Source organism: Novipirellula rosea, assembly GCF_039541335.1.
Classification (GTDB): Bacteria; Planctomycetota; Planctomycetia; order Pirellulales; family Pirellulaceae; genus Novipirellula; species Novipirellula rosea.
Genome location: NZ_BAABGA010000120.1, coordinates 115,343 through 230,685 on the forward strand (window position 1 = coordinate 115,343; position 115,343 = coordinate 230,685).

Here is a 115,343-nt window from a genome sequence, read left to right on the forward strand (position 1 = left end):
CCCAAACCGAAAGCCTCCGCAAGCGGGGACGCAGCACATGGGGACGGGGACGGGGATGATCCGTTTGTCCTTCGCCCGGCGCTATCAAAGCCACCCGTCGGAACGCCTCGCTCCGCACCCGTGATCCCCACGCCGGTGATCCCAACATCGGGGACCCCCGGTGGCGACGACGACGTGATCGAACTTGGTGACGAGAACATCGTTGATGACGAGATGGACCTCGCAGCCGAGTTGGGAACAAAAAAGACGCCAGTCGAGTACGCCACCGAATATCGCGTGCAGTGTATGACGTGCGGTTCACAGCGGATCGTTCAAGCCAGCCAAGCGGGAAAGACGATCAAGTGCAACGATTGCCATTCCCCCATTCGGGTCCGCCAGCCTCCACGCGTGCCCAAAAAAGTCGTGATCGACATGGATAACGCCGCCACGTTTGCCTTCGAGGCATCGCAAGTCTCGTCGTCCGATCGCCGCTCGGATCCCTACCGTAAATCAGCCCAGCAATTACTCGACGAGGCATCGCGAGTCGAAGAAACCGTACAAAGACACGATGACGACATCCCCAGCATCAGCGGATGGTTGGCCGGCATCTTTGGCATTTTTCGCGACCTTGGAGTGCTCGCACACTGGGTCGCATTGTCGCTAATTGCATCGGTGCCCGCGATCGTGGTCTTGGCATCGGAAGTTCGCGTTTTACAGATTGCCTTGGTCCCCGCCGGAATCGTGTTCGGGCTCGTCGTGGTCAGTTGTGGCTTCGCGATTCTGCAGTCGATTGCCAACGGAGAAGAGAAGGTCAGCGAATGGCCTGTGTTTGACCCGATGGGGTGGCTCGAGAATTTGATCGAGGTGTTTTCTGCTGCCGGCTTTGCCATCATTCCCGTCTACGGGATCGCTCAATTTGTGTTTGGGCAATCGCTGCTCACCGCGGCGCTAACCATGCTGTCGCTGTACATTTTCTTTCCCTTTGTTTTGCTGTCGATGCTGGATAGTAATAGTCCTTTGACGCCGTTTTCAGCCGAAGTGGCTCGCAGTGTGACTCGCGCCCAAGAGGCCTGGGGAGGACTTTATTTCACTGCCGCGATTATGTTTTTTGCCTTATTCTTGACTTATGCCGTTTCCTCGACGATGCCCTCTCCGGTTGCAGCAGTGGGAGGCATCTTTTTGACCGTAGGAATGGCGTTTGTTTATTTTGCCATGATCGGTCGCTTGGCTTATGCCATTGGGCAAGAAGTCAGTGAACCGCCCACGACCAAAACTGGCGACTAGGCGAAGTGATTCGTATCGCGAACCCAATGGGGAATTGAAACGAAGTGATTGGGTCCGAAAACGTCATAGGTAAGCCAAAGGCAACTCGTTGTCTAAAACCAGCTCGTTCGTTTAAATCGACGTAAATCATGAGTGCAATTATTTACTGATGCCTAAGATGGCCCCCTACCCGAACGGCGATACGGAACCGGTGGCGACCGAGTTGCCCCCTGCGTCGGTGCCCATTGGAAAGGTGTTGGGGCGTCGCTTGGCTTTGTCGTATTGGGTGCTGTTTGCCACCGCCGCCGTCGCCGGCGTGATCTCGATTGTCGGAAGCGGCCCGGGAAACCGAGACCTCGCGATCGCGTCGCTGCTGGGTATCGTCGTTTGGATCATGGGATGGTCACTGCAAGCAGTGATCTACGCGGGATTCGCGATTCGCCGTGACGTCGTGCTCTCCTTTAGTTTGGTCGGCATCGGATGGCATCAAGGAGCAATGAGTGCCAAGCGAACACTGGTGGCGGCAATCACTACCCTTGTAACGCTGGTGGTCGTCGGCGCAGGACTGATTGCGATCGCAAAGTCGGGCGAATCGGCCACCGCCGCGGCGGAGAGAGGGCTGTTCGCGATCCCTGGATTTGGGATGACGCCCGCCGATTCGATGCTGCACTTTTCGGGGTGGCTTTTCTGGCTGCAAGCAGTGGGGCAACTCTACCCACTTCGGATGACCTTGGGACGGCATTTGATTGCATCAATCATTGTGACGGTCGGTCCCAAGTTGACTCAATCGGTCGCAGCCATCTTGTTGCATCGTATGTTGTTAGGGATCAGTCTTCTGATGGTCGGTATCGCGATCGCAACAATGCGTTTCGATAACCCACTCGTTGTGCCCCGTTGGCCTTTCTTTTTGTTGCTAGCATTTGCATTGTTGCGAACCGCTAGCGTGGCAAGGGCGAGACAGCTGATTGATTCGCTGTGGGAGCGGCACCAGCAGCAGGATTCGGACGAGGAACTGGTACCGCCCGATGGACTGAGCGAGCGATTGCGGGGATGGTTTGCCCGTCGGCGAGCACGGCGAGCGTTACAGCGTGAGCACGATGAAGCGGTCGACGCTACCAAGCTGGATCAGATTCTCGAGCGGCTGCACGAGCAGGGGCCCGATTCGCTGAGTCACGAGGACCGGGTGATTTTGAAGCGAGTCAGCGAATCGCTCAAGAGACACCGCAATTCCTAGAACCATCGCTCCCCAGCGGTGAACGGGGTTTTGCTGGAGCACGTTTTCTTTGTAAGCTGTAAAAAACGAAAAGACCAAGCGTTAAAAACGCACTTGATAGAACAACGGGATAGGATGCTCTTATGATTGTTGCTGCTTCGACAGAATGTTGGCCCGAAATGGAATTGCGTGAAGCAATCGAAGTGCTTCAAGATTTGGAGTTCACTGCGGTCGAAATCGCGCTGCACGAATCGGGGAAAATCAAACCCAGCGACTTGGTGACCGACGTTGATCGGGCGGCTCAGATTTTGCGTAGCTCGCATCGCATGGATATTTCGGGGTACAGTGTCCAGCTCGCATCGACCGGTGATCAGCACTACGCTGACTTCAAAGAGATTTGCCGCATCGCCAAAGCGACCAAGGTCGTCAATATCACCGTTCCGTCAGCCGAACTCGGAACCCCGTTCAACGAAGAAGTCGAACATCTTCAGAAGTTGGTCAAGGTTGCCGAAACCGAAGGTGCCCGGGTGGCGGTCCGCTGCCAATTGGGGTGTCTGAGCGAAGACCCCGATACGCTGATGGTGTTGTGTAACAACGTCGACGGACTTGGCGTAACCTTTGACCCCAGCGTTTACATCGCGGGCAAAGCGAACACCAAGAACTTAGACAAAATTCTGAAGTTCGTCTGCAATGTGCATCTTCGCGACACACGTCCTGATGCATTCCAAGTCAGTGTCGGCCAAGGCGAAGTCGATTATGGCAAGCTCGTCACACAGCTCGAGCGCGAGAAGTACGACCGAGCCCTAACCGTGCATATGTCACCGATCGAAGGGCTCGATCATCGCGTGGAACTAAGGAAGCTCCGCCGTTTGCTGGAAACTTTGGTTTAGTTGCAAACAGGGCGTAGCGAAAGTCGCGAAGACTTTCGGAGCCCCAATCCTTGCTGATCCGATCGTCCACGTTTCGTGGACAAATCATCTATCTCGACGCCTACTTGAAAGCGTACCAGGATCGGATCCGGTACGCGGCGTCATCCGTGGGCATTATTCGTGGGCATTTGCTTTACCGCGTTTTGTTCAGAGGAAACTTGCGGTCGGACAAAACCCAGTCTGTCGGGCACCCACGTGCGAGGATCTTCTTGATCCGCCGCTGGTAATGAGATCCATCTTCTTGGTCTCGGCCCCCCTTCGCCTAGGAAAATAGGCTGCTGAGCCGCAGTTCGAGCGGCCACGATTACCCATAGCGGAAGTCGTCAAGACTTTCGAAAGCATCGGCGGCCAGGGAACGTGCCGGGCGAAGCTGATATGTTATGTACGGTGTGGGGAGCCGCAGATGACGCTCTTTGGCTCGACTCGCCATTGAAGCTTTGACAGCAGGCGAACGCTCCATTTTCTGTCCTCTCCAGCAAACGCTGACCTCCTGACCAACAATTTCCCTCCCTTTTCTGAATGCATCCATGTGCGTGACAAAATCAGTGCCGCTCTCATGCGGGCATCACAATTCTTACTTTGACCAAGACAATGTTGAGGTCGAAAGTAGAGCTGCCGCTAGGCACTCGGGCACTGCCGAATGTCGTCGTGGCACAGCACGGCACCCGAGCCGGCCATGGTGGTTTCTGTGTGTAATGATTGTCGGTTGCACCGCGTGCAGTGTTGCCTCCGCAGTAGAGCGTCCGAATGTGGTGATGATTCTTGCGGACGACCAGTCGTATCGCGATTTCGGCTTCATAGGCAATGCGATCGTGCACACGCCTCGCCTGGATCAACTCGCTGCAAACTCAGCATGTTATGTCAACGGTTATGTCCCTATGAGCGTTTGCAGGCCATCGTTGGCGACGCTGTTGACCGGCCTGTATCCCCATCAGCATGGCATTCACTTTAATCACCCGCCGCCGGGCTTGGCGGCGATGCGTGCGATGTCGGCAGCGGAGTACCATGCGACGCGGGCCACGAGTGACTATCTGATCCAGCGAGTGCCGACGCTGCCTCGAATCCTTGCTCGGCACGGTTACGCCTGTTTGCAAACGGGCAAGCACTGGGAGGGCGATTACCGTACCGCCGGATTTACGGATGGCATGACGCTCGGTCGTCCTGCGGATCGACTCGGCAAAATCACGGGGACTCGCGAACAATCCGGGGGCGAGTGGGTCGCACATGGCAACGGTGACGCTGGCTTGATGATTGGTCGCGAGACGATGCAACCGATCTATGACTTCGTTGATCAGCATGCCGGAAAGCAACCCTTTTTCGTATGGTATGCACCGTTCCTTCCTCACACTCCCTACGATGCACCCGACCGGTTTCGGCGTTTGTACGATGGCAAGGACGTACCGGAGTATCTGTTACCCTACTACGCCGAGATTGCGAGATTCGATGAGACCGTCGGATCGCTGCTTGACCATTTGCAGCGAAAGGATTTGCTGAGCAATACGCTTGTGGTATTTGCTTCAGATAACGGTCTGCGTCCGCACCGGCAGCGGCATGAACAGCAAGATGCTCGGTCCAAGCTTTCGCAGTACGAGGACGGTCTGCGGACACCAATTCTGATTCGCTGGGACGGCCACGTTTCGCCGGCCCAGTATCAATCACTTGTTCGCACTGTCGATCTCGTTCCAACCGTGCTGTCGGCCGTTGGCCTGTCCTCCGAGGTGACACCTCGGATGCATGGCCTGGATTTGATGCCGACCGCACTCGCCGGAGAGTCGCCGCCGGATCGTCCTGCTTTTGGCGCCATTTACCCCAATGATGCGGTAGTGCTGGGACGGCCCTCGCGACACGTCCGTGGACGCTGGGTGCGAGAGGGCGATTTTAAGTTGGTCGTTCCTGGTCCGGCGACTCCCGCTTTATCACGAGCTTTGTTCGACCTCGCTAGTGACCCCGAAGAACGATCCAATCTGGCGGACGATCCCGCTCAAACGGCACGCATCGCCGCGATGCACGCGTTGTTGGACCAATGGTGGTCTGCCACGGAGGACGCCGATGTCACGCAACCTTGATCGCTCTTGATGTCATCCAGTCTTCATTCGTCACTGCGAGCCCCCCTCGCCGTGATGGCTGTTAGAATGGGGGGGCCGTTCGTGACGCTTGTGCCCCGCGGTTGATCCAACGTCACTGGTGGTTGATCCAACGTCACTGTTCGTCTGGACCATTTGCTTCACATCGTTTTGTTGGATTTCCATTTGTTTGCTACGAGCTCACGACCGCTTCGGATCATTCGCATCACGCTGTCGCTCGCAGCGATCGTCGGCTTGGCGGGATCGATTGGATACAGCCGACAACTGGCTCAGCTCCGCCATACGCACGCGGAGTTGCGAGAACAGGTGGGATTGTTGGAGGTCGAAGATCCGACGAAGGTGGCCATCGCGTGTGTTTCTTACTCGGAAGAGGATATCCCACCGGGAGTGGACCAAGCGTATGTGTGGCAGTACCGCATTCACATTCCGGCAAACTATGGTCCGTGTTATAAAACTCAGCGTGGATTGGTGACGGCAGATTCACCGCACGGCCGCGGCAGTTCCGGTGGAAGTTGGAGTGGTTCAAATTCCGAAGCCAAGGAAGTGCTTGCGACGATCGCACTGATTCACGCCGACGGCAAATGGATGTTCTGTCGCACTACCGGAGGCAGTTCCAGTACGGCGACCATGCCCGACGAATTTGGACTCGATGCACTCGAGGATCTCGTCATTGACGTGCCGGTAAAGCCCGAGCACGCCACCCGTACTTTTGAAACCGACGAGGCAATCTGTTTGTTTCGAATCCGTGAAAAGAGTCTTGCGAAGAAGCGAAATGGCGATCCCGAGATCGACTTGTATCAAGGTCTAGTGGTTTACCTCTTCAGCGATAAACATCGCGATGCCTTTGAGGCTTGGGCTCGTGGAAAGGCTGAATCGATGCAGGAAGCCACGCCATGAATCGATCGGATCTTCACACCCCGGTGCAGCCTCGCACTGCGTCCTGCAACGAATCGGCGGCACCCGCGGGAACCGGCCCAACCAAGGGCCGCTGGATGCGATTTGGGCTGCTCGAATTGCTGTTGTTGACCACGGTGGTCGCGACGTGGTTGCCCGTCATCTTTGCTCGGCGTCAAATTCCGATGCTCGAGTCAGAGATCGAGACGATGCGGTTTGCGACAACTCAGTTGATCATTCTTGACGACCAGAAACTAAATGTTCGCTCGTTGCCAAGCATTTGGAACAATATTAACAGTTGGCGATACCACGTGCCGGCGGACTCCGATTTGGAATTAAGGTTAGCGACCGAATCAATCAATAAGGTGGAATTCCCCGCAGACTACCAAGCGGTTGCCTTGCCCGATGGGGAGCACGTGATTCATTTGAAGTGTACGAAGGACGCCACGGGGCACCACAGTGAAGTGTTCATTGATGACGAGCTTGTGTTACAGCAGCATCATCCTGTGACGTGGCTTACGTCCTATGGCAGTTCGAGTACCGGCAGCGTTTCGCGACAATCGACAGCATATCCATTGGACGAGCCGCTCAAGCTAAAAGTACAAAGTTACTCGCTCAAGCATCCGCTGAAAAAGTACGGGGCGATGGACGTGCCCGACGTTTACGACAGCAAGGGAAATTGTCTCTGGATTTCGCCTGCGACCACCGTTCCCGCACCATCGCCCCGATTCTATATTCCGCAGGAGCGACACGGACACGAAGGCATTGGGCACCGCGAAGGGATCAAGGTGATGCGAGCCCATCGATCGAACTTGGTTGGATTGATTGGCATCGTGCCGTCGCTGCGTTCGGTTATGGGGGACGAACTTGGAGGGTATCCGTATTGTCCGCTGGGCATTTCGGTCCGCCCCATCCTTGCCAGCGAAGTGTCTGCTGTCGAAATCCCCGAAGCCCAAGTAAATCTTTCGGATGGGATTCCTGTTTCACTGCGGGAATCGATCGTCTCGCCCACGCAATACGACGAGAGCTATGCACGTGAATTGATTACCGAGAATGCGATTCAGCAAGATGGTACGACGATGCGGATCTTTGCGCACTTCAAGCCATTCCCCTCGGGAGCCAAGCCGATTGTGGAAATCATCTTTGATGCCGCACACCCCGATCGTGTCGGCTTTCTTCCGCATGCAGCCCCAGGTAGTACACCGATCGTGGCATGCCAATTCGTGACACGGTTTGATGCAAGATTCCTGTGGCGTGAAGTCGAGGTGATTCCCGATTCCCAGAACGATTCTGACGCGTCGAGCAATTCGTTGCGTGAACCGCTCTCCGCGTTCTATCCCGATATTGATTTTGCAACGCTTGCGGGCGTCAGCGGGGAGGTCAACGAACCATTTGGCTGGCGAGTGTTACCGGTGAATCGGTTGCCACAAGTCGCCGTGCCCGAAAGTCAACGCGAAATGACGCGATTAAATCTGACGACGGATGTTGCCGACGCAACAAAGTTAACGTACCCAGCAGGACTGAGTCGACATTGGCAATACGAAGGCATTCCGAATCGGCATGTGTGGTGGCTGCCAACCGCCGATGTCCAAAAACAAGACGGAATCACGGTCGAGATTCAGGGCGGAGCAGAATATCCGCAAACCCAGCTACCGATTCCTGGCGGCCCCGTGATTCAGAATGTTCGCATCACGGTGCCAATGTCAGCGAAGAGCCCCGTATGGCTAGAGATTGCTGCAGAGCCAGAACCGAAAGCCGAATAGGCAACGACTCTCAACATAGGGACATAGACTCTCAACACAGGGACATCGACTCTCAACATAGGGACATCGACTCTCAACATAGGGACATCGACTCTCAACATAGGGACATCGACTCTCAACATAGGGACATCGACTCTCAACATAGGGACATCGACTCTCAACACAGGGACATAGCACTTTGCTGAGACTCTCAATGTAGGGACATAGGACTCTCAACGTAGGGACATAGCACTTTGCAGACGTAGATGCTTGTGCCCTGGTAGACTGGTCCTTGGCAAATCGCCGAATGTTTGGCGAAGGTCGACTTCAATCCGATGGGATTCGCGTCCTTACTAACGCCGCGAAGCAAGAAAGTTGGTGACCGGGCGCAACATCATTTATCGGAGAGGATTATCCACTCACTGCACCCCAAAAAAGAGGCAGGTACCTGCTAAGCCAACGTGGTCAGCAGTTCGCGTGCCCGTCGCCGCAAATGATAGCGGCGGTGCGTGCGATGACTTCGCATCGAATCCACACACTCCGGTCGCCCCGCGACCGTACAAAACAACTTGCCAAAGTCGGTGACCAATTCGCACCACGAGGCCGCGTCCAATCCCAATCGCTTCAGTACCGGAGGCACGCTGGCAGGAGTCCGCCCACGTTTGCCCGGCGCCACCTGTCGAGCCGTCCAGTCGAGCATTTGAAGATAGTCTTCAAGCGTCATCGCCAGAAAACCTTTGTCACTGCAACGCTCGCCAGATTCGCTCACGCAGGGGCCGATCGGATCGGATTGTTCATCGATCTGCAGCGGAGCAAGGAAGCTGTTCATTGCGTTCCCCTGAATCGTTGAGCTCGGCTCATCTCCGCCGGTCACATCCTGCGGAGCAGCGGTGATCGCTTGGATTCGCCGCTGCACCGAGGTGTGATCGCTTTGTTCGAGCGTTTCGGCCATCGCGGCTCGAATCGGATTGAGATCCACGTAGGCGGCACAAGCAAGCAGCGATGCTTCGTCAGCAATCCGAGTCGCACGGAAGCGATCTTGGAAAAAATGCCCCGATTCTTCGTCCTCCTGGTTGGCCCGCATAGCGACACGTTGGCAGAGCAGTCGCATCCACCAACTGATGCTGCTGAGTCGCCTGCGAATCTCGGTGCATTTGACCGGACATCCCGCGATCGACTGGATTTCGGGTTCTGTCGGCGGCATCGGCGAACCGTCAGCACTGCGGCGATGCGGACAAATCATCATCCATCGCCGGGCCACTTCCTTGTCATTCCAAGTAGCGACCACATCCGGGCGAGAGCGAAGAATCAAGTGGAAATGGCTCGAGAGAATCGCGAAACCCAGTAAATCTACCCCAAAGGCGGCAGCAAATTGAATGAGTCTCTGTTCGATCCACACTTTGCGATGATCGAAGTTTTTTCCCGAGATTGGATCGTCGCCCATCAAGAAGCATCGCCGGACGGTGCGATTATATGTGTGGGCGATCGCGATTTCATCGGGATCAAAGACTTCCGAGCGTGCCAAGCGGACCATTACACACCTCACCAAGGTTGAAGGGACCAGCAACGTCACCAAAAGGAATCCTTCCCCTCGTCCAACTCAAAGTCAACCCCCAAAATTAAGCTATGTCCCCACGCGGATGAGGCTCGACGGAACTTTTGGCGAGTTTCGCTGGCTGCTGAAACCTTAGGTTACACCGCGGAGGCCTTCTTCGACTTGCGGCAGGTCGTCAAGCGATTCGAGTTCAAACAGCGTCAAAAATCGCTCGGTCGGATAATAATGTGGGACCGCTCGGCCACCCTCCTCGGGGATTTTTCGCTCGATGCTCAGCAGTTGGCGACGAACGAGTTGGTTCAGCAACGGGCCGCATTCGCGACCACGCTGGTCTTGAACTTTTTGGGCCGAAATGCCGGGCTGGTACACCACAAGCGCAAGAACCTCGATCGCGGCCTGCGCGAGTTTGGCTTCGCGGATTTTGCCCGAAAAGGATCGCCGCACATTCTCGACTTCCGGTGAAATCGTCATCCGGTACCCTTGGTCATCCCGAATGATTCGCAACGCTTGGTCCGCGTCCCGATACGACTGGTTCAGCTTTGCGATCAACTCGACCACTTCTTCGGGCGTGACCTCACGCATCAGCGCCGCAAGTCGCTGTTCGGTGATCAGTTTGTTTTCAGGGTGACCGATAAACAACGCGCCTTCGATGATCGCTTCGGGCGTTACCAGTTCGTCTTCTTCGGCGTCCGCTTCGTCTTCGAACGCGGCTTCTAACTCATCGGCAGATGATTCATTCGCAGCCTCCTCCTCCTCGCTGGGGGCAAAGGCTTCGGGATCATGTTTGGCTGCGGCTCGCGCATAGGCCGCGCCGAGATCATCGAGCGACAATTCTTCGGCATCGTCGATCCACGGTTCGTCACTCGAATGCGACGCGTTGTCGGTGGGCTGTGCTGTGTCGTCGCTGGCCTTCGTCACGTCGTTGTCAGCATCGCCGCTTTCTTGGTTGTTGTTCTGAGCCGCGGATTGCATCGGAGCGTCGTCGTCCGCTGGCTCGTCGACATCCTTATTGAGATCAGCCATTTCGTTTCCTGGTGGGAGCCTTTCGAAGGGAGGCGTTTTAAGTGAGTGAGAACCTTTCTCGGGGACATCAAACCGCTATGGTTTCGGTCATTCCGGTTCGATCACTCGTGTCTTTATCCGGGACGCTTTCCGAAGCGACCCTGGATTCGCCCGTGCGTTGCACGAAGATCCACAATACGACGGTCACGAGCAAGATCGATGCGATTGCTGCGGCTCCTTCGGTCAACAGCACCGAACGCATTTGCCCCACCGGCGCCATAACGGTCGAAAGCCGGTATTGGACCAGCACCAACAAATCGGTGGTTTCTTTTGAAAGTTCACCTTCTTGGTCCAGTCCAAGACCATTCGGATTCGGCAATTCCACCGCCTGCATCGCGACGATCCAATCACCCGCGTAAGGTTTGCCGTCGACACAGTTGGAAACGGGATCTCGATAATCGACATCGCCTCCTTCCAGAATGCGATCGATCAATTTTGCATCGACTTGGAATTTCTCGCCGGCCAACGTTGTGCCTGCTTCACGCCGATGGTCCATCAAGGGGTGTTGCAGCACCGTGCCTCGCATCGGTCCTTCGCGTGCTTCGATCAGCACCGCGATTTGATTGGCTCCTTGTTCACTTTGCAGCAACTGAAAATCACCGAGATTGATGGTAGCCACAAAAACCGCATCAGGTCGGGTGTGATCGTCGGTGAAATAAATCGGAGTGCTCACCGCGATTTTCCAAAGCCCCGTCGCCGTACTTTGAAACGCCGCGGACAAATGAGTGCGTTCGAGTGGGGCAATCGTTTCGGGTGGGGTTTCAGGGGCGAGATCGTTCCGTCCGCCGTGGAAATAGCCACGGAATGCAAAGTTGCGTCCGGCACTGTTTTGCGATCGTGGAATGGCTTCGTCGTACACGATTCCGATGATCGTTCCCATCGCATCGGTGATAAACATCGTGGCAAAACGCGGTCGGCGTGATGAGGGGGACGGATCATCGTACCGCTGCAATCGTTCACGGAGCCAATGGTCGATCCGAAGTCGCGGTTCCGCGTCGAGTATCGCCTCGCGGGCGGCGATCTTCTCGGCCGCGCTGCTGCGCGAAGATCCAATGATCTCGCGTGAAGATTTCATCTCAGGGTGATTGAACGATTCTTGCAACAGTTGGCGAAGTTCCTGACCGCGTGTTTCGGTTCGCGCGGCTTGAAAGTAGCGTTCGATCTCGCTTTCGAGCATGCGTGCAGCAAATTTGGCAGCCAATTGATTGCTGCCAAATGCTTCTTGGCGAAGTGCCTTGACCGTACTTTGGCTGGCGTGCTCGACACTTCGTGCAGCAAAAATTCCGGTCGCCAGCAACACCAGCAGCGGGCCGACAATGCCAAGTAACATCAGTGGTCGTCGAGCGTGTGCGCGGTCACGACGGTTTAGGTCCTGCAGAATCTGCTGCACATTCTCGTAGCGATCGGCCGGATTCGGAGCGAGACATCGGTTGACGATCCGGGCTAACATGCGGTCCACGCCACGCACCAGGAAATGGCCGTTGGGAGGATCGCTTTTGTGAATCGCTTCGCGATACCGCTCGAGCCGTTTGGGAAGCGAGCCTGCGGTATCGATCTCGCCGACGATCGATTCGTCACGATACGGAGGCGTTCCCGTCAGCAGCCGATACAATATCGCTCCCGCTGCGTAGACATCCCACTGCGCATCCGGGCTGGAATTCAAATCGGCTTGCTCGGGAGCCATGTAAAACAGCGTTCCGAGCGCAGGCGTTTGGTCATGCGACATCCGGCTTTGCCCAAAATCAGCCAAACGAGGCTCGTTATCGTCACTGAGCAAAACGTTGGCAGGTTTCAGGTCACAGTGCAGCACCCCTTTGCCATGACAATGATTCAGCCCCACCACGATCTTGCGGAACATGTCGACCGCTTCGGTTACCGGCATTTGGTGGTTATGTTCAAGGAAGTCTTCGAGCGATCCGCCGGTGACCAATTCCATCACATAATAAGGTGGAACGGCGTCCCAGCCGACCTCGAGCACTTGCACGACGTGGCGATCCGCGGAAAGTTGGACAAGGTTTTTGACTTCACGACTGAGCAGCGACCAGTTGACACCCCCGCGGTGCAGATAGAATTTCACGGCCACGCTGCGTCCGGTGTTCAAATCGAGCCCGACCCAAACTTGACCAAATGCACCGGCGCCAAGAAATTGTTGCAGCCGATAGCCGGGAACTTCCGCGGGGGGCGTGGTTGCCTCTAGCGAGAGTTTTTGGCTTGCCGACTGGCCGCCTGCCGTCTGGTACTCCGTTCGATCCATGTTCACCCGCGTTTACCAACCAATGACATTCAATGACCCAAGACGATGATGGCTAACTTAAACGACGTTATTGTACCGGAGAATGTTCGGATGACTGCCGCCCAAACGAGGTGCAGCCGCAAGAACGTGTCAATCACTCGCGTGCCACCAAGATCCTTCACCAACCTATGCATTTTCCCGATCGCCAGGGCGATCGCTTTGCCACCGATGGTTCCTGCGATTCTGGGGGTGTTCGTCGTCCTGTTGTCAATGTCCATCGCCGACGGACAGTCGCCTGAGAGGCCGGAATCGACCGAGACGCCAAAATCGACCGAGACGCCTGAATCGGTCGAAACCGACATGCCCCTCTCCCCCCCGGTTGCTCCGCTGGACGGACGTGACGGCCGAGAACTTTTGCTGAGAAATTTTCGCCCCCAAAGCCAACTTCGCGTCCCGGCCCACCCTCGCACCCACGCGGCGTTTCCCGTCGTCGATGTGCACACTCACTTCTATTACAAATTGCGGGGAAACTCGCAAGCGATCGACGACTTTGTCAAATTAATGGATCGCAACCAGATCGCCCTGTGCGTCTCGTTGGACGGCAAGCTTGGGAACCAGCTTGATGCCCATATGAAAGAGCTGTGGACCGATTATCGCGATCGCTTTGTCATCTTCGCCAATATCGATTGGCAAGGCGACGGAGCCGCCGATGATCCGGCTAGCTGGGATTGTCACCGTCGTGGTTTCGCCGAGCGGACCAGCGAAAAGCTGCGTGACGCCGTGAGCCGAGGCGTCAGTGGCTTGAAAATATTTAAACGATTTGGCCTCGGCTACAAAAATCCCGACGGATCGCTGATCAAGATTGACGATCCTCGCTGGGATCCGATTTGGCAGACCTGTGGCGAGTTAGAGATTCCCGTGATCATTCACACCGCCGACCCGGCCGCCTTCTTTGACCCCATTGATGAAACCAATGAACGCTGGGAAGAACTGAGTCGTCATCCCGATTGGAGTTTTTATGGCGACAAGTTCCCGTCGCGTGACTCGCTGCTGGCGGATCGCAACCGCGTGATCGCTCGTCATCCTAAGACGCAGTTCATCGGCGCCCACATGGCTAACAATTCCGAAGACCTAGCCACCGTCGGACAATGGTTGGATCAATATCCCAATCTGTGGGTCGAGCCGGCGTCGCGAATCAATGAACTTGGACGCCAACCGTATACCGCACGCGACTTCATCATTCGGTATGCCGATCGGATTCTGTTTGGGACCGACGGCCCATGGCCCGAAGCAAGGCTTCGTTACTACTGGCGATTCTTTGAAACGCGAGACGAAAACTTTCCATACAGCGAAAAAGTGCCTCCTCCGCAAGGCATCTGGACGATCGATGGCATCGATTTGCCGGACGACGTGCTCAAGAAAATTTACCATGAAAACGCGGCGAAATTGATTCCCGGAGTCGCTGAGCGACTCGCAGCATTTCGCCGTGATCCCCCCGCAACGAATAACCGCAAAGTCTCGCAGTGAATAAGAAAGACAATACAACGGCTCCGTCATCAGGTCCCTCGTTCGCAATGATGTGTTGCGCCTATGGGGCCGAAAATGCGGTCAAAGCATCGATCACGTCCGAGGGCTGGCGACTTGCCTTTTCGCGGCCTGGGTTTGTTACCGCCAAACATGACGAAGCTCGCAATCCGCCCAAAGGAATCTTTATTCGGACCTCCTCGTCTTCGTTGGGGCAAGCACGCGGAACCGATGGGGCATCGCTGATTGACACGCTGTGCGGCTTGCTCGAAGAGCGTTATCCCCGCGAGTTTCGGTTTGACCAATTGCATCTTTGGCCCAAAGACCGTGCCCCGATCGGCCGATTCGATTTTGAACCGGGGATTGATGAAGTTTCGCGTGCGATCGCTGAGGAAATCTATACAAAAATTGGAGCCGATTGGATCCGCTCGGACGCTCCGAACCGCGTCGCCCAACCAGGCGAAAAGATCCTCGATGTCGTGTTGCTTGAACCGTCGCATTGGTTCATTGGCACGCATGAGGCCGAGACGTGGCCAACGCGTTGGCCCGGAGGAATCCAGCCAATCGATTTGGCCGAAGAACCGGTCTCGCGAGCCTACTACAAAGCCGCCGAAGCGATCCAGTGGAGTGGTTTTGAAATGCAGCGAGGCGATCTTGCCGTCGAGATCGGGTCAGCGCCCGGTGGTGCTTGTGGCCGTCTGCTCGAACTGGGGATGGATGTGATCGGGATTGATCCAGCTGAGATGGATCCGCGAATCGCCCAGCATCCTCATTTCCGGCACATCGTCGCCCGCGCCGATGATCTGCCACGCCGCGAATTCCGCGGCGCCAAATGGATGCTGGTCGATTCCAGTGTCACACCCAACCAAACCCTGGCCACCGTCGCCAATGTGGTTTGCAATCGCAACAGCAATTTTCGCGGTCTGCTGATCACGCTGAAGCTGGGGGATTATGACGCTGCGGAGCGAATCGAATCGTGGCGGAGAAAGGTCGAGTCGTGGGGGGCGACCGATGTTCAAATTCGGCAACTTGCTCGCAATCGCTGCGAAGTCTGTTTCGCCGTGCGGTTACCGGGACGAAGTTCGTAACCCACAAAAAACCTCGCACCACGATTGGAATCGCGACGCGAGGTTTTTGAGGAGATTCGATTTCGCCGAGCGTTTACGAGCCTAGTTCGACATCGATTTTCGCTTCGTTCGCGGCTTCACGCAATTTCATCAGTGCTCGGACTTCGAGTTGGCGGATGCGTTCTTTGGTCACGCCCATCTCGTCGCCGACCTCTTTTAGCGTGAGTGGTTCGTTGCCGCGTCCGAGGCCGAAGCGAGCCGTGATGATTTTTTGTTCGCGTTCATCCAAGCGGTCCAAGATTTTTGACAGCTCGCGTTGTCGTGAACGCTGCACCGTTTCTTCGGCGTACGGATCAAGTCGATCGTCCTGACGCGACAAGAACAGTTCTTCGGTCGTCGTGCGGAATCGATCGCGATGTTTGAACTCGCTGGGAATCGTGCGAGCAAAGTTTTTCATGATTGCCCATGAAGCATACGTGCTGAACTTATTGCCACGCGAGTAATCAAACTTTTCCACGGCGCGAATCAACGACATGTTGCCGTCGCTGATCAAGGCGAAGAAGTCATCGCTGCTGGCGACGTGACGCTTGGCGATCGAAACGACCAAACGCAAATTGCTTTGCACGATCTTGTTCTTCACTTTGACCGCTTCTTCGTACAGCGAATCAATTTGGTCCATCACTGCGGTACGGGATGCCCCAGCGGTCTCGAGACTATCTCGCAACCGACTCGCCTTGTGCTTCAAGTAATTCATTTTGCGGAACAAGTGGTATTCTTGTTCACGATTCAATAGCGGCACGTCATACAGAGCGGCCAAGTAGCTTGGCAATCCGCTCGGCACGCGGACTTTGCGTGGCGGCGTGGTGGCTTCGGGCAGCGGCGCCAAGATTTCCGCTTCGCGGGCTTCGAGAATCCGTGCCGGAGCGTCAAAGTCTTCGTTGTACATATAGTCCAACGGCAACTCCATCACGTGTTGCATTCGCATATCCAACAAGATGCGTTGGATACTTGAACGTGTCCGCTTGAATCGTTTGCACAACTGCGACACCGACGCTCCTTGCGTCGCCAGTTTGAAAATGGCTCGTTTGTCGTCGTCGGTCAACGTCGCACGATGGTTGGGGAAGATCGCCAGTTGTTGGTGATCGGCATCAAAATTCTTCAGCGTATAACGGATCGTTTCCGGACTGCGATTCATTTGCTCAGACAATTGCCGAGTGACGTCCGACAAACTGGCTCCGCCTTCGACCAATTGCCGGGCGCGTTCGACCATCTCGCTCTTCTCATCATCGCTGAGTTGGCTGAAACGTTCGCCGCGACGAATTTTTTCGCGGTTTTTGGAAATGAAGGCTTCCACACTGCTGTGCAGGAATCCGACGCGTTTGCGTCCGCCGAACAACAACCGGCGGCTAACCAAACCAGCATCTCGCCAACGGCTGATCGTCTTGGTGGAAACACTGAACAAACGGCTCAGGTCATCGACGGTGTGAACCGGTTCGCTGAACTCATTGACTGCCACATCGGCCGAATCGCTGAGGTCTTCGATCAACAGATGAAGATCGTGCTTCAGATCGGCCGCTTCGACGTTATGTCGACTTGGCTTTTCGGGACGATAGTTCGTGATGCGGAAACAGAGGTAATCAAACGAGTACGGCCGATTCGGCTCGATCTCGCTGCAGAGTTTTTCTGCAAGAGCAGCTTGCTCGACCTTCTTTGCCTTGGGGGCAAATCGAGTTAGCTGATCACGGAGTTCCTGAATTTTTGCGTCGCGATATTCTTCGTGCATCGCCATTCCCTTCCCAGTGCTATGGTACGTGATGTCGATTGACTTCCCTGCGACCCCGGCGGATCGCTCGACTTCGTACCGGTGTTGCCCGGGTATCACCCTATCCGTAGGGCAAGATACTGTTTGTTTCGCTTCCGAAAAATGCAGTTGGAAAAAAACTTTCCATCTCTCACTTCACTTTGCGAAACCACCAACGACTCCTTGCCATTGGCATTCACTCATAGTACGCGAAAAACGCACACTACGTTTCCACTTTTGACCAATTAAATCCGGCGGATGTTCACTTTTTTCTAAGGATTAGGCAATTTCTCGCGAAATCCGCTTGGCTTGTGCCTTCGCACCGAAAACTAACTACCGGCTAACTGACCAACGCAGAGGTACAGGAAATTTGGGGCCAAAACGAACCAATTCGGTCAGAAATTTTCGGAGAAATACCGAAACGTGTTGCCCTGCAACGCTTTAGCGTCTCTCCAGCTGAATACCCGTTCTTGGTCAATGTCCGCCAATAGTCCAGCTCAATTGTAAAATTTTCGAAATGTTTGCAAATTCCGTCCCGTCTGGGAGCACCTCGTCTCATTACGCGACACGGTTCTTCGCTCTGCCGCGTCGACTAATCCTATAGAGGGGGTTGGCTGTTGTCGACCCGTTTCCAGAGATTGTGGTTATTGCCGCTGGAGGTTCGGTGTCAGTTTGATTGGATGAAGGTAGCCGAACGCCGCGCACGAGAGTTTATTGCGAGGGGTAATTCGGGGCCTTGGGTAGCTCGGGGCATCCAGTAAAACGCGACGAACGACATCTCTGTCGACAGACTTGACCTCATTTGCTGCGACCAAGGGGGACGGCTCGCGGTTAGCAGCGTGGCGCCGTTTCTGAGGATTGTGCCGGTTTTTTCTTAGCTGTACCCCTGGGGATGGTCGATCAAACAGAGGCAAGGTGGGCGCTACGCAGCGCGGGTTCCGGAACCGTTGTTCGACATGGCATCGATGGTTTGCCGGAGATCTTATTAACTCTGGATACTGAAGTAGGTTGGATATGTCACGCCAAATTCTTTCGAACACCCTGACCCGCGAAAACACCGCAAGTCGGCGAAAGTTCTTAGGAATGGCCTCGGTCCTGGTCGCAGGCACCGCGGTATCAGCCAGTGCGCTCTCGGTCGCGCTTGCCCATGCAGAGGAACCCTCGTCGACAAAAGTAGGGCAGGAAATCAGCGAGCCTGTGACGCTTGCGGTCAATTCAAATTCGCAATTGTTCCGTGTCCGTATGGAGCTTGATGTTGAAGGGAATGTCAATGTTCCCGCCAACTCGTTGGTGTCTCGCAAAAAAGCGATGGTGGTGCCACTGAAAAGCGAAGCGGTATTTGACTACGAAGAACGCTATCGGTTGCCCGACGATGCGCAGACCGGTTCGTTTGTCACCGCGACCGAGCGTTTGTATCACGAAGCCGAGAGCATCAATGAGCTCAACGGTCTAAAACGCCACTCGAAACTGCGTTCGGCTGTTGCCCACACGATGTTGCGTCGGGACACGCTGCCGGAGGTTCTGTACTCGACGACTGAATCGTTGACGAACGACGAACTCGGTTTGTTGCGAGTGCCGGTTTCAAGCGTTGCTGTCGACGGCATGCTGCCGGAAGATGCGGTTGTTGTCGGAGACCAATACATCATCGATTCCGAACCGATGCGTTATCTGTTGAACTTGACGTCGGTCGAGCAGAGCGAAGTGAAGGCCGAAGTGGTCTCGGTGACCTCGACCGATGCCCGCATTCAAGTTCGCGGCAACGTGGACGGCAGTGTCGAAGGCGTCCCCACCAAAATTCGTGTGGTGGGCAAATTGACGTTCGATCGCAAGGCGGGCGTGACGACTTGGTTTGCGATGGCGGTTCACGAGACACGCGAAATCGGGATTGCGGTTCCCGGATTTGATGTCGCGGCGACGATCAAGATGGTACGGCAACCGCTCGCCAAAACGATCAAAATGCCAGCGAAGCCGTTGCCCGTGGACATTACCGCGGCGGTGGATCCCACGCATTTGTTGGTGGATTTGCAGAGCGACCAAGTGGGGATTGCCACCCGGATGGATCGTCGTTGGCGGATGATGACGGATGCCCGCGGCGTCGCGATGATGCGAATGATCGAGAACGATCGCAGCATCGCGCAGTGCGATTTCCGCCGCCTTTCGAAACTCGAAGAAGGCAAGCAGTGGACGATGGAAGCGCTGCAGCAGGACATCAAAAAGACACTTGGCGAGCAGTTGGTGCAGTTGGAACTCGCCAATGAAACGGTCAGCGACGAGGGGCTCCGCGTGTTGACGGTGATCGCCCGTGGCGCGGTTCAAGAGGTTCCAATCCGCTGGATTATCCAGCATTTTTCCGACGATACGGGCCGCCGTGTATTGGCGACGTTTACGATGGAAGGCGATTCCGTCGACGCTTTTGCCAGCTCGCATGTACAATTGAGCGAGACGTTGCGGTTCCGTGATCCAAGCGGTGCTGCCGAAGAGCATGTTGAAATCGCAACCCAGTCGAAGATCCAAACCCGTCGCGATGGCGACAAACCGGTTCCCTCGGCAAGCGATGTGCGTTGATCGCCGTCCGCTGTGCCGGACTGATCGTGCCGGGGCTGATTGTGCCGGGGCTGATTGTGCCGGGGCTGATTGTGCCGGGGCTGACAGTGCCCGCTCTCCCAGGGGCCGGGTCTGAAATTTTATTGCCGTAAAAATTCCTCACCACACCGATGGTATGAATATGTTTTCTCGCCGAGCCATTTTATCCTCAGGGCTTTGCCTCGCCTTTTTCAGCAATTCGTTCGCTCAAGAGGCGGCGAAGGAAGCCGACGATGCTGTGAAAGATCCTTCGTCGACCGAGCAAACCAAGTTCGCTCCGGGCGTGGTCACCGTGATCCCGCCCGCTCCGGATCCGGTGGAAACGTTCGACGGACCGTTGACGCTGCAGACCTTGCTCGACGGGCACCCCGAAATTTTGTGGGGCGGCGATTCGCATCCCGATGGGACACCTCACTTTGACCCACGAAGCCGGATGTTGGCCGAAATGGCTCAGCAGGTGTTTTTGCGGCGTGAGATTTATTGCTTCGAATTTGCCTTCAAACCGCTTCGCCAAATCTTGACCGATGTACCGCGAGCGGATGGACGTTTACAGCGCAAATTGGTGTGGTACATGGTCTTTCGCGTTCGTTATCTCGGTGGCGATTTGCGTCCGGCGGCAGATGAAATTGGTGGCAAGGATGTTTACGAGCGGATTGAATCGGTCAGCTACGAATCACGCCGCGTCTTTCCCATGTTGGTGCTGAACAACCGGATCACGGGCAAACGGTACATGGATCGAATTTTGCCGACGGCGAAAGAGAAGATTGCGATCCGCGAACAAATCACAGCTCCGCTGTACAACACCGTCGAAATTTCACGCGTCAATGTTCCGCGAACCAGCGATCCGGCGGCACCTGGCGTTTGGGGTGTGGCGACGTGGGAGGATGTCGATCCGAAGCTGGACTTCTTTTCCGTCGACGTTTTCGGTTTGACCAACGCGTTTCAGCAAGATGGCGAGGGGGCTGACGCGCCGTACCGTAAAAAGGCACTGCAGCTGAACTTCTATCGCCCCGGCGACGCGATCGCTCAGAATCTCGACACGATTCGGTTTGGCGTTCCTGCTTACGAGAAAGCGAAGGAACAGAAGTACGTGTTAGAGCACTACGGGCTGGACGAGCGACTCGACTATCGCTGGATTTTCAGATAGGATGCTTTTTAGCTGCATTATCGACTAAAAGCGAGTTTCACCCGCTGCGGAAGTCCGTCGACGCTGACCGCAGAATCCCGAAGCACGCTTGGCATCCTAACGCGGCTAGTTTCCACCATCCAACCGCGGCTGGCCTTCATTATGACTGGGGTCAGCCGTTTTCTGTTCTGTAAGAATCCCACAACATGTTCGTTGATCGCGTTCGAATCGAGCTTCACGCCGGCAAAGGTGGTGATGGCTGTATGAGTTTCCGCCGAGAGAAATTCGTTCCACGCGGTGGCCCTGACGGTGGCGACGGGGGGGATGGAGCCAGTTTGATTCTGGAAGCCCGCGACGGAGTCAACTCGCTCGCCGCGTTCGCAAACCGGCGGATGTATCGAGCCACCAAAGGCCAACCGGGGCAAGGTTCGATGCGAAACGGCCGTCGAGGCCAAGATCAAACGCTGTTCGTTCCTCCGGGAACCACCGTGATCGATGCCGAAAACGGATTTGTCATCAAAGACTTGGCCGAGCCAGGTGATCATTTCGTCGTCGCTCGAGGCGGCAAAGGGGGACGTGGCAATGCGTCCTTTAAAACCAGTACCAATCGCGCCCCGTATGAAAAAACGATGGGCGAGTTGGGCGAATCTCGCGATGTGATCCTAGAGCTCAAATCCATCGCGGACGTCGGGTTGGTGGGGATGCCCAATGCCGGCAAAAGCACGCTGCTGAGCCGTATCACGAGCGCCCGCCCCGAGATCGCGGATTACCCGTTCACAACCAAACACCCCAATCTTGGTATTGTCGAGATTGGAATTGAACGGTCATTTGTATTGGCGGATATCCCGGGATTGATCGAAGGAGCGAGTGAGGGCATCGGGCTTGGTCACGAATTTCTACGTCACATCGAGCGAGCGGGTCTGTTGGTCCATCTCGTCGAACCGTCGCCTACCGACGAGACGGATCCTCTTCACAATTACAACGCGATTCGTTCCGAGTTGATTCAGTACGATGCGACGCTAGCCGAACGTGAAGAGATCGTCGTCGTCAGCAAATCGGAAATGGAAGGCGCCGAGGAACTACGCCAAACGCTTGCCGAGGTGACGGGCAAACATGTCCACATGATTAGTGCTCTGAATGGCGAGGGGCTCGAGGAACTCAAGAACGAGATCATGGCGAGGGTGCAAAAACGCCGCGAAGCCGCGTTGGCTGCCAAGGCAAAAAAGAACGCCCCCGTTACCGAATCGCCAGCGGATGAACCTGAAAAACCTCGCCGACGCTTGCCACCTCATTTGGCAGGGCCGACGGCATTAATGTCCGACGATAACCAGGCGACCGACTTTGACCTCGAAGCTTCGCAGGAAAAAGCCAAGTCAAAGTCGGAGGATGCGACGTGAAGCGGCCGGCCGGCGTGATCGCGGTCGATGTGGGCAACACGGCGGTGAAATTATCGCTCCGCAGCAATGATTTGGCTGCGGATAAAAAGGCTGCGGACGCAGCAAACCCCGATTGGATTCATCAATCCTTTGCGTTGGATCGATCGCGATGGTGCGAATCGCTTGTCGATTGGGTGCGCGAACAGGCTCGCAATGACGTTGTCAGTGAAGCCTCGCAGTGGCGAATCGCTAGTGTCAATCAGCGTGCGTCGGATCCGCTGTGTCAACTGATCCAACGATCCTTTCCCCAGTCGACATCGCGGCTAATTTCTTATCGCGATGTGCCGATGCCGGTTGATGTCGATTCGCCCGCTCAATTGGGGATCGATCGATTGCTCAGTGCCTTTGCAGCACGCAATCGTTACGCCGCGCCGTTGGTTGTGATTGATGCTGGCAGCGCCGTGACCGTTGATCTGGTGAATGCCGCAGGTGCGTTTGCGGGCGGAGCGATCCTGCCGGGATTAACCCTTCAGACCAATGCATTGACGATGGGAACCGCAGCGCTGCCGATGATCGATTGGCAGAATTCAGATGTCGTCTCGATCCCGGGACGCAACACCGTGGGGGCTATCCGGCTCGGAGTGCTGACGAGTGTAACCGCGTCAATCGACCGATTGATTTCCCATTATTCCGAGCGACTCAGCGAGACGGATCAACCGCCCGTCGTAATCCTTTGTGGTGGCGATGCCGCGGTGATCTCGCCACACATTCAAAACAAACATGTCACGCACACGCACTTGGTTTGTCAAGGTCTGTTGGATCTTGACTGAAGCAGTGTCACCCCACGTCCTCCGATGGCGGCAAGAAAAGTGGGAAAGTCGTCAAGCCTGTCTCATGGCATCCTCGACACGCTGTAATGCTACGCTGTGTGAAGACAGCAGGCTGGAAGTCTATGCTACGGGGTGACGACAGGTTGGAAGCCAATTCCACATTGTGTGGCATGCCGTTCTAGCGTCGGCGGTGATTGCCGCTGCTGGAACTTCCGTCGTCCCACGTCATTCGATTTCGGCCGCGACGCTGTCCGGCACGTCGCGCGTGGGCTTGCATCGCACCGCCGGCCGCATGCGCCATCGCGTTGATCAACACTTGCGTCATGGGATGCGTCGCAACACTGGTGATTTTCTCTGTCGTGGTAGGTCCCCAACGCTGTGCCGACCGAATTCGTTCCCACAAACCATTCACATCATTGACGTCACGTGCCCGATACAGATCGTCCAGCACATCAAGCGTGCCGACGAATTGCGACCGAGAGGAATCGAATTGCAACGCACGAAATCGCTGAATCACTTGTCCTAACGCGTCCATCATCGCTTGCATATGGACCAAACTGTCTCGCCGCGTCTCTACCGTTTTTTCTAACTCGTCGATCTCCAACTCAACTCCCACTAATCGGGCAACGATTTGGTCGTCGGTCAGCTCGGGGGTCTCTCTGGCGCGCTCTCGCAGTTCACGGCTGTCGGTCTTTTCCAGCATCCCTCGGAAAATGGAAATGGCTTCGCGATAGTACGGCCCTCGTGTGTCATCGAGTTCCGTCAATTCACGCTCGATTGAATTGGTGTTTTCAACCACTTCATTGAGCACCTTTAATTGTGATTCCCGTTTGGCTTCGAGCTGTTGCCGCTCTGAAATTTTAGTTTGTAAACCGAGTTTCCTGGCAACATCGTCGCGATGCCGTTCGAGTTCGTTCATTACCGTGTCAAACGCTTGTCGGTCGGCGGCAATGATCTCACGCATTTTCTCGGGCGTTTGTTTTAGAAACTCGTAGCTCTTTCTCGCCTGTTGATAGTTAATGAACTTGGCTAACCACCGGTCCGCACGGCGAGTGAAGCCTCGCTTGGAATATTGCTCGGTGCCGAAACGCTCATCGTACAGATAGCGGAACAAAGAACTGCTGTCATAAGCGGGTAATTTGCGAGCGGCGTCCTGGTCGATCTCTTGCAAATTAGCTTCCGCACGTTCCAGTGCTGCTTCAGCGACGGCGGCTCGATCCGAAAGGCGAACAAATTCATCCGATTCTCGCAGGCTCCGTTCCACTTGATCGGCGATTTCTTGCTCCGCTTCGGTCGCAGCATCCAATTCGACATTGATCGTCATCAACTCGGCTTCGAGTTGCTCGCGGTTTCGATTGGCATTGGCAAGCGATTCACGCACACGGCGGCGATGATCTTCTTTACGCATCAACACGTCCGCAACACTCGAGCGGACGTCGCTCCATGTTTCGCGGATTGCTTCAAGACTTAGTTCTGGCAAATAGTGCTCGGCCAATTCGACCAAGGCGTCGCCACGATGATCCTCGAGGTTATCGCGTTCCCCTTTGCTGGACGAAATTCGCTGCCGTTCTTGCTCGAGCCGCGTTTGCGCATTGGCGTAGGCGTCAATCAATTGGCGATGAACTGCGGGACCGGAGATGGGCATTTGCACTGAAACCTAAAAATGAAGCAGATCCAACTGACATGCGGAAGAATCGATTCGCGATTCTCAAGCGAAGAAATACCACAGCAAACCGCTCGCGGCAGCAAGCGTGCCGGCGCCGTACATAATGCGATCTCGCCACACCCAACAATGGGCGATAAAGCTTTTAAATCCCGACTCAGGATCTTCATAGGTGTGCAGCGTCGACAAGTATTGATCAATTGCCGCATCGATTTCGGCTTCGGTGACGTTGTCGCCTGAGAGTTGAGCGGCACGTGTTAATTTTTTGCGAAGGTTCGTCCGCACATCATCATGTCGAAACATCACTTCGGCGGTCTCACGCTGGTCCCGCATCTCGCGAGCGACATCCATCACTCGCAATGTTTCTTCGAGCGTCAAGTTCTGGCCAGGCAACTCGATCTGTGACATCGAATGCGGACGCGCACTGCGCGGTGCCTGTTGCTGTGCGTTGGCGTTGGGCATAACACGAGGGGTCTAAGAAACGGGGAAACGGGCAAGAATGTGAAAGGGGATGCGGCATGTTGCTTGGTTATTCTATGCAATCGTTCCTTTTTGCAGAGTGTGTTGAATGCGAGAGTGAGGCAAAATCGTTTAGTTTCCGAATAAATGCGGCGGCACGTTGCGATAGCAGGATTCAAACAGGATTCTATGCAGGCCATAAAAACAGACGAATAGGGCGCTCGGCACCACGACTCTCTGGCCCCCTGGTATGATTGCCATGCGGGCTTGTTGCCCCTAATCTAATGAGTGCAAAGACTCATCACACCGGCATCCTATTGCCAATCAATCGTGGAGAATTACGGCATGTCCGATCAAGCTCAAGCGTCCGCACCCGAACCCCAAAAGAGTGAGATTCGCTCGGCCGCCGAAGTGGCAAGGGAACGCGATTCCAAGTCGATGCGTGAGTATCTCGATCGCGCGTTAGACGTGTTGAAAAAGTTCGGCGGCGCCAGCGCGAATGAGGCACCGCAAGAATTGATTTCGTTGCTTGAAAATGTTCGCCACTTGGACGAAGGCAAAGTGATCGCGATCGCCGAGGTGATCAAGCACATGAGTGCGTTTAACGCGCTTGTACGCGATAATGTCGAAAGCATTCAAATCGGCAATCGCTACATGGAGATCACCCAAATGTTCGACTCGGTTCGCGAGGACAGCAAGCGATTGATCGGACAACTCGACGACGGCAAAATCAGCGGCACCGAAAAGGTGTCCAATTGGTGGATGAAGCTCCGCCGCGGAACTCCGAGTGATCGCTTTGAAAAAATTGTCGAGATCTACGGCGACGTGGCCAAGGACACCAAAGAAGCTCTGAAGACCGAAGAACTGATCATGGACGCCTATATCGATTTCCGTTTCGCACTGAAGGAAGCCGAAATCCTGGCTCGCGAATTGTTGGATATGCAGGTTCCCATTCTCGATGCCGCCAAAGCCAACCTGTCGACCGCACAAGAAGCACTCGACAACTACGCCGGCAGCGACGAAGGGGGCAAGAGCAAGGCGGAACTTGCTCGTGATGAGTCGCGTCATCGTTACGAAAAAGAAGACGAAACGTATCAACTGCTCAAGGACATCGCCGAGAACTTGGAAATCGGTTACGACGTCGGCGAAACGTTGATCACCAAGTTAAAGCAAACGCACGATGTGAAGGAACGCGTATTCCGTCGTTCGGTGACCTTCTTTACCACCAACGAACATGTCTTCACGATCCTCGGCACGGTCTACACCAGCCAGCACGGATTGCACGAAGTCACTCAGGCTACCGAAGCGATGAAGACGGGGGTGAACAAGGGACTCGAGGATGTTGCCACGCTAGGCCGCGAGCTCGAACGAGCCGCTTTGAAGGCAGGTTACGGCAGCACGATTGATCCCGAATCGGTTCAGAAATTGGTGGACGCGATCAGCGGATTCCAAGTCGAGTCGTTAGAGATGATTGCCGAGTTGCGACGCGAAAGCGAAGAGAGCACCAAGGCGATTCGCAAGAGTGTCGAAGAGGGCAAGAAGAAGTACCAAGAAACACTCGCACGCCATGCTCGCGGCGAACTGGGCAAGAGCTAAGCACGCTTGGGACTTTAAAGGTAGCGAAAGTCGCGAAGACTTTCGTTGTTTTTTCCGGACGGTCCGAAACTCTTGGCGAGTTTCGCTACCGTAAAACGGTGCGGTAATACTGCACGTGCGGCCTGGCAATATTGAATCTTCGGGTAGTGGACGAGGCAACGAGTCCCCTTGAGCTGGCATGTGGCAGGACTCGTTGCCTCGTCCACTACGGCCAACCCTAACTTTCATCCCCGACAAACTACGAGCCCGACAAACTACGAGCCTGACAAACGACTGGACCAGCCGAAAGTCTTGACGACTTCCGCTACGCCGAATCAACGGGGATCAGAATTAAAACGTACTCCGGGGTTTAGTCCTGTGTGCTGAACCGATGCACGGTCACTTCGTTTAACGTTTGGCCAGGCCGCAGCAGGGTGCTGGGGAATGATTCGTGATTCGGTGCATCAGGGTAATGCTGGGTCTCTAAGCAAAAGGCGTCGTGACCGCCGGCGCCTGCGGAATTCGCGTTGCCGGGAAGGTGATTGGCGGTGTAGAGCTGCATGCCAGGCTGAGTGGTTTCAATTTCCAGTACCCGTCCCGACTTGGGATCGACCACTTTCGCCGCCTTTCTTAGCGTGCCTGCTTCGCCACGAACCACATAGCAGTGGTCATAGCCTTTGGTAGCGGGAAGTTTTTCGATGCGATCGCCGAGCGCCGTCGGTTTGCGGAAATCGAGCACGCTGCCATCCAAGCTGTTTAGCTTTCCGGTCGGGATCAAGTCTTCATCGACATCCAGCGCCTGATCGGCTTCGATCGTGACCACGTGATCCAGGGCGGTGCCGCTGCCGGTGCCCCTCAGGTTCCAGTAGCTGTGGTTGGTTAAATTGATGTGGGTTGGAGCGTCGGTGGTTGCGGAAAATGCAATTTTCAATTCGTTTTGGTCGTTCCAGCTGTAATCAACGGTGGCGTTGACGGTGCCGGGAAAGCCTTCTTGGCCATCGGGGCTGGTCAAATGAAAGCGAACGCCGACGGAATCATCGTCTTGATAGCTTTCGCCCTGCCAAAATTGGTAGGTAAAGTTCTTGTTGCCACCATGCAGCATGTGTTTTCCATGATTCAGGGTGACTTGGTAATCTTTGCCGTCGATCGTAAACTTTCCATTTCCGATGCGGTTACAGAAACGGCCCACGGTGCTGCCAAAGTAGGGATGGCCGGACAAATAGGGCTCGAGCTCCGAAAATGCCCAGTTGACGTTTGCGACGTTGCCCCTGGAATCGGGGACATTCACGTCCAACAGTGTGGCTCCCCAATTCATCACCGAAACCGAATTGCCTTGCGAATTGGTCAACGTAAAACGCGTGACTTCATCACCCGAGGGCGTTGTTCCGAATCGGCTTGTTTCAATTTTCATGGTCGGCGGAGCTTTGGCTATCGTGAAGGAAGGAACAAGAATGGCCAGCAAAAAGGCACTGAATTTGATGTATGAATTTAACATGACGCCTCTTTTTTGAGTATGTGCCACAATCGAATTGGGCATCAACGGGGCAAAGTCCAGCAATCCTTGACATTATGACTACCACATTTCAAACACAACCGCTCACGATTGGAAACGTCTCGATTGGATTTCCCGTCGTTCAGGCGGCGTTATCGGGCTACAGCGACTTGCCGATGCGGGTGATCGCACGCCGGCATGGGGCGAGCTATACCGTATGTGAGGTGATGCTGGATCAATTTTTGGTCGCGCTGAGCAAACGGCAAAAAACAAAACACTTCCTCGAAATCGATCCCGACGAACCGCCGGTGGGTGGCCAATTGATGGGGGCCGAGCCGGAACAGTTCTCGGCCGGTGCGATGAAGTTGGTCGAAGCTGGGTTTGACATCATCGACGTCAACTTCGGCTGCCCCGTCAAGAAAGTGCTGGGCCGTTGCCGTGGCGGATTCCATTTGTCGCAGCCATCAGTCGCGATCGAAATCCTTCGGCGGACTCGCGATATCGTTCCCGATCATATTCCCGTCACTGTCAAAATGCGACGTGGGATGGACGATACCGCCGAATCACGAGACTCGTTTTTCGAGATTCTCGATGGCGCGATGGACGCCGGGCTCGCAGCGGCTACGGTCCACGGACGCACCGTCAAACAGCGGTACAACGGTCCGAGTCGCTGGGAATTTTTGACCGACGTGAAACAGTACGTTGGCGACCGACTGAAAATCCTCGGCAGCGGCGATTTGTTCTCCGCCGCCGATTGTATGCGAATGCTGCAGCAGACCGGAATCGATGGAGTCACGGTGGCGCGTGGTGCGATCGGCAATCCGTGGATCTTTTCTCAGGCCCAGGCTCTCGCCAATGGTGATGCATTGCCACCGCCGCCGACATTGCACGAACAAGCACGCGTGATTCAAGAACATGTTGAACTTTGCGAGCGAACGTATACGCCCGAGCGAGCGTTAATTTTGATGCGAAAGCATTGTATCAAATACTCGCAAAGTCACCCGAACCACGAAGCGGTGCGGCAAGATTTAGCCCGAGTGCGAGAGCGAGCTGAGTTCGACGCCGCGCTCGAGCGTCATTACGGCAGCGATGGCCCCGGCCGCTACGTTCCCGATGACTATCATCGCAAAGAAGCCGAGTAGGCTTGATCCATCCCTGACGTAGCGAAAGTCGCAAAGACTTTCGGGCATGTAGCGGAAGTCGTCAAGACTTTCGTGCGTCTCAGTAGCGGAAGTCGTCAAGACTTTCGAAGGGGGGCTGGACGTCGAAACTCTTGGCGAGTTTCGCAACGCTGATTCTTGCGACGCTAATTCCGGCTACTCGTCTTGCTCTTCCTCGCCGCCTTCTTCTTCGTTCTTGTATTGGTCGAGGCGGCGATACAAGGTGCGAGCCCCAATCTTCAATATTTTGGCGGCTTCTTCGCGATTCCCACCGGTCAATTTCAGCGTCTCTTCGATCGCCCACCGCTCGACCGTGCTAAGTGGTTGACCGATCAAGTTCGATTCACCGCCACCTACCAGTGCGACAGGCTCGGCGCTCTCGGGGGCCTCGTCGGCCAATTCCGGTGGCAAGTCGTCGATGTCCAAGGAACCATCGGTATCGAGCACCACCATCGTTTCGACAAAGTTGCGAAGCTGGCGAATGTTGCCGGGCCAATCGTAGGCAAAGAACCGTTTGGTCACCGCGGGAGTGAAGTGGGCAGTCGGTTTTTCATGACGCCGCAAAAACATCTTGCGAAAATGATCCATCAAGGGGATCACATCGTCGCGGCGTTCACGCAGCGCGGGCAATTCCACCGTGACGACTTTTAAGCGAAAGTACAAATCGTTGCGGAACACGCCCGTTTCAATCATGTCTTCCAGTGGTCGGTTCGTCGCGGAGATCAAGCGGACGTTGACCTTGATCGATTTGTTGTCACCCACGCGAGTGATCTGGCTTTCCTCGAGCACTCGCAGCAGTTTGATTTGCGTGCTCATCGGCATGTCGCCAACTTCGTCTAAAAACAGCGTCCCGCCGTTGGCGTATTGAAACGCTCCGACGCGATCGGCAACGGCGTCGGTGAACGAGCCTTTGACATGACCAAACAGTTCACTTTCGACCAGATTCTCGGACACCGCGCGAGTATTCAGCGCCACGATGCGTTTGTTGCGGCGGGGACTGTTTTGATGAATCGCTTGGGCAATCATCTCTTTGCCCGTTCCGCTTTCGCCCGTGATCAACACGGTTGCGTCGGTGACGGCGATCCGCCGCAATCGATCGATGACGCCTTTCATCTTGTCGCTGGTGTAGACGATCCCTTCAAAGCCGAATCGTTCATCGAGCCGCTGCATCAGCTCGGTGTTTTGTCGACGCAGTGAGACTGCGTCGGCGGCTTTTTCTACAATTGCACGTAGCCGCGCCGGCGTGATCGGCTTTTCCAGGAAGTTGAACGCCCCTTTTTGCATCGCTTCGACCGCGATCGGAACGGTCGCATGACCGGTCACCATCACGATTTCGCAATCAGGCAACTGTTTGCGTGCGAGTTTCAAAATCTCCATGCCGTCGACGTCGTTCATCACCATGTCGGTGATGATGATGTCGTACGTCTCGCGTTCAACAAGCTTCGCTGCCTCGGGACCGCTGGTTGCGACTTCGCACTTATAGCCGACCTTTTCCAGGCTTTCGGTCATTGCCCGCGCATGGGCGGCTTCGTTGTCGACAACGAGCAATCGAAGCTCGCCCGGATCGTACAAACGGGCCGAATCATTCGATGCGTTAGGATTGGCTGACTCGTCACTCATGGATCACTCATTGTGGAACCGGTCTCGCAGATTGGCGAACCAATTTGCGGAGACCGCATCGCGTGGCTAAAACAGGCCTCGATTTGATTACAGCGACCGGGCGTAACGGGTTTGCAGCGATTCGACTTCCATCGAACCTTCCCGCATCGCTGTCATCGCTCGAATCGCGGCATCGGCCGCAGCCACGGTGGTAATGCATGGCACGCCGGATTGGACCGCCGCAGCCCGAATTTTGCCTTCGTCGGTGCGTGCTCCCTTGCCGCTCGGAGTGTTAATGATCAACTGAACGTCGCCATTTTTCAAGTGATCGATCAAGTTCGGGTGCCCTTCGGCGATCTTCTTGACGCGAGTCACGCTGACTCCCTCGGCCTCTAGCTTGGCAGCGGTGCCGCTGGTGGCTAGCAACTCGAATCCAAGCTCGGACAAGCTCTTACCAAGGGTCACGACCGAATCTTTGTGCCGCGGCGCGAGGCTCAGGAAAATTTTGCCCGACTCGGGTAACACCGAGCCTGCTGCGATTTGGCTCTTCGCAAACGCGAGCGAAAACTTTTCGCTGATCCCCATCACTTCGCCGGTGCTTCGCATTTCGGGACCGAGCACGATATCGACACCGCTAAATTTGCGGAATGGGAACACGCTTTCTTTGATCGACACGTGACGCGGAATCGGCTCCTCAGTCACCCCTTGCTCTTTCAGCGAGATGCCAGCCATCACCTTGGTCGCAATATTGGCTACCGGAACGCCCGTCGCCTTGGCCACAAACGGCACGGTTCGGCTCGCACGTGGGTTGACTTCGAGAATGTAAAGCGTCGGCTTGTTGTCTTCCATCTTGATCGCATATTGAATGTTCATCAAACCGATGACTTTCAATCGCATCGCCAATCGCTTGGTGGTTTCGCGAATTTCCGCCAGGATCGGCTGGGTCAAGCTGAATGGAGGAATCGCACAAGCCGAGTCACCCGAGTGTACACCGGCTTCTTCGATGTGTTCCATGATCCCCATGATCACGCAATCGGTGCCATCGGCGACGGCGTCGACATCCACTTCGGTGGCATCTTCGAGGAAACGGTCGATCAAGACCGGTTGCCCATCGGCCACGATAAACGCTTCGGCAACGTACCGTTCGAACTGCGATTGGTCGTAGCAAATTTCCATCGCACGTCCGCCGAGTACAAAGCTAGGACGTACTAGTGCGGGGAAGCCAATCTTCTTCGCTTCACGACGCGCTTCGTCCATGTTGCGAGCGATGCCGCTCGGAGGCTGACGAAGCCCAAGTTCTTCGATCAGTTTTTGGAACAACTCGCGGTCTTCGGCCGCTTCGATCGTTTCGACGCTTGTCCCGATAATCGGTACGCCGGCTTCTTTCAGTCCGCGAGCGAGATTCAATGGCGTTTGCCCACCGAACTGAGCGATCACGCCGTCCGGTTTGATCTCGTCACAGATGTTCAACACGTCTTCAATCGTCAACGGTTCAAAGAACAGCAGGTCCGAGGTGTCGTAATCGGTACTGACGGTTTCCGGATTGCTGTTGACCATCACACTTTCGATACCAATTTCACGCAACGCAAAACTGGCGTGACAGCAACAGTAATCGAACTCGATCCCTTGCCCGATTCGGTTTGGGCCACCGCCCAAAATGATGACGCGTTTCTTGTCTCCCGAACGTGGCGGAAGCTCGTCCTCGTGCTCGTAAGCACTGTAGTAATAGGGGGTGTAGGCCTCGAACTCAGCCGCACACGTATCCACGCTCTTGAAGACCGGTTTGACGCCGTGGCTCAAACGCTTGGCACGAACTTTTAGTTCCGTGGTGGACGTCATTTTGGCGATTTGCCGATCCGAGAATCCGAACCGCTTGGCCTGCCAAAAATCATCGCGAGTCATCGAGTCGATCGATCCGATTGCACGTATCCGGTCCTCTTCCTCAACGATTTGGAACATGTGATCCAGGAACCAAGGATCGATGTGAGTGAGCGAGTAGATCTCTTCCATCGACATGCCCGCTTTGATCGCGTACCGCATGTAGAAAATTCGCTCGGCACCCGGCGTGCTTAATTTGGCAACGATCTCGTCTTTGTCGGACTGGTTCTCGGTGCCCCAAGTGTCTTTGTTGTCGCATCCCAAACCGAAGGCGCCGACTTCCAAGCCACGCATCGCTTTTTGCAGCGATTCCTTGAAAGTACGTCCGATCGCCATCGTCTCACCGACACTCTTCATCTGAGTCGTCAAGGTTGCGTCGGCTTCGGGGAATTTCTCGAAGGCAAAGCGTGGCATCTTGGTGACGACATAGTCGATCGTCGGTTCGAAACAGGCTTTGGTCTTCTTGGTAATGTCATTGGGAAGTTCCCACAACAAATAACCAACCGCCAATTTGGCGGCGATCTTTGCGATGGGATATCCGGTGGCCTTACTGGCCAAGGCACTCGATCGGCTGACGCGAGGATTCATCTCGATGACGATCATACGTCCCGTCTTCGGCTCGATCGCAAATTGGATATTACTGCCGCCCGTTTCGACGCCGATTTCGCGAATAACCGCCAACGAAGCGTCTCGCATCCGTTGGTATTCTTTGTCGGTCAATGTTTGGGCTGGGGCAACGGTGATCGAGTCGCCGGTGTGAACGCCCATCGCATCAAAGTTTTCGATGCTACAAATGATGATGCAGTTGTCGTCGCGGTCGCGGACGACTTCCATCTCGTATTCTTTCCAACCGATAATCGATTCTTCGATCAACACTTCGGTGACAGGCGATTGGTCGAGCCCGTTTTGGACAAGCGAATCAAACTCGTCGCGGTTGTACGCGATCGCGGATCCCGAGCCGCCCATCGTAAAGCTAGGCCGCACGACCGCGGGCAAACCGACCTCGGCGAGCGCCTCGCGAGCTTCTTGCAAGGTATGAACGGTGCGTCCGGTACAGACGTCCAAACCGATCTTTTCCATCGCCTCTTTGAACTGGTCTCGCTCTTCTGCTTTGGCGATCACCTTGGCGTTGGCGCCAATCATCTCGACGCCGTATTTTTCCAAGACGCCGTTGGCTTCGAGGTCCATCGCGACGTTCAACCCGGTTTGTCCGCCGAGGGTTGGCAGCAGGACGTCGGGGCGTTCTTTGGCGATGATTTTTTCAACCATCTGCCACGTCAACGGTTCGATGTAGGTCGAGTCCGCCGTCGCGGGATCGGTCATGATCGTCGCAGGGTTACTGTTGACCAGGACGACCTCGTAACCTTCTTCGCGTAAAGCCTTACACGCTTGTGTACCGGAATAATCAAATTCACAAGCCTGCCCAATTACGATCGGACCACTACCAATAAGCAGGATTTTCTTGATATCGTCTCGACGAGGCACGGAGTTTTCCCGAATTGTTGGGGGATGGAGGTTGGTTCGAAATCCGACACGCGGGGCAGCGGGCGATCCGGCGGCGGCGAATCCAGAGGGAAATATCGCTGCGTCCAGACGCTGCTAAACCAAGCGCATGCAAATTGCCGCAAAGAATAGCAAAGAATCGTGAGTTGCCGTAGTGGTCGCTCCCCTCAGAAACGCCTTGCGTGCTTCATCGGGGCTTTGATCCCGCATTTAGGGAGGGCGGAAACGGTGCCGCAGGCTGCCCCAACCTGGCTACGGACGGCTCCAAAACGCCCGGAAATCGTGTACTCGATTGAGATGCGGGGAGTTCAAACGATCGGTCTGGTCGGTCAGTTCCGATTGCTGCCGCGTGGGGGGATAGGTACTCATTTGCTTAAACGGCAACGGCCCCGCACTTTGCCCACTTAGCGTGTTCAGATCGGCGTCTTTATCCCAGCCAACACAGTGCAGGACAAAGTCGCGTTTCCAGCCCGGCGGCGGGGCGTCGGCCGGAACGCTGAACTGCAACGCCATCTCGTCGCCGCTGCCCATCACCACCATCGCGTCATCCCAGTCCGCTAGCAATCCGGCACAATCGCCGTACTGCGTAAAATGACCCGTCAAGGGTGGCCATTTGGGCGACACGCTACTTTGATCGTAGTCGTACGTTTCCGGAGCCTGCGGCGATTCCTTGATCCGTTTCGAGAATCCGCGGTAATTGAGTTTCGCGTCGATCAGCGTTAGCGAATGCGTCTGAAAGGCCGCCGGCTCGGACTGGACCGCCACCTCTGCCGCGTCCCAGTAGATCTGGGCCGAAGTGCGAACCCGCATCCGGGGATCCTCGCGGTTGATCGCGTCGGTCACATCCACCACGATCGTCTTTGTTTTGCCGCCGGGGAAGCCAACAAACGGAATCGCTTTCCGCCATCCACTCGTCTCTTCCGAGTCCGGAACCCACAGCGAAGGAAACTCGATCGGTTGCAATTCGGGGTTCTGGTCGATTTGGATATTGAGCGATGTGTCAGTCGGCAAGATCCAGCCGGTCAAAACCAAGTAGATCGATTCGCTCGATCCCGAGTCTTTCGGTAAAAAGTCGGAGCCAAAATCAACGTCGATCCAGTGGGGCTCGCACAATCCTTGTCGCAATCGTCGATCAAACCCTTGCACATAGTCCTGGTCGATCTTGGTGAGTTTTTCGCTGACGTCGCGACCGTGGGTGTCCACCGCGTGTTTCAGTTTCGTCACATTTTGATCGTCGAACGCATAAATCGTCGGTGTCGCAATCTCGGCAGGCCCCACTTTCTCATTGGTCCAAATATCGATCGCTTCCGGATGATCGACCGCCACCAACGAGACATGGTCAAAGTAGGCAACTTCCCAGAGTTCTTCGCTGATCCGTAGTTCGTATTTGCCATCCCGCTCGCGGACATGATCGCCATCGACCTTCAGATATTCCCAGGGGCGATCTTTTGCAACGACGCCATCGGCGACTTGCAGCCCCAGCGGTGCGGCCCACAAACAATCGGTCACAAATGCATACTGTTGCCCGTCCCATGCGTACAGATAGGGGCACGACCCTTTGAGTGTCTGCTCTTCTTCGACCAAAGCGTCAATTTTGGGGTCACGGATCGTCTGCGTTAATCCATTCGGGAAAATCACTCGCAGCGAAGCCGAGCCTGCAAACGAGCCGAGACCAAAATGGGTGACGGGCGAGCGGATTACTTCCGCACGGTAATGCGGGCCAAATCGCAGTTCGACGACCGAACCGATTGCGTAGTGATTCACACGCCCACTGCTAGCGTTGTTATCGTCGATCCCGCGAAAGCGGACGTCCAGATAATGTCCGGCGGATGCGGTTTGATTAAGCGAAACCAGAGCGTTCCCATCATGGACTCCCACGACGTCCAGCAATCCGTCGGCGTTGAAATCGGCAATGCAAAGCGAGGTTTTGCCCAGCGACGTTCCGATTTCTTGCAGGGGCGAATCGGAGGCCGTTCCTAGTCGATACGCGGATGCGGATGATTCGCTCGACCGCAACACGTCGGCCAGAATGTCGTTGTTAAAGTCGCCAACCAGCATCGCATCGCCTGTTTGCTTGGTCGTCTGTACATGGTCCACGGTCCAAATGCCTGCAGCGGCGGTTTGGGAATACGTGATCGTAGTCGCGTCGGCAGCGCCCACGACGACATCCCACGAAACATTGCCATCCACGTCGTCGATCGCGATTGAGTGAGCCGCGGTGATCTTTGGGATCTCCGCTAGTTCACGGTAACGAAACTGCAGATGCAGCAAGTTTTCGACCAAGCCGACTTGGCCAGCGTCGTCGAGAGTCACCACGTCCAAATCAAGATCGCGGTCAATATCCACCATTTCCATGGCAATGATATTGGTCGTTTTCGATAGCGAGGTTGCCGTGTCGGTAGCGGCCGCTTCGAAGAAAGTCCGATTGCCTCGATTGACGAACACACGCAGCCCCTGGTTCTTAGTCGCCAGCATCAGATCCAAATCGCCGTCGCCTTCCAAATCGCCTGCGATTGCGGCCGTGACTTCGCTGATCTCTTCGAGACCCGTTGCTTTGTCAACGATTTTCAAACGATCGTCTTCCGCGGCGTCCGCTCGTCCATCGATGGCAACCAACTTGACACCATCGCTACCAAAGGCGACCAGTGTCACCACTGTGTTGTGCCGAGCTCCCGAAACGACTTGGTTTCCCGCTTCGCTGGAACCGCTTGTCTGGCTCACTTGAATCCGACTCGGATCGCTGCTGTCGACCATGAACAAATCAGCTGCCAGCAATCCGGCGACAGGCATCCCCAACTCGAGCGACGCAAACGGACTCCATTTTCCTGCATCGTTTTTGATCAGCGTCAACGTTCCCATGGACGATGCGGCGGCAATATCGGGAGCAAGATCCAAATCGAAATCGACCGGCATCACCGCCGTGATCTCGGCTGAATCGAGAATCACGTTGCTGTTGAATTGCAGCGGCGCCGGGTCAAGTTTTGCTGGCGACTGGGCGGCGATTTCAGCGGCGACACGTCGCAGCGAATCAAAACTCAATCGATCCAGCGGATGCGGTGCGGCACGACGTCGATCGGTTTTCACCAGCTCGGTACTGTTGAGCACGTTGAACCACAGCAGCATCTGGTTCTCTGCAGTGTTCCAGTCGGATGTCTTAATCGCATCAAGGATCTGGGCCACCAACTCGTCGGGGGTTAAACCAATCGGTTCGGTTTGGCGTCGCAGCGAAGGTTCAATCGAGCGTGCCAGACGAAGCGTTCGCGATACCGCGTCGGCCGCATCGGCAGATTGGATCGCAAGGTTTAACTTGGCTGCCCGCAAGGCAATGAAGAGGTTGTCTTCGTTTTGATTGGACAGAATCGCAAGTGCCCTGGCAGCCTTTTTGCCTACATCGTTGGGCAAACCATCGATCGGGTCCTCCAATTCGTCCAAGACCTGAGTGAGCGGCCCGCCCAAAATGATCGACTCGGGACGTTTCCCCAAATCGCCCTCGATCGCGGCAACAAGCCGGTCAAAGATTTCCTTTCGCAATGTGCGAGTCATCGTCGCAGGCAACAGCGAAGCTTCGTGTAAATCGACGCGGCTTTCCAGCCACACCGCGATCACCGGGTTGTCGCCAACGGCTGCGAAATCCTGGATCGATTTCCGTGCCACATCGATCGCTTGCGGCAATTCGCTGCGAGCGGCCTGTTTTTCTGACGCATCCAATAGCGAGTTGTTGGCCTTTTCCGTCAACACATCCACTCGCAACACACGATTTAACGCCCGATTCAGTGCGATGGATGCATCTTCAGGTGACTCCTCGTACAACGCAGTCCAATCTTCGTCTGCAGCCACCGATTCAAAGTTTTCGGTGGCTGCCAGCGCGTCTCGCGTCTTTTGCAGTCGAGCGTTCGCTTGGCTTGATGCTGCTATCGCTGCAGCTTCACCTCCGGATCGCCTAACAAAATAGACCACTGCAATGACCAAAGCCAAAGCGACGACCAAGCCCAGTACGAGTTTTAAATTTTTCATCGCCGTTTCGCCTTACATCCGTGGCTTGACTTGCTTGCTTTCGAGATCGAACTCGTAGACTTGTAACTGTTTCGGATCGGCAACATAAAGCGATTTTTCACCCAGCGAAATTCCGACGGGACCGACAAGCGGATCGCCAACGTGCCATGTCTCGGTCTTGCCATCCGCTGTGAATTTCCACACGGTCTTGCCGTAGCCGTCGGTCACGAAGCCATGGTCCCCTGCCCAAACGAGGCCATTGGGATATTGGAACGGACGCCCCGTAACGATGGCTTCGCTTTTCTTTTCGTCGACATCAATTCGATGAATCGCTTCGGCATCGGGAGTGACGGCCCAAAGTTTTCCATCGGCATCAAACGCTAGCCCACGTGCGTTAACGCGAACTACCAACTCGGGGTCGCCGCCTTGGATCGGGAACCGTAACACCGACCGTTTTTCGGCATCACCGACGTAGACCGTCTTTTGGTCGGGCGAGACCGCAAGGGCCATCGCGATCCCCACGCGGGCGTTGCACAGCGGCTTGGGTTCCGCATCTTTTTCCGCAATGCGATAGACCTCGCGCGTCGCCGAATCGCCTACCAGGATGCCGGATTCGGGATGCATCGCGATGCAACGTGGACGGTTCATCGGTTGACGCAGCAGATTGGATCCTCGCACGAACAAGCTGCGTTCGCCGTCGCTAATCTTCCAAACCCCCGGCAAATCAAGATCCACCACGTACAGATCGCTCGCGTCCGCCACCACATTCAGTGGGTATTTGGGCTCGGCCGTTTCTGCTTTTGCCGCAGTTTCCTTGGCTTCCTCGATTTCTTGAGCGACCACCAGGTTGGGCAAACAAGAGAGGAGTGCAAAGAGCGTGGAAAAAAGGTGAGGACGAGAAAGGAGTGCGCAGCTCATGAATCAGAATCTCTGTAAAAACGAACGGTATTCATCCACCGATGGAAGAGCGTTAGTATAGCGGGTCCGCTTCGCAAAGCAGTACTACTTCGCCGCGGTCCGGTGGTACATATTGGCAATCGGCGGCGTAAACAGTCCCACACGGTTCAGCGGCGAGATCGTTCGCCGGATTTGAGCAACAAATGCGTCCACATCGCCATCGCTTTCGAAGGCATCCCGCTCGACGAGTGAGCGAAGTTCGCCAGTCAGCTCGTTGACGCAGTTCGTAACCAGCCGCTGGTCCGCCGCCAAAAATCCCATTATGTTTCCGTCGCTCGCGTCCCCCTGGTTATCGTGAAACGCATGCTCAAAAGTGGTTGCCACGGCAAAGTAGATCATGCTCCAGGCGGTGAACAAGCGGAAATCACGCAGTCCGACGTAGCACCCCCAAACCAGTTTGTCGATCAACCGTAACTCGCTTCGCACGGCGTCGCTATAGGCATGCAGTGACTCGGGGCGTGTCGCCCCCGACTCAGCCAGCAAGATTTGTGAAAGCCGCTGGACGCCACTGATCGAATGGGCGATTCCGGTGCTGTGCAGCGGATCAATAAATCCGGCCGTAAACGGTAACGCCGCCCAATCGCTTCCCGCCGCGACCGATGCCAATCGTTGCAACCGATCCGTTTGAAACACGCGTCCGGGGAACGAGGCCAGTCGGGCATCGCCCAGCAATTCACGAAGTACCGGTCGCTCAGCAATCACTGCGTTTAAATCGCGTTGCTTGGCACGCGTGTGCGAGTGCGTGTTCTGCGACTCGTCAAACACGAACCCGACACTGGTTCGGCCGTTTTCAAAACCCAGGTTCCACATCCATCCATCGGCAAACAAATGGTGCACCGCAGAATCCTCGGCGACAAACGGATAGTCGTTCCGCTTTGCACCACGGGAATCAAGCCAATCGCTGAGTGATCGCACATCGTCGAAGTGCGAAAACGTCGCCGACGAATGAGTTAGCAATGATTCTGTTTCGTTTGGCACGCCCAATTCGCGTAGCAGCAGACGATTGCCACCCGTCGCGTCGACAATAAAGGACGTGGTTAGCGTTTCGCTGCCGCGATCCTTTGTCAGGCATAACCGCCAATCTTGGTCCGCCAGATGATCGATCGATTTGACCGAGGTATTCACCCAAGCCGATACGCCGCACTTCCGAGCGACGTCAAAGAAGTACGCATCCACGTCGGCTCGATACCACTGGGTATCCGCCACTTCACGTGACTCGCTCGCGGACACCAATAGTTCGTCACGATGATCGTCACCAGCCACGAAGCCATCGTCGCCTCCGTGCCAGAAATAGCTGAAGCCTCGTTTGCAACCACAAACTAGTTCCGGCATCGAATCACGCCACGAGCCAAAGCGGGTGAGCGGACGCAGTTCGTCGAGCTGATACCGCTGCACTAGGTGCTCGAGCAGAAAATCAGCGGCGGGCGTCGACGATTCGCCGATGGCAAAGCGAGGGTGTTCGCTACGATCGACGATCGCGACGCGCATGCCTTGTTTAGCAAGGATCATCGCCAGCAAACTGCCCGCGAACCCAGCGCCGAGCACGACGACGTCATAGTGGTTTGGATTTCGAGTCGGTGGCACCGCGTTACTCCGAACATGCATCGCAAGAAATGGATGGCGCTGACCGCTGGGTCAAATTCATATCGGCAAGCCGGGCGATACGCGAGTCACGGCACGCTTCGCAGGGAAAAAGTGTCCCGGCATCCCATAGATCCACAAACACTCGCCCTTTTTGCATGGCGATGCCCACCTCGGCGACACGCTCCATCGACGCACCGCTTGGTGGCGAAAAATCACCACGCTCGGCGAGTTGTTCCATTATCCCGTTGCCCGAGCGAGTGGGGATCACGACACAGCAATCGACACCTCGGTCAAAGGCGTAGTCGAGCGAGCGAAGCGACCAATCCATCGCCTCAGATTCGTCTAGAAACGGCGGTTTTTGCAGCAAAAATACACGTGTGCGAATCCCCTCGCGATGGAGCCGAGTCGCTGCATCGTCAAAGTCGTCGAGCGTCATCGACTTGTTCAAGCTCGCTAAGACCTCGGGGTGACACGTCTCCAATCCAATGGCAATCTCTAATTGTGCCGGTGCCACGAGATCACGGAAACGCAGTACGTCGTCGCTACAGAACCGTGGGTGATTTTCGACAATGACCGTATCGAACCCGCGAACAAGTTCTGCGATCTCAGCATGGTCCTCGCGAGGAATCGCTCTCCGGTCAAAGAAATTGCCACTGTTGTAAAGTTTGATTTCGCGTGCCGCAGAAAGCGTCTGTAACGCCGTGCGGATTTGGTAGGGAATGTCGCCGACCTCAACGCTTTTGGTGAGCGTGTTTTTCCAGAGGTCGCACATTAGACAGCGAAATGGGCACTCGCGATTCGTCAAAAAGATCGTTGCCACGTCAACAACTTGGCGATTGACATTGCATTCCGGTTCGACCAACGCCGCATAGGCGCGGCGAGCGTCCACCTCGTTGCGAACGGTTCTCGCCGCAATAATCTGATCGGCGGTAAACCGGGGAATGGGTTCACGCATGAAGCTGCGTGAATTCGCGACGATACTCCGCTTCCGATCCGGGAAACAAATCGGCGTACCGATCTTTTGACGAGACGCCGTGCTGGAATCGCCGCTTCGGAAAGACTGGCATTTCCAATCCCGTCACCGCCTTGATGCCACGGCTTACGATCTCACCTTTGAGTGAATACAGTTTTTCGTGATCCCAATCGGTTAGCTCGATAAACGGAATCCCTTCGGCGACATCGATCACACTGGGCAACGCGTAGGGGCTGAATCCGCGAAAGCCAAGTTTTCTCGCCGGAGCCCAGGATCGAACATGACCACGGCTTTGGCCACCCGAGTAGGTTTGCGAGTGTTTGACCGCATCGACGCCCCAACCTTCTTGGTAAAGCATCAAGTTGTTCAACACGCTGACGATCGTCAGTTCGGGATTCTCTTCGATCGGATAGTCTTTCAGGTTTTCGTCGCCGCCATCGCCATCGACAAGGTATCGCCAATCGGGATAGCGAGCTCGGATACCTTCACAGAGCGCCAGTCCCACGGTGGCCGCTTGGACATCAAGCGGCTTGTAGTCTTCGATCGTTGCGATCGCACTTCGGTAATTGATGGCCGAGACCGGCACGTCGATCGTTTCTAAGAACAATTGTAAATCAAGTTGTTTCAAAAACTCGACTGCCTGCTTTGCATCGTCTCCTTCGCCATCGACCGATAGCGTGAATGCTTTCAACCGGCTCGGCGATTGTCCGCGGCGAAGCAGCAAATCGTACAGCACCAAAAACACCGAACCGCTATCGATGCCACCTGAGAACATCACGCCAATCGGTTCCTCGGGGCCGATGTGATCGAGCCACTGATCACACGACTTGGCCAATTGGCCGATGTAGGCCTTGCCGATTGCGTCCAAATCGGCTGGCAATCGATTTCGCTCGGGGGTCAGGAAACGGTGGTGAGCGGGGCTAGGGTCAGGGCATCCGATCAATCGCAACTCGAGCACATGGTGTGCGGGGACCATGCGGGTGTACGAGGGGTGGAATTGATCCGCCAATCCTTCGCTTTCCAAGAAAGTTTGGATCTCATCAATCCGCTCCGCTACAATCAAGCACGGCCCTTCGGTGCGTTTGGCAAGAAAGAAACGCATCGGCCGCGCTAGTGTTCGAGCCATCCGAATCATCTGGCCGTCTTTATGAAGCAACGCAAATTGCCCCTCGATTTGACGCACCCGGTCGGGGTTCCCGCTGGCAACGGCCTCGATTGCCTCGGCCGTGGTCATGTTTAGAATTTGATTTGCCTCGGGATCGAGTAGATTAACAAGACGCTCGACATATTGGTGGTTCATTAGATTGTCCGACAAAAAGCGGGGAACGGACTTTTCGACCCGGACGCGTGTTGGGCAGATCCGGGGTGGCCAGATCTCCGGGGTGGCCAGATCAATGCACGCTGGGTCGCAGAAGAAGGGGGTTACAGACGGTTTCGATGATATCAGTAACCCCACCTCGTGCAATCCCGGCGTCATTCCAAACGCCCTCTTGAGAATTAAATGAACTTAAAATTAGCTCATCTCACCGATGTTCGAGTTCGCATCCTCCGAGTGGCGTTAGGATTGCTACTGGCCGCGATGTTGTTTCGCGGGTTCGGAGTGAGTTTCCCGTCGATTGCCATGGCGATTCTTCTGGCAGCAGGTTTCGTTATCGCGGTGAGGCTGGGGATCCAGGCGAGCGTCGGCGTTTTGAATCGGACTTGTCGCTATTGCCGTGAATCGCTCGAGGCGTCTACGGTCGCCACCAACAATCAGCAACCGATCGATCCCGAATCTGAACGGTTGCGAGCGGAGCTCGAAGCGATTCGCTCGGAGGAGTCCGTCATCGCGAAACAGAGGGCATCACACCAATGTTCCGCCGAAGACCTCATTCGCGCCGAGTCGCGACGCCTGCTAGCCGAAATCGAATTGTTGCGGCACGAAGCGATGCCGAAGACGTGGGCGGAAACCTGCACCTCAATGCAACGCGACAAGACGTTGCGAGTTCGATCCCGATGAATTCGCAGCTGAATTTGTTACGTAAAAAACTCTGTTGATCGCTTGTTGCAAGCGGTTGTTTCATCGAAATGGGGACATGTCGCAGTTTCGTTTTGATAACGATAAGCCTGATCTTTCTGACTACAGACGTTAAAGGTTGATTTTTAGGGGCGCGTCAATCTGCCGTTTAGTGTTAGATTCGTTAAATTCGGCACAAATTAGCTTGGTTGGAGCGGTTTTAGCGGATTGCAGGGCGCAGATCGTCGATTGAACCTGAGCAGACATATGCTTGTTGGTTCGGTTGTTATAAGGACGTTGTCTTGAATCTAATCCATACACCATCGTTGCTGTTGGTGATCGTGTTGTCCGTGCCTTTCTTTCAAGGGTGTGCCACGATTGCGAGCAACCGCGAGTACCCCGTGGCGTTTGAGAACAGTGGCGGCAAGACGTACTTCGCGATTCATGATCATAAGAATCAACTTGTGCATCAGGGGGTTACGCCAGAGCAAGTCACTCTGTCTGCGAAGTCTGCCCCGTTTCGACGTGCGAAATACAATGTCACATTCGCAGGAGCCGGTGAGTTCTCGCAGCATCGCGAGTTGCAGGCGGGCATCGATCCATGGACTGCTGGAAATATTCTGATTGGCGGTGGCGCGGGGGCTATCGTCGATGGTGCTACCGGTGCGATGTTTACGCTTCCAAAGACAGTGACCGGCGAGGTCCCCGCCCAGTATGCGATTGCGGATCCTGCTCAGGGGTCTAGGATTGCATCGCTTCAATCTAATCCCGCGAAACAGGGCAGCCCATCGCCGTCAGGCGTGCGTCGCGTTGAGTACCAAGCGGCGCCCTGAGTCAGGTCGATCGATTTGAGTGTTTTGTTCCAACGCAACGGTCTGCCGACCGCCCCGAGCCTGCACCAACCGCCGCGTCAGCTAAACCGTTGCTATCGTTGCACGCGTTAGTTTGAGACGATTAGGAAGCGGTTGCCTGGGTCGGATTACCCGATGAAGCGTCACCTTCGGTGTGGACGAAGATGACCGATGGGAGGTCGGATCTCGTTTTCGGATCGACCATGGGGACAAATCAGATACAGGCGGGGCGACCATGCGACGTTGGCAGTTACTGGGGCTTGGGGTTTTTGCGTGTCTGTGGTCCAGCCCAAATGGGGTGGCTCAGGATGCGTTAAATCGCCCGGTGGTCTCGTCACAGCCACTGGTGGACAGCGGCATGATTCCCTCCGATCCGGTGCCGCAAGAATTTGTAACCGTTGAGCAGTTTAATCGGCTGCAGCAGCAATTGGACGATTTGGTCGCCAGCGGCGGCGTGGTCGAGTATGAAATTGCCCCACCGCCGGTCCCGCAGACCGAGAAGAAGACGTACCCCGATTTCAAAGTCACGGGGTTTGTTCATCTTGATACCGCGTACTTTGACCAGTCGGACGAAAACATTGCGACGCTGGGGGATATCGAAGACGGCACGGGGTTCCGTCGTGCCCGAATCGCCGCGACAGGAAACTTGACCGAGCGGGCCTCCTATATCATGGAGTTCGACTTCGCGCAGGCACAGGCTCGCTTCGTCGACGTCTGGACCCAAATCAAAGACACGCCGCTGGGGAACGTGCGGATGGGTCGGTTTCGGCAACCGTTCGGAATGAGCGAGCTGACGTCCGTTCGAGAGCTGCCGTTTCTCGAGCGGCCGACGAGCTTTGCATTGTCGCCGTTTCGCCAAACCGGGATCATGCTGTTCGATACCGCAGCGAATGAGCAAATGACCTGGGCCGTCTCGGGGTTTCGAACATTGTCAGATAACTTTGGCAATGTGTACGGTGACAACGGCGGTTACGGAACAGCCGAACGAATCACCGGGTTGTTGGTTGATCGTGGCGACTGCGGGATTGCGCATGTCGGTTTTGACCACAGTTTCCTGAACCCCGGTCGCGATCAATTGCAATACGCCAGCCAAGATGAAGTCTTCGTTGGCCAGCAACCCAACCTCGGTCCCACCGGGTTAAGCGTGCAGCCGTTGGAGGGTGTGCCGCCGTTCGTCAACACGGGGGTCTTTCCCGTGGACACTGTGAACGTGTTTAATGTCGAAGGTGCATTGTCGTTTGGGCGTGGCTTGGTTCAGTCGGAATACCGCTGGTCCAACCTCGATTTGCCGACTGGCGAGAACGTTACGGTGGAAGGGGGTTACGTCATGGCGCGGTATATGTTGACGGGGGAGGTGATTCCTTATAATCGAGCCGCTGGAGTTTTCGGCCGCGTCAAGCCCGATCATCCGCTTGATGTTTGTCGGGGCGATTGGGGAGCTTGGGAAATCGCGGGCCGTGTCAGTACGCTGGACTTGAATCCGCTGTTCGGGCAGCCTGGCGTGACAGGCAAAGGTCGCGAATTGACCTCCTATACGGTCGCGTTGAATTGGTACTGGTGGGCCAATGGCAAGTGCCAGTTTGAGTACATCAACGGTCAGCTAAACGATCTGGTGCTTGGCGACAGCGACATCAATACGTTTGCCGGTCGCGTGCAGTTCGACTTTTGAGAGAACGCACCGTCCGCTTCGGGTGAGTCGCGAGCTCCGCAAAGCGATCTCGGTAAAGCGGTCTCAGGTTAGTAGGGAATAGAGCAGTCGAGCGGTTCCTTCCCCAAGCGTTTCTGCCGATTGCGGTTCGGGAAGCTGCGGTTGGGGGGGCTGTGCTGTCAATCGCCCGTGACAGCAGTCTGAGTGCGGTGAGCGCATAAAAAAAGCCCGAACTCTTTAAGAGTCGGGCTTTTCAGAAGCGACGCGGACGGGACTCGAACCCGCAACCTCCGGATCGACAGTCCGGGGCTCTAACCAATTGAGCTACCGCGCCTTTGTATGGCGTGTGGTGCCGAAGCACCGGTTTGACATCAGTGCCGAAGCACCGGTGTCGCGTTTGCGATGAAGCAAACAATATGATCAGCAAGTTCATTCTTTGCAACCCGTATTGGGAAGCATTTTTGTGATCGCTGTGAAGCGTCTTTGCTGATCACTTGGACGGGGATTATATCGATCCACCGAACCTCTGCAAGTCACCTTTGCCAAGAACTTTGGCTTGCCAATCTCGCTTGCGGACCGGCTGTGACGATTAAACCAATCATGCTGGAATTCATCGGACAATGCAAGCTGGGTTGGCCACTTTTTTTGCTGGCGACCGCGAAGAAAACCTAGGGTTGGGCAGCGATTTTATTTCTTGAGAATCCTGTTTTCTCAAATCGCTGATACCACTGCTTCTGACGTCCGCCACAGGGCTAGTCCAAATGATGACCGAACTACTGCTTGCATTCTCTTTTGGTGATTGGTTCCGGGATGCCTCCTACGAACTCAGCTATTACTTCAGCCACATGAACAAAACCCAGTGGGGGATCGTCTCCGCCTGTTCAGTGGCCTTTGGTTTTCTTTGTCTCAAGGGAACGGGCATTAATCGCTAGGTGCGGCCGAAATCGATTCATGTGCGTACCGCTGCCGCAAACTTACTCGGCTACGGCGGCCCGTGCGTCATCGAGCGATTTCTGCGTGCGGGACTTGTAGCCTTCGATCGTCGTTTTTTGGACAGCGATTTCATAATGTGGGATGGCCTTGTCGGGCATCTGGAATTCGATGTAGAGGTCGCCCATATGACGATGGAAGAAATGGGCAAGCGAATCGTTGCGTGATTCGGCGGGCAACTTTTCCGCCCGCTTCACCATCTCTAACGCCTCGTCTCGGTTGCCCGCCTTGAGCCATGCGTTGGCAGCTTCTTTCAGATTCCAACTCTTCGTTGCGGTGTCTAGCTCCGCACATTCTTGATACGTCTGTGCCGCCTTTGCGTATTCTTTGCCACGGAGATACTCTCGCGCCAAATTTCCTTTCTGAATTTCCATGCGGGTGGCGGCGGCAATCGCTTGCTGTGAACCTGGCTCGGGCGTTTCCGCCTGCGGACTGATTTCCTGTAACAGCTCCATTAATTCAATCGTTCGTTTGGGATCTCGCCGCAATCGCGAGTAGAGTTCCGAAAGGATGTAGACCGTCGGTTCATCCTTCGGTTCTGCGTCGAGCTTTTTTTCGTAGCGGGTAACGAGCGCATCCAGCTGGCCGCGGTTGTAGGCGAAGGACACAAAACTGGAACGCGTCAACGAGCGTTCGTAAGCTTTCTTTGAGTGCCGAATGATGAATTCGGCGGAATCACGAAACGGCTCAAATTCAGGGATGTCGCGATACACTCGCAACAAGGCCTGATGATATTTGACGCGGAGTTCGTCGTTTTTTGCCAGCGAGAGTGCGGCTTCGAGCGGTCCACGCGCTTCGGATTTTTTATTCGCGTTTAAAAATGCGGCTCCTACCAAGTACGCATCCTCCGCCGACTCGAACGAGGATGGGGCATCCTCAGCTCTCGATGACAGCGGAGAAGCGAAGAGGGTTGTCGCCAACAAGCCCAAGGCCACAAACGGGTTCGGCAAGGAGACATTCATTGGAGGTTTTCCAGAGTTTTAACTCAGAGGAGGTGATCATGGCATCAACCGACTATTCTAGACCCGTCTGAACGTCATTGCCACAAACCGGGGGAGTGACAGCGACGCGGAAGAGAATTCGAGATCAGCGACGCGATGATTTCCTCGGTTCCTGCACACTGGACGCGTGAATGTCAGTGGTCGGTGATCGTCGAAGGTTGATTGCGATACAGCAGCCAATACGACGCGGGAATCACCACCAACGTGAACAGCGTCGACGTCAGCATCCCAAAAATGATGGCCCAGGCGAGTCCCGAGAAGACGGGATCGAGCGTGATCACTCCGTTGGCAAGCAGCGTGGTGCCTGCGGTCAGCAGGATCGGACGGGTGCGAACGGCGACGCTGCGAATGATCGATTCGCGAAGATCATGCCCTTCGGCCTGTGCCAGGTGAATGAAATCGATCAAGACAACGGAGTTTCGCACCACGATTCCCGCTAACGCAATCATCCCGATCATCGCCGTCGCGGTGAAAAAGACAGGATTGGGATGTCCGCCGACTCCGACATCCGTGATCCAGTTCAAAATCCAAAACCCAGGCATGATGCCGATCATGGTCAGCGGGATCGCCGTCATGATTAATACCGGCAGCATCCGCGATCCGGTTTGGAACATCAGGATTATGAAGATCCCCAGCAGCGCGGCGCCAAACGCTAACCCCAGATCACGGAACACATCGAGGGTGATTTTCCACTCGCCTTCGCCCGCCCAATTGACGGTATAGCCAGCGGGAATCGACCACGGCACGTTGCCACCGAGCGAAATCCACGAGCGTTCGGCCAGCGGTTTAGGCGTCGCAGCAGCGAGTTGATTTTGATTTGTACGGACGATGTTTTCGACCGATTGGTTGACGACCGTACTGTCCCACTGGACATCCAGGATCGCGTCAGCCGGAGGACGGCCCGCGACCTCGGCGTAGACAAAGACGACGCGTTTAAGATTTTTGTGATAGATCGTCTTCTCTTCATCGACCATTTTGAATTGTCCGAGCGATCCAAGCTGAACGCTTTGCCCGGCGCTACCTTGAACGTAGATCTCTTCGAGATCGTCAATGGCGGATCGATTCTTGCGGGGCAGTTTCAGCTCGATCCACAGCGGTTCGACTTCACTCGGTACATGCATCACGGTGGCCTTGTAACCGCTCAATACTGCCGCGACGGTATCGGCAATCGCCTTGGTGGAAATTCCTGATAGCGCCGCCTTGGCTTTGTCGGTTTCAAACACGTAACGCAGCGAGTCGTCTTCGGCGCTGACATCCAGATCCACCACGCCGGGTTCCGCCGCCAATCGGGCTTTGACCGTCCGAGCGACTGCGATTTGGTCATCGTAGCTGCCTTCGGGTGGTCCATAGACCTCGGCTGTAATCGATGCCAATACCGGCGGCCCCGGCGGTACCTCGACCAATTTCAGATTCGCCCCCAGCGACGTTCCTAGTTCGGTCACTTCGTCGCGAATCCGCAGCAAGATTTCGTGTGACTGTTGGACGCGAAAGTCTTTGCCAATCAAATTGACGCGAATGTCCGCCACGTTCGCTCCTTGACGCAAGAAGTAGTGACGCACCATGCCATTAAAATCCATCGGCGATGCCACTCCGACAAAAACCTCGTAGTCACGCACTTCGGCAAGTCCGCCTAGGTAGCGGCCAATCCGCCGAGCGACAACGTCGGTGCGTTCAAGCGTCGTTCCCTCGGGCATGTCGATCACGATTTGAAATTCGTTTTTGTTGTCATACGGCAACATCTTGACGGGGACAAAACGAAACACCGGCAGCAGTAACGCTGCGACAAACAATGCGGCAATCGCGACAAGCACTCCCACGGCATAGATGGTTTTGCTCAGGATCGGAGTCAAAACGGCCCGGCTGGTTCGGTACAGCGGACGCTGGGAAAGATCAAATCCATCACTGCGGACATCCCCCTCTTCGAAATGTTTTAGCGATACCAGTGCCAACCACGGCGTGATTACAAATGCAACCAGCGTCGAGATCGTGACTGTCAGCGGAACGTTCAGTGCCATCGGTCCCATGTACGGTCCCATCATGCCGGTGATAAACGCCAATGGCAAAAAACTGGCGATGATCGCAAGCGTCGACAGGATCAACGCTGGCCGCACCTCTTGCACCGCACGCAGCACCGATTGGCGAGGCGGCAAAATCTTCATCGCAAAGTAACGGGCGATGTTTTCGACATCGGTGATCGGGTCGTCCACAAGCAATCCCAACGCCAAGATCAGTGCGAACATCGTGACGCGATTGATTGAATAGCCCACCATCAAATTGACAAACAATGTCAAACTATAGCAGACCGGAATCGCCAGCGCGATCACAATCGCAGGCCGCCATCCCATCACCAATCCGATCAAACCGACCACGGTCAAGACGGCGACCAACAAGCCTTCGATAAGTTCGTTGACCTTTTCGTTCGCGGTTTCGCCATAGTCGCGTGTGATGCGGGCATGCACCCCGCGAGGCAAATGGGATCGCGACAACGATTCAATTTTCTCGTGAACCGCCTCCGCCACACGCACCGCGTTGGTCCCTTTGCGTTTGGCTACCGAGATGTTGACGGCGGGATAAACCGCTTCGACATTACCACGTTCCTGGTCGGCAGGACCAAAGCCGATCCAGCTATAGCTTTCTGCTTCGGCAGGCCCGTCAATGACCGTGGCGACATTCTTCAGATAGACCGGTCGATCGCTGGCTACATTGACAACAAGGTTTTCAAGCTCGTCGAGCGATCGAAAGAAGGTGCCTGTTTCAACCGCAAAGAGTTTGTCCTGTTGTTCGAAACTGCCGTTGCGGATGGTGACGTTGCCGGCTTGTAACGCATTGGCGACTTGAAGTGGTGAAGTGCGATGCGCGGCGAGTCGCTGAGCGTCAATCCGGACATAAACCCGACGCGGTCGTCCGCCCACGACTTCGACCCGATTGGTGTTGGGAATCGCCTGCAGTTCGTGCTGGATTTCTTCGGCGATCCGTCTCAGTTCATGATCTCCGTAACGATCGCTGCGCTCGGACCACAGCGTGGCGATTACGATCGGGACATCGTCGACTTCGATTGGTTTGATCACCCAAGACTGGACCGTTGGTGGGATCAGATCGGTCGACGAATTGATCTTGTTATAAAGTTTGACGAGAGAATCTTCGCGATCTTCGCCCACGTAGAAACGCACCGTCACGATCGCTTGTCCCGTCTTGCTCATCGAATAGACATATTCGACTCCATCAATTTGGTAGAGCAGTTTTTCGATTCGGTCGGTGACTTGCCGTTCCACTTCTTCGGCCGACAATCCCGGTGCTGAAACAAAGACGTCCGCCATCGGAACGACGATTTGAGGCTCTTCTTCGCGGGGCGTTAGCCAAAGCGAGGCCGCACCGAGCAGCAGCGAGATGACGATCAACATGATCGCGACATCGCCGCGAAGAAAGACTTCGACGATTCGAGTTAAGAAAGGCGTTTTCGCGTCATCGTTCATTCGTCACGATTCCTAGAAGCAGATTTCACTCGATGTTCGTTTCGGCCGGGGTGGGAAGTGCAGACTCTCGGTGTAGAATCACGCGTTCACCGGCTTTCAATCCGCTCAGCACTTCGTGACGTCCGGGCATTCCCATCTGACCGCTTTTGATCAAGCGGCGTTCGACGACACCATCGGGAAGCACGACGTCGACGAAGTCCAGTTGGCCCATCTGCACAATCGCATCATCGGCGAGACATAAATGTCGCCGCTGGCCCGTTGGAATTCGTAATCGCCCAAACATTCCTTCATAAAGTTCGTTGGACTTTGGCAAATTCGCCTTGACCAAAAAGGATCGGCTGGGGGCATCGGCTTGCGGCACAATCTCGTCAATCGTGACTGGGAATTCTTGGTCCAAGGCGTCGACATAGACTTTCATCTCGTCGCCCAGATGCATCTTTACTGCGAGACTTTCCTGAACCGGGGTTTCGAGCCGGAGCGAGGTTTCGTCATAGAGCACAAGCAACGGTTCGCCTGGTTTGGCGACGTCGCCGGGTTCGGCAAGTCGGTCGACAATGCGTCCGCTTTTCGAAGCGATGATCTTGGTGTACGACAGCTGGACGGCCGATTCCGAGACCGCTTGTCGCGCTCGACTCTCTTCGGCCTCGGCCACCTGCAGATCCCGCAGTGCCAAGTCTTGATCCGATGGCGAAGCGGCATTTTGTTTTTTGAGCGACTCGACACGCTCGAATTGTTTCTCCGCTTGAGCACGGCGTGCGATCGCCGCTTCAAGACTTTGTTTGGCTTGATCCAATCGCGACTGAAACTCTTTGCTTTCCAGCTGAATCAATTCCTGGCCTTCGACGACTTGCTCGCCCGCTGTCACCCTGATTTCATCGATGGTCGCCAGCAATTTGGACGAGACCACCGTTCGGCTTGATGCCTTCAGTGTTCCGACCGCTTCTTCGATCGTTTGCTTGCGAATCTCGTGAACAACATCGGTGGGCTCGCCGGCATACTGCTGATCCCCGCGTGCGTTCCAGTCCGGAGCGATCTTCGTTTCGAACATGCCCGATAACCAAGCGATCGTCAGCACCAACAACACCAGTCCGGCAACCATCGCGAGCACGCGAGTGGAATTGGAAATGAGTTTGGGGATCCATGCAGTCTTCATGTGTCATCTCGCCTAGCGACCCAATGTTTTGAAACCACAACGTTTATGAACCACAACACGATTGATCGTTCTTCACTTGATTCCAGGGCATTTTGGCAAGCATCATGCCCATCAAACAGCTATCCAGGATCCCTGCCCCCGCCAAGCCGGCACCCATGATGGCTGCGATGACGGCAAAGTAGGGCGACACGGTGATCGCCAAGATGCCGCTGATCAATACGATCGTGCCTGCGACGATGCGGACTTGCCGTTCCAGTGAGACGCCTTTTTTACCGCGAACCACCGGATAACCCGCGGCATCCCAAGCCATCGTGCCTCCGTCTACATTGACAACGTTGGTGTAGCCGGCGTCGATCAGTTTCTGGCATGCCTTTGCACCCCGAGCTCCTGATTTGCAGATGACATAAAGCGTTTTCGCAGGATCACGTTGGCTCATCAAATCCGCAGGATCGAGCGAATCAAGCGGCACGTTACGCGCGATCAACGCACGCACTTCACGAAATTCCAGCGGCGTGCGAACATCGACTAAATCGATCTCGCCTCGCGCATCCAGCATCGCAAGCTCATCAACCGTGACCGTTTTGAAGTCAGACATCTTTATTCCATCCTGCAATCTTGAATGAGGAATTCTGCTTCGCGAGAAAACATCGCAAGCAAACGTTGAGCCATTTGCAATTCGGTTGCCATCGATCAGCAAGTCATGACGCTTGGCCAATCATGGCTCGCCGCAGCGCTTTCGTTGCCGGGATTCGCGGATCGAGCAAACGCCGATTCCACGACGCCCCAATATGTCTGTTCAATATATCGTGACATTGCGATATGTCAATCCATTGAATCTTGGTGGAACGATCGATTAGGCCGTCACGACGCTGATCGAGACATATCGCACACCGCGACTGTAAACGCTCAGGTGGCGGCAGAGCGGCAAGGGGCAGAGCGGCGAGGGCGAGAGGGCGAGGGCGAGGGCGGCGAGGGCGAGGGCGGCGAGGGCGGCGAGGGCGAGGGCGGCGAGGAACCGCTCCGCTAGAAAAGCCACCCGGTTCGTGCGAAAGTAGATGACATGGAGCGCAAGACCCTACGCCGCTACGAAAGAAGATGATGCCGTGGGGGCGTTTTGTTAGCGGTTAACCAAGCGGGCGAGTCGCTCTTTGAGGGCACGCCCGAAACTGTCCATGGCGCCGGGGCTGGGGATCAGTTCTTTGGGCGAGAATTCGTAATCGGCGCCGGTCTCATAACCACAGGGCAGTGGAACGAATTTTAGATCACGCTCGGCGGCCAATCGCATGGCACGTTTCATATGCGATGCACTGGTGACCAAGCCCACTTTTCCGTCGCGTGGAAAACCTGCGGGAGGCGAAGCAAAGAAGGCTTCTAAGTTCTTCATCTCTTGAGATGTATTGTCGCCGGGGGATTCATAGATCTTGTCGCTCGGGACGCCGATCGATTCAAGCATCATGCGACCTGCTTCGGCGGGCTGAATTCTTCCTAGCGAGGAACCACCGGTGCAAATCACAGCCTGGGTATGGCCGGCGTGCCAAAGCTGGGCCGTATACATGATGCGTTGACCGGCAATCCCAAGCTCGGGAACCTCGTCATAGGCAATGGTGATCCCGCCGCCAAGCACCACGACGCAGCGAAGCGGTTCGGACAAGGTGTCCAGTGGGGTGCGTGGTGGTTCGAGCCCATTCATGCTGGCATCAGCGACGTCTCCGTTGCCTGTAATCGAAATCAACGCGAATAGGATGGCAAAGACGATTCCAAAACGCGGGGCACCTCGACGAAAACAGAGCAGACTGGCGACCAACGTGAACGTCCAAAGGATTCCGAGCGGCATCACCAATGCGGTCGCACAACGATCCGCCGACCCTTTGTCATTCTGAATCCACGTCCACATCACCATGAAAATGTCAATTGCGGCGCCCCATGCAATTCCCGTCAGTACAATGCGAGCTGTCCACACGCGGTCTGGTGACGAGGGGCCTTCGGCGGAAACGCCAGCGGGCTCGGGGCTCGGCGCGTGGACGGCTGGATCGTTGGGGGCTGGGTCGTTGGGGGCTGGGTCGTTGGGGGCTGGGTGATTCATGAGTTGCCAAAAATAGCAGGCGATATAAATAAGGGATGCAAGTATTGGAAAAGCAAAGAGGCGGGTTCTTGGGCGAAAATTCGCGTTTATCCGATTGCTGGTGACGCCACGTCACATTCCGTTGATTGCCGAATTGGCCAAGCCGACTTGGCCAAGCTAGATTGGCTCGAAAAATGCTTCTATGACACGCGTCCGGCATCGAAGAATTTTTACGGTGATACAAATCCCGTTGAAACCTGGCGAATTCGCCGCTGCGGGCTTGGGCAGCTGAAACAGTCTAATCGAACGTGTCGGCTTGAAAATGTTGGTTCTTTTGTTGTCGATGTTGGCAATCGACTTTGGGATTCAATCGGCTTTCTAATTCATAGGAGTGAAGGTATGCGATGGCGTGGACGTCGGCAGAGTGACAACGTCGAAGATCGTCGGGGGATGAGCGGACCGGTGGTGGCTGGCGGCGGTGCGGGAGTTTTGATCCTGGCGCTGATCGTCGCACTGTTGGGAGGAGACCCGCGGCAAGTATTGCAGCAACCGCAGCAGGTGCCTGGGGCGCGAATTGGGCAAGCCAATGGGAATCGTGAACTAACGCCAGCGGAAAGGGAGGCGGGTGACTTTGCCAAAACCATTCTTGCCGATAGCGAGGATGTGTGGACGCACTTGTTCCGCACTCAGCTGGGACGCGAGTATGTCCCGCCGACTCTCGTCTTGTTTAGTGGCCAAGTGCGTTCGGCGTGTGGCGGTGCGACCGCGGAATCGGGGCCCTTCTACTGTCCGGCCGACCGCAAGGTTTATCTGGACACCTCTTTCTTTGCTCAGTTGTCGGACCAATTAGGGGCTCCTGGCGATTTTGCCCAGGCCTATGTGATTGCTCATGAGGTCGGTCACCATGTACAAAACCTGCTGGGTTACACCGATCAAGTCCAGCAGGTCCGGCGGACTCGCAGTGAAACCGAGGCGAATCAAGCTTCGGTGCAACTCGAATTGCAGGCCGACTTTCTCGCCGGCTGCATGCTGCATCACTTACAAAAGCAAAAGCAGGTGATTGAGGAAGGGGATATCGAAGAGGGCTTGCGTGCTGCGGCAGCGATTGGGGATGACCGGTTACAGAAGCGAAGCCGAGGATACGTCGACGTCGAATCGTTCACGCATGGATCGAGTGAACAGCGACTGCGATGGTTTCGTCTTGGGCTGCAAACAGGCGATCTCCGTCAAGGCGATACGTTTAACACGAAAGATTTATAGGGTATGGCGAACGAAACTAACTTGGAACAACGTGTGATTGAACTTGAGATCAAGATCACGCATATGCAGCACGCTTACGACCAATTGAATGAAGTCGTCACTGAACAGGCGATGCGGCAAGACCGCTTGCAAGCGGTGCTGAAGGCGATGAAGGAGAAAATGGACGATCTGAAGGCGACTAAGGAACCGGCTCAGGATCCGTTGGATGAAAAACCACCCCATTATTAAGAGCGTCCGGCTCGGGGACGTTGGATTAGCCGATTTGGTTGGCGAGTTTTTGGGCGGCGGCGATCACCGGAGCGATACCGACCCCGTCGAGCGCGTTGCTGATCAGGTGAATTCCGGGGGCGGTCGCGATCGATTCGCGGATTCGCTGCACTCGTTCGACATGGCCAAGCGTGTACTGAGGCATCGCGTTGTTCCAGCGAACGACGCGAGTGACGACGGGAATACCACCGAGCCCAATCAGATCGGCCAACTCACCGCGGGCGATATCCACCAGGGTTTCGTCGTCATGTTCGAGCAGTTCGGGTTGCAGTGTCCCCCCGATAAAGACTCGCACGATGACGTGGTCTTGCGGAGCACGTCCGGCAAATTTCTCGCTGGCGAAGCTGGCTGCCAAGATTCTTCGCTTCTCGATCGGAGGCACGACAAAGCCGAACATGCGACGTTTTTCGGCAATATCCTCGCGGCGAACCGCCATCACGACAATCGCTGTCGACGAGGACTTGATTGACGAAAGCTCCGCCGCAGCGGCGGGAGCGATGTTTAGTAACAACTGTGAACTGATCCGCGACGGGGTTGCCAGGACCACGTTGCGGTACAGCCCCGAGCCTCCTTGGGTATCCCGGACCAACCAGCGGTCATCAAGCCGCTGGATCGACTGAACCCCACATTGCAAATGAACGGTTCCGACCGGCAGCGATTCGCTGAGCAGTTGGGGCAGTTCGATCATTCCGCCTGGGAAGGCCCGGAATTGTTCATAACGAGCTCCGGCGCTGCTGCGTTCGACCGAATCTTGTCCTGATTTGCGACGTGCAAGGGTTGCCCGTGTCAACGAACCGTACTGACTCTCCATGTCGACGAATGCCTTCATTGTCGCGTTCATGCTGAGCGTTTCGACATCGGCCGTGTAGATGCCGGCGACCAAAGGGCCCACGATTCGCTGTAGCACTTCGTTTCCGAGCCGACGACGGACAAAACTAGCCACGCTTTCGTCATCCAGCTTGGTTCGTTTGGGGACGCTTGCTTCAGCGGCCATTCGCAACTTGCCACGCAGCGACAGCAGTCCCGTCGTCAGCATCGGCAGCATCTTGGTCGCCCGCATCAACACGAAGCCATCCGGCAGCGGTTTTAACTTGCCGCGATGGACAATCATCGCGCCACGGCCGGTTTGATTGGGCAGGATCAAGCGTTCTTCCGCCCCCAATTTCCGGCACAAATCGATGGCCGCCGGAGGGTTTAACGCGAACATGTCCGCGCCATGATCGAGCACAAAATCATCGATTCGCTCGGTATGAATCACCCCGCCTACGCGGTTGGACGACTCGAGGAGCACAAGTTTTCGATCGGGATTTTTCAGATGCAGATGGACGGCCGTGGCGAGTCCTGACAAACCGCCACCGATAATCGCAACGGTTGATTCAGTTTCTTCAGACACGCCTGGCAGAATTCCGATCGAGAGAGTTTCGTTTGCAGCGGCGAGGGCCAATTGCTGGGGCGACCCTTATTACGGTGCGTCCGAGTTGTACTGCATTTCCATTTCTTCGCGATACTGGTCGTCCGGATAACCGTCGCTACCGCCGGATCGCGGGGAACTGGATGATTTAGCGGGCTGCCATGGATTGGAGATTCCCGAAGAATTTCCGGCAAGTCCCCCTAACACCGACGCAAAGGTTTGAGCTTGCTGGAAAACGGTTTCCATCGCTTTGTGAAACTCTTCGGCATTGCTTGCCGCGGCGAGTGTGTCGATGGTGGGCTGCAGCATCGATCCCACCGCAGTGATCGCGGGCGAATCTACCAACGACATCAATCCCGAGGTGGCTACCTGTTCTTTTTTCGATGCCACTGATTCTGTCCAGTTTTCGGACAGCGACTTTGGAACCCAGTACCCGTCCACTCGGACCATGTCGACGATCACTGAACGGCCGTTTTGCGTGATTTTGATTTTGGCATCATTGGATTCCGGCTTGACTTGTTCGGCGGGTTCCGGCTTCGCGGGTGATTCGCCGGGGGGCCCCTCTTCGCTCGACATCTCGGCCATTTCAATGCTGGATTCGGATCCAGGGCCATAGTCTGGGTCTGATCCATAACCAGGTTCTTGCCCGTATTCGCCGTACGAATTCTGTTTGCTCGCATCGTACTCTTCAAACGTCGCAGTCGGAGGTGGCAAGATGCTGTTGAGTGCGTATAGATGCGGTGCGACGGCGCGGTCACGCTCGACCAACCAATCTCGCAACTGCATCGAATCGAGCTTTTCAGGCGTGAGGGCTGCCGGATCGAGCGTCGTTCGGATCGCCCCGGCTGCACTCAGGATCAGCGTGCTCAAGGTTTCTCGGGTGTTGGAGTCCAGCATTTTCATTCGTGGATGGCTGAAGATCCAGTTCTGATGCGTGACAACAAGATCGGCTGCTTTGTAAAGGGGGCCGATGGTGGAATCAAGACTCGCCGCGTCCATGTTTTTCGCACCTGCTTTGACGACCCCATCAAGGTCGGCGCGATATTTAGGTGGCAACGAGTCGAAGTAGGCCAACAATAAATGCCCTGACGCGGCTTGATCTCGCAGATGCTGTAGCGTTTCGATCGCAGACGCACCATTATCCAACGGTCGATAGTCCGGCGCGGCCGCAGGTTGCGGAAGCGGGGTCGGCGCGGGGGCAGCCGCCTCGGCCGCTTGCGCCTTGAGCTCGCTGACCAATTCAGCGCGATGCGTTTGGATGGTCTCGTTTACTTTGTTGGCGTGAATCCGGCTGTCGCTAATCAGGTTGATCAAAGGAACCGAGACGCGTCGGCCATCGGTCATTTTCAAGATCGCATTGCCTTCCCAGATCCCCAGTAGTTCGGCGTCCACGCTGTGGTTGCCTCGCAATGCGGTCCACGTTTCGGCTCGAAGCGAACTTGGTGAGAATGGCAGCGCCGACAAGATCGCCGACAGTGGTAGGACCAAGGACGCACCACGGGCGGGGATGCGTAAGCGGGACACTCGGTCCGCAGCGGAACGGGTGGCAGCAAGCAGCAATTGGGGGAATTGCATGGAACGCTCGTCTAATAAAACGTCAAAGAAACGGTCAACAAAAACAACGTCATTGAAAAATATTCAGTTTGCGCTGCGATTTGAAGCCAAGTTATCAAGACTCGGCCCATAAATAACTATTATATTGATCCAAGGACGGCTTAATGTCACGAATTGAGTCGCTAATCCCCATTTAGGGTGATTCCCTTCAATATTCACGGTGGAGAGTTCGCATTGAGTGAGACGATTGACTCGGGGCCCCTGACAGCCGAGCAGATCCGCAGTTTGCAGGAAAAGCATTACAACGCGACGATCATTGAGCGAATCGACTCTCACTCAGACTTGAGCCGATTTCGTATCCGTCCTGATTCCCCGTTCGGCCCTTTTGAACCGGGACAATATGTCACCTTGGGACTGGGCAACTGGGAGCCACGGATCGCCGGGACTCAGCGAGAAGTGCTGCCCTTTAGCAAACAATCCAAAGTGGTTCAGCGAGCCTATTCGATCTCGTGTCCGATGCTGGACCACCTGGGGAATCTGACGTCGGTCAACTCGGTCGATTATCTCGAGTTCTACGTCACGCTGGTGCGCAAAGCCGATTCGGTCGACAAGGGGCCTCCCGCGTTGACGCCGCGATTGTTCCAGCAACAGGTCGGCGACCGATTGATGATCGGAAAAAAGATCGTCGGCCATTACACGCTTGGCCCCGAGATTCGTCCGGACGAGACCATTTTGATGCTCGGCACCGGAACGGGCGAGGCACCGCATAACGCGATGGCGACCGAGTTGTTGGTGAACAACCATCGCGGCCGGATCGTCAACGTGACCTGCGTTCGCCATCGCAAGGATTTGGCTTACGCGAAACAACACGCTCAACTGATGGATACCTTCGGCAACTATTGTTACTTGCCTGTGACCACACGCGATCCTGAAAACCTCGATCCGCATCATCCTCGTTACGTCGGCAAACAATACATTCAAGAACTGTTTGTGTCGGGACGCCTGGCCGAACTTGCGGGCGATCCGCTGGATCCGAAACGGACGCATGTTTTTCTGTGTGGCAATCCTGCGATGATTGGCTACGTACCGCCGGGGGCCGAGCCGCCAGTGGATCCTGGGATGATCCCCTTGTTAAAACATGCCGGTTTTCAAGACGCTCACGATTATCACGGACCTGGATCGATTCGTTTCGAGAAGTATTGGTAAACCCAACGTGAATAACACTTCGCGCCCGCAGTAGAGCAGGTTAAAAAACGAGTCTCCCCCCTTTTCCCACTTCACTCTTCGAAATCACGAAAACAGTGCGACAGCGATTTGCGTTTTGGGGCGACAGGGCACCTGCCACTTAGAAGCTTTTCTTACTTGGATTAACTACGAGAATTGTCATGGACCTAAAAAATACGATTGCTTTGATTCTGGGTGGCGGTCGCGGAACTCGCTTGTTTCCGTTGACGAAAATCCGCGCCAAACCCGCTGTCCCCTTGGCCGCCAAGTACCGCTTGATCGATATTCCGATCAGTAACTGTATCAATAGCGGACTGAATCGCGTTTACGTGCTGACGCAGTTTTTGTCGGAAAGCTTGCACCGTCACCTGCGACAAACCTATCACTTCGATCACTTTAGTGGCGGGTTTGTCGAGCTGCTGGCTGCCCAGCAAACCGTTGACGAGTCGACCGATTGGTACCAAGGGACCGCTGACGCGGTGCGAAAAAACTTGGTCCACCTCGAAGAGGACTGGATCGAACATGTACTGATTCTGTCGGGTGACCAACTGTACCGCATGGATTTTCGCGACATGCTGCGGACGCATATCGAATCCGGCGCGGATGCCACGATCGCCGGGATCCCAGTTTCGCGAGACGATGCGTCGTCGCTGGGAATCATGCAGGTCAACGACACCGGACGTGTGACCGGGTTTGTCGAAAAGCCTCAAACCGAAGAAGAGTTGGCGACGGTACGCATGGATCCCGCCTGGATTGACGCTCGCGGCGTCGAGAGCCACGGTCGTGACTGTTTGGCCAGTATGGGGTTGTACATTTTCAACAAGTCCGTGATGGTCGATCTGTTAAACGAATCTTCGCACGAAGATTTCGGCAAGGGGATCTTCCCACAATCGCTGCAATCGCACAAAGTCCAAGTGCATTTGTTTGATGGGTATTGGGAAGACATCGGAACGATCCGGGCGTTCTACGAAGCCAACTTATCGCTCGCGGGTAAGGCGCCGCCGTTTGAACTTCGCGATCCCAACGCACCGATCTACAGCCGCCCTCGCTTCTTGCCGCCGACCATCATGGGCGATGCACATATCGAGTCGAGTTTGATCGCCGACGGTTGCCGCATCGGTGACAACGTGACAATCAAAAACAGCGTGATCGGGCTGCGGACCGTGATCGGCGACAATGTCACGATCAAAGATTCGGTAGTCATGGGCGCCGACGACATCGAATGCGAAAAGACCGAGCTTCCTGCAGGCGTATTGCCGATGGGGATCGGCAGCGGTAGCGTGATCGAGGGAACCATCCTCGACAAAAATTGCCGCATTGGTGAAAACGTCAAAATCACCAACCAAGCCGGAGTGGAAAACCAAGGCGAAGACGAACCCTTGCAAATTCGCGACGGCATCTCGATTGTGATCAAGGAAGGCCAGATCGAATCGGGACACCAAAGCTAAGGATGTGGAGTTGAGACGCCCGTGGAGGCTCGAGTCCTGCTCGGTCGCATCTCAATTCCTCTCGCCAACCGTTCGATTTTAAAAGGGTTCGCTGTGACATACGGTGAGCCCTTTTTTCATGGACTCGCTAAAACGCCTTTGCTACTTGCCGCGTCAAACGGTGGGGGCATTCCTTGCTGCTCTGCATTGGGCGCTAGCCGCAGGCCTCCTATTAACCGCGATTTACCGAGCGGCGACCCCGGTGCTAACGCGTTCGGTTCACGAACAGGGACAACCGAATTAATGATTGACTCGATGGGTGAGGAATTCAGCAATATCGACCATCATTCGTGATAGCTCTGGATTCGTTTGACGGTACAGGATCGAAAGTGATCGATAGGGCAATGGGTATTCGTTGTTGACGTGAACGGCTTGGCGAAACGCCATCTCGGCACCTAGGAAATCTTGTTGCTTTCCAAGACATAAACCCAAATTGTAAAAGTCGCTTGCCGAGCGGCGTCCTGTGGTCAACCGTTGGTAATACGTTTTCGCGTTTGCAATGTTGCCGGAGTCAAAATTCCAAGCTGCTAATACCTCCCATGCACGCAGCTGGTCACGGCGTGAAATCGACGCATTCGCCAAAGCCTTGGTCGCATACGATCTCGCTAATTCCCATGTCGTTGCGGTCTCGTCTTGTGTCATGTCGACGAACAACAATTTTTGATAGGCGAGTTGTGCCAAGACAACATGAATTGACGAGTCGTCTACATGCTCTGCCGCATAGCGAGACAACGATGCTAATAATGAATCCAGCTCCGCCATCCGCTCGGATTTTCCTTGGCTCGTCAAATCATTCAGCAACCGAAGTGAATTCGCGAGCAGATCCGATCTTGTTGTGCTGTCCCGTTCCTCGCCATCCGATTCCGGAGGTGCAATTCGTCGTACGCTCGGATCGTCGACATGTTCTCGTTGCTCGCCCGTCGCGGTCGAAGCATCTTGCGTCGCGTCTTGACGATGAATTCCGATACGGTGATTGGTCGTTGCCGAGTGGACAACCTCGCTCGTGATCGCGGGCATGTGGCAAGCCACGCAGCGGTCTTGTTCGTCACGAATGCGGACTTCGTGGGGAACCGAACACGCATCGTCGGTGTGACACTGTAAACATTGCTGTTTACGAAGTGCATCTAACTCGGTTGGCTTCGGCGTGTGATGCGGATCGTGGCACGTGATGCAAGTGAGTGCGTCCGATCCGAGATAGCACTTGCTTTGCCAAAGTTGTCCGAAATGCCCAACAAAGACCTCTTCGGAATTCGGTTCTTGTGAAGAGAACTCATAAATCCTGCGGTAATCGGCTAGGTCGTCGCCGGGACGGTAATCCCAAATGGTACGGTCACTCGCATCAACGACTTCGTCGCCCTGCAGATGACACTGGGCACATATCGATTCTTGCGCGTTCCGGCTCAAATTGGTCGGATTTTTGATCGGATCGTCTGCGAGGTGCACGGAGGCATCTGAGGACTTTTGCGTTTGATAGTGAGCGACGTGGGTCGATCCTGGACCATGGCATCGCTCGCACCCGATCGAGAGTTCATTGATAACGGGGCGAAACGGGTCGCTGCTTTTTTTCAAGCTACCGACATGGCAGAAAAGACAGTCGTCATCAATCACCCGGGTCATGCCGAGATGGTGGGGGACATCGTATCCAGGTGACATTTCGTAGGCTTGAGGAGCTGTGTAAAACGCGAGGGGGGATTGCAGCAAAAAGCCTTGATCACGAAGCAAGAACGCTTGAGCGAAGTGGCCGCTGCCCATTACAAATTCAATGGGATAGTCGCCTGCTTCGAGACGTCTTTCTGGCTTCTTTGGATCGCGATCGGTGGGGGCAGGCAGCAGAGTCTGTTTGTGCCAGGTCTGTGAATTCTTTTGGTAAACTTCGAACAACCGATTGCTTAAGTCGTGAGCCACTTTAACGTCCGTGTTCAGGTCGACATCGTCGACGCGTCGCAGCGAACGGCTGTGATCGGTTTCCTGATAGCTCTCAAATCGATCGCGATGACAGGTCCCGCAAGTCTCGGACCCGACAAAACCTTGCGGAAGAAGCTCCGGTGCCGGGGGACGCTCGGTTGATTGGCGACGCTCGGTTGTCAATCGCGAGGGCGTTTCGATCGTGTTTTCCTGAGCGGAAGGCCCGGGTGGTGGCGTCGAGATGACCGCTTGCCGAAGCCAAAACGCTCCCACCATTAGCACGACGGCGACCCCTAACCAGAGAGCGAACTTATTGGGGAGCTGCATGTTTTTGCACACCTCTTGCTGGCAGTACCAAGCAAATGGGAAAAATCACGTTTCTATACCACGCTGAATGTTCTTCCTAGCTGTTTCTTCAATCAAACGGGCGTAGGTCGGCCAGCTTTAAATGTCGGGGACGAGGCTACGAGTCCCAGCTTTGAACGTAGTGGACGAGGCAACGAGTCCCAGCTTTAAACGTAGTGGACGAGGCTACGAGTCCCAGCGACTTAGTGGCACGACGGGACTCGTCGCCTCGTCCACCACAGAGAAAACACTTCCCGCGTGATTTGTAACAAAACTGGAATCACGAAGTTATTTGCGAACAGTACCTAAACCGATGTCTGTGAACGAATCAAAACAGATCGCTAGTGACAATGGCTAGGGAAGTGAGACCATAGTGTCTAGGACGAAAGGTCAGTGTAGCGAATGGCGATTGCTGTCGTCTTGCAAAGCGTGCTTTGCAACTCGAGCGGGTGGGAACAGGCAGCGATTTGTTGGGCAATTCGATGTGCATCTTTGCACAGTCCGTTATCAAAACCGGGTGTCTGCGAAGACAGATCAAGCAGTTTCGTCTTTTAGCTTGGTCTCATTCCCAACGGAATGCGGCATTTTTTAATCACATGCCACTTCGACCCTTCGCTGCTTTGTTTGTCCAGAAATGAGACAGTTTTAAGAACGAGCGAACGTCTTGTCACCGCGATCCTATCCGCTGTTTTGCCTGGCACCTATCCGGCTGACAACATGCTTTAGGCGAGACATAGCTCTCGAGTCATTGAGCTCTAAAAATCCGCGAACTTTGCTGATTGACATTTTAAGATTCCATTCTCACAATGCGCTCGCTGACATCAATTTGTAACTCTTTTGTCTTTATCCGGAAGTTGTCTCAGAATGCAAAAGTTTCTTTTCTGTTTTCTCTTATTTCTCCCTCTTGTTTCAGCCGTAGGTTGCTCCGATGGTCAGCCTACTGTGATCGTCGATGATCGGTCCGAAGAGGCCAAGCAGCAAGAACTCGATGACTACGACAAGCAAATGGCGGAAGACGCCAAAAGTTACGAGAAGCAGCAAAAAGGCAAATAGTTCATAGCTGTCTTTTCCTTTTCAACTTACACTTTTCATCATTTTTTACTTTCTTTGGAGATGAGCAATGCAGGTCCAATCGCGGTACTGTCTGGTTTCAAAAAAACGGCGTGACGGGTTCACGCTAGTTGAGCTATTGGTGGTGATAGCCATTATTGGTGTATTGGTCGGGTTGTTATTGCCAGCGGTTCAGGCTGCTCGCGAAGCTGCTCGCCGCATGAGTTGCAGCAACAATGTGAAGCAAATCGGACTCGGGCTTCACAACTACCACGCCGCCTACAACAAGCTGCCCATGCAGCAGGGCGGGACTTACGTCGGAGTCATTGGGGGGCCAAACGGCAGCGGCGCTAACTCTGGCGGAACCTCGCGAACCGATGGAAACAATCGTTTTCGTCTCTCGTTTTTGATTGGGGTTCTTCCTTTCATCGAACAGCAATCGTTGTGGGAGCAAATCTCTAACCCGATGGCCGATGGCGGCACGCCCTCGTGGCCAGCGATGGGGCCAGCTCCTTGGACGACCGCTTACAAGCCGTGGATGACCGAGGTGCCCGGTTTTCGTTGCCCAAGTGATCCAGGTACTGGATTGCCTGCGATGGCACGAACCAATTACGTCGCTTGTCTCGCAGATGGCACGCACCGATGTGATACCGGAGCTGCTAATTTTGACACCACCAACAACAAGTGGTATTCGCAAGAGAGTGTCTCGCTGGCTAATCGCGGGATCTTTGTTCCCCGCAAAGCAACCGGCTTCCGTGACGTTCTTGATGGACTCGCCAATACAATCATGGGCGGTGAAATTGCAACGGACTTGGGTGATCGTGATGTGAGAACCAGCGCCCGACAAAGTGTCGGTTGGGGTTCGATTCACAACGCCAGTCCGACTCTTCCTCTGGCCGGAGAGATTGACCCCGCGCGTCCTCAATTTTGGGCTCAGTCGACAGGGAATATTCTTGGCGGTAACTCCACTCGTGGAGGACGATGGGCCGACGGTGCTCAGTTGTATACAAGCTTTACAACCATTCGTCCGCCAAATGGTCCCATGTATTTGGGAGGTGGTGACTCGTCGAGTGGACACTCCACTGCGTCAAGTCGGCATCAAGGTGGAGTGCATGTTCTGATGGGTGACGGTGCGGTTAAGTTTATCACCGACTCGATCGAAGCTGGTAACCAGAATTCGCCGACGCCCTACAACACCGACAACGACACCACTGCTCCGATCGCGGGCGCGATGAGTCCGTTTGGGCTCTGGGGTGCGTTGGGGACTCGAGCAAGCAAAGAGACAATCAACGCTGAGTTTTAGTGATTGCTAAATCTGTTATCGCTAGTGTGAATCGTTCCACATGTCGCGGTTCAGCTGCATCACATTTTCTCTGTGGCCACCGCCGCCATGAGGCTGCGGGAGCGAGTTTTCGGGGTGTCAGCTCGCGTTGATAGGCCCCGACGTCATGCGGCGGTTCGAGATTGACGGGAAAATCTTCCGTCTGGCATCGGGCCGCTGCGTGTGATCAGGTGCGTGTGGTCAGGTGCAAGTGTGGTTGAAATGAAGTCGCTGCCGATCGGCGCGAAGGCATTTCGGGAACTCATTACCGAACCAGGCGATTGTGGGACTCGGATTCTGCCATCGATGAAGGAATCGATCGATTAGGATCGAACGTTTTCTCTCGAGCGTCGGTCTGCGACGTTCACACGCCCCAGCGTTCGGCAAACTGTTGAACGACGGGACGCTGCCCCAGTCGTGGATTGATATGAGGACGTGCGGCCAACAGCGTCGTCTGGGCTTCGCTGATCGACAGTCCTCGGTGTTTGATCAACCAGCAAATCGCCACGGTTGCACTTCGTGCGCGACCGGCTTTGCAGTGGATATAGACTTTGCCCTGATCCTCGACATGCCTTTGGACAAACTCGACCGCATTACAAACATCCTCGAACAGCGGATGCGTGAAATCGGTTGTTGGCATATGGAATTGTTCAATTCCAAATGTCTCATAGGCTTTTAAGGGCCCTGGATACTCTTCGCACGTGTTGACGACCGCGCGGACCCCTTCGGCCGACAGTCCTGGAACGTCGCGGGCAAACGGGTAAGCCCCGACGATCACGCTGGGATCGATATAGTCCCACCAGCGTCGCACTCGCAAGATTCGCCCGAGCGTATAGTTCCAGGCCAAGGTCGGGTAAAACACCGAGCGTGCATACAATCGTTGCCGCACCGACGCGGCGATGCGAGCCGCAGGCGTTTCGTCCCGATTGGATCCCGCCAAATCTTGAACCGGCTCATTGGAGGCTTCGGAGTCACGTGACCATTCGTTATCACTTGGCATCGCATCACTTGGCATCGCGTTCACTCGGCATCACGTTGGGATGTTCAACGTCGAAGACTTAGTTGCATCATCGCTACTAATTCGACGAATTGACGCAAGTTATCGCAATGAGCGGTGTAGCGTAACCGTGGCCGAATGTCATCACAGAGCGCTCGGCCGCCCACTAGCAGCGGAATGTGCTCGCCGAGATCGGCCGCCAGTTTGGTTTCTTGGGCGATAAATGCAGCGGCGTCGGACATCGCGGAAACGCTCAACCAAACCAGATCGGTTTGATAGTCATGGGCAGCCTGTGCAAAGCTTTGCAGCGGCAAATGGTTCCCCAGACAAACCGAGTTCCAGCCCAATTCGCGAAGAGCCAACTGCACTAACAGCATCGGCAATTGGTAGTGGTCTCCCTCTGGGGCCCCACCCACGGCGGTCAACGCGGCGGATTCGGGGGGCGGCAATGTCGCGATCAATTCGGTGATCAACCGATGGGCAATCCCACAGGCTCGCCGCTCTTGGTAGACGTCCAGTTCGTTGCTGCACCATGCTTCGCCGAGTCCGTGCATCGCGTCGGCGATCAAGAGTTCGGCGATTTCGGCACAGGTCTGCCCCCGCTCTCTCTGGCGGCGTTTGATCTGGAGTTGGAGGATTTCCCGGCATGTTGGTTCATCACCGACCGCCATAGCGCTGCGGAAATGACGCTGGTAATCGGTTTCAGCGCCAGAAATCTCTGGTTTTCGGCATGACAACAGTGCAGGAAGCCCCAGCACGTCCGGATTAACCAACGCACGATCGGCCTGCGTGAGAAAGGTTTGCAGCCCATCGAGTGCGATTCGCCGGTGGCCACCGACAGTGCGAATGGTCGGAATGGTGCCACGATCGCACCATCGCTTGACCGAGGATTCGCTGACCTGCAGTGCATCGGCGACTTGCTTTGGCGAGTAATGAGGTTGTCGAACAGCCACGGGATCAGGTTCCAGGAGGGCAATTGTTGAATTGCGAACAATGACCGGAGTTGAGCAAAAAACGTCCACGCCGAATTCGTTTTGAACGTTTCGAACGTTTTTCGTTCAACTTCCGAGTCGCCAGTGATTGTAGAAGTCGGGCAAAATTCGCCAACAGCCCAATGCGATCCGAATCGATAAATAACGTTTGTTTTCGTGCATTCCTGGGCGGGGCCAAGGAATTTGCCGGCTTTCAGATGTTTTCTATGTTGTTTCTGCCTTTGGGGCTCGGTATAACGAAGTGAACGATTTCGTCGTGCAAAACGTGCATGCGAGGCGGTGGGTCATTTTGGCCTGCACTTTGCGTTACGTGCCTCGGCCCCGCCCGTTTCGCTCGCAATCGAGTTCACCTGCGGTCGCCAACCCAATCAAATTTCAACCCCTGTGATCCTTATGACTACCTCGATTTCGATCTCAAGCGAGCCCGTGGGTTCCGAACTAGCGGTCGCGAAAATCCGACACCAAGCCAACTCGTCTGGGGGCGAATCGGCTGCCGATGCCATCCGCCATGAGGATGAACCGGCAGTGATCCCAGCACGAGCTGGGGGCTGGATCCGGGCCAGCGAATTGGCGGCGGCGTTGACCGCGATCGAGCCGTACTTGACCGATTACGAGGCGATGGAAAAAGACGAGCTGGTTCGCCGTACCAAAATTCAACTTCGCCACGAGATCAGCTTCATTGGCAACAAAGAATTCGCAGATTCAAAGCGGGGCGAGGTTGTGTTTGCATCGCCGCTAGAGCTTGCGGAGCCCAAGACTGCGGCGGGGGCACGGATCGTGTCTCGCAGCGGTTCGGATCTGCCGATTCACCTGGGGCGTTTGTGTGAGGCGCCGCTGTTGAAACCCGAGCAAGAGGTGATGTTGTTTCAGCGGATGAATTTTTTGCTGCATCAAGCCGCAGTGCATCGTCGTCTGCTGAACCCCAAACGCCCGTCACGCGCCCGTTTGGCCTTAATTGAACGCTTTATCGCCTTGGCCCATTGGCACCGCGATCGGATTGTCGAAGCGAATTTACGTCTTGTATTTTCGATCGTCAAAAAGTTTGTCAACGGCAACAATCCGTTTGACGAGCTGCTTAGCGATGGAATCGTAGCGTTGATTCGAGCCGTCGAAAAGTTTGACTATGATCGTGGCTTTCGTTTCAGCACTTATGCAACGCAAGTGGTGCGGCGGAACGCGTACCGCACCGTGGTGCTTAATCAGCAGGAGCGTCAAAAGGTGATGGGCGGTTTGCAGGACATGAATCTGGAATTGACCGATGAAGGGTCGGAATCGTCCATCAGCGAAACGCGGTGGCACGAACTGCGTCGCCGCTTGGCTGAAATGCTGGATGAGCTCGATCGCCGAGAAAAGCTGATCATCCGGGCTCGTTTCTCGCTGGGGCCTCACCGCAAAGTTCGCACGCTGCAGGCGTTGGCCGATCGACTCGGGATCAGCAAGGAACGGGTCCGTCAACTCGAAAGCCGGGCGATGGAGAAGCTGCGTTTGATGGCAAGTGACGTGTGTTTGGCGGAACTCGAAAGCTAGTTTGCGTCCCCCAAGACATCGCCGCGACGTTACGATGACACGATTACCGCTGTGTTATTGCGGCGACCACCGAGACACACGTGTTGCACACCAAGAGAAACTTCATCGCTCATGGGCCAGAAACGTCACTATCGCGTCACCACCCCGCTTCCCGTCTCGGTCGCGGACGCATTTGCTTATCACGAACGCCCCGGTGCCCTGCAGCGTCTGACCCCGCCCTGGGAAAGCGTTTCGTTGGAATCAAGCGACCAGAGTCTGCATGTCGGCAGCGAGGTGGTTTTAAAAACAAGGTTTGCCGGAGTTCCGCTTCGCTGGGTTGCTCGGCACACCGAGTACGATCCGCCGCGGCATTTTGCCGATTCGCAAGTGTCAGGTCCTTTTGCTAGTTGGAACCATCACCACGAATTCCGCGAACGTGTGGGAGCTCAGCCCGAATCGGGCGCGTCGCTAACCGATTTGGTTGAATACGAATTGCCCATGGGGGCCTTGGGCGATTTCTGTGGCAGTTCAATCGCCCAGCGCAAAATTGAATCGATGTTCGCGTACCGCCACCGGGTGACGGCGGATGATTTGCAGTTGATCGCCCGCTATCGGTCCGCCCCACTTCGTTTTGCGATCTCAGGCTCGAGCGGATTAGTCGGCTCGAATCTGACGCGTCTACTGACATTGCTGGGACACCAAGCGACTCCGATTGTGCGATCCAAGGATCATTCGAGCTCGGACGAGAACGATTGTGCGATTGCCGCTTGGAGTGACGCCAGCGAGATTGAAAAGTTTTCTGACGTCGATGTCGTTGTGCATCTGGCTGGCAAGTCGATCGCCGGAGGGCGTTGGAGCGAGCAGGTCAAGCAACAGATCCGTGACAGCCGTGTGGTCAAAACACGCCAACTTTGTGAATCGCTCGCAACGCTCAAGCGTAAGCCAAAAGTCTTGATCTGCGCTTCCGCAACCGGGATCTACGGTGACCGTGGCGACACGGTGCTCGACGAGTCTTCGAGCCCCGGGGACGACTTTCTCGCCGACGTTGCGAGCGAATGGGAGGCCGCTTGCCAGCCTGCGATTGACGCGGGAATTCGTGTCGTCAATGCGAGATTCGGGTTGGTGCTTTCGGTGGCGGGAGGAGCACTGGAGAAGATGTTGTTACCGGCCAAGATGATGGGCGGCAAACTAGGCAGCGGAAATCAGTGGTGGAGCTGGATTGCACTGGATGATGTGTTGGGGGCAATCTACCACTGCGTGCAAAGCGAGGGTGTTTCCGGGCCAGTAAACTTCGTTTCGCCCGAGCCCATCACGAACGCCGATTTCACCCGTGTTTTGGGACGCGTTCTGAACCGGCCGCCGTTGTTTCCTGCGCCCGCGTTTGGGCTGCGATTGGCGCTTGGCGAAATGGCCGACGCCTTGTTGTTGGCCAGCACCCGAGTCGTTCCCCGAGCGTTGCAACAGTCCGGTTACACGTTCCGCTTCAGCGAGCTCAAGTCCGCACTGCGTTACTCGATTGGGCGGGATCGTTTGCAGTCGGAAGCTTTGTAAAACGCGTTAACCTAGATGACGATCCAAACGGATGTCCGAGAGCGTGATGGCGCCGCCAAAGCACTGTTCGACATCCAGTCCCGGTTTCCGCGGTCGTCCATGGAAATCGCTTTCGAAATGGATCTCCGATTCACGATGATGTGCCGTGCGTGTCATCGGTTCCCAATCAACATCGCATCGCACCCGTGGCGGTTGTTGGGTCGTGGGATCGATGGCAGGCAGATTAAGGTTCCAAAGCAGCGGAGCATCTTGTCGTTGTCGTGAGGTTTGTAGAAATTCTTCGATCGTTTCTTTAGTCCAGCGAGGGACATGGTCCCACGTTTTCTCGATGTCGGGACGACGGTAATGCGACACCGCGAGCGCAGGGATGCCCGAGATTGCCGCTTCGCGTGCGGCGGCGAACGTTCCGCTGACGTGCAGGTCGACTCCTAGGTTCGCGCCAGCGTTGACACCCGAGATCACCGCGTTGGCTCCCTTGGCCAGCACGCCGAGGCCGGCGCGAACGCAATCCACCGGCGTTCCGTCAATCTGGAACCAATCAGGGCGAACGGATTTGACCGCCAGGGGGCGTCCGGTGGTCACGCTGTGCCCACACTCGCTGCGTCCACGGTCCGGCGCGACGACAATCACTTTGACGTTGTCACCCATCGCATAAAACACCGATTCAACCAATGCAGCCAAACCGGGGGCATCGATCCCGTCATCATTGGTGATCAGTAACTTCATGGGGTCCCTAGTATCTGGCAGAGTTCGAAAACGTCCGATTCGTCGATCAGCAGCGCACGATGATCGAGCACACAAATTTGATTGGCAAGTGCTTCGGCGCGGTCCAGTGGAACCGGTTTGCGGCAGCGCCGCTCGCTAGAACGTGCCATCGAGCGAAAACCATGGCCGATCGGCAGGTGGTGCTCCGCCGCTGTGGCGACGACTTGATTGCGGATTGCCTGCGAATCGGCGCGTAGTGCGAGTTTATAATAGGCCGGTTCGATTCCATCGCGAGTTTCTGCCAAACAGACAAGCGGCGAGTCCATCTGGTTGAGCTGCTGGTGAATTTGTCGAGCGATGCGGTTTCGCTGCTCGTTTTGTTTCCGAAGTTCCGACAACTGGGGCGCCAGCACGCTGGCTTGCAAAGCGCTTAGGGGAAACGCGTCGCTAGGGCGATCGAGCATTCCGGCAATCCGAGCGGCAATCCGGTCATCGCTGGTCAAGATTGCGCCTCCGTTTCCTGACGACAATGGTTTGCTACCGCCGAAGCTAAGAGTCGCCAAATGGCCAAACGATCCCGCCGGCTTTTCGTTGACCCTCATTCCGGGGGCCTGGCAGGCGTCTTCGATCAGCACCCAGCCATTTTCGTCACACAAATCGCGTAGCGACGCAATGTCGCAGGCATGACCGTACAGATGGGATGCGATCACCGCGCGAACACGCCCGCTGGCGGCGGCGGCAACCGAATCGATGTCGGGGCCAAAGTTTTCGGATGACACATCGACCAGCACCGGTTTGGCCCCGAGCAATTCAATACAGCGAAAGTTCCCTGGGTAGTCAAAGGCGGAAACGATCACCTCATCGCCGTTTGTCACCCCCGCCGCACGCAGCGAAATTTCGATTGCCGCGGTCCCGCTACAGCACAATCGCACGTAAGTCGCTTCGAAAAACGATTGTATCGCAACAATCAGTGCGTTTTTCGTCTCGCTCTCGTAGCGACCCCAATCTGCCGACTCGATGCAATCGGTCACGGCCCTGGCGATCTCGGGGGTTTGGCGAGGCCAGGGGGGAATCGTGATTGGCATAAAGGTGGCGTGTTAGGGCAGAATGGGGGGGGCGTGTTAGGAGGCAAGGGGCTCGTTTGGGTCGAAGCGGCCCAATTTGGCTGGCAGGAGCACCAGTCGGTTCCGATCCGCTGGGGCCAAGACCACAGCGGGAGACGTGCGAGGCACCAGGAAGTCCGTGTCCGTCACGTAATAACCGCCGTGCTGGGCTTGTGACGTTTTTTTCGCTTCCATATCATGCCGCATTCGCTGACCCAGCCCTAGTGGAGGCTGCGCGGCTCTACTGAGACTCTTTTCAGTAGGGTTACATGATACCGCTGATTGCGTAAAGGACGTGTTTTTGTTTGCTGAATTCTACCCTGGTATCGCTTCAATCGCATCCGAATTGATTGTTTCGACAGTCGCCATTCTGGCTGAAGAGGCGGCTGCGCCCGAGGATTTGAATTGGTTTCAGCAATTATTTAACAATCCTTTTCTGCCTTTTGTGATTCTATTTTTCTTGGCATTTCAGATCTTTATCGCTCCGGAACGCCGGCGAAAAGCAGAAGAGGCCAAGATGCTGTCCACTTTGAAGAAGAATGATCGCGTCGTGACGGCAGGTGGCATTCACGGAACGGTGGTTTCGACCTCGTCCGAGACGAATACGCTGACGCTGCGAGTCGACGATAACAACAACACTCGGATCAAAGTCAATTTCACGGCAATCGCTCGTGTGATCGACCCAAACAAAGAGAATAAGGGATCGGATCACAAGGATGCCGATTCCAAAACGAAGAGCTAGAACCTAATTTACTTCTGCGATAGCTCATGACGCGCTACTCGCACGACTGACGAATCCCTCCTTCGATTCAGAAACCTACGATGGACTGCAATTTCTTTTCCCAATCGTTTTTCGATTCTTTCGTGATGCCGCTTGCCCAAGCGGACGAGCTCGCCGAGCCCGTTAAGGAAGGAATCTCAATCGAACAGTACATTTGGCTCGCTGCCGCGTTGGCTGTTTTGATTGTCCCGTTCATCCTGGGTGGGTGGCTGGCGAAGATGCTGAAGATGCCTAACTACTCGACCCGGTTGGGGTTGGTGTTGTTGGCGATCATCGCAAGCTCGACAGTGCTGATCAACAAACGACCGACTCGCGGTGTTGACTTGCAAGGGGGAACGATCTTGGTTTACGAGATCGACCAGAGCAAAAACATCGGCGAAGATAAAGCGACGGGGCAACGGATCACATCCGAAGACCTCGTTGAGCCGCTTTCACGCCGAATCAACCCCAGCGGTACCAAAGAAATCGTGATTCGCCCTTACGGCGAAAGTCAGATCGAAATCATCGTGCCTGCGAAATCCAGCGGTGAGGGCGATGGCGGCGAATCAAGCGGTGTCGGCGAAGTCGACGAGCTCGATCGTATCAAGCGACGTGTCGAAGAAGCGGGGATCTTGCGATTTGCGATTCTTGCCAATCGCAACGACCATCAACGCATCATCGACTTGGCGATCGAGCAGTCCGAATCGGATAGCCAAGCCGAACGCACCAGCACCGTCGTGATGGACGTGAATGGTGATATCGTTGGTCGTTGGGCACGTGTTGACCAAGAAAAAATTGAAAAACAAGGGGTTCGGCCGCTGCGAGTCAACGTCGGCAATGCGATTGTTCGTAATCCGATGACCGGCCAATTGATCGATCTTCCCGCTTCGGTTCGTGGCGACAACGGCGAAGTTAAAACTGTCAAATGGATGCAGCAAGAAGGTCTCGACAGCATCGAAACGCTGATGATTGTCGATCCCGACTTGGATATCAAAGGGGACGACTTGGCGTTCGCGGCAAGCACGTTCGACCAAAATGGGGCTCCGGCAGTTGCCTTTAACCTGACCGACGAAGGTTCGGGACGCTTCTTTGCTCTGACGACCAACAACGCTCCTGTGGGAACGATGCAGCGACAATTGGGCATCGTCTTGGATGATGACTTGCTGTCCGCTCCGAATATCCTGCAACCGATTCGCAAGGAAGGCCGCATCACCGGCAGCTTTACCAAGGAAGAGGTACAGGATTTGGTTGCGGTTCTGAAAGCCGGGCAATTGCCTGCCGCTCTGACCCCGCAGCCCATCGCCGAAAATCAAATTGACCCGACGCTCGGTAAAGACACGATCAACAAAGGATTCTTTGCGATCGGGTTGTCCTTGAGCTTGGTGCTTGTCTTTATCCTGTTCTATTACCGGTTCGCCGGCGTGGTCGCTTGTATCGCGTTGGTTTTGAACTTGGGAATGATCCTGGGCACGATGGTGCTGATCAACCAACCGCTGACGCTTCCGGGATTGGCGGGTCTCGTTTTGACCGTGGGTATGTCGGTCGACGCGAACGTGCTGATTTTTGAGCGTATTCGCGAAGAGCTCAAGAAAGGTGCGGCGCCTCGTATGGCGATTCGCAACGGTTTTGCTAAAGCAACCGTGACGATTGTCGATGCGAACTTGACCACCTTGATCACCGCGATCGTTTTGTACGCGATCGGAACGGACCAGATCCGTGGCTTCGCGGTTACTTTGATTCTGGGTATTTTGTACTCGATGTTCACCGCGATCTACATGTCGCGAACGTTCTTTGACATTGCCGAGCGTCACGGATTCTTGACCCTTAGCATGTCCGACGGTGTCAGTTCGCTGCGTGGCATGTTCAGCAGCGGTGACAATATCGACTTCATGGGCAAAGGCAAATTCGCATTGGTCGTTTCCACGCTGCTTGTCGTGATCGGAATCACTTCGATCTTCGCTCGTGGTCAAGGCATTTTTGACATCGACTTTGCGGGTGGTTCTTCGGTTCAGTTCCGAGTCGACAAGCCAACTGAGACCGATACGATTCGTAAAATCGTCGGCGAAGTCATGGTCGGCGAAGATGGTCAACCAATTCAGTTCACCGTCAACGGCGTGACCATGGATTCAAGCCCCAATGGAACCGTCTACAAAGTGGACTCGTCGTACGAGCAAGTCGATCAGCTGAAAGATGCGATCTCCGCTGCATTCGCTCAGGACGATAGCGTCAATCTTGTGACCTACAAAATCGACATCTCGCCCGCTGATCCGAAAGCACCGCTCGCTCCGAAGGCGTCTTCGCTGAATTCGCGTGACTCCAATGGAACCAAGTTGGCTGTGTTTTATCCTCAGGACGAAGCGGAAACCGATACGGTGGCTACCGACGAAGATCGTCCTGCAGCCGAAACCACGACGCCATCCATTTCGGATCGCTCGTCGATCGTTTACAGCACGGCATTGATCAAACTTGGCATCGAAGGCGAAGAGGGCGGTGCGGGCATCAATGCTCCGACGTTGGTCGAAACGCTGATGAATGCTGCCAAGGCAGTCAACGTGCCTCTGAACGAACGCGGCATCGAACTCACTCCGATTGGCGAAGGTGCGGATAAGTGGAACACCAAGTCCTCGCTGTCGTTCAGCGAGTGGACTGTGAAGTTGCCGCTGGAATTCGCTCAAGCCGACGCGATTATGGAGCAGATCAAGGATAGTCTTGGCAACAAACCGGTTTGGATTAGCAGCAGCAGCGTCGGTGGCCAAGTCGCCGGCGACATGATCGGACGTGCACTCGGTGCACTGTTCGGCAGTTTGCTGTGCATCATCGGATACATTTGGTTCCGTTTCCAACGTGTGATGTACGGTTTGGCTGCTGTGGTCGCTCTGCTACACGACGTGATTGTCACCCTCGGTGCGATTGCGGTCAGCTACTGGCTCGCTGATGCCCTCGGCTTCTTGTTGATCGACCCGTTCAAGATCAGCTTGACCGTTGTGGCGGCTCTGCTGACGATCATCGGTTATTCGCTCAACGATACGATTGTGGTGTTTGACCGCATCCGTGAAACGAAGGGCAAATCGACTCACCTGACCGGCGAGATGATCAACACTAGCATTAATCAAACTCTCAGCCGTACGTTGCTGACCTCGCTTACGACGTTGATCGTGGTCGTGCTGCTTTACGCTGTCGGCGGAGCTGGGATTCACGCCTTTGCGTTTGCCTTGGTCGTCGGCGTTCTGGTCGGAACGTACAGCTCGATTTTTGTTGCAAGCCCTGTGCTGTTGTACTTGATTCAACGCAACGAAAAGGTCAAGGCTGCGTAGTGCAGCGAGCGAACAATCGTGTCCGGCTCACGTATTAGCAGTCGGACACGTTTTTGGATCGGTTTGGGAAAGGAAGTTGGTCGATGCGTACCCTCGGAGCCGTTTGTCTACTTCTATCCTGTTCGGTCCTCAACACTTCTCTGCTGAATGCGGAAAGCCCTTCGGGAGTAAGATCCCAGGGGCGTTGGCAAGCTCAGCTACGCACCGATGTGGTGCATCTGGCCAGCGATGAGCTTCGCGGCCGCAGCGTCGATGACGACGCGATTCACGTCGCAGCCGATTACGTTGCCGAACGAATGGTCGACAGCGGATTGCGAACAGACCTTTTTCAAGGTTCTCCGTTTCAGCAGCTTGAAATCCCGGTCGGTGCGCGTCCGGGGGCTGCCGAACAGAATTTCGTGCGAATCTTCCGCACGTCGAACGCGCTGGCCGATCCCGCGAGCGAAAGTGATCAGCCCGATTCCAGCGATCTCGATTCCAGCGATCTCGATTCCCGCAGTCTCGATTCCCGCAGTCTCGATTCCCGCAGTCTCGAGGCGGTTCAAATCGATGAGACGCTCTCGGTTGGCATGAACCCGATGTCGATCGGTTCGGCCAAGGGCGATGTGGCAGCGGAGCTGTATTTCGTTGGCTATGGCATCACGGCTGCCGCGTTGGACTACGACGACTACGCCGGCATCGATGTCCAAGACAAAATCGTCGCGATCCTGCGAAAAGAGCCGGGCGTGAACGACGCCAGCAGTCGCTTCGAGGGAACGAAGACCTCGCCGCACGCCTATTTTCAAACCAAAATTGAAAACGCGATCCAGCATGGGGCCGCGGCCGTGATTCTGATCAACGACCCTGGCAGCATCGAAGCGAGTGTCGCCGAGGCCGAGAAAAAACTGACGACGGAACTTAATCGTCTCGAAGCAGTGCGGGAACAGCTCGACCGATTGCCAGCGGAAGCCGAGAACATTCGTGCAACCCTACTGAGCCGAATCTCCGGAATCGAAACGATGATCGCCGGGCTCCGCGACGATGTCGATCAGAAGCGTCGCGGCGTATTGCAGATCGCCGAAGCGGGCGGAACGGTCACCGTTGCCGCCGCTAATCCCGACGATCCGAAATCGGTTGACCGCGATTCGACCGCAACTGAAAAGAAAACGATTCCGGTCGTTTCGTTAGCACGTGATCGATTTGATCTCGCGTTGCAAGCAACCACCGGATTCAGCCTCGCCGAACTCGAATCGAAGATTGATAGCACGTATCGACCTCAAAGCATGCTGCTTCCGGGTTTGACCGCTCACGTCAGCGTCGAGCTCCGATCCTCCAACGCCAGCACCTCGAACGTGATTGGTGAATTGCAGGGCCGAGGTCCGCTGGCCGAAGAGACGGTGGTGATCGGTGCCCACTATGATCACGTGGGGATGGGCGGCTACGGCTCGCTTGCTCCGGGGACCGTCGCGATCCACAACGGTGCCGACGATAATGCCAGCGGGACATCGGCAATGCTAGCAACCGCATCTTTGTTGGTGGAGCGACTCAGCGAGCACAAATCACACCGCCGGGTGTTGTTCATCGGCTTCACGGGCGAGGAGCGTGGGTTGGTGGGGAGCAAATATTATGTGCGTCACCCTCGATATCCGCTCGATTCCACGGTGGCGATGATCAATTTGGATATGGTGGGCCGGCTTCACGACAACGAATTGACGGTTTACGGAACGGGAACCAGTGACGGGTTCGAGCCGCTGGTCGATGGGTTGAACCAACGCTATCAATTTAATTTGATGAAGGTCCCCAGCGGTTACGGGCCGAGCGATCACCAGTCCTTTTACGAGGCGGGGGTGCCTGTTTTATTTTTCTTTACCGGGCTTCACAACGATTATCACCGTCCAAGTGATGATTCCGACAAAATCGATTACGGTGGTCTAACCCGAATAACCGATATGGTTTCTGATGTCGTGTTTGACTTGGCGACCCGCGAGACGCGTCCGCGATATGCCGAAACGGAGAAACGAGTCCAGATCCGCCGACAATTAACGGCGTTTATGGGAGTTTCTTTACAAGATCGAGCCGATCATGTGGTGATTTCAGGATTGACTTCGGGTGGTCCTGCCGAGCGAACTGGCTTGATGCCGGGCGATCGACTCGATCGCTTGGGTAAGAAGTCGGTACGAACGGCAGTGGACGTGTTGGATTTACTTCGCCATCGCTCGCCGGGTGATGCGTTGAAAGTAACGCTGACGCGGAACGGCCAGCCGATGGAGTTCGAGATTCGCTTGGATGCTCGTCCCGGTGGATGACAAGCAAACACAACGTAAAAAACAGAGTAATTTTTTCGGGGTTCGTCAGAACTGTACAGATTAGTCTTTACGGCAATCGGTGTGGCTGGCACAATTCCGAGTGAGTCAGTACTGCGAGTGACAGTTCTGATAGTGTCGGCGTGAATGTCTCGGCGATGGCGATGGACGCCACGTGTACGAGTGTTTGCATTTGCGTCGAGTCAAGATCTGCGCACCCATAACGCAAGGAGAGCGGACGTGCGATTTAACTGTGTAGCGGCCATTCTAGTGGCCATCCTTACCATGACAGCCGTCGTCCCTAGTGTCGCTACGGCTCAGGAAGCATCCGCATCGAGCGGACACCGCGTCGCCGTGGTTGATGTAGCTTACATCTTCAAGAACCACCCTGGCATCAAAGCCCAAGTGGAACGAGTCGAAGGCGATTTGAAGAGCTATGATGCTCAGCTTCAAGGCAAGCGTGAAGAGCTAAAGCAAGCTGCCGAACGTCTCAAGACGTTCAAAGTAGGCACCCCGGATTACACCGCTCAAGAAGAACAAGTGGCATCGATGGAATCGAAGCTTCGCTTGGACATGGCACGTAAGCGTAAAGAGCTTGCCGATGCCGAAGCTCGTATCTACTTTGAAAACTATCAACGGATTGCATCGGGCGTCCAATTCTTGGCACAGCACTACAAGATCAACATGGTGCTTCGTTACAACAGCGAAGAGATGGATCTTGAACGAGGTGATTCGGTCATCCGTGGTGTGATGAAGAACATCGTCTATCATGACGAAGCACTCGACATGACCAAGGGTGTGATGCAGTACTTGGACAAAGCGATCCAAGAAGACGTTGCCAAACGTGGCGGTTCGGGAACGACTCGCTAAGTAAAACTCGATTGCGAGTTCCGCAATCCAATGACGTAAACCGACCTGTGGCATTTGAAATGAATCAAATGCCATGGATCGGGGACTCTCACTGCATTCGAATCACAGCGATCTCGGATGCCGTGAATACAGTAAACACACAAGGCTCTCGCAAGGATGTGAGAGTGGGCACGGCAGGGGAGGCCGAAGCGTGACACCATCACGCAACGAACATACAATCGCGGTTTCGTGCGAAGTCCGCGGTCGAGGCTACTGGAGCGGTCGCGACGTGCGTGTCGTGATGCACCCGGCACCGGTGGGTACTGGGATTCAATTGGTCCGCAGTGATTTGCCGTCCAAACCGATGTGCCAAGCGTCTGTCGAAAAACGCAATGATGCTAATCTTCGCACCATCTTGCACGATGGCGATGCCCGTTTCGAGATGATCGAACATTTGATGGCTGCCCTGGTGGGACTCGAGATCGACAATTGTGTGGTTGAAATTGACGCTGAGGAATTGCCAGGACTCGATGGCAGTGCCGCTGCGTTTGTAGCCGCTCTGCGAACCGCCGGACTAATCATTCAATCGCAGCCCAAGCGTCGTTTGACGCTGCGTGAACGAATCTATGTCGAATCGCCTGCTGGGTGGATCGAAGCAACTCCCGCAGAAGATGGCCATACTTCGTACGAGTATCGCTTGAGTTTTGATGGCCCTTCGCCGATCTTTGATCAAACCTTCACACTGCGAATGACACCGGAACGATTTATCCGCGATGTCGCTCCGGCTCGAACATTTGTTACGGAAGCTCAGGCTCAATCACTGCGGAAGCAGGGGGTCGCATCGCACGTCACCAACCAAGACTTGTTGGTGATCGGCGAACACGGTCCGATTGAAAACACACTACGGTTTCGCGACGAATGTGCACGGCACAAAGTGCTCGATCTGATTGGTGACTTGGCGCTTGCCAATGTCGAATTGGTCGGGAACTTTGTTTCCTATCGTGGCGGACACAACCTTAACGGCCGCATGGCTCAGCGACTTGCTGAGCTCGCTGCCTCGCAGATTCCCCTAACCCATATCTCACAATCGCATCGAAATGTTGCTTAGCCATAGCAGTGATTTCTCCGTGCGGATGTGGGATTATAACCGAGAGATGTTTGGAGCCGAAACATGAGTACCCAGATTGCTCAGACTGCGGTGGTTGATCCACGTGCTAAGTTAGGGACGAATGTACGCATTGGTCACTTCTGCGTGATCGGTCCGGATGTCAGCATCGGTGACGATACTTTGCTCGAAGACCATGTGGTTCTTTCCGGCGTTACCTCGCTCGGCGAAGAGAACCATGTGTTCCCAGGCTGCGTGATCGGTGCGGACCCGCAAGACACAAGCTACAAGGGCACCCCGACGCAAGTACAGATCGGTGACGGCAACGTCTTCCGCGAGTACTGCACGGTCAACCGCGCTACGGAAAAAGAAGACGGTATCACCCGAGTCGGTCACAACAATTACTTTATGGCTCACACCCATATTGCCCACGACTGCAAAGTCGGTGACCGCAACGTGATGGCCAACAATGTGATGATCGGCGGACACGCGCACATCGGTAACGACATCACCATCGCCGGTGGCGTTGGCATCGTTCACTTTGCATCGGTCGGAAACATGAGCTTTATTAGCGCGATGGCGCGAGTGCTTCATGATGTTCCGCCCTACATCATCGTCGATGGCCAACCCGCCAAGCCTCGCGCGGTCAACACGATCGGGATGAAACGACATGGATTTCCCAAAGAAGACATTGAAATCCTGACCAAAGCTTACAAGTTACTTTATCGATCCTATGTGGGACTCGATGCCGCCAAGGAGCAATTGTTGTCCACCGGCCCCATTCGGCCTGTGCTTCGCGAATTGTTCAATTTCATGGATACAACGGTTGCCGGTCAAAAAGGCCGTGGTCGCGACCGAAGGAGAAAAGCAGCGTGAGTCGGTTACGAATCGCAGTCATCGGTGCAGGTCATCTAGGACGTATCCACGCCAAATTGTTGCAACAAGTCGACGGGGTCGAGCTGGTTGCAGTGACCGATCCATTTGCACAAGCTCGGGCAAAAGTAGAAGAACTGTTTTCAGTTCCCACGTTTGCCGATTATCGAGAGTGCATCCCTAAAATCGATGCAGCGGTGGTTGCGGCTCCGACCGATTTGCACGCGGAAATCGCCACTGATTTGCTCAAAGCGGGCAAGCACGCCTTCGTGGAAAAACCGTTGGCGGCGAATGGCCCCGATGCGCAGCGAATTGCGAATCTGGCGAGAAGCCGTAATCTGACGCTGCAGGTCGGTCACGTCGAACGATTTAACCCGGCGTTCGCTGCACTGGAAGACTTGGCGGTGGACGCGAAGTACGTCGAAGCCGTTCGCGCCTCGCGGTTCCCCGGTCGCTGCCTTGACGTCGGCGTGGTGATGGATTTGATGATCCATGATTTGGATCTTGTCCTGTCGCTGACCAATGCACCTGTGCGTTCGGTATCCGCCAGCGGAATGTCGGTGATCAGCAGCCACGAAGACATCGCCGAAACTCGAATTGAATTTGAATGCGGGTTGGTTGCCAATTTGAAAGCGTCGCGGCTAAGTCCAACACCGGCTCGACAGATGCAGATTTTTGGTGCCAACGGCTTTGCCGATATCGACTTTGGCAAACCATCGCTGACCTCGGTTTGTCCAAGTGCGTCGGTGGTGGACCGTACGTTTGATCTCGATAGCGAAGTCGAGAACCCGCTTGTTTGTGCGGATCAAATCTTCACCGAATCGCTGAAGTGTGTGACCAAGGAATTGGAACCACGTAATGCGATCCTCGATGAACTTCACGACTTTGCAATCAGTATCCAGACCGGCATCTCGCCAGCCGTCAATGGAGACGCCGGTGCAAGAGCCGTGATCGTAGCCGACCAAATCCTCGACTCAATCAAGAAGCGTACCTGGTACCGCGATTCGAGCACCACCGAAGTCGGTCCGCACGCGATGGTGCGTCAACGCATCGAATCGGCCAGTCGTCGTGCCGGACAAAATCGACGCGCTGCATAGTACGCGAAGTGTCATCGCGTGTGCGTGTCGGTCGGGGATCTCGTTTGTGGCCCCCACTGGGGTGGTGAATGCTGCATTCCCTCCTTGTTGGTGGCACGCCGTCAGCGGTCATGCACCTTGGGGTTAAACAAGCGGTTTTTATAGCGGTGCGGCGAGAGCCGCCCGGTCCAGTTTTAATGCTTTGCTCGCCGCAATCAGACGGCTTACGCCGCAAGCGCGACTCAGGTCGACGGCATCGGCTTTGTGATCCCTGGCGTTGCGGTTTTCCGAAACCATCTTCCAAAGCGTGTATCTGGCGGCACGGGGAAGGTCTTTCTGATGGCATTGTGCCCGCGTATTGTGAATGCTCCGCCGCCAAAACCGCCTTGCGATCTGGTTTCGGATAGCAAAAAGCAATAAAACGTATGCGAGTGTGCAGCGGCACGTCGGGTATTCGCGTGCAACCAGCCGAGGGACCTGTTACACTAACTGACGTGCGATTGCGCCGGAGCACTTCAGAACCGAAAGCCCGCTAGATGATACACCTTCCTGAAATTTTGTCGTCGATAGAAAACCCTACAAGTTTTCTGCTCGAGTCAATTAGATCAGCGGTGCTTATTGATGATGTGACTGCACTCGTCTCGATTTTAGATGAGATTGATGACACGTCCGAAAGATCGTTGATTGAGAAGCTCAAGTTGGACTCCGAGTTTCGCAACCAAGTCTTTGCAGGAATTCAAACGGTCACGTTCAACAAGGCGGCGGTGGAGTTGTTTGAGGCGGAGTCGATCGAGGAGCTAAATCGACGTGCCTCGGAACTTGCACCCCCGGAGTCGCTTTCGTCACTCGCAGGTTATTTGCAGGCGATTGATCGCCGGGATTCTAATTTCAGCGACGACGTCGCCTTCATGACGCTTAAGGGAAAGCGGATTTATGTCCGCGCCAATGTCAATGTCTTCAGTAATGGTGACAAGACATTTGCGGTTAATTCCTTCACCAACATCACCGATTGGTACAACGACCGAAATACGCTCGCCGCGGTGCGTACGCGTTATGCACTGGCATTGAAGGGCAGCCAGTTTGGCGTATGGGATTTTGATATCCCCAATCAACAAGTGATCCGAGATACCGAATACCTGCGGATCCTAGGGTATCGCGAAGGCGAGATCGATCGGTCTGTGATGGGGGTTCGCGCCCTGATGCATCCCGAGGATCTAAGCCAGCTTGATGCGATGGGAGAATTCCCGGATACGTTTGATTACGAATTTCGGGTTCGACGTAAAACAGGCGAGTATCGTTGGCTTCGTCTCGAAGGATCGGTCTGTGAATGGAACGCCAATGGTGAAAAGATACGCGCTGTCGGTACGGTGCGTGACACGACCGTCGAGCGTCAGCAGTTGGAGTTGATGAATCTCGAAAAAGAGATTTTTAAGAACGCATCCGAGGGAACGTCCATTGAATCCTTGCTTTTTCTAGTTGCGAGCAAGATCGATGTCGCTTTTCCTGCATTGAGGTGTTTGGTGTTGATGTTGGATGAGGCCAGGCAATCGATTCGGTTTGCGGCCGCGCCATCGCTACCTGAGGATGTCCGAAAGACGCTGCTGGGGTTTCCCATCATGAGTGAAGCGACCACGTGCCGCGCGGCGATGCAATCGGGGTCGTTTCGATTTATCCAAGACGTGATGTTGAGTCCGGATTTTTCTGCGACCGCAGCGTTTTGCGGCCCGATAGGGATCAAGACAATCGGGTCGATGCCGATCACCGACAGCACGAATACGACGCTGGGGACAATTTGTTTGGCGTCCAACGATGCGAACTGTGGTCCGCCCGAGGATCTCGTCAGCCTCGAACGTGTGGCAAGGTCGCTAGCGCTGGTGATCGAACGCGAGAAACAAAAAGAACGTGCTCGAAAGCGAGAGCTACAACTTCAGAACCAGCAAAAGTTTGAAAGTCTTGGGAAGTTGGCGAGTGGGATCGCGCACGATTTCAATAATCTGCTGACCGTGATCATGACCAACGCCGAATTATGCAACTTCAACTTGCCACCGGGAAGCGTTGCCAACGACAACCTGGACCAAGTGGTCCACGCGGCTGAGATGGCATCATCGCTTTGTAAACAAATGTTGACGTTTGCGGGGCAATCCCAATCGCAGACTCAGCATGTGGACCTCGCACAAGCCGCGACCAAAGTCGCCAGTCTGGTGGGGTCAGCGACCAAGAAAGGGATTCATATCGATCTGCATATCGCGCCGGGCACGCCGAATGTTTGGGGAGATGTCACCGCGCTGTCGCAAGTCCTGTTGAACTTATTGACCAACGCAGTCGAAGCGATCGGTGAATCGGGCGAGGTGCACATCGACGTTGCCACCAAACAAGTCTCGCAAGTGGAGATTGATGGCTTCATCTTTAGTGGAAAGATCCAGCCGGGAGAGCATGTCTACGTTACTGTGAAAGACAACGGAGGCGGGATCTCGCCCGAGACATTGCGTTATATTTTCGACCCCTTCTTCACCACCAAATCGACAGGGCAAGGGGTCGGGTTGGCAACGGTGCTCGGGATCGTTGAACAACACGGCGGCGCCATCGACTTGCAATCCGCTGAGGGATCGGGAACCGAATTCACGATCCTGTTTCCGGCGTTATCCGATTTGCAGCCTGCTGCCGAGAAATCGGTCTCCAATTGAACCGAGCGTGAACGTGCCGCGTTGCCGCCGTTTGCGACAGCGATGCCGCCGCAAACGGTGCTTCGATCCAGCTTACTCGAGGTAAGCCATTCGCCTTCTTACTCGATTGGCGTTTCTTTGTTGCCATCGCGAAGGAACGGTTTTCGCTCTTGTTCGCCCTGAGCTGGCTTGAATTCGCGAACCCAGATATTACGGAATCGTACGGGGTTGCCGTGGTCTTGCAGCGAGATCGGACCGACGGGTTCATGGGCTTTGTATTCGGGCGGACGGTTGTAAGGAGTGTCCCCTTTTAGCTCGAAGTGATTCAGGATCAAAACTCCGTTGTGAACCACGGTAACGTAAGCGGGTGAAACCAATTTTTTGTCATCGCCGAAACGGGGCGCGGTCCAGAAAATGTCGTAGGTGTTCCATTCGCCTGGCGGACGAGTCGCATTGACCGCCGGTGGAGTTTGTTTGTAGATCGCTCCGGCTTGTCCATCAAAATAGGTTTCGTTGTCATACGAGTCCAGGACTTGAATTTCGTATCGCCCCATCATGAACACACCACTGTTGCCGCGACCTTGTCCGCTGCCTTTGGCAGGGGTCGGTGCCGACCACTCGATATGAAGCTGACAGTCACCAAACTCTTGCTTCGTGGTGATCATCCCTTTGCCGGTGCTTGCGACACCATCCTTGACGTTCCATTTGTCGCCGTTTTTCCACTCAGACAAATCCGCGCCGTCAAACAAAATCACAGCATCCGAAGGGGCGTCCGCATTGGTTTCGCCCGGAGTCACCTTGGGCGGTTCCTGCCATTTGATCCCATTGAGGTACTCTTCGGCCGACAGTGAGGAAGCCGAAAAGGCGACGGACAATCCAAGGCCGCCCAGCAGGGCGAGACGAGTCAAAGGGAGAAAAACGCTACGTTTCATGTGGTTTCTCAATGATGGGGGGGAGGTTTATGGGGTGGTTTAGTAGGATTCGAGTGCCATCAACGCACGATTGGATCGGCTTTCGTATTCTCGAACAATCAGAGTTTACACAGCGTCAAAAGTGTTGACGAGCACGAAGCCCCCGATATAGTGAATTAGCGGTTCGCGATCCCTCACTACGAGAGATCCGGCCCACTCCCGCCCGCCCATTCCCTGGGCTACTCGTATCAGCCAGTAGCGTGCTGATACTGGATTGGCGTTATCAGACTCGCTGTTCTCTGAAATCCATACGCCTTCGTTGCTTCACAAGCTTGATGCGATTGGTACACGAGCGAAGTGGAAACGTCGTCGGTACTTTCAGAGATCTGCGTGCAAACGAACTCTGGAAGCACGAGTAATGCCATGGCCTTTCGAACAATCTTGTTCGCTATCGTTTCGCTGATCTGCATCGATTTAGTAGCGAAGGAGTCCTCCGATCCCAATGTATCGCTGAGTTATGCTCGCGACATTGAGCCCATTTTTCGCAACAAGTGCTTTGGATGCCATCAGGGCGCGAAGCAGCTTGGCCAATATAAAATGACCGACTTCGCGTCGTTGCTCGCAGGCGGCGAGAGTGACGCCGCGGCGATTGTGCCCGGTAAACCAGACGAAAGTTATCTGGTCGATCAAATCACGCCAGTCGATGGGCATGCGGAGATGCCGAAATCTCCGGCCAAGCCACTGCACGCCAGCGAGATCGAAAAGATTCGGCAATGGATCTCTGACGGGGCAAAGGATGATTCGCCAAAGTCGACGGGGCCGACTTACACTCCAGACCATCCGCCCGTTTACGTCGGGCCACCCACATTGCCTTCGATCGATGTTTCCCCCGATGGACAGCAAATCGCCGTCGCGGGGTTTCATGAAATCATCCTGCTGAAAAGCGAGAACGGGGAAGCCATTTCGCGTTTGATTGGAATGAGTCCACGAATCAATGCGGTCCGCTTTTCGCCCGACGGGAAACGGATCGCCGCAACCGGTGGAACTCCTGGGGTGCAAGGCGAAGTACAGATCTGGGACGTTGTATCGAATAAATTGACAATGTCGCTGCCGTTTACGCATGACACGCTTAGCGGCGCAAGCTGGTCTCCCGACGGAAGTAAACTTGCCTTTGGTGCGACCGACAATGTGATTCGCGCGATCGACACCGCATCGGGTCAGCAGGTGCTGTTTCAAGGGGCACATGACGATTGGGTTCGTGACACTGTCTTTACACCCGATGGGACTCATTTGGTTTCGGTCGCTCGCGACATGTCGTGCAAATTGACCGAGGTTTCCACCGAACGATTTGTCGACAACATCACCTCGATTACTCCGGGGGCTCTTTCCGGAGGACTCAATAGCGTCGCGATCCATCCCGCGCGAAATGAAATTTTGGTTGGCGGTGCGGACGGTGTCGCCAAGGTTTATCGCGTGTTCCGCGAAACCGCACGCAAGATTGGCGACGATGCCAACTTGATCCGCAATCTGCCTGCGATGCCGGGCCGAATCTTCAGCGTCGCGATCAGCCCCGATGGCTCTCGCTTGGCCGCCGCATCGACGCTCGATGGTCGCAGCGAGGTGCGAGTTTGGAAGTATGACTTTATCGGCACCCTGTCTGACGAAGTCAAAAAAATCATGGCTAAGCGAGGGCCCCAACGCTCGGCAAAAGAAAAAGAAATGCTGGCGGCATATCAATCCAAGGAAACGACGGAGATCGCGAAATGGAGTAGCGACACCGCGGCCGTCTACGCGATTCGTTTCTCCAGCGATAACGGGTTGGTGATTGCCGGTAACGATGCGGTGCTGCGGCGAATCGATACCGAGGGAAAGCTTGTATCCGAGTTTCCGATTGTCGCGATCGAAAGCGAAACGAACACCCAGCACGGTGCCTTTGACGCCAAGGCGTGGATGCAAACGCAGGTCGCGTCCGCCGAATCGTTGACCGATGAACCGGACGTGGATGCGAAATCGGCTCGCGGATTGACGGTCTATCCCGAGACGATTCGACTGGATTCGCCTTATGCCTATAGCCAAATGGTGGTGATGGCGACGCTTGCGGATGACTCGGCCGTCGACGTGACCCGTCATTGCGAAGTCCACGTTCCCTCGCTGATCGCAATGAATCAGCGTGGATTGATGAGACCAATTGCCGACGGCCATGGCGAGATGGTGGTTCGCTTTGGCAAGCTAACGAAAACGGTCTCTGTCGATGTCGCTTCCTACAGTGACGACGATGCCCCCGGCGCGGTCGACTACATTCACGACGTCAATCCCGTGCTCAGCCGGTTGGGGTGTAACCAAGGAACATGTCACGGGGCCCAAAAAGGAAAAAATGGATTTCGGCTGTCGCTTCGCGGTTATGATCCCGTGTTTGATTTGCGAGCACTCAAGGACGACTTGGCCGCGCGACGTATCAACCCCGCCTCGCCGGACGATTCGTTGATGCTGAGAAAGCCGCTCGGCTTGACGCCGCATCAAGGTGGCGTGCTGATGGTCGACGGCGACCCCAATCATGCGATCCTGCGACGCTGGATCGCCGATGGAAGTCAGGTGGATTTACAATCATCACGCGTCGCATCGATCGAAATTTTTCCAACCAATCCGACGGTCCAAGCGATCAAGTCGCGTCAACAAGTGCGAGTGGTTGCGACCTATCGCAACGGCACTTCGCGTGACGTAACCAGCGAAGCGTTTATCGAGAGTGGGAATTCCGAAGTTGCCACTGCCGATGCCAACGGCTTGCTGACGGCGATTCGTCGAGGCGAAGCTCCCATCCTGGCTCGTTTCGAAGGAGCATACGCGGCAACGACGTTAACCGTGATGGGTGATCGATCGGGTTACGAAGATCCGGTGCTTATCACCCACAACACGATTGATAAACTTGTCGCCCAGAAATGGCAGCGAGTCAAAGTGGTCCCCAGCCCACTGTGTGATGACGCCACGTTCCTGCGCCGCGTCTATCTTGATTTGACCGGATTGTTGCCCACCAGCGATCAAGTCAAATCGTTCCTGGCCGACACGACCGACTCGCGTGAAAAACGAGCCAAAGTCATTGATGAATTGATTGGCAGCGAAGCCTATATCGCTTACTGGACCAATAAATGGTGCGACCTGTTGCAAGTCAATCGGAAGTTTCTTGGAGTCGAGGGGAGCACGAAGTTTCAAGAATGGATACGTGTTTGCGTTGCTGAAAATCGACCCTACGACCAATTTGTCCGCGAGCTGTTAACGGCCAGCGGATCGAACAACGAAAATCCTCCGGCGTCGTATTTCAAAGTGTTGCGAACGCCCGAAGACACGATGGAGAACACCACGCATTTGTTCTTGGGGATTCGCTTCAATTGCAACAAGTGCCACGACCATCCGTTTGAACGCTGGACTCAAGACCAATACTTTGAGATGTCCGCCTACTTTGCTCAGGTCGATCTGAAAAAGGATCCCGCCTCGGGGGATCGCAAGATAGGTGGGTCAGCGGTCGAAGGTGCTAAGCCGCTGTTTGAGATCGTGTCCGACAAAACAAACGGGGAAATTAAGCATGGCAGAACGGGCGACACGGTCGCACCCGATTTTCCCTTCGCCGTCGAACATGAAACAAGCGACAGTGCTTCGCGTCGTGAGCAGCTTGCCCACTGGATGACCGATGCCGATAATCCCTACTTTGCCCGCAGTTATGTCAATCGCATGTGGGGCTATTTGCTTGGCGTCGGTTTGATCGAACCGATCGACGATATCCGTGCCGGCAACCCGCCGACCAATCCCGAACTGCTGAACTTCTTGACGGATCGTTTCGTCGAATCGGGGTTCGATACACGGGCGATGCATCGTTTGATTTGTAATAGTCGAACCTATCAATTGAGCATCGAGTCGAACCCGCTAAACGAAGACGACCATCTGAATTACTCGCATGCCATGCCGCGGCGATTGCCTGCCGAAGTGATTTACGATGCGGTGCATCAGGTCACCGGAGCGATCAGTTCGATTCCCGGGGTGGCCAAGGGAACACGTGCCGCCGCGCTGCCTGATTCCGGGGTGAAGCTAGCCGATGGGTTTTTGCAGAATCTGGGCCGGCCGGCGCGCGAGAGCGCATGCGAATGTGAACGATCCTCGGATCTGCAGCTTGGACCGGTGATGGCACTGATCAGTGGCCCCACGGTCGGTTCCGCGATTTCGGATCCGAAAAACGAACTCGCGAAAATCGTCGATATATGCCCGGAAGACGAAATGCTCGCCGAAGAGGTTTTCTTGAGAGCGATCGGACGTCGACCGACTGAACCCGAAGTCACGGCATTCAAGAGTATCATCGGCGAAGTCCAAGTCGATCATGACGCGCTGCGGAAACAGCTTGAGCAATCCGAAGCCGATTGGAAGATTCGACGAGCCGAATTGGAAGCCGTTCGCGAGACAAAGCTTGCGGAAGTTGTCTCGCAGATTGCCGAGCGAACCGAGGCAATCAAGCCCGAACGAACGCGGCTCGAAGCAGAGCGTGCGAAACGAGTGGCTGCGGCGGAAAAAGCACTTAGCGAAGCACAAGCCAACTTGATCACGACCACCGAGAAACGGTTTGCCGATGCGTCCAACGTGGAATGGCATCCCTTGTCGGCGACCGAGTTGTCGGCATCGAACAAGGCGGTGTTAACGCCGCAAGCGGATCGTTCGATCCGAGCATCGGGCAATGCCGACAAAGGTATCTACACGATCAAGATGCCCACGACGCTGAAGCAGATTACGGGGTTTCGGTTGGAAACATTACCGGCTGCGGATCTGCCCGCCGGTGGCCCTGGGTTGCCCGACAACGGCAATTTTGTCATCACCGAATTGGTGATCCAAGTACAAAACCATGGGAAAGATCAAAAGCCGGAAAAGGTCGAAATCGCCAAAGCACAAGCTGACTTCACTCAAGGCGGCTTTGACATCAACACCACGTTTGATGGAAAGACGAATGACCAAGGCGGCTGGGCCGTTTCCCCGTCACTCGGTGTCGTGCACTGGGCTACGTTCCAATTGAAAACTCCGATCGCGAACCCTAGCGGTTGCACGTTGACGTTTGATCTGCATCAGTTCCACAACGCAGCAAATCACCGTTTGGGACTGTTTCGTATCTCGGCCACCACGGCCGAAGGCGACATCCCGCTCAGCCAAAGCGAGTCGATCGCCGCGGCGCTATCGACTCCGGCGGAGCAACGCAGCGAAGCGGCAACCAAGCTGATCGTCGACTACGGTGCGGCCACGGACAAAGGCATCGCTGATTTGCGTGCGGCATTGGCCGAAGCTCGGAAGCCTGTTCCACCGGACCCGACGCTGGTGCAGCTGGAACAACGCAAAAAGAATCTTTCGGTTGCAACGGCGGATGATCCTGCTCTGGTCCAGCTTCGCAAAGACTTTGCCGAAAGCACGAAACAACTCGGCAACGTCCGTTTGACGGCAGCCGAAGATTTGGCGTGGGCGTTAATCAATAGCCCTGCGTTTCTGTTCAATCACTGAAATTACCAAGAGAGAGAACGAACGATGTTGTCATTCAAAGGTTTTAAAGCAAAGGATCTTTGCGATCCGCATCTCTCGGCTACACGTCGCACGTTTTTGCGAGTGGGTGGTTGTGGCATGCTCGGTTTGTCGCTGCCGTCGCTATTGAAAATGCAAAGCGCTGCGGCCTCGGAGAAACATGTCGGCGGTCCAGGTTGGGGCAAGGCAAAAAGTATCATCCTGTTGTATTTGCAGGGCGGCCCGAGCCAATTGGATTTGTGGGATCCCAAAGAAAATCTACCCGATAACGCTAAAAGCGTTTTTAAGCCGATCAGCACAAAAATCCCCGGGGTGAAGTTCACCGAGAATCTGCCGCAGCTCAGTCAGGTGAACGATCGCTTCACGATGATTCGGTCGATGTCGTACACACCCAATGGTTTGTTCAACCACACCGCCGCGATCTACCAAATGATGACCGGCTATACGACCGACAAGGTCAGTCCGTCGGGGCAACTTGAACCGCCATCGCCCAAAGACTTTCCGAATTTCGGCAGCAACATCGTCAAGATGCGTCCGCTTGACGAACCGATGCTTCCGTTTGTCATGCTGCCACGTCCGCTACAAGAATCCAACGTCGTTGGCAAAGGTGGCACCGCGGGTTTCCTCGGCAAAGCGTTTGATCCGTATACGCTTTATCCCGACGGCGACGACATGGACATGGAAAAGATGAGTCGCATTAAGATCGATGATCTGCAGTTGCGACCCGAGGTGTTCAGCGTCCGTTTGCAGCGGCGTGCAAGGCTTCGTGATCTGTTGAACGCGCAAATGCCTCAAATCAACGAGGCGGTCGAGTCGTTTGAACTGGACCAATACTACGACCAAGCATTGTCGTTGATCGTTTCGGGGCGTGCACGCGATGCGTTTAATTTGTCCGCGGAATCCAACGAGATTCGCGACGCTTATGGACGCAACACGTTTGGTCAAAGCTGTTTACTTGCCCGGCGACTCGTAGAAGCCGGAACTCGCGTGGTCGAAGTCATTTGGCCCAAGGTTGCCAACAGCGACAATCATTCGTGGGATCATCACACCGGGCTCAGCAAACGGATGAAAGATCAATCGGCCCCGATGCTCGACTCGGCATTGTCGACTCTGATCACGGACATGGACACCCGCGGATTGCTTGAAGATACCTTGGTGGTGGCGGTAGGTGAATTTGGCCGCAGTCCTCAGCGAGGCGTCAGCACCAGTGGAAACAACAACAGCGACGATGGCCGCGACCACTGGCCGTACTGCTACACCGCGGTGGTGGCCGGTGCGGGAACCAAACGTGGGTATATCCATGGCAAGAGCGACAAGACCGCTTCAGCGCCGCTGGAAAACCCGGTGCATCCTGCGGAACTGTTAGCGACGATTTACCACAGCTTCGGAATCGCGCCGGATACGATCGTCTACAACCACCTGAATCAACCTCGGGAATTAGTCAAAGCCGAGGCGATTTCCGCGTTGATGGCATGACGCGCGTGGGCTGCGGGTGAAGTTCGTGAGCGCTCTTCGCGTCAAAATATTGGCGGCAAATTGGCTGCCGAGAGCGAGCGAAGGGGAATGCTAAAAACTTTTGAGGCTTCTGGGCCTGACAAAGTTGGCGCTATGGTTCCTCAGCTCGCGTTGGAAACGTATATTTTTAGCTTCTTGGAAACGTTTCCCTTGTGCGCGAGCGCGAAAGCCCCCTTAAAGTCGATGAAGATTCACGAATATCAAGGCAAGCAACTGTTCCGCAAAGCTGGTGTGCCGGTTTTAGAAGGACATATTGCGAAGTCCGCTGACGAAGCGGCTGCCGCATTTGAAAAACTCGGCGGTTCGATTGCTGTCGTCAAAGCCCAGATTCATGCGGGCGGACGCGGTAAGGGAACCATTATCGATAACCCTGAGCAACGCGGCGTGGTGCTCGTCAAAAGTGCAGACGAAGCTCGTGCGGCGGCCAACGGTTTACTCGGAAAAACGTTGGTCACGATCCAGACCGGCGAAGAAGGCAAAGTCGTTAACCAGGTTTTTGTCGAAGCAGGCTGCGATATTGCTCGCGAACTGTATCTCGGCATCGTGGTTGACCGCGAAGCGTCGCGGCCGGTCTTGATGGTCAGCACCGAAGGGGGTGTCGAGATCGAAAAGGTCGCCGAAGAGACCCCGGAACTGATTTTCAAAGAACACTACGACCCCGCCGTGGGACTCGAAGCGTTCCAGGTTCGTAAGCTTTGCAAGAAGCTGGGCATCGAAGGTCCCGCAGCCAAGGCTGCCTTCAAGTTCATGACCGCGATCTGCCGCTTCTTTGTCGATTACGACTGTGCGATGGCAGAGATCAACCCACTGGTGATCACCGGTAGCGGCGAAATGGTCGCCTTGGACGCGAAGATCACCTTCGACGACAACGCGATGTTCCGCCACAAGGACTTGTTGGAACTACGCGACTTGTCCGAAGAAGAGCCGAGCGAAGTGCGTGCGAGCGACTCGGGACTTAGCTACGTCAAGCTCGAAGGCAACATCGGTTGCTTGGTCAACGGTGCCGGTTTGGCGATGTCGACGATGGACATCATCAAATACCACGGTGGCAAACCTGCAAACTTCCTGGACGTCGGCGGCGGAGCGAACGCTCAACAAGTGACCGAAGCTTTCCGGATTTTGTTGTCCGACCCTAACTGCAAGGGCGTATTGGTCAACATCTTTGGTGGGATCGCACGCTGTACCACGATCGCAGCGGCATTGATCGAAGCGAGCAAGACGGTCGGTTTTACCGTTCCCTTGGTCGTCCGGCTCGAAGGCACCGAGGTCGAAGAAGGCCGCAAGATGCTTGCCGAAAGCGACGTGAACGTCATCAACGCGACCGACATCACGGACGCGGCCAAGAAGATTGTGGCTGCCGCCGCAGGCTAATGCCGCGGGCTTAACGGGCTGCGGGGATGAAACCCGCAGCCATAAGATCCGCAGCAAGGCAAAACCGCGTCAAATCCGCCGCTATCGGCAGCGGATGACCATCACGAAGTCGGTTCAACATTCCATTCCTACACGTTCTCTACAATAGTCATTCGGTCATGAGCATTCTGGTTGACGGAAACACAAAAGTCATCTGCCAAGGCATCACGGGCAACGCCGGCACGTTCCATAGTCTTGGATGTCGTGACTACGGCACCAACATGGTCGGCGGAGTCACCCCAGGCAAAGGCGGCCAAAACGTCGAAGGCATTCCTGTTTTTGATACAGTCGAAGAGGCTGTTGAGAAAACCGGTGCCAACGCAACGATGATCTTCGTGCCGCCCCCTTTCACCGCCGACGCGATCCTCGAAGCGGTTGACGCGGGCATCGGAATCATTGCTGCAATCACCGAAGGCGTGCCTGTCATCGACATGGTTCGCGTCTACGAAAAAGTGCGAGCGAGCAACTCGATCTTGATCGGCCCTAACTGCCCCGGTTTGATCACACCCGGCTCGTGCAAAATCGGCATTATGCCCGGTTATATTCATAACCCAGGCAAAGTCGGTGTGATGAGCCGCAGTGGTACCCTAACCTACGAAGCGGTTTGGCAAACCAGCAACCTCGGCCTTGGGCAAAGCACTTGCGTTGGACTTGGTGGTGACCCGATCGTCGGCACCAGCTTTATCGATCTGCTAAAGCTGTATCAAGAAGACGATCAAACCGAAGCGATCTTGATGATCGGTGAAATCGGTGGATCGGCCGAAGAAGAGGCCGCGGCATTTGCAAAAGCAAACGTCACGAAGCCTGTGGCGGCATTCATCGCCGGTCGTACCGCTCCTCCCGGAAAACGAATGGGACACGCCGGTGCGATCATCAGCGGTGGCAAGGGAACAGCCGAAGAAAAGGTGGCTGCCTTGGAAGACGCTGGCATCGTTGTCGCTCCCACTCCGGCCGACATGGGCCAAGCCGTGGTCGACGCGATCGCTCGCAAAGGCTAAATCGCGTTTCTGCTAAGTCACGTCACCGCTAAATCGCATCGCAGTTAATCGCCACTTTCAACGCGGACATAAAAACCCGCGTCGAGGCTGCGTCCCGATTGATCTTGAATCGCCGATCGGCCCGTTTTAACGCGGAGCCGATCGTTTTGTTTGGCTGCTTTGACTGTCGCCGATCGCATTAGATATTCAAGCACATCACTCGCATCGACTTGCGGTGAATGCCCCGTGATCAGCATCCTGAAATCCATCGGGTCGATCAATTCGAGGCAATCATCCACCAACGGCCAGAGATCACGCTCGAGTCGCCACGTTTTCCCTTTGGGCGAGTGGCCGTAGGCAGGCGGGTCCATCACGATCGTGTGGTATCGCCGCTGGCGACGGACCTCTCTGGCTGCGAATTTCGCAGCGTCGTCGACGAGGTAACGGATCGGGGCGTCATGTAGCTGATTTGTCTCTGCCGCCACTTTTGCGGCCGCAACATTTGGTTTGGCCGCATCGACGTGCACGACCGAGAACCCTGCTTGCGCCAGCGCCATCGTGCTTGCGCCGGTATAGGCAAACAGGTTTAACGCCAGCGATTCGTCTTGTGGACGCTTGGCGGACAACCATTGCCAATTCTTGGCTTGCTCGGGAAACAGCCCAATATGGCCAAACGGAGTGGGGCGTACCGGCATGCTGAAATTGCCGCAATCGAGCGTCAGCGATTCTGGCCAAACCGAGCGGTGAGTCCATCGCCGCTGGCTCACGTCGTAGACCGCATCGGCGTCGCGCCAACGCTGCGGATATTTTTGGCGAATCCCCTCGGCTGCGGGCGACGGACGAGACACCAGATAACCGCCAAGTGATTCGAGCTTTAGCCCGTCACCGAAATCGATAAGTTGATACACATTGCTCATGGTCCGCAGGATTGTAAACCGAAAGTACTGGCAATGCCGAGGAGTCAGACGCCGCTTTGCCTCGGGCCTCCGAGGCTCGGGCTACAAAGCTCCGGCAACTGAAGCTCTGTCCCCTGTAGAACTGAAGCTCTGTCCCCTGTAGAACTCTGTCCCCTGTAGAACTCTGTCTCCTGGCAAAGCTGCTAGCAACAAGGCTGATGCTCTGTCCCTAACGAAGCGAAGTTTCGGGCCCTAGCGAAGCTCTGTTTCTGGCTCTTCGCCATCGGTGGCTTCGGGCGGCTGGGCCGCAATCGCCGTCGGCTCTTCGGAGGTTTCGTCGACGGGCGCCTCGATAAAATCGACGAACGTGCCTTCGCTATCAAAGACAGGCCAGCCATCTTGAAATCGCGTCTCGGCGGTATAGTTAACCGGAGGACGCGCAAATTTCTCGTGCGGAGAATCCTGTTGAGCTGTCCCTCCAAATTTTAAATATTTGCTACCTGCCAATTTCGTTCGCTCGCGAATCGATCCACTTTGGAACGGCCCGATGCCGAGCACATAGGTGTCGCGAGCGGTGGCACTCGATTCACGGATCCCGGATTGCCAAATCGCTTTGCGAGATTCACGCTCGTAAGCAAACGCGGCAATTTTTGCAGCCCCTTCGCGCGAATCGCGACGTGCCAAAGCAAATTCGGGTATCGACGGCAAACTGGGGGCATTGGGAAGCAGCGAAGCGGCCGAAGACAAGCTGTTATTTTCCGGTACACCGAAGGTCACTCGATGGTCGTCCGCACCGAGCGTACCGATTCTCGCTTCGACAATAATGTCCGCGTCACTACTAGAGTCTTGCAACAGGCAACCGGCGGCAACGATTTGCTGGCGGAGTGAACTGGTCACGTAATCCGCATTTACAAAGCCAAGATCCTTCGACGTTTTCAAATAACTTGTGTCGAGATACACGGTTCTCCCCGACATCGGCCGAAAATCGATCCCCGCAATGCTGCGGTCGACTGCTTTACTAAGCACCAACTGTTGAGTGGCGAGTTGTTCTTTGGTGGTTCCACACCCCGTCACTGCCGTGCCAATGACCATCCATGCTAGTCCGATGATGAATCGGAAAATCGCTTGGGATGGAAATAGACGCATCGTTAACGATGATGGGGTGGGGGAGTTGGTGGGATGAACATGCAGTTTGACAAGCTGACTGCTGCTTTTAGCGGCTAACGTTGCATTTGAGCAAGCTCAATCTCAATTTTGAAATGCTGGCAAACAGTAGCGTTGCCCCATTCGAACCACTTTCTTTACCTCTCGCTTGCTCACATGCTCTCGTTGATTCCCGCCGGTCTCTACTGCATTCGCGAAACGTATTGCAGATGCCCTTCGCGGTTCATCAAGAATTTGAAGTCGCCATATCGAATCAATTGACTGGTTTCAAATGAGGGGCCTGATCGCAATCGCGGTGCTTCGAAGGGGAAGAGGGGGCGGGCGGCGTCGGGGATTCCAAACGTGCGTAGCAGGTAATCGGCATCGACAAGGCTCGAGTATGCCAGCCGTCCCTGCGGCGAGACGAAGCGGCGATCGCGAGCGGCGGGAGGGGCTTTTTCAATCGATGAAATTGCTTCGGCAATGGGGAAATCAGGCTCCGAGCCGCGTACGACATCTGCGGGTCTCGGTTCGGCGGGGATCGACTTTAGGTTTTTGGCAATACTCGCAGCGGCGGGTGGCGAAAACGGACGCAAGCGAATCCAGCCAGCTTGCAGCGTCTTTTGCCCCTCGGCCCAACGTACCGATGACAAGTATCCCAGCAGCAGCGAATCCTTATCGCGTCGAAGAAAACAGTCTCGCATCTTGTGCCCCGCGATCAGGGGCGGCGAGGACATCATGCCCTGAAAACGCACGTGCCCATCGCTCGGCTTGACTGGCGAATGAAGATGATTTGCTGCGATTACGTCATACGTTGCTTCGATCGCTTGGGAACTCGAGAATTCATGGGAATCGCTCCCGCGATCGGTCCACGAAAAGTCTCCCGTCCATGATCCACCATGGGGGGCGAAGATCACGCAAGACCCATCGGGGCGAAAGGAAATTGCGAATGAGGGAGGATCGGCTTCCAAGTTCTCCGCCGAACCGTCGATCCAATCGCCAAGCACGCGATCGCGAGGCATCGGGGCTGCTTGGTATTGTGACTGCAAAATGCCCACAGCGGCGATCGCGGTCAACACGGCTAACGACCCCATTGCCATTCTCGACCTGGGAAATACTTGGGCCAGTGCTGCCAATCGACCCGCCAGAACTTGCACGCGAACGCGAAACCGTTCACGGTTCGAATTTTCGTCGGCCGCATTCGCTTCGGATGCGGGATGCGTGTGGTTTGGGGGACAGATGCGGACAGCTTCGTGTGCATCGTCCAAATTTTGGGCATCAAGCGTATCTGCGCCGAACGAGCGATCTGCGAAATCGCGTTCGGTAGAATGAAAGCCGGCATCTGATGCGTGCAGGACCGATTGAGCCACGGTCGCCGGTGCGACCGCAGCGGCGTGGGGCAACGCGGACAGTGTGGGGTTTCCCGCAAAGTGAGGCGACGCGGGATCGGTTCGCCGCTGAATTTTCCCTGCCGAGCCGAGTAAGACGAGATCGCCGGTCAAACAGGCTCTCAAGACATGGATGCGGTCCACCGGAATCCAGGTTTGCGTCACGTCGCTCTGGATTTCCGCATCGGCCGCAAGCATTCCACGCGCGGCAAATCCGATTAATTCTCTGAGTTTAAAGGGACCCTGTGCTGCGCCGAGCATGCCGCGAACGTGATAGCGGGGAACAATGGTGCCGGCAGGATGCGGAAGCGCAACCCGCTTTTCGGAAAACAAGCCGATCGCCAATGCGGGATGCCACGGTCCGGTCTCGGTGTCAGCCACCAACGAGTTCGGGCCAATGATCCCTGATAACGCCGCTTCGCGGAGTTCGACCCCGGTGAACGGGCCCGCACAGGAATGTTCGGTTTTAACGTAAAAGGCAACCATATTTCTCAGGCTTGCTGCATCTTTAGGGCTAGCTGTGAACGGCTGTACCAAACGCTATCGCAAAGGAAACTTCCCTGCTTGTTGGATCACTTTGCGGAACAACAGTGATAAGATGAGGGTAGGCGAAGCATATGTACCGTGGACCGTGGAGTAGAGCGGTGGGGAAAAGGGCTGGTACGTTAAGAACGCCTCGCGGTATCGGGGGGTACCCAATTGATGGCTGGTAATAGACGGAAAAGCAGGAATTCAGTCTTGGGATTCGGACGCTGCTCGCGTGGATTGTCACACCCGCCTGCTTTCACGTTGGTTGAACTGCTTGTCGTCATCGGCACGATCGCCGTTTTGATGGGGTTGCTGCTGCCGGCGGTTCAAGCATCGCGGGAATCGGCCCGCCAGACCCAATGCCTTAATCATTTAAAGCAGATCGGGCTCGCGGTTCAGAACTTTCATGCCCAACGCAACGAGCTTCCGCCAAGTCGAAATTACGACCACTACACGAGTTGGGCATTTCTGTTGCTGCCACACTTGGAACAGGCTGCATTGTCGGACGAGTGGGACGATTCGCTTAAGTATTACTATCAAAGCGACGCGGCTCGGCTGACCGCGATTGCTCCCTATTTCTGTCCCTCACGACGCGACGCCAACCTCTACAGCACCCAGGGGGATGATATTTTGTCACCCTATGAAACCAGTGGTCATGTTCCAGGGATTGTCAGCGATTATGCCTGTTCCGCAGGACATGGGCCGGCGGGTGTGTGGAATTGGATCTATTCCAACGGGGCGTTTGTGATGGGGGAAGGGGTCACTGATCCCGAGACGGTGCCGGACGGCAATTTTGCACCGCCCAACGCCAAGCTGGTCACGTGGAAAAGCCGTACCCGTTTCGCCAGTCTCAGTGATGGGACAAGCCATACGATCATCGTTGGCGAGAAACATGTACGTCCATCACGACAAGGGATTGCTCCTGAGGATGGCGCGATTTACAACGGAGACCACCCGGCAAATTTCTCTCGCTGCGGCGGCCCCGGGTATCCACTGGCACGTTTTCCGACCGACCGCTTTCAAACCAACTTTGGCAGCTACCATGTGGGCGGATGCAATTTCGTCTACGCCGACGGCAGCGTGCATGTCTTGAATGTCGATGTCTCGACCGACATCTTAGGTCGGCTTACCCATCGAAATGACCATCAAGTCATCGAGGCGTTCTGACGCTTGGCTTACTCCTGTGTCTCGTCTTCGACTCCCTTGGCGTCTTTGGCCAAGGCGTGAAAGCGTTCGAGTTGCAAGTGATCATAGGTCAGACCGAGGTGCCCCACGGCTCGGGCAATTTCCGCCAGCGTTGAATAGCCAAGCTTGCGGCCGATTTCCGTCTTGTGCCGTTCGACAGTACGCGGACTACGGTGCAGCATCTTGGCTACCTCCGGAACGCTCTTGCCATGTCCCAATAGAATGAAGATTTCCAGTTCGCGATTGCTTAATGCCGACAAGCAGCCTAAGTCAACGTATTGACTTGTAACCGTCTCGATGTCTTCGGTTGAATCAAGCGGATCACGACGCGAGAGGATCAGCACGTATTGTGCCCCACCGGACTCGTCACCTGAATTGGATTCGTCACCTGCACTGGACTCGTCCACTGGACTGGACTCGTCAATCGGAGCTGGTTGATTCTCGTTCGCGTTGACCGAGGCGTCGTCTTGCTTCGTTGCATCCATGCTTCGGAGCAGTTCGCCGCCATCGCTGATCGGGTAAAACGTCGAGACCATTTGATGGCCGTTGTAGATGTGCCTTGCTCGTAATGGCTTGCCGTCCTCGATGACCTGTTCAATCCAAGCCATACGTTCTCGCACAAACTCGGGGTGAAACACGGCACTCAAGTGGCGATAGGTGCCTAACTTCGCGGGAGTAACACCAAACAATGAACGTGCGGACTCGTTGCTGTACGCAACCCGCCCGTCTTTCGTGACGATCGTCACTCCCAGCCCAACTTCCATGCGGAAGATGTCTGCCCAATTGATCGAGCTAAATGGACTGCTCATAAAGAATTCAATTCAACTCATTGCTTACAGGGTCACGTGTGGACGAGGTTGCGACAGACGATCGAAACGGGATCCTACGATCCTAGCGTTTCACACCCGCCGCAAAACATTCCGCATTCACCGGAGGAAACTTCATACAATCAGCCGAGGTACCAAATTAAGTCTAGCTTGCTTTCTCGGGGGGGTAGCTAGCGGATTTCCGCAAATTATGACAATTGGTAGAGACTTCGCGAGAGAACGACAGAGAACCTACGCCTTCACGTAATATGCGAGTGCAGGCGATTCGTTATCCTGATGCGAGGGTGGGGCAACGCCCCCATTGTCTCCGCCGACTGCCTTTCCGTCCGCCCATCAGACTCGATCTCGACCAAACCCTAAATGATAAGAAACTTTGCTTTCAATGCACTAGGACTACAGCGATTTCATTCGCAAGAATAAAGAATCACTGCGTGGAGCATATGTTGGGCGTCCCCTTGTGGGGCGTTGGTACTAGTCCGTTGGGTGATGTGTGAAGATAACGTGAAGGTGGCAGGGCGGAAGGATGTAGTTGTATCTAGCAAATGCCGGTCACCATTCGACATGTTTCATCGATTCGGTGGCTGCTCGCGGCGCGAGCCCAATGCGATCGACTTTGGTACTCGACGAGCGTTTTTTCACACGGCAACCGGACGAGTCCCTGTGCTGCGAGCGCTGTTGAAGTCAATGACATTGACCGTGCGTCAACCGGTTTCTTGCCAAAGTAGGCTTAGTCGAGAAAACCCACCAGGCTATTGATCTCGTCGTGTTGCTGCAGTTTTCGCAACGCGCGTCGTTCAATTTGTCGCACTCGTTCTCGGCTGATGTTAAACACCTTCGCCACTTCTGAAAGCGTTTGGGGCGAGTAGTCATCGAAACCGAATCGCATCCGCACAATGGCCTGCTCACGTTCATCGAGTTGATCGAGCAACGATTCCAAGCGATGGCTTAACGAATTTGCGTCCACTTCGGTGCCTAGCGGCGCGGTTTCTTCTTCCTGCAGAATGTCACGCAGATTCGTAGGGACCTCTCCTGCGGAACTGTTGTCCAAGCTGTAGCTGGTGCTCAACGAACGTTCGAGTACGACCAACCGCTCGTCGCTTAGCCCTGCGGTATCGGCCACTTCACGATGTGTGGGGCGATGGCTGAGTTGCTGATACAGATCGCTAATGGTTCGCTGTAATTCATTCATCTCACCGACGACATGCACGGGGATGCGAATGGTGCGACTTTGCTCGGCGACGGCGCGACCGATCGCTTGACGAATCCACCATGTTGCATAGGTCGAAAGTTTAAAACCTTTACTCGCTTCGAACTTCTCAACAGCACGCATCAATCCCGAATTGCCCTCTTGAATCAAATCAAGGAATGCTAAGCCACGGCCGCGATACTTTTTGGCGATCGAAACGACCAAGCGTAGATTGGCTTCGACCAATTTTTGCTTCGTCGAGGTGTAAAGCGAATAGGCACGCTCGAGCTCTTGGACACGGCGATCCAGACCGCAACTGGAATGTTGAGTCCGTCGTAAAATGGTTTCGTACTCGGCATGTTCCTCGAGTGTTAAATCTGCACGACGCTGGCGGAGGACACCCAGCCGATGATTCATCCACAACAGATTTTCATAGTGCTGCTCGATTGCCGGCAATCGCAGTCCCAATTCTTCGATGAGGGTGACGATCGATTCTCGCCGGCGCAGATAGCGACTGCGAGCTTCGCTTCGCTGCGCCAATGTTAATTGACGATCACGGATCGCTTCATAATCGGTGTTGTTCAACGCCAGCAGCGACTCGAGCGTACGGACGTTGGGCTCTAACCGGCTTAGAATGCGATGCTTGACCTTCTCGTCGGTGACGGCGTAACTGAGGCTGCGATCCGCCCGCGCGTCTCCCGTCACGATCTCGCGAAGGGCTGCAACGGCATCCTCGGCAACAAAACGAACGCGAAGCAAATCGTGTCGAAATAGGGTACGGGCATCATCCATCTGTACTGCCAGAGCCAATTCTTGCTCTGCCGACAACAGCGACGTGCGGCCCATCTGTTTCAGGTACATCCCTAGCGAATCCGACAGCTCTTCCTGACTTCGCAACGGACTGTCATCCTGTCGCAACGCCGGAGAATCGAAACCGCCGCGTAACGCCGTGTGTTCGGAATTCGAATTGAGAGAAACCATTTCCTATTCCTTTTATGTAAAATGAGAAAGCGAACATGGCGAACCTTTCAAGTCGAAAGGCTCTATCGGACTTTCTCAGCAAGATTTGTGTTCACGCACTCACCATTTCAAGGACGCTAGTGAATCCACCCGAGCGACGCACGCAATGAATTAAGCAATGAATATCAACACGCGATGACTAACGTTTAGAGAAATCGTGTTCCAGAGACCCTGTTGCGCTCACTCTATTTACGCATCAAGAGACTCGAAAGTTCCCACGGGTTCGACTTCTCGTCACGCCCCCCGCGCGTCCCAACCTGTCAATTTCAAGCAACCTTGATGACGCGGCCGATTTGTGGGGCAGCCTTGCTTTGACGCCCCGTTCTGCCGCTTTTGACAGTCTTCGCTAACCGTTTTGTTGGTGTTTAGTTAACACGCAAAGATCATGCCGCCTGCCGTTTAATCCGCTTCGAAAGCACCCGTAACTCCCTTTCTTCACACGAGGTCGTATGGTTCAATTCCACCACGGACGTAAAGGTGGAAGCATGATATTAAAGGACGATTAGTGACAAATAACGCACGCTGGGGGGGCGGGAATCGGTTGCAAATCGCCGCGGTTGCAAAGCGGCGGGCGACCCATTCGATGGGAACGGACAGCACCGCGTATTTTTGACATTGTGCCTGTTGCCGCGATCTCGCTGCCCTCATTACTAAATGGACACGGGGCAGAATGTCCCGCCTGGGGTAAATTGACAAAGCGGCGTCAGAATGCCCACTCTGCAGGAAAATCGTAGCTGCCCGACATATCCGCCCCCCCCGCTGCATAATCGCCCGCTGCTTAACCGACCGCCAATTTGACTATTACTCCATGACGACTGCGATCCAACGATTTCACATCTATCTGTATGGGCCCGAGCAAGCGGCGCTGCGAGCCAGTTTTGAAGAAGCTTCCACGCGGTTGCAATTATTGCCGCGACTCTATTTCGAACTGGATGGCTCGTTTGTCTGGTCCGCAGCCCAGGGCGAGCAAATCGAGGGGATGCTCTACGACGCCAATGAACGATTGCAGTATGTTGATCTGCAAGGACAGTGCAGCCGCGAGAGCTGGAACGCCGTCTTGCATGCAATTGTTGGCAGCTCCGCGTCGGATTGCATTGTGATGGTAATTCCGACTAGATCGTTGAAAAACTTACCAACGTTTGAGCAGTCCGTCTGGGGCGTCTGATTTTCTTTGAAATCGGCTCGGAAATAAAAACACGCTGTTTTGCGGTGCTTTTCGCTATGTTGTGATGCGAAATCGCCTTGGGAAGTGAACTTCCTCTTCTTTTTGTCGCTCTATCGCATTGAATTGGCATCCCACTTGCTTCTCTCCTGTTTCGTCCTCGGCGATGTCAGCCGATGTGGCGAAACAAATGAAACTGATGCCTGAATAAAAGCCTAAGCGATTACTTTCCTGGAGGGATTCATCAATGTTGACCGCGACTCGCCCCGAGACTGTCTCTAATTCAACTCAATCGACTCAAAATGAGATTCGGCTTTCCGATGCTGAGATTTCTCGCCGAGTCGTTGCGATTCGCTCTGGCTGGAGTATTGCCGAGCGAGTCCGTCGTCGACGTGAAGCGGACAAGCGGTTCCTCGATTTGATCGACGCTTTGTCGGCCTGTGAAGCTGCTTAATCATTAAGGTTACAACGACACCCTGGGGCGCTAACGCAGGTTTACTGAAGCGTCCCTTCACCACTTTGATTTATTTTGGAAGGATTCAACCATGTCGACAATGACTTGTGAGAAGAGCGTGACCCCAGCAACTACCGCCGCAACATCGAACAAGAATCGCAGGGACGTGTACGTCTCGGACGCCGAGATTTCGCGCCGTGTACTCGCCATTCGATCGGGCTGGAGCATTTCAGAACGTGTTCGTCGTCGCCGTGATGCCAACGAACGTTTCCTTGATTTGATGTTGGCGTTGTCGGCCGGCGACGCCGCTTGAAGTCGGGCGAGTTAGGCTCGGGCTGATCGCCGACGAGATCAGCAGAGGGCTGGACTAATCATTGTTGGGCTAATAATTGCTGAGCTAATCATTGCTGGGCTAATCATTGCTGGGCTGGCGTAGGCTGAGATGCCAATCAGCTTAGTCAATCGACTCTCCCTCGGTGGGGATCTCTTCGCTTGACGGTTTGCCCACGATCTCACCTCGATAGCGGCATGCTTCGATGAAAGATTCGAGGATTACCAAGGCGGCAACGGCATCGATCCGTTTCTTTTTGCCTTGACGACTGTAGCCTGCGGCCCGCATGCGATTGTTAGCGTCGGCCGTGGTAAATCGTTCATCAAACAAACGCACCGGTTTGCCGGTTGTTTTTGAGAGCCAGCGAGCAAATTCGCGGGCTTGAATGCTCTTCTCACTTTCCCCGCCATCCAAGTGAATGGGGAGCCCGACGACAAACGCGGAGATTCGCTCCGACTTTGTTAACTCGCGGTAATAGTCCCCATCCTGTTTCCAGTGTTCCGCTGCGCGGACCTCTAAGGGGCTCGCCAAAATCCGGTCGGGATCACAGATCGCAATCCCAATCCGCACGCTGCCAAAGTCGATCGACGCAAGACGTCCGGTCAAGGGAAAATCGTCAGTAGGTGCGGTCATCAAAATGTGATTGGGTGACGAGGATTTTAGAATGAGACGGTTTTAAACGAGGGGAATTTAAACGAGGCAAAGAAAAGACGAGAGGGGGGGAAGGGGACGAGTAGCGGATTGGATCAACGCGTGCCCACCGGGAGGGTTGATTACCAAACAATACCGATATTCCGGTCCTCTGCAATGCAAAAACAAAGCAGTCGACTTAGGCCAATCCTAGTGACAAGGGCAAGCGAGAGTGAACGGGACGCCCGAGCGACGGCAACGCAGCAATTTGAACGTCGCAACGCAGCATTTAATGTTTCGCATTCCCTTCAAAGTAATGCTGTAGAAATGCTTTTCGGTCGTTCTCTTCTCCGGCCAATTGCACCATGGCATACAAACGCTGCTGGTCGCGTCGTTTCTTTTCCGCTAACGCCTCCTGATTGCGGAAATGTTCGGGAATCGGTCTCAACACCTCGAAGCAGTGCGGAGGATGGGGGCCTGCGATGACGCCCGCTCGATCGAGCATGGCAAACGCAGTAGCAATGCGATGATCGTGGCGACTGACACGTTGAAGCCGCTCGTTCATCCAGTCGATCCCAAATGCGCGACACGATTCATTGTGTTCGACCAGCATCGTCAGTAATCGTCCGTAGAAATCCGAATCGGGGTTGGACCATTCGATGAATTGCATTTGCGTCATCAGATCGCTCTGGTCATACAACCACACACATCGACTCGGCTGATGATCGCGACCGGCTCGCCCCACCTCTTGGTAATAGGATTCGATGGAACCGGGGGTTTCCGCATGAATCAACACACGGATATTGGCTTTGTCGATCCCCATTCCGAAGGCGTTGGTTGCCAGCACCACATCGGTTTCGCCACTCAAAAATCGGTTATGCACTTGACGGCGTTTTTGGCTCGACAAGTCGCCATGATAGCACTCGTGGTCCACACCCTGGCTGAGCAAATGGTCGCTAAACCGCGTCAAGGTTTTGATCAGTGAAAAATAGATCACAACACTGCCGCCGCGATAGACGTCGTCATCAAGCAACCGTTCGATGGCATCGAGTTTTTCTTGGTCTCCCATCACATGTTCAACGTCGAGTCGCAGGTTCGGCCGGTCGATACCTTGATAAAACAATTGGATCTGGTCCTCCGGAATTCCCAGCTGTGCGTAAATATCATGGCGACATTCCTCCGTCGCAGTCGCCGTCAATGCAATCGTGGTGGGAAAGCCCAATTGTTCTCGGATCTCGCCGACGCGTGAATAGTCGGGGCGAAAATCATGACCCCATTGGCTCACACAGTGGGCTTCGTCAATTGCCAGTAACGTGACGTCGCGTTTCGCGATGATCCTTCGAAAATCCTCTTTGCGAAATCGCTCCGGAGTCACGTACAGCAGCCGGTACCTTCCCGAAGCGACTTGGTCATAACGGGTTTCCCGGGTCTGGCGGTCCAGCGATGAATTGATGTAAGCCGCATCGATGCCACGCGATCTCAAGTCACTGACCTGGTCGTGCATCAACGCGACCAAAGGGGACAGGACCAAGACAATCTCGTGGCTGTCTGCGGGAATCGTCAACGCTGGAATCTGGTAGCACAACGATTTCCCCATTCCCGTTGGCATCACCACCATCGCATGCTTCCCCGCCAAGACGTGCTCGATCACAGCCTGCTGCGATGGGCGAAATGAGGGGTAGCCGTAATGACGAGCTAAAACATCGTGGATCAAATTCGAATCAGACATAAAAAACAGTGCGGTCGGAAAACAGCAAGACGAGACCAGGGATGACGAGACCAGGGATTAGGGAACGAGAAGTCTACACAAAGGCTCCATTCAGTAAGGGGCACCCAATCTTGCACACAACGGCAAACCTCGGCTCGCTAACACTGGCATTGGGTAAACCGAACAAATTAGCAACTTTTTCGAGTCTTTCCGATGGTTTAGCTGCGTTAACAGCAAGGACCATTGCGTTCCGGGGGCGATCAGGGGACAGCCACATTGCGATCGAGCGGCAGCCACGCTGTGACCTTCGGAGGTCCGAAAAGAAGCCTGATCTCGCGACTGGGGGTGCTGTGTCCCCGCTGTGGGTTTTAAGGGTGGTTGTTGTTAATTGAGCGTAAATCTTCGTGTTTTTCCGTGGGATATCTATCCCGCGTTGTGCTAGTTTAGAAGTCGTCCTCTCCTTTTTTTGTTTATCTATTATGGAGTGATATCTACTGTGAAGGCCAAAAGAGATCCGCGGCTTGCCGACATATCGTCTCGGCATTCCAACGCCGCGCCTGATTTGCCGATGCCATCGATTGCGATGGAACCCCCGACCAAACGAAAAAGGGAACCACCTGCGATTCCCTATCGCTCTCCGTTCCGTTGGTCCAATCGACCCGAATGGTTGACTACCTTTTTAGCAGCGTTTGGCGTTCTGTTGATGGCCTTTGTTGTCTATGGAGCTAGCCGCGAGATCAGCAGCACGCTGAAACGAAATCAACATCATCAAACCATCACCGATGTCTGGCGTCAATTATTAGTATCCAACGTCGCCATCTCGGGAACGCCGACTCGAATCGTCGATGCTGATCTGCCTTCCTTTCCTTCGATCTCATTTCCAGCCGTCCGCTCGTCGCAAGAACTCAATCGCAACCTCCGGCTCGCAGCAGCGCTGCCTGGAATTCGCCGGATTGATCTGTCACCCGAATCAACACGTATCGTGGGAGGGGGGCACGCCGACGATTCCACGCTGGAAATCCTGGGCCGCAATTTTCATGATTTGGACTCGTTGAATCTGAGCGGAACCGCAATCAGCACGCTCAAGCCGATCGAAGATTTGAAGGTGCGTGATCTGAGGATTATCAATTCGACCATCAAGCCGGACAATTTGTCGTCGCTGAAGTACTTTGACACCGTGACCGATTTGTGGATCGGATGGTATGGAAATGCTCAGGACGGCGACAGCATTTTCTTCTCAGACGCGTATCGCGGACGTGTCGTTGATGCCATGGCCGAAATGAAGGGGCTCAAATCGATCCACTACGTGGATATGACATTTACAAAGGAAGAGCGAGAACAACTCTCTCGCTTTAATCTGATGCAGGTCAAATAGTCCTTGGCCGGTTCCGCGGCCTCGGTAATCCTCTGCTTCCCTAGACCCCCCCTGCATCTCCTTGAGATGCAGGGTTTTTTTTGTGTGGTTCACATTTCGTGATTCCGAACCTTGCGGCAAGCGAACAGCCCAAACATTGCCAGAGGAACTTCTGTGAGTCTCGCTTCCCCCGTGGTTGCTGATGCCTGAGCCAATCGGCACGACTTGATGGTCCTCTGTGATGGGACGACATCCTATTGAGGGCTGCCTCGCACTCGCAGTGACAGCCATGCACAACAAGCTAGCACGCGTTTGCCTAGGACGTGTGCACCAAGATTGATGCCCCGAAGCTTCTTAGCTGTAAAGAGTTAGCCCAAAAAGAGAATTGTTTGAAATTTGGAAAAAAAGGCAAACAGGTAAGGGGACAGCAATGGAGCGAGAGGATCGATCAGAGCGAATCTATTCCCCATTAGGATCGGGGGGCCCGCTGGCAGGTGGGGGCTGGGAGGCAGCTGGATTGAATTCCAGGCATTCGGATTGCGGAAGAGGTCAAGCGTGCGAATGTCATCCCTGAGTAAGGGGGTGATGTTTCGGTTTAACATCAAGGTTGAAGCATTAGGAAAATTATTGCATGTCAATTTCCAGAATCCAGTACGCCCGACCAGCGCGTACAAAGGAACGCAGCGGTTTTACACTGGTCGAGCTATTGGTGGTCATTGCGATCATTGGTGTATTAGTGGGGCTTTTGTTGCCCGCGGTGCAATCCGCCCGCGAAGCGGCTCGCCGCATGTCGTGCTCGAACAATTTGAAGCAGCTTGGTTTGGCGCTTCATATGTACCACGACACCTACCGCGCCATGCCACCGGCCGTTCTTCCCGCGACGGCAACCAATGATCGCCCCGCCTCGTGGTTGGTTCGTATTTTGCCCTTTATCGAGCAGAATGCCGCCTTTGAAGCGTCGACGTTTTCGGGAACCGATTGGGCGTCTCGCGACCCCGGCGTCAATCGCAACTGGCAAACGTTTCACGGTATGGTGGTCCCCGGGTTCAATTGTCCTTCGAGTGCTCTTCCCACGACCCGTGTTGACAATGCAAGTGCGGATACAAAAGCTCTCGGAGCTCCTGATCAGCTCGAAGTCCAAATTTCGAACTATGTCGGTGTTGCCGGTCGATTCAGTAACAACAACACAAACTACTCCACTTGGAACGGTTACCACGGCATGACCGATCACAACGGCGTGATCGTGGCGTTGGATAACTATTACAACCAACCGGTGCGTTTTGCATCCATCTTGGATGGAACCAGCAACACGCTTGCGATTGGCGAACAATCCGCGGAAATTCGCATTCGTAACTCCGATGGAACCTTCAACTACTATGACCAACGTGCTGGGAATTGGTACGGCGGAGCGTGGTCCGGTGGTGGTGGTGCCAACCACAATGAATCCGAAGCTTATTGGATGAACATTGCTTCGACGCGAGTTGGAATCAACTATTCGTCCACCAGCCGCTACTCGCCTCACGGCATCGGCCCGTATTGGTACGGACGTCCGGGCCGTCATACCGTGTTCAACTCGACTCACGGTGGAGGAGCCCAATTTGTGCTCGCCGATGGCAGCGTTCGCTTTATCAGCGAAAACATCCGTTTCGATATTTACGCACTGTTGGCGGATCGCCAAGACCGCACCGTGTTGAACGAAGAATTCTAAGCCTCGTTCTTTCCCCTACAACGTCCATTGAGAAGCCTCACGTAATATTGAAAATCGAATCCATGAACATGAATCACGTCTCGAAACTCACTCTAGGCCTAGCGATGTCCTTGCTGATCGGCACACTCGGATGTGGCCGCAGTGACAAGCCTTCGTTGGCCGAGGTCAGTGGCAAGCTAATGAAGGAAGGAAAACCTTTCGTCAACGCCCAGGTGGAATTTTATCCAACGGTCAACGGTGCTGCTTCGTATGGCGAAACCGATGAAACCGGAAGCTTCACCCTGTACTATTCGACGGGGGATCCTGGAGCGGCAATCGGAGACCATAAAGTCACCGTCATCGGCGGTCACGTCGCTGGTGAGTCGAGTCCACCGACACCGGAGGTGATCACGCTGACGACGTCGACCGAGGAAATGGCCGAAGGAACGCTGCAACCAATCGGAATGACTCCTAAAGGTCGATCGCAAGCCAAAGACGGATCGCCAAAGCGAGTCGAAGGGTTGACCGCGAAAGTGGATAGCGGAGCCAACGAAATCATCCTGAATCTGTAGTTCGAGTGCTGCGATTCTTGATCGAATGAACGTAACGATCGAGGGTAACTCAGGTTGCCCTCGATCGTTTTTTTTTGCGATCCGGACAAGGATCTTCGCCAGGATCTGGATTCGCAAAGCATCTGGATTAGCAAAGGATCGGCAGTAGGAATTGACTTGGCAATCCACAGCGAACAGACTGGGGGGCCCCGATTTGGCCTCTGCAACGGGCAGACCGCTTATCGATTCCCTCCGCTGATGATTGAAAAGAGATCCACATGGTTTGGCTTGTGCAAAAGGTTGCATCCGGTCACTCGCGCCGCATTCGATGTTGCTGGCGGTGTGCTTGGTTATTGATCGTGATGGGGTGCGTGGTCGCCCTCACGGCTGCCTCTTGCGTTGCCCAGCAAGCCGAGGCCTCTCGCTCTGCGATCGCGGATCCGACATCGCGTCCCAATCTGATTCTAATCCTTGCTGACGATCTCGGTTACGGTGACGTTTCCTGCAATGGAGCGACGGATGTGCAAACGCCTCACTTGGACAAGTTTGCTGCCGAAGGCATGATGTTGACTCGAATGCGAGCCAATTGCACCGTGTGTTCGCCGACGCGTGCTGCGATCATGACCGGCATGTATCCCGATCGCGCTGGAGTCCCCGGAGTCATCCGGACCCACGCCGACAATTCGTGGGGATACTTGCGAACCGATGTACCGACATTGGCCAACCGGCTGAGTGAAGCGGGGTATCAAACCGGCATTGTTGGGAAATGGCATCTTGGGTTGGCATCGCCCAACACCCCCTGCGAACGTGGGTTTGACCACTTTCATGGATTTCTCGGCGACATGATGGACGACTACTACACACACCGTCGTCAAGGCCACAACTACATGCGCCACAATGACAAGCAGATTGATCCCGAGGGACATGCGACCGATTTATTTACGCAGTGGGCCGACGACTATATCAGCGAGCATGCAGCATCCACCGAATCGCCATTTTTTCTTTACCTCGCCTACAACGCGCCTCATTTTCCGATCCAGCCGCCTGAGGAATGGCTCGTTCGCGTGCAAAAGCGATCTCCGCAGCTCGAGCCCAAACGGGCGCTCAACGTCGCGTTTGTCGAGCACTTGGATGACCAAATCGGCAAATTGCTCAAACGCATTGACGAGCTTGGGCTGCGTGAGAATACCGTGATTGCATTCACGTCGGACAATGGCGGTTCATTGCCGCATTCGCAAAACAATGATCCTTGGCGTGATGGAAAACAGAGTCATTACGACGGCGGTCTACGTGTTCCCGCGTGGGTGCGCTACCCTGGGAAAATTCCAGCGGGAAGCAAAAGTGACCAACCGGTGATGACGTTTGATGTCGGGGCGACGTTTTTGCAATATGCCGGCGTGCAGCAGCCCAGCGAGATCGATGCGATCGGTTTGAAAGAGCTGCTCGAAGACAACTCGTCCACGCTCGGTTCACAGTTGTCTGCACGCGAGCTCTATTTTGTCCGCCGCGAAGGAGGAGGTCGTTATGTGGGGCACGCCTATCACGCGGTGATCCAGGGACGATGGAAATTGATGCAGAACGATCCGTTTTCTCCGCTGGAACTATATGATCTCGAAGCGGATCCGCAGGAGACGAATAATCAGATCGCAAAGCAACCTAAAGTCGTAGCGAAACTCAAACAGCGGTTGGCGGCACAGATTCAACAGGGCGGAAGCGTCCCTTGGCAAGCTCCGCAATCACCTGAATCACCACAATCACTCCCTCAGTGAGTCCCGCTGTAGTGCGCATGATGGGTGTTGCAAAAAGCCACACGTGTTTTATTTTGCGTGAGGGCGACGCTGCTATTTCACGTGAAAAACGGGGCAAAACGGCCTTGGCATGGTTTGTGCCTTGTTAAGTCGACGCTGCTGGATCGATCGAGATGAATGTTCATGTCGATCGGCTCCTCTCCGCCAACTCAATGATAAGGGATTCCAATGCGTTGTTTGCAAGCCCGTCGCGGTGCTGTTGCCGTCGCTGTTTTGCTGTTGACCGTTTCGCTGTCGAGCGACGATTTTGTTTCCGCAGA

At 55.1% G+C, this 115,343-nt stretch carries 84 protein-coding genes and 1 tRNA gene (2 of these 85 running past the window's edge); 49 read left to right on the forward strand and 36 right to left on the reverse strand.

Annotated elements, in window-relative coordinates; translation table 11 throughout:
• From ABD971_RS32775 to ABD971_RS36150, 7 genes are all read left to right on the forward strand, one after another.
• A protein-coding gene (locus ABD971_RS32775) for a hypothetical protein (RefSeq protein WP_345327895.1) crosses the window boundary here: on the forward strand, positions 1-1,263 show its 3' portion. It extends 360 nt beyond the left edge of the window; only the last 1,263 of its 1,623 coding nucleotides appear in the window; the start codon falls outside the window, past its left edge; the stop codon is at positions 1,261-1,263.
• Between the two features lie 148 nt (positions 1,264-1,411).
• On the forward strand, positions 1,412-2,476 hold the full coding sequence (locus tag ABD971_RS32780; protein ID WP_345327896.1) for a hypothetical protein: 1,065 nt from the start codon (positions 1,412-1,414) through the stop codon (positions 2,474-2,476).
• Positions 2,477-2,598: 122 nt separating this feature from the next.
• The gene (locus tag ABD971_RS32785) at positions 2,599-3,345 is read left to right on the forward strand and encodes a sugar phosphate isomerase/epimerase family protein (protein WP_339942815.1); all 747 of its coding nucleotides are present in this window, start codon (positions 2,599-2,601) and stop codon (positions 3,343-3,345) included.
• Positions 3,346-4,139: 794 nt separating this feature from the next.
• Complete coding sequence (locus ABD971_RS32790) at positions 4,140-5,450, forward strand: sulfatase-like hydrolase/transferase (protein ID WP_345327897.1); 1,311 nt, start codon at positions 4,140-4,142, stop codon at positions 5,448-5,450.
• A gap of 183 nt (positions 5,451-5,633) precedes the next feature.
• Entirely contained in the window at positions 5,634-6,365 is a 732-nt protein-coding gene (locus tag ABD971_RS32795) for a hypothetical protein (RefSeq protein ID WP_345327898.1), read from the forward strand.
• Positions 6,362-8,125: a hypothetical protein gene (locus tag ABD971_RS32800; RefSeq protein WP_345327899.1), complete on the forward strand. Its 1,764-nt coding sequence runs from the start codon at positions 6,362-6,364 to the stop codon at positions 8,123-8,125. Before ABD971_RS32795 ends, ABD971_RS32800 begins: the two co-directional genes overlap by 4 nt.
• Positions 8,126-8,224: 99 nt before the next feature.
• Positions 8,225-8,299: a hypothetical protein gene (locus tag ABD971_RS36150; RefSeq protein WP_425571417.1), complete on the forward strand. Its 75-nt coding sequence runs from the start codon at positions 8,225-8,227 to the stop codon at positions 8,297-8,299.
• A gap of 256 nt (positions 8,300-8,555) precedes the next feature.
• On the opposite strand, the gene ABD971_RS32805 is transcribed toward ABD971_RS36150, so the two are convergent.
• From ABD971_RS32805 to ABD971_RS32820, 4 genes are all read right to left on the reverse strand, one after another.
• A complete protein-coding gene (locus ABD971_RS32805; RefSeq protein WP_345327900.1) occupies positions 8,556-9,638 on the reverse strand; it encodes a hypothetical protein in 1,083 nt (360 codons plus the stop codon).
• Between the two features lie 153 nt (positions 9,639-9,791).
• Positions 9,792-10,682 (reverse strand): SMC-Scp complex subunit ScpB, encoded by an 891-nt coding sequence (locus ABD971_RS32810; RefSeq protein WP_345327901.1) that lies wholly within the window; start codon positions 10,680-10,682, stop codon positions 9,792-9,794.
• 67 nt (positions 10,683-10,749) lie between these two features.
• Positions 10,750-12,975 (reverse strand): protein kinase domain-containing protein, encoded by a 2,226-nt coding sequence (locus tag ABD971_RS32815; protein ID WP_345327902.1) that lies wholly within the window; start codon positions 12,973-12,975, stop codon positions 10,750-10,752.
• A gap of 29 nt (positions 12,976-13,004) precedes the next feature.
• Positions 13,005-13,316, reverse strand: coding sequence for a hypothetical protein (locus tag ABD971_RS32820; RefSeq protein ID WP_345327903.1), 312 nt, complete (start codon positions 13,314-13,316; stop codon positions 13,005-13,007).
• Between ABD971_RS32820 and ABD971_RS32825 the strand changes: the two genes are divergently transcribed.
• Both ABD971_RS32825 and ABD971_RS32830 read left to right on the forward strand, forming a co-directional pair.
• A complete protein-coding gene (locus ABD971_RS32825; protein ID WP_345327904.1) occupies positions 13,315-14,481 on the forward strand; it encodes an amidohydrolase family protein in 1,167 nt (388 codons plus the stop codon). The two genes, ABD971_RS32820 and ABD971_RS32825, sit on opposite strands and share 2 nt — an antisense overlap.
• The gene (locus ABD971_RS32830; protein ID WP_345327905.1) at positions 14,478-15,566 is read left to right on the forward strand and encodes an SAM-dependent methyltransferase; all 1,089 of its coding nucleotides are present in this window, start codon (positions 14,478-14,480) and stop codon (positions 15,564-15,566) included. The genes ABD971_RS32825 and ABD971_RS32830 overlap by 4 nt, the downstream gene beginning before the upstream one ends.
• Before the next feature lie 73 nt (positions 15,567-15,639).
• On the opposite strand, the gene ABD971_RS32835 is transcribed toward ABD971_RS32830, so the two are convergent.
• On the reverse strand, positions 15,640-17,328 hold the full coding sequence (locus ABD971_RS32835) for a sigma-70 family RNA polymerase sigma factor (RefSeq protein ID WP_339936068.1): 1,689 nt from the start codon (positions 17,326-17,328) through the stop codon (positions 15,640-15,642).
• 1,032 nt (positions 17,329-18,360) lie between these two features.
• Here ABD971_RS32835 and ABD971_RS32840 point away from each other — a divergent pair.
• The 4 genes from ABD971_RS32840 to ABD971_RS32855 all read left to right on the forward strand — a co-directional run bounded on the left by ABD971_RS32840 (position 18,361) and on the right by ABD971_RS32855 (position 23,261).
• A complete protein-coding gene (locus tag ABD971_RS32840) occupies positions 18,361-19,911 on the forward strand; it encodes a hypothetical protein (RefSeq protein WP_339936069.1) in 1,551 nt (516 codons plus the stop codon).
• 154 nt (positions 19,912-20,065) lie between these two features.
• On the forward strand, positions 20,066-21,076 hold the full coding sequence (locus ABD971_RS32845) for a hypothetical protein (RefSeq protein ID WP_339936071.1): 1,011 nt from the start codon (positions 20,066-20,068) through the stop codon (positions 21,074-21,076).
• A 185-nt stretch (positions 21,077-21,261) separates the two neighbouring features.
• On the forward strand, positions 21,262-22,452 hold the full coding sequence (gene obgE / locus ABD971_RS32850) for a GTPase ObgE (protein WP_339936072.1): 1,191 nt from the start codon (positions 21,262-21,264) through the stop codon (positions 22,450-22,452).
• The gene (locus ABD971_RS32855) at positions 22,449-23,261 is read left to right on the forward strand and encodes a type III pantothenate kinase (protein ID WP_345327906.1); all 813 of its coding nucleotides are present in this window, start codon (positions 22,449-22,451) and stop codon (positions 23,259-23,261) included. Before obgE ends, ABD971_RS32855 begins: the two co-directional genes overlap by 4 nt.
• Positions 23,262-23,439: 178 nt before the next feature.
• On the opposite strand, the gene ABD971_RS32860 is transcribed toward ABD971_RS32855, so the two are convergent.
• Entirely contained in the window at positions 23,440-24,906 is a 1,467-nt protein-coding gene (locus ABD971_RS32860; protein ID WP_345327907.1) for a coiled-coil domain-containing protein, read from the reverse strand.
• A 63-nt stretch (positions 24,907-24,969) separates the two neighbouring features.
• Positions 24,970-25,386, reverse strand: coding sequence for a DUF6384 family protein (locus ABD971_RS32865; protein ID WP_345327908.1), 417 nt, complete (start codon positions 25,384-25,386; stop codon positions 24,970-24,972).
• Between the two features lie 342 nt (positions 25,387-25,728).
• Here ABD971_RS32865 and ABD971_RS32870 point away from each other — a divergent pair, with 342 nt between their 5' ends.
• Positions 25,729-26,979, forward strand: a complete 1,251-nt coding sequence (locus ABD971_RS32870; RefSeq protein WP_339936076.1) for a cell surface protein — start codon at positions 25,729-25,731, stop codon at positions 26,977-26,979.
• Between the two features lie 349 nt (positions 26,980-27,328).
• On the opposite strand, the gene ABD971_RS32875 is transcribed toward ABD971_RS32870, so the two are convergent.
• Positions 27,329-28,453 carry an aldose epimerase family protein gene (locus ABD971_RS32875; protein ID WP_486348658.1) on the reverse strand — a complete coding sequence of 375 codons (1,125 nt, stop codon included), beginning with the start codon at positions 28,451-28,453 and terminating at the stop codon, positions 27,329-27,331.
• A 74-nt stretch (positions 28,454-28,527) separates the two neighbouring features.
• Here ABD971_RS32875 and ABD971_RS32880 point away from each other — a divergent pair, with 74 nt between their 5' ends.
• Entirely contained in the window at positions 28,528-29,592 is a 1,065-nt protein-coding gene (locus ABD971_RS32880; RefSeq protein WP_339936077.1) for a tRNA dihydrouridine synthase, read from the forward strand.
• A 174-nt stretch (positions 29,593-29,766) separates the two neighbouring features.
• On the opposite strand, the gene ABD971_RS32885 is transcribed toward ABD971_RS32880, so the two are convergent.
• The 7 genes from ABD971_RS32885 to ABD971_RS32915 form a co-directional block, all read right to left on the reverse strand.
• The gene (locus ABD971_RS32885; RefSeq protein WP_339936078.1) at positions 29,767-31,230 is read right to left on the reverse strand and encodes a sigma-54-dependent transcriptional regulator; all 1,464 of its coding nucleotides are present in this window, start codon (positions 31,228-31,230) and stop codon (positions 29,767-29,769) included.
• Positions 31,231-31,317: 87 nt separating this feature from the next.
• Positions 31,318-34,572, reverse strand: a complete 3,255-nt coding sequence (gene carB, locus ABD971_RS32890; RefSeq protein ID WP_339936079.1) for a carbamoyl-phosphate synthase large subunit — start codon at positions 34,570-34,572, stop codon at positions 31,318-31,320.
• A gap of 270 nt (positions 34,573-34,842) precedes the next feature.
• On the reverse strand, positions 34,843-38,604 hold the full coding sequence (locus tag ABD971_RS32895) for a CRTAC1 family protein (RefSeq protein WP_345327909.1): 3,762 nt from the start codon (positions 38,602-38,604) through the stop codon (positions 34,843-34,845).
• Between the two features lie 12 nt (positions 38,605-38,616).
• Positions 38,617-39,501: an SMP-30/gluconolactonase/LRE family protein gene (locus ABD971_RS32900; protein WP_345327910.1), complete on the reverse strand. Its 885-nt coding sequence runs from the start codon at positions 39,499-39,501 to the stop codon at positions 38,617-38,619.
• Positions 39,502-39,585: 84 nt separating this feature from the next.
• On the reverse strand, positions 39,586-41,124 hold the full coding sequence (locus ABD971_RS32905; RefSeq protein WP_345327912.1) for an NAD(P)/FAD-dependent oxidoreductase: 1,539 nt from the start codon (positions 41,122-41,124) through the stop codon (positions 39,586-39,588).
• Between the two features lie 4 nt (positions 41,125-41,128).
• Positions 41,129-42,079, reverse strand: coding sequence for an archaeosine biosynthesis radical SAM protein RaSEA (locus tag ABD971_RS32910; RefSeq protein WP_345327913.1), 951 nt, complete (start codon positions 42,077-42,079; stop codon positions 41,129-41,131).
• Positions 42,072-43,397: an asparagine synthase-related protein gene (locus ABD971_RS32915; protein ID WP_345327914.1), complete on the reverse strand. Its 1,326-nt coding sequence runs from the start codon at positions 43,395-43,397 to the stop codon at positions 42,072-42,074. Before ABD971_RS32915 ends, ABD971_RS32910 begins: the two co-directional genes overlap by 8 nt.
• A gap of 201 nt (positions 43,398-43,598) precedes the next feature.
• Between ABD971_RS32915 and ABD971_RS32920 the strand changes: the two genes are divergently transcribed.
• The 3 genes from ABD971_RS32920 (at position 43,599) to ABD971_RS32930 (ending at position 46,613) form a co-directional block, all read left to right on the forward strand.
• Positions 43,599-44,096, forward strand: coding sequence for a hypothetical protein (locus ABD971_RS32920; RefSeq protein ID WP_345327915.1), 498 nt, complete (start codon positions 43,599-43,601; stop codon positions 44,094-44,096).
• Between the two features lie 299 nt (positions 44,097-44,395).
• The gene (locus ABD971_RS32925; protein ID WP_345327916.1) at positions 44,396-44,926 is read left to right on the forward strand and encodes a hypothetical protein; all 531 of its coding nucleotides are present in this window, start codon (positions 44,396-44,398) and stop codon (positions 44,924-44,926) included.
• A gap of 253 nt (positions 44,927-45,179) precedes the next feature.
• On the forward strand, positions 45,180-46,613 hold the full coding sequence (locus ABD971_RS32930) for an OprO/OprP family phosphate-selective porin (RefSeq protein ID WP_345327917.1): 1,434 nt from the start codon (positions 45,180-45,182) through the stop codon (positions 46,611-46,613).
• A 239-nt stretch (positions 46,614-46,852) separates the two neighbouring features.
• On the opposite strand, the gene ABD971_RS32935 is transcribed toward ABD971_RS32930, so the two are convergent.
• Positions 46,853-46,926: transfer RNA gene (locus ABD971_RS32935), tRNA-Asp, on the reverse strand.
• A 427-nt stretch (positions 46,927-47,353) separates the two neighbouring features.
• On the opposite strand from ABD971_RS32935, the gene ABD971_RS32940 reads away from it, so the two are divergent.
• On the forward strand, positions 47,354-47,524 hold the full coding sequence (locus tag ABD971_RS32940) for a hypothetical protein (protein ID WP_339936095.1): 171 nt from the start codon (positions 47,354-47,356) through the stop codon (positions 47,522-47,524).
• A gap of 42 nt (positions 47,525-47,566) precedes the next feature.
• Here the strand turns inward: ABD971_RS32940 and ABD971_RS32945 are convergent, their stop codons facing one another.
• The 4 genes from ABD971_RS32945 to ABD971_RS32960 all read right to left on the reverse strand — a co-directional run bounded on the left by ABD971_RS32945 (position 47,567) and on the right by ABD971_RS32960 (position 53,804).
• Entirely contained in the window at positions 47,567-48,544 is a 978-nt protein-coding gene (locus tag ABD971_RS32945) for a tetratricopeptide repeat protein (protein ID WP_345327919.1), read from the reverse strand.
• A gap of 173 nt (positions 48,545-48,717) precedes the next feature.
• Positions 48,718-52,056 (reverse strand): efflux RND transporter permease subunit, encoded by a 3,339-nt coding sequence (locus ABD971_RS32950; protein WP_345327920.1) that lies wholly within the window; start codon positions 52,054-52,056, stop codon positions 48,718-48,720.
• 25 nt (positions 52,057-52,081) lie between these two features.
• Complete coding sequence (locus ABD971_RS32955; protein ID WP_339936100.1) at positions 52,082-53,209, reverse strand: efflux RND transporter periplasmic adaptor subunit; 1,128 nt, start codon at positions 53,207-53,209, stop codon at positions 52,082-52,084.
• Between the two features lie 43 nt (positions 53,210-53,252).
• Positions 53,253-53,804 (reverse strand): rhodanese-like domain-containing protein, encoded by a 552-nt coding sequence (locus ABD971_RS32960; protein WP_345327921.1) that lies wholly within the window; start codon positions 53,802-53,804, stop codon positions 53,253-53,255.
• A gap of 105 nt (positions 53,805-53,909) precedes the next feature.
• Between ABD971_RS32960 and ABD971_RS32965 the strand changes: the two genes are divergently transcribed.
• Entirely contained in the window at positions 53,910-54,236 is a 327-nt protein-coding gene (locus tag ABD971_RS32965) for a hypothetical protein (RefSeq protein ID WP_345327922.1), read from the forward strand.
• Between the two features lie 90 nt (positions 54,237-54,326).
• Here ABD971_RS32965 and ABD971_RS32970 read toward each other — a convergent pair whose 3' ends face one another.
• A complete protein-coding gene (locus tag ABD971_RS32970; RefSeq protein WP_345327923.1) occupies positions 54,327-55,292 on the reverse strand; it encodes a YdcF family protein in 966 nt (321 codons plus the stop codon).
• 378 nt (positions 55,293-55,670) lie between these two features.
• Between ABD971_RS32970 and ypfJ the strand changes: the two genes are divergently transcribed.
• Together ypfJ and ABD971_RS32980 are read left to right on the forward strand one after the other, a co-directional pair.
• The gene (gene ypfJ, locus ABD971_RS32975; protein ID WP_345327924.1) at positions 55,671-56,531 is read left to right on the forward strand and encodes a KPN_02809 family neutral zinc metallopeptidase; all 861 of its coding nucleotides are present in this window, start codon (positions 55,671-55,673) and stop codon (positions 56,529-56,531) included.
• A 3-nt stretch (positions 56,532-56,534) separates the two neighbouring features.
• Positions 56,535-56,759, forward strand: a complete 225-nt coding sequence (locus ABD971_RS32980; RefSeq protein WP_339936108.1) for a SlyX family protein — start codon at positions 56,535-56,537, stop codon at positions 56,757-56,759.
• Positions 56,760-56,784: 25 nt separating this feature from the next.
• On the opposite strand, the gene hemG is transcribed toward ABD971_RS32980, so the two are convergent.
• Positions 56,785-58,191, reverse strand: a complete 1,407-nt coding sequence (gene hemG / locus ABD971_RS32985) for a protoporphyrinogen oxidase (RefSeq protein WP_345327925.1) — start codon at positions 58,189-58,191, stop codon at positions 56,785-56,787.
• Positions 58,192-58,260: 69 nt separating this feature from the next.
• On the reverse strand, positions 58,261-59,784 hold the full coding sequence (locus ABD971_RS32990; RefSeq protein ID WP_345327926.1) for a hypothetical protein: 1,524 nt from the start codon (positions 59,782-59,784) through the stop codon (positions 58,261-58,263).
• Positions 59,785-59,997: 213 nt separating this feature from the next.
• On the opposite strand from ABD971_RS32990, the gene ABD971_RS32995 reads away from it, so the two are divergent.
• Entirely contained in the window at positions 59,998-60,969 is a 972-nt protein-coding gene (locus ABD971_RS32995; RefSeq protein WP_339936113.1) for a ferredoxin--NADP reductase, read from the forward strand.
• 173 nt (positions 60,970-61,142) lie between these two features.
• Entirely contained in the window at positions 61,143-62,435 is a 1,293-nt protein-coding gene (locus ABD971_RS33000; protein ID WP_339936618.1) for a glucose-1-phosphate adenylyltransferase, read from the forward strand.
• 279 nt (positions 62,436-62,714) lie between these two features.
• On the opposite strand, the gene ABD971_RS33005 is transcribed toward ABD971_RS33000, so the two are convergent.
• On the reverse strand, positions 62,715-64,706 hold the full coding sequence (locus ABD971_RS33005; protein ID WP_345327927.1) for a cytochrome c3 family protein: 1,992 nt from the start codon (positions 64,704-64,706) through the stop codon (positions 62,715-62,717).
• An 882-nt stretch (positions 64,707-65,588) separates the two neighbouring features.
• On the opposite strand from ABD971_RS33005, the gene ABD971_RS33010 reads away from it, so the two are divergent.
• Complete coding sequence (locus ABD971_RS33010; RefSeq protein WP_339936117.1) at positions 65,589-65,777, forward strand: hypothetical protein; 189 nt, start codon at positions 65,589-65,591, stop codon at positions 65,775-65,777.
• Between the two features lie 67 nt (positions 65,778-65,844).
• A complete protein-coding gene (locus ABD971_RS33015; protein ID WP_339936119.1) occupies positions 65,845-67,077 on the forward strand; it encodes a DUF1559 family PulG-like putative transporter in 1,233 nt (410 codons plus the stop codon).
• Positions 67,078-67,459: 382 nt separating this feature from the next.
• Here ABD971_RS33015 and ABD971_RS33020 read toward each other — a convergent pair whose 3' ends face one another.
• Both ABD971_RS33020 and ABD971_RS33025 read right to left on the reverse strand, forming a co-directional pair.
• Positions 67,460-68,110 (reverse strand): dual specificity protein phosphatase family protein, encoded by a 651-nt coding sequence (locus ABD971_RS33020; protein WP_345328517.1) that lies wholly within the window; start codon positions 68,108-68,110, stop codon positions 67,460-67,462.
• A 29-nt stretch (positions 68,111-68,139) separates the two neighbouring features.
• Complete coding sequence (locus tag ABD971_RS33025; protein ID WP_345327928.1) at positions 68,140-69,045, reverse strand: helix-turn-helix domain-containing protein; 906 nt, start codon at positions 69,043-69,045, stop codon at positions 68,140-68,142.
• Positions 69,046-69,477: 432 nt separating this feature from the next.
• Here ABD971_RS33025 and ABD971_RS33030 point away from each other — a divergent pair, with 432 nt between their 5' ends.
• Both ABD971_RS33030 and ABD971_RS33035 read left to right on the forward strand, forming a co-directional pair.
• Positions 69,478-70,611, forward strand: coding sequence for a sigma-70 family RNA polymerase sigma factor (locus ABD971_RS33030; RefSeq protein WP_345327929.1), 1,134 nt, complete (start codon positions 69,478-69,480; stop codon positions 70,609-70,611).
• Between the two features lie 111 nt (positions 70,612-70,722).
• On the forward strand, positions 70,723-72,141 hold the full coding sequence (locus ABD971_RS33035; RefSeq protein ID WP_345327930.1) for a TIGR01777 family oxidoreductase: 1,419 nt from the start codon (positions 70,723-70,725) through the stop codon (positions 72,139-72,141).
• A 6-nt stretch (positions 72,142-72,147) separates the two neighbouring features.
• Here the strand turns inward: ABD971_RS33035 and surE are convergent, their stop codons facing one another.
• On the reverse strand, positions 72,148-72,867 hold the full coding sequence (surE, locus tag ABD971_RS33040; RefSeq protein WP_345327931.1) for a 5'/3'-nucleotidase SurE: 720 nt from the start codon (positions 72,865-72,867) through the stop codon (positions 72,148-72,150).
• Positions 72,864-73,931, reverse strand: coding sequence for a DegT/DnrJ/EryC1/StrS family aminotransferase (locus tag ABD971_RS33045; protein WP_345327932.1), 1,068 nt, complete (start codon positions 73,929-73,931; stop codon positions 72,864-72,866). Before ABD971_RS33045 ends, surE begins: the two co-directional genes overlap by 4 nt.
• Positions 73,932-74,250: 319 nt before the next feature.
• On the opposite strand from ABD971_RS33045, the gene yajC reads away from it, so the two are divergent.
• The 8 genes from yajC to ABD971_RS33085 all read left to right on the forward strand — a co-directional run bounded on the left by yajC (position 74,251) and on the right by ABD971_RS33085 (position 86,892).
• Positions 74,251-74,691, forward strand: a complete 441-nt coding sequence (gene yajC / locus ABD971_RS33050; RefSeq protein ID WP_339936131.1) for a preprotein translocase subunit YajC — start codon at positions 74,251-74,253, stop codon at positions 74,689-74,691.
• A gap of 125 nt (positions 74,692-74,816) precedes the next feature.
• Positions 74,817-78,023, forward strand: coding sequence for a protein translocase subunit SecD (gene secD, locus ABD971_RS33055; protein WP_345327933.1), 3,207 nt, complete (start codon positions 74,817-74,819; stop codon positions 78,021-78,023).
• Between the two features lie 83 nt (positions 78,024-78,106).
• A complete protein-coding gene (locus tag ABD971_RS33060) occupies positions 78,107-80,308 on the forward strand; it encodes a M28 family peptidase (RefSeq protein WP_345327934.1) in 2,202 nt (733 codons plus the stop codon).
• A gap of 237 nt (positions 80,309-80,545) precedes the next feature.
• Entirely contained in the window at positions 80,546-81,175 is a 630-nt protein-coding gene (locus tag ABD971_RS33065) for an OmpH/Skp family outer membrane protein (protein ID WP_345327935.1), read from the forward strand.
• 190 nt (positions 81,176-81,365) lie between these two features.
• Positions 81,366-82,262, forward strand: coding sequence for a UDP-3-O-acyl-N-acetylglucosamine deacetylase (lpxC, locus tag ABD971_RS33070; protein WP_345327936.1), 897 nt, complete (start codon positions 81,366-81,368; stop codon positions 82,260-82,262).
• A 63-nt stretch (positions 82,263-82,325) separates the two neighbouring features.
• Positions 82,326-83,135, forward strand: coding sequence for an acyl-ACP--UDP-N-acetylglucosamine O-acyltransferase (gene lpxA, locus ABD971_RS33075; protein WP_339936140.1), 810 nt, complete (start codon positions 82,326-82,328; stop codon positions 83,133-83,135).
• On the forward strand, positions 83,132-84,229 hold the full coding sequence (locus tag ABD971_RS33080) for a Gfo/Idh/MocA family oxidoreductase (RefSeq protein WP_339936142.1): 1,098 nt from the start codon (positions 83,132-83,134) through the stop codon (positions 84,227-84,229). The genes lpxA and ABD971_RS33080 overlap by 4 nt, the downstream gene beginning before the upstream one ends.
• A 590-nt stretch (positions 84,230-84,819) precedes the next feature.
• On the forward strand, positions 84,820-86,892 hold the full coding sequence (locus ABD971_RS33085; RefSeq protein WP_345327937.1) for an ATP-binding protein: 2,073 nt from the start codon (positions 84,820-84,822) through the stop codon (positions 86,890-86,892).
• 98 nt (positions 86,893-86,990) lie between these two features.
• Here ABD971_RS33085 and ABD971_RS33090 read toward each other — a convergent pair whose 3' ends face one another.
• Positions 86,991-87,803 (reverse strand): 3-keto-disaccharide hydrolase, encoded by an 813-nt coding sequence (locus ABD971_RS33090; RefSeq protein WP_339936146.1) that lies wholly within the window; start codon positions 87,801-87,803, stop codon positions 86,991-86,993.
• A 402-nt stretch (positions 87,804-88,205) separates the two neighbouring features.
• On the opposite strand from ABD971_RS33090, the gene ABD971_RS33095 reads away from it, so the two are divergent.
• From ABD971_RS33095 to sucD, 4 genes are all read left to right on the forward strand, one after another.
• Positions 88,206-93,305, forward strand: coding sequence for a DUF1549 domain-containing protein (locus ABD971_RS33095; protein ID WP_345327938.1), 5,100 nt, complete (start codon positions 88,206-88,208; stop codon positions 93,303-93,305).
• Positions 93,306-93,329: 24 nt separating this feature from the next.
• Positions 93,330-94,799: a DUF1501 domain-containing protein gene (locus tag ABD971_RS33100; protein WP_345327939.1), complete on the forward strand. Its 1,470-nt coding sequence runs from the start codon at positions 93,330-93,332 to the stop codon at positions 94,797-94,799.
• Between the two features lie 222 nt (positions 94,800-95,021).
• Positions 95,022-96,209 (forward strand): ADP-forming succinate--CoA ligase subunit beta, encoded by a 1,188-nt coding sequence (sucC, locus tag ABD971_RS33105; protein ID WP_345327940.1) that lies wholly within the window; start codon positions 95,022-95,024, stop codon positions 96,207-96,209.
• Between the two features lie 158 nt (positions 96,210-96,367).
• Positions 96,368-97,246 (forward strand): succinate--CoA ligase subunit alpha, encoded by an 879-nt coding sequence (sucD, locus tag ABD971_RS33110; RefSeq protein WP_339936153.1) that lies wholly within the window; start codon positions 96,368-96,370, stop codon positions 97,244-97,246.
• A gap of 44 nt (positions 97,247-97,290) precedes the next feature.
• Here the strand turns inward: sucD and ABD971_RS33115 are convergent, their stop codons facing one another.
• The 3 genes from ABD971_RS33115 to ABD971_RS33125 all read right to left on the reverse strand — a co-directional run bounded on the left by ABD971_RS33115 (position 97,291) and on the right by ABD971_RS33125 (position 101,138).
• Positions 97,291-98,142: a class I SAM-dependent rRNA methyltransferase gene (locus ABD971_RS33115; RefSeq protein WP_345327941.1), complete on the reverse strand. Its 852-nt coding sequence runs from the start codon at positions 98,140-98,142 to the stop codon at positions 97,291-97,293.
• A gap of 231 nt (positions 98,143-98,373) precedes the next feature.
• Entirely contained in the window at positions 98,374-99,267 is an 894-nt protein-coding gene (locus ABD971_RS33120) for a DUF6655 family protein (protein WP_339936157.1), read from the reverse strand.
• A 200-nt stretch (positions 99,268-99,467) separates the two neighbouring features.
• A complete protein-coding gene (locus tag ABD971_RS33125; protein WP_345327942.1) occupies positions 99,468-101,138 on the reverse strand; it encodes a hypothetical protein in 1,671 nt (556 codons plus the stop codon).
• A 303-nt stretch (positions 101,139-101,441) separates the two neighbouring features.
• Here ABD971_RS33125 and ABD971_RS33130 point away from each other — a divergent pair, with 303 nt between their 5' ends.
• The gene (locus ABD971_RS33130; protein ID WP_339936160.1) at positions 101,442-102,347 is read left to right on the forward strand and encodes a DUF1559 family PulG-like putative transporter; all 906 of its coding nucleotides are present in this window, start codon (positions 101,442-101,444) and stop codon (positions 102,345-102,347) included.
• A gap of 8 nt (positions 102,348-102,355) precedes the next feature.
• Here ABD971_RS33130 and ABD971_RS33135 read toward each other — a convergent pair whose 3' ends face one another.
• On the reverse strand, positions 102,356-103,174 hold the full coding sequence (locus ABD971_RS33135; RefSeq protein WP_345327943.1) for a response regulator transcription factor: 819 nt from the start codon (positions 103,172-103,174) through the stop codon (positions 102,356-102,358).
• Between the two features lie 745 nt (positions 103,175-103,919).
• Positions 103,920-105,359, reverse strand: a complete 1,440-nt coding sequence (locus ABD971_RS33140; protein WP_339936163.1) for an RNA polymerase sigma factor RpoD/SigA — start codon at positions 105,357-105,359, stop codon at positions 103,920-103,922.
• Between the two features lie 847 nt (positions 105,360-106,206).
• Here ABD971_RS33140 and ABD971_RS33145 point away from each other — a divergent pair.
• From ABD971_RS33145 to ABD971_RS33155, 3 genes are all read left to right on the forward strand, one after another.
• The gene (locus ABD971_RS33145; RefSeq protein WP_345327944.1) at positions 106,207-106,563 is read left to right on the forward strand and encodes a hypothetical protein; all 357 of its coding nucleotides are present in this window, start codon (positions 106,207-106,209) and stop codon (positions 106,561-106,563) included.
• 244 nt (positions 106,564-106,807) lie between these two features.
• Positions 106,808-107,014 (forward strand): hypothetical protein, encoded by a 207-nt coding sequence (locus ABD971_RS33150; RefSeq protein WP_339936167.1) that lies wholly within the window; start codon positions 106,808-106,810, stop codon positions 107,012-107,014.
• A 91-nt stretch (positions 107,015-107,105) separates the two neighbouring features.
• Positions 107,106-107,327 carry a hypothetical protein gene (locus tag ABD971_RS33155; RefSeq protein WP_339936169.1) on the forward strand — a complete coding sequence of 74 codons (222 nt, stop codon included), beginning with the start codon at positions 107,106-107,108 and terminating at the stop codon, positions 107,325-107,327.
• A 141-nt stretch (positions 107,328-107,468) separates the two neighbouring features.
• Here the strand turns inward: ABD971_RS33155 and ruvX are convergent, their stop codons facing one another.
• Both ruvX and ABD971_RS33165 read right to left on the reverse strand, forming a co-directional pair.
• Entirely contained in the window at positions 107,469-107,978 is a 510-nt protein-coding gene (gene ruvX, locus ABD971_RS33160) for a Holliday junction resolvase RuvX (RefSeq protein ID WP_345327945.1), read from the reverse strand.
• A gap of 286 nt (positions 107,979-108,264) precedes the next feature.
• On the reverse strand, positions 108,265-109,704 hold the full coding sequence (locus ABD971_RS33165) for a RecQ family ATP-dependent DNA helicase (RefSeq protein WP_345327946.1): 1,440 nt from the start codon (positions 109,702-109,704) through the stop codon (positions 108,265-108,267).
• A 646-nt stretch (positions 109,705-110,350) separates the two neighbouring features.
• Between ABD971_RS33165 and ABD971_RS33170 the strand changes: the two genes are divergently transcribed.
• The 5 genes from ABD971_RS33170 to ABD971_RS33190 all read left to right on the forward strand — a co-directional run.
• Positions 110,351-111,058, forward strand: a complete 708-nt coding sequence (locus ABD971_RS33170; RefSeq protein ID WP_345327947.1) for a hypothetical protein — start codon at positions 110,351-110,353, stop codon at positions 111,056-111,058.
• A 610-nt stretch (positions 111,059-111,668) separates the two neighbouring features.
• Entirely contained in the window at positions 111,669-112,745 is a 1,077-nt protein-coding gene (locus ABD971_RS33175; protein WP_339936175.1) for a DUF1559 family PulG-like putative transporter, read from the forward strand.
• Between the two features lie 104 nt (positions 112,746-112,849).
• Complete coding sequence (locus tag ABD971_RS33180) at positions 112,850-113,296, forward strand: transthyretin-like family protein (protein ID WP_339936176.1); 447 nt, start codon at positions 112,850-112,852, stop codon at positions 113,294-113,296.
• A gap of 257 nt (positions 113,297-113,553) precedes the next feature.
• On the forward strand, positions 113,554-115,044 hold the full coding sequence (locus ABD971_RS33185) for a sulfatase family protein (RefSeq protein ID WP_345327948.1): 1,491 nt from the start codon (positions 113,554-113,556) through the stop codon (positions 115,042-115,044).
• A gap of 207 nt (positions 115,045-115,251) precedes the next feature.
• A protein-coding gene (locus tag ABD971_RS33190; RefSeq protein WP_345327949.1) for a hypothetical protein crosses the window boundary here: on the forward strand, positions 115,252-115,343 show its 5' end (the start). The gene runs 799 nt beyond the window's last position; the window shows 92 of its 891 coding nt (coding positions 1-92); the start codon lies at positions 115,252-115,254; the stop codon falls past the right edge of the window.

Bases quoted from the DNA above. Each gene is read 5' to 3' on its own strand.
- ABD971_RS33090 (WP_339936146.1), bottom strand. From the start codon at position 87,803: ATGAAACGTAGCGTTTTTCTCCCTTTGACTCGTCTCGCCCTGCTGGGC.
- ABD971_RS32920 (WP_345327915.1), top strand. From the start codon at position 43,599: ATGAACTTAAAATTAGCTCATCTCACCGATGTTCGAGTTCGCATCCTC.
- ABD971_RS33005 (WP_345327927.1), bottom strand. From the start codon at position 64,706: ATGCAGCTCCCCAATAAGTTCGCTCTCTGGTTAGGGGTCGCCGTCGTG.
- ABD971_RS32955 (WP_339936100.1), bottom strand. From the start codon at position 53,209: ATGAAGACTGCATGGATCCCCAAACTCATTTCCAATTCCACTCGCGTG.
- ABD971_RS32880 (WP_339936077.1), top strand. From the start codon at position 28,528: ATGACTACCACATTTCAAACACAACCGCTCACGATTGGAAACGTCTCG.
- ABD971_RS33135 (WP_345327943.1), bottom strand. From the start codon at position 103,174: ATGAGCAGTCCATTTAGCTCGATCAATTGGGCAGACATCTTCCGCATG.
- sucD (WP_339936153.1), top strand. From the start codon at position 96,368: ATGAGCATTCTGGTTGACGGAAACACAAAAGTCATCTGCCAAGGCATC.
- sucC (WP_345327940.1), top strand. From the start codon at position 95,022: ATGAAGATTCACGAATATCAAGGCAAGCAACTGTTCCGCAAAGCTGGT.
- ABD971_RS33150 (WP_339936167.1), top strand. From the start codon at position 106,808: ATGTTGACCGCGACTCGCCCCGAGACTGTCTCTAATTCAACTCAATCG.
- ABD971_RS32805 (WP_345327900.1), bottom strand. From the start codon at position 9,638: ATGGTCCGCTTGGCACGCTCGGAAGTCTTTGATCCCGATGAAATCGCG.
- ABD971_RS33180 (WP_339936176.1), top strand. From the start codon at position 112,850: ATGTCCTTGCTGATCGGCACACTCGGATGTGGCCGCAGTGACAAGCCT.
- ABD971_RS33155 (WP_339936169.1), top strand. From the start codon at position 107,106: ATGTCGACAATGACTTGTGAGAAGAGCGTGACCCCAGCAACTACCGCC.
- ABD971_RS32790 (WP_345327897.1), top strand. From the start codon at position 4,140: ATGATTCTTGCGGACGACCAGTCGTATCGCGATTTCGGCTTCATAGGC.
- surE (WP_345327931.1), bottom strand. From the start codon at position 72,867: ATGAAGTTACTGATCACCAATGATGACGGGATCGATGCCCCCGGTTTG.
- ABD971_RS33140 (WP_339936163.1), bottom strand. From the start codon at position 105,359: ATGGTTTCTCTCAATTCGAATTCCGAACACACGGCGTTACGCGGCGGT.
- ABD971_RS32785 (WP_339942815.1), top strand. From the start codon at position 2,599: ATGATTGTTGCTGCTTCGACAGAATGTTGGCCCGAAATGGAATTGCGT.
- ruvX (WP_345327945.1), bottom strand. From the start codon at position 107,978: ATGACCGCACCTACTGACGATTTTCCCTTGACCGGACGTCTTGCGTCG.
- ABD971_RS33145 (WP_345327944.1), top strand. From the start codon at position 106,207: ATGACGACTGCGATCCAACGATTTCACATCTATCTGTATGGGCCCGAG.
- ABD971_RS32860 (WP_345327907.1), bottom strand. From the start codon at position 24,906: ATGCCCATCTCCGGTCCCGCAGTTCATCGCCAATTGATTGACGCCTAC.
- ABD971_RS33060 (WP_345327934.1), top strand. From the start codon at position 78,107: ATGCGTACCCTCGGAGCCGTTTGTCTACTTCTATCCTGTTCGGTCCTC.
- ABD971_RS32780 (WP_345327896.1), top strand. From the start codon at position 1,412: ATGCCTAAGATGGCCCCCTACCCGAACGGCGATACGGAACCGGTGGCG.
- ABD971_RS32815 (WP_345327902.1), bottom strand. From the start codon at position 12,975: ATGGATCGAACGGAGTACCAGACGGCAGGCGGCCAGTCGGCAAGCCAA.
- ABD971_RS32865 (WP_345327908.1), bottom strand. From the start codon at position 25,386: ATGCCCAACGCCAACGCACAGCAACAGGCACCGCGCAGTGCGCGTCCG.
- ABD971_RS32810 (WP_345327901.1), bottom strand. From the start codon at position 10,682: ATGGCTGATCTCAATAAGGATGTCGACGAGCCAGCGGACGACGACGCT.
- ABD971_RS33115 (WP_345327941.1), bottom strand. From the start codon at position 98,142: ATGAGCAATGTGTATCAACTTATCGATTTCGGTGACGGGCTAAAGCTC.
- ABD971_RS32945 (WP_345327919.1), bottom strand. From the start codon at position 48,544: ATGAATGTCTCCTTGCCGAACCCGTTTGTGGCCTTGGGCTTGTTGGCG.
- ABD971_RS32870 (WP_339936076.1), top strand. From the start codon at position 25,729: ATGTCCGATCAAGCTCAAGCGTCCGCACCCGAACCCCAAAAGAGTGAG.
- ABD971_RS33095 (WP_345327938.1), top strand. From the start codon at position 88,206: ATGGCCTTTCGAACAATCTTGTTCGCTATCGTTTCGCTGATCTGCATC.
- ABD971_RS32965 (WP_345327922.1), top strand. From the start codon at position 53,910: ATGACGCTTGGCCAATCATGGCTCGCCGCAGCGCTTTCGTTGCCGGGA.
- ABD971_RS33120 (WP_339936157.1), bottom strand. From the start codon at position 99,267: ATGCGTCTATTTCCATCCCAAGCGATTTTCCGATTCATCATCGGACTA.
- ABD971_RS33165 (WP_345327946.1), bottom strand. From the start codon at position 109,704: ATGTCTGATTCGAATTTGATCCACGATGTTTTAGCTCGTCATTACGGC.
- ABD971_RS32910 (WP_345327913.1), bottom strand. From the start codon at position 42,079: ATGCGTGAACCCATTCCCCGGTTTACCGCCGATCAGATTATTGCGGCG.
- ABD971_RS33035 (WP_345327930.1), top strand. From the start codon at position 70,723: ATGGGCCAGAAACGTCACTATCGCGTCACCACCCCGCTTCCCGTCTCG.
- ABD971_RS33125 (WP_345327942.1), bottom strand. From the start codon at position 101,138: ATGGTTGCCTTTTACGTTAAAACCGAACATTCCTGTGCGGGCCCGTTC.
- ABD971_RS32980 (WP_339936108.1), top strand. From the start codon at position 56,535: ATGGCGAACGAAACTAACTTGGAACAACGTGTGATTGAACTTGAGATC.
- ABD971_RS32800 (WP_345327899.1), top strand. From the start codon at position 6,362: ATGAATCGATCGGATCTTCACACCCCGGTGCAGCCTCGCACTGCGTCC.
- ABD971_RS32845 (WP_339936071.1), top strand. From the start codon at position 20,066: ATGAATATGTTTTCTCGCCGAGCCATTTTATCCTCAGGGCTTTGCCTC.
- ABD971_RS32840 (WP_339936069.1), top strand. From the start codon at position 18,361: ATGTCACGCCAAATTCTTTCGAACACCCTGACCCGCGAAAACACCGCA.
- ABD971_RS32960 (WP_345327921.1), bottom strand. From the start codon at position 53,804: ATGTCTGACTTCAAAACGGTCACGGTTGATGAGCTTGCGATGCTGGAT.
- ABD971_RS33010 (WP_339936117.1), top strand. From the start codon at position 65,589: ATGCAAAAGTTTCTTTTCTGTTTTCTCTTATTTCTCCCTCTTGTTTCA.
- ABD971_RS32820 (WP_345327903.1), bottom strand. From the start codon at position 13,316: ATGTCGGTTTCGACCGATTCAGGCGTCTCGGTCGATTTTGGCGTCTCG.
- ABD971_RS32825 (WP_345327904.1), top strand. From the start codon at position 13,315: ATGCCCCTCTCCCCCCCGGTTGCTCCGCTGGACGGACGTGACGGCCGA.
- ABD971_RS32915 (WP_345327914.1), bottom strand. From the start codon at position 43,397: ATGAACCACCAATATGTCGAGCGTCTTGTTAATCTACTCGATCCCGAG.
- lpxA (WP_339936140.1), top strand. From the start codon at position 82,326: ATGAGTACCCAGATTGCTCAGACTGCGGTGGTTGATCCACGTGCTAAG.
- ABD971_RS33185 (WP_345327948.1), top strand. From the start codon at position 113,554: ATGGTTTGGCTTGTGCAAAAGGTTGCATCCGGTCACTCGCGCCGCATT.
- ABD971_RS32885 (WP_339936078.1), bottom strand. From the start codon at position 31,230: ATGAGTGACGAGTCAGCCAATCCTAACGCATCGAATGATTCGGCCCGT.
- ABD971_RS32835 (WP_339936068.1), bottom strand. From the start codon at position 17,328: ATGCACGAAGAATATCGCGACGCAAAAATTCAGGAACTCCGTGATCAG.
- ABD971_RS33100 (WP_345327939.1), top strand. From the start codon at position 93,330: ATGTTGTCATTCAAAGGTTTTAAAGCAAAGGATCTTTGCGATCCGCAT.
- ABD971_RS32930 (WP_345327917.1), top strand. From the start codon at position 45,180: ATGCGACGTTGGCAGTTACTGGGGCTTGGGGTTTTTGCGTGTCTGTGG.
- ABD971_RS33175 (WP_339936175.1), top strand. From the start codon at position 111,669: ATGTCAATTTCCAGAATCCAGTACGCCCGACCAGCGCGTACAAAGGAA.
- ypfJ (WP_345327924.1), top strand. From the start codon at position 55,671: ATGCGATGGCGTGGACGTCGGCAGAGTGACAACGTCGAAGATCGTCGG.
- ABD971_RS33020 (WP_345328517.1), bottom strand. From the start codon at position 68,110: ATGCCAAGTGATGCGATGCCAAGTGATAACGAATGGTCACGTGACTCC.
- ABD971_RS33015 (WP_339936119.1), top strand. From the start codon at position 65,845: ATGCAGGTCCAATCGCGGTACTGTCTGGTTTCAAAAAAACGGCGTGAC.
- ABD971_RS32970 (WP_345327923.1), bottom strand. From the start codon at position 55,292: ATGAATCACCCAGCCCCCAACGACCCAGCCCCCAACGACCCAGCCCCC.
- secD (WP_345327933.1), top strand. From the start codon at position 74,817: ATGCCGCTTGCCCAAGCGGACGAGCTCGCCGAGCCCGTTAAGGAAGGA.
- ABD971_RS33030 (WP_345327929.1), top strand. From the start codon at position 69,478: ATGACTACCTCGATTTCGATCTCAAGCGAGCCCGTGGGTTCCGAACTA.
- ABD971_RS32875 (WP_486348658.1), bottom strand. From the start codon at position 28,453: ATGTTAAATTCATACATCAAATTCAGTGCCTTTTTGCTGGCCATTCTT.
- ABD971_RS32990 (WP_345327926.1), bottom strand. From the start codon at position 59,784: ATGCAATTCCCCCAATTGCTGCTTGCTGCCACCCGTTCCGCTGCGGAC.
- ABD971_RS32940 (WP_339936095.1), top strand. From the start codon at position 47,354: ATGATGACCGAACTACTGCTTGCATTCTCTTTTGGTGATTGGTTCCGG.
- obgE (WP_339936072.1), top strand. From the start codon at position 21,262: ATGTTCGTTGATCGCGTTCGAATCGAGCTTCACGCCGGCAAAGGTGGT.
- ABD971_RS32900 (WP_345327910.1), bottom strand. From the start codon at position 39,501: ATGAGCTGCGCACTCCTTTCTCGTCCTCACCTTTTTTCCACGCTCTTT.
- ABD971_RS32895 (WP_345327909.1), bottom strand. From the start codon at position 38,604: ATGAAAAATTTAAAACTCGTACTGGGCTTGGTCGTCGCTTTGGCTTTG.
- ABD971_RS32950 (WP_345327920.1), bottom strand. From the start codon at position 52,056: ATGAACGATGACGCGAAAACGCCTTTCTTAACTCGAATCGTCGAAGTC.
- ABD971_RS33045 (WP_345327932.1), bottom strand. From the start codon at position 73,931: ATGCCAATCACGATTCCCCCCTGGCCTCGCCAAACCCCCGAGATCGCC.